General features: G+C 63.9%; 116 protein-coding genes (2 of these 116 only partly in view). 67 read left to right on the top strand and 49 right to left on the bottom strand.

Annotated features, from left to right (window positions below; genetic code table 11):
- Positions 1 to 930 carry the 3' portion of a methyl-accepting chemotaxis protein gene (locus FJV83_RS16910; RefSeq protein WP_142885759.1) on the top strand. 885 nt of this gene lie to the left of the window's left edge, so 930 of the gene's 1,815 nt are visible here — the last part of the coding sequence; its start codon lies off the left edge, out of view; the stop codon is at positions 928 to 930.
- Positions 931 to 1,398: 468 nt separating this feature from the next.
- Here the strand turns inward: FJV83_RS16910 and FJV83_RS16905 are convergent, their stop codons facing one another.
- Both FJV83_RS16905 and FJV83_RS16900 read right to left on the bottom strand, forming a co-directional pair.
- Complete coding sequence (locus tag FJV83_RS16905; protein WP_095773182.1) at positions 1,399 to 1,719, bottom strand: hypothetical protein; 321 nt, start codon at positions 1,717 to 1,719, stop codon at positions 1,399 to 1,401.
- Between the two features lie 107 nt (positions 1,720 to 1,826).
- A complete protein-coding gene (locus tag FJV83_RS16900; RefSeq protein WP_142885760.1) occupies positions 1,827 to 2,777 on the bottom strand; it encodes an AraC family transcriptional regulator in 951 nt (316 codons plus the stop codon).
- A 465-nt stretch (positions 2,778 to 3,242) separates the two neighbouring features.
- On the opposite strand from FJV83_RS16900, the gene FJV83_RS36440 reads away from it, so the two are divergent.
- The gene (locus FJV83_RS36440; RefSeq protein ID WP_185973365.1) at positions 3,243 to 3,416 is read left to right on the top strand and encodes a hypothetical protein; all 174 of its coding nucleotides are present in this window, start codon (positions 3,243 to 3,245) and stop codon (positions 3,414 to 3,416) included.
- A gap of 289 nt (positions 3,417 to 3,705) precedes the next feature.
- Here FJV83_RS36440 and FJV83_RS16895 read toward each other — a convergent pair whose 3' ends face one another.
- The 6 genes from FJV83_RS16895 to FJV83_RS16870 all read right to left on the bottom strand — a co-directional run bounded on the left by FJV83_RS16895 (position 3,706) and on the right by FJV83_RS16870 (position 11,218).
- On the bottom strand, positions 3,706 to 5,538 hold the full coding sequence (locus FJV83_RS16895; RefSeq protein WP_142885907.1) for a mechanosensitive ion channel domain-containing protein: 1,833 nt from the start codon (positions 5,536 to 5,538) through the stop codon (positions 3,706 to 3,708).
- Positions 5,539 to 5,616: 78 nt separating this feature from the next.
- Positions 5,617 to 6,843: an alpha/beta hydrolase gene (locus FJV83_RS16890; RefSeq protein WP_142878127.1), complete on the bottom strand. Its 1,227-nt coding sequence runs from the start codon at positions 6,841 to 6,843 to the stop codon at positions 5,617 to 5,619.
- A gap of 52 nt (positions 6,844 to 6,895) precedes the next feature.
- Positions 6,896 to 7,804 carry a formylglycine-generating enzyme family protein gene (locus FJV83_RS16885; protein WP_142885908.1) on the bottom strand — a complete coding sequence of 303 codons (909 nt, stop codon included), beginning with the start codon at positions 7,802 to 7,804 and terminating at the stop codon, positions 6,896 to 6,898.
- A gap of 127 nt (positions 7,805 to 7,931) precedes the next feature.
- The gene (locus FJV83_RS16880; protein ID WP_348645162.1) at positions 7,932 to 9,533 is read right to left on the bottom strand and encodes an arylsulfatase; all 1,602 of its coding nucleotides are present in this window, start codon (positions 9,531 to 9,533) and stop codon (positions 7,932 to 7,934) included.
- The gene (locus FJV83_RS16875) at positions 9,515 to 10,594 is read right to left on the bottom strand and encodes a transporter (RefSeq protein ID WP_246691875.1); all 1,080 of its coding nucleotides are present in this window, start codon (positions 10,592 to 10,594) and stop codon (positions 9,515 to 9,517) included. The genes FJV83_RS16880 and FJV83_RS16875 overlap by 19 nt, the downstream gene beginning before the upstream one ends.
- Positions 10,595 to 10,927: 333 nt before the next feature.
- Complete coding sequence (locus tag FJV83_RS16870) at positions 10,928 to 11,218, bottom strand: hypothetical protein (RefSeq protein ID WP_142885761.1); 291 nt, start codon at positions 11,216 to 11,218, stop codon at positions 10,928 to 10,930.
- Between the two features lie 50 nt (positions 11,219 to 11,268).
- Between FJV83_RS16870 and FJV83_RS16865 the strand changes: the two genes are divergently transcribed.
- The 3 genes from FJV83_RS16865 to FJV83_RS16855 all read left to right on the top strand — a co-directional run bounded on the left by FJV83_RS16865 (position 11,269) and on the right by FJV83_RS16855 (position 13,481).
- Positions 11,269 to 12,369 carry a hypothetical protein gene (locus FJV83_RS16865; protein ID WP_142885762.1) on the top strand — a complete coding sequence of 367 codons (1,101 nt, stop codon included), beginning with the start codon at positions 11,269 to 11,271 and terminating at the stop codon, positions 12,367 to 12,369.
- A 98-nt stretch (positions 12,370 to 12,467) separates the two neighbouring features.
- Positions 12,468 to 13,079: a nucleoside triphosphate hydrolase gene (locus FJV83_RS16860; protein ID WP_142885763.1), complete on the top strand. Its 612-nt coding sequence runs from the start codon at positions 12,468 to 12,470 to the stop codon at positions 13,077 to 13,079.
- 93 nt (positions 13,080 to 13,172) lie between these two features.
- Positions 13,173 to 13,481: a hypothetical protein gene (locus FJV83_RS16855; RefSeq protein WP_095773190.1), complete on the top strand. Its 309-nt coding sequence runs from the start codon at positions 13,173 to 13,175 to the stop codon at positions 13,479 to 13,481.
- Between the two features lie 63 nt (positions 13,482 to 13,544).
- On the opposite strand, the gene FJV83_RS16850 is transcribed toward FJV83_RS16855, so the two are convergent.
- From FJV83_RS16850 to FJV83_RS16840, 3 genes are all read right to left on the bottom strand, one after another.
- Positions 13,545 to 14,249: a glutathione S-transferase N-terminal domain-containing protein gene (locus FJV83_RS16850; protein ID WP_095773191.1), complete on the bottom strand. Its 705-nt coding sequence runs from the start codon at positions 14,247 to 14,249 to the stop codon at positions 13,545 to 13,547.
- Positions 14,250 to 14,465: 216 nt separating this feature from the next.
- On the bottom strand, positions 14,466 to 15,674 hold the full coding sequence (locus FJV83_RS16845; protein WP_095773192.1) for a beta-ketoacyl-[acyl-carrier-protein] synthase family protein: 1,209 nt from the start codon (positions 15,672 to 15,674) through the stop codon (positions 14,466 to 14,468).
- Between the two features lie 4 nt (positions 15,675 to 15,678).
- Positions 15,679 to 15,933, bottom strand: coding sequence for an acyl carrier protein (locus FJV83_RS16840; RefSeq protein ID WP_010912831.1), 255 nt, complete (start codon positions 15,931 to 15,933; stop codon positions 15,679 to 15,681).
- 201 nt (positions 15,934 to 16,134) lie between these two features.
- Here FJV83_RS16840 and FJV83_RS16835 point away from each other — a divergent pair, with 201 nt between their 5' ends.
- From FJV83_RS16835 to FJV83_RS16815, 5 genes are read left to right on the top strand one after another with little or no spacing between them, the layout of a single operon-like run.
- The gene (locus FJV83_RS16835) at positions 16,135 to 16,977 is read left to right on the top strand and encodes an urease accessory protein UreD (RefSeq protein ID WP_142885764.1); all 843 of its coding nucleotides are present in this window, start codon (positions 16,135 to 16,137) and stop codon (positions 16,975 to 16,977) included.
- Between the two features lie 13 nt (positions 16,978 to 16,990).
- On the top strand, positions 16,991 to 17,293 hold the full coding sequence (locus tag FJV83_RS16830) for an urease subunit gamma (RefSeq protein ID WP_019862540.1): 303 nt from the start codon (positions 16,991 to 16,993) through the stop codon (positions 17,291 to 17,293).
- 10 nt (positions 17,294 to 17,303) lie between these two features.
- On the top strand, positions 17,304 to 17,558 hold the full coding sequence (locus FJV83_RS16825; RefSeq protein ID WP_142885765.1) for a DUF1272 domain-containing protein: 255 nt from the start codon (positions 17,304 to 17,306) through the stop codon (positions 17,556 to 17,558).
- A 30-nt stretch (positions 17,559 to 17,588) separates the two neighbouring features.
- A complete protein-coding gene (locus tag FJV83_RS16820; protein ID WP_142885766.1) occupies positions 17,589 to 18,176 on the top strand; it encodes a HupE/UreJ family protein in 588 nt (195 codons plus the stop codon).
- A gap of 6 nt (positions 18,177 to 18,182) precedes the next feature.
- The gene (locus FJV83_RS16815) at positions 18,183 to 18,488 is read left to right on the top strand and encodes an urease subunit beta (RefSeq protein ID WP_095773196.1); all 306 of its coding nucleotides are present in this window, start codon (positions 18,183 to 18,185) and stop codon (positions 18,486 to 18,488) included.
- An 80-nt stretch (positions 18,489 to 18,568) separates the two neighbouring features.
- Here the strand turns inward: FJV83_RS16815 and FJV83_RS16810 are convergent, their stop codons facing one another.
- Both FJV83_RS16810 and FJV83_RS16805 read right to left on the bottom strand, forming a co-directional pair.
- A complete protein-coding gene (locus FJV83_RS16810; protein WP_095773197.1) occupies positions 18,569 to 19,063 on the bottom strand; it encodes a hypothetical protein in 495 nt (164 codons plus the stop codon).
- Between the two features lie 114 nt (positions 19,064 to 19,177).
- On the bottom strand, positions 19,178 to 19,555 hold the full coding sequence (locus FJV83_RS16805; protein ID WP_095790549.1) for a hypothetical protein: 378 nt from the start codon (positions 19,553 to 19,555) through the stop codon (positions 19,178 to 19,180).
- A 164-nt stretch (positions 19,556 to 19,719) separates the two neighbouring features.
- On the opposite strand from FJV83_RS16805, the gene ureC reads away from it, so the two are divergent.
- The 8 genes from ureC (at position 19,720) to FJV83_RS16765 (ending at position 25,937) form a co-directional block, all read left to right on the top strand.
- The gene (gene ureC, locus FJV83_RS16800; RefSeq protein WP_179296452.1) at positions 19,720 to 21,435 is read left to right on the top strand and encodes an urease subunit alpha; all 1,716 of its coding nucleotides are present in this window, start codon (positions 19,720 to 19,722) and stop codon (positions 21,433 to 21,435) included.
- Between the two features lie 80 nt (positions 21,436 to 21,515).
- Entirely contained in the window at positions 21,516 to 22,109 is a 594-nt protein-coding gene (locus FJV83_RS16795; RefSeq protein ID WP_095773198.1) for a hypothetical protein, read from the top strand.
- Between the two features lie 44 nt (positions 22,110 to 22,153).
- Positions 22,154 to 22,759 (top strand): glutathione S-transferase family protein, encoded by a 606-nt coding sequence (locus FJV83_RS16790; protein ID WP_142885767.1) that lies wholly within the window; start codon positions 22,154 to 22,156, stop codon positions 22,757 to 22,759.
- Complete coding sequence (ureE, locus tag FJV83_RS16785) at positions 22,756 to 23,346, top strand: urease accessory protein UreE (protein ID WP_142885768.1); 591 nt, start codon at positions 22,756 to 22,758, stop codon at positions 23,344 to 23,346. The genes FJV83_RS16790 and ureE overlap by 4 nt, the downstream gene beginning before the upstream one ends.
- Positions 23,339 to 24,010 (top strand): urease accessory protein UreF, encoded by a 672-nt coding sequence (locus tag FJV83_RS16780; protein WP_142885769.1) that lies wholly within the window; start codon positions 23,339 to 23,341, stop codon positions 24,008 to 24,010. Before ureE ends, FJV83_RS16780 begins: the two co-directional genes overlap by 8 nt.
- A complete protein-coding gene (locus tag FJV83_RS16775; RefSeq protein ID WP_142885770.1) occupies positions 24,007 to 24,447 on the top strand; it encodes a DUF3995 domain-containing protein in 441 nt (146 codons plus the stop codon). Before FJV83_RS16780 ends, FJV83_RS16775 begins: the two co-directional genes overlap by 4 nt.
- On the top strand, positions 24,444 to 25,085 hold the full coding sequence (ureG, locus tag FJV83_RS16770) for an urease accessory protein UreG (RefSeq protein WP_010912817.1): 642 nt from the start codon (positions 24,444 to 24,446) through the stop codon (positions 25,083 to 25,085). Before FJV83_RS16775 ends, ureG begins: the two co-directional genes overlap by 4 nt.
- 84 nt (positions 25,086 to 25,169) lie before the next feature.
- Positions 25,170 to 25,937, top strand: a complete 768-nt coding sequence (locus FJV83_RS16765) for a class II aldolase and adducin N-terminal domain-containing protein (RefSeq protein ID WP_142885771.1) — start codon at positions 25,170 to 25,172, stop codon at positions 25,935 to 25,937.
- On the opposite strand, the gene FJV83_RS16760 is transcribed toward FJV83_RS16765, so the two are convergent.
- Positions 25,934 to 26,566 (bottom strand): HAD family phosphatase, encoded by a 633-nt coding sequence (locus FJV83_RS16760; RefSeq protein ID WP_095790535.1) that lies wholly within the window; start codon positions 26,564 to 26,566, stop codon positions 25,934 to 25,936. The two genes, FJV83_RS16765 and FJV83_RS16760, sit on opposite strands and share 4 nt — an antisense overlap.
- 244 nt (positions 26,567 to 26,810) lie before the next feature.
- Here FJV83_RS16760 and FJV83_RS16755 point away from each other — a divergent pair, with 244 nt between their 5' ends.
- Complete coding sequence (locus FJV83_RS16755; protein WP_010912814.1) at positions 26,811 to 27,770, top strand: sugar-binding transcriptional regulator; 960 nt, start codon at positions 26,811 to 26,813, stop codon at positions 27,768 to 27,770.
- A gap of 62 nt (positions 27,771 to 27,832) precedes the next feature.
- On the opposite strand, the gene FJV83_RS16750 is transcribed toward FJV83_RS16755, so the two are convergent.
- A complete protein-coding gene (locus FJV83_RS16750; protein WP_095773430.1) occupies positions 27,833 to 28,018 on the bottom strand; it encodes a hypothetical protein in 186 nt (61 codons plus the stop codon).
- Between the two features lie 110 nt (positions 28,019 to 28,128).
- Between FJV83_RS16750 and gcvA (FJV83_RS16745) the strand changes: the two genes are divergently transcribed.
- The 9 genes from gcvA (FJV83_RS16745) to FJV83_RS16705 all read left to right on the top strand — a co-directional run bounded on the left by gcvA (FJV83_RS16745) (position 28,129) and on the right by FJV83_RS16705 (position 38,128).
- Positions 28,129 to 29,034 carry a transcriptional regulator GcvA gene (gene gcvA / locus FJV83_RS16745; protein ID WP_095773205.1) on the top strand — a complete coding sequence of 302 codons (906 nt, stop codon included), beginning with the start codon at positions 28,129 to 28,131 and terminating at the stop codon, positions 29,032 to 29,034.
- 203 nt (positions 29,035 to 29,237) lie between these two features.
- Positions 29,238 to 30,548 (top strand): sugar ABC transporter substrate-binding protein, encoded by a 1,311-nt coding sequence (locus FJV83_RS16740; protein ID WP_095773206.1) that lies wholly within the window; start codon positions 29,238 to 29,240, stop codon positions 30,546 to 30,548.
- A gap of 124 nt (positions 30,549 to 30,672) precedes the next feature.
- Entirely contained in the window at positions 30,673 to 31,545 is an 873-nt protein-coding gene (locus FJV83_RS16735; RefSeq protein WP_027047618.1) for a sugar ABC transporter permease, read from the top strand.
- Positions 31,546 to 31,556: 11 nt separating this feature from the next.
- Entirely contained in the window at positions 31,557 to 32,381 is an 825-nt protein-coding gene (locus FJV83_RS16730) for a carbohydrate ABC transporter permease (RefSeq protein WP_019862521.1), read from the top strand.
- Between the two features lie 58 nt (positions 32,382 to 32,439).
- Complete coding sequence (locus FJV83_RS16725) at positions 32,440 to 33,444, top strand: ABC transporter ATP-binding protein (RefSeq protein ID WP_095773207.1); 1,005 nt, start codon at positions 32,440 to 32,442, stop codon at positions 33,442 to 33,444.
- The gene (locus FJV83_RS16720) at positions 33,441 to 34,211 is read left to right on the top strand and encodes an L-iditol 2-dehydrogenase (RefSeq protein ID WP_142885772.1); all 771 of its coding nucleotides are present in this window, start codon (positions 33,441 to 33,443) and stop codon (positions 34,209 to 34,211) included. Before FJV83_RS16725 ends, FJV83_RS16720 begins: the two co-directional genes overlap by 4 nt.
- A gap of 156 nt (positions 34,212 to 34,367) precedes the next feature.
- Entirely contained in the window at positions 34,368 to 35,846 is a 1,479-nt protein-coding gene (locus tag FJV83_RS16715; RefSeq protein ID WP_142885773.1) for a mannitol dehydrogenase family protein, read from the top strand.
- 15 nt (positions 35,847 to 35,861) lie between these two features.
- Positions 35,862 to 36,545 carry an HAD-IA family hydrolase gene (locus FJV83_RS16710; protein WP_142885774.1) on the top strand — a complete coding sequence of 228 codons (684 nt, stop codon included), beginning with the start codon at positions 35,862 to 35,864 and terminating at the stop codon, positions 36,543 to 36,545.
- A complete protein-coding gene (locus FJV83_RS16705) occupies positions 36,542 to 38,128 on the top strand; it encodes an FGGY-family carbohydrate kinase (RefSeq protein ID WP_095773211.1) in 1,587 nt (528 codons plus the stop codon). Before FJV83_RS16710 ends, FJV83_RS16705 begins: the two co-directional genes overlap by 4 nt.
- Before the next feature lie 7 nt (positions 38,129 to 38,135).
- On the opposite strand, the gene ugpC is transcribed toward FJV83_RS16705, so the two are convergent.
- From ugpC to FJV83_RS16675, 6 genes are all read right to left on the bottom strand, one after another.
- Entirely contained in the window at positions 38,136 to 39,215 is a 1,080-nt protein-coding gene (gene ugpC, locus FJV83_RS16700) for a sn-glycerol-3-phosphate ABC transporter ATP-binding protein UgpC (protein ID WP_142885775.1), read from the bottom strand.
- Positions 39,216 to 39,217: 2 nt separating this feature from the next.
- Entirely contained in the window at positions 39,218 to 40,264 is a 1,047-nt protein-coding gene (locus tag FJV83_RS16695; protein ID WP_142885776.1) for an NAD(P)-dependent alcohol dehydrogenase, read from the bottom strand.
- A gap of 15 nt (positions 40,265 to 40,279) precedes the next feature.
- Positions 40,280 to 41,092, bottom strand: coding sequence for a carbohydrate ABC transporter permease (locus FJV83_RS16690; protein WP_142885777.1), 813 nt, complete (start codon positions 41,090 to 41,092; stop codon positions 40,280 to 40,282).
- On the bottom strand, positions 41,089 to 41,955 hold the full coding sequence (locus FJV83_RS16685) for a sugar ABC transporter permease (RefSeq protein WP_095773214.1): 867 nt from the start codon (positions 41,953 to 41,955) through the stop codon (positions 41,089 to 41,091). The genes FJV83_RS16690 and FJV83_RS16685 overlap by 4 nt, the downstream gene beginning before the upstream one ends.
- 130 nt (positions 41,956 to 42,085) lie before the next feature.
- On the bottom strand, positions 42,086 to 43,318 hold the full coding sequence (locus FJV83_RS16680; protein ID WP_245318139.1) for an extracellular solute-binding protein: 1,233 nt from the start codon (positions 43,316 to 43,318) through the stop codon (positions 42,086 to 42,088).
- 282 nt (positions 43,319 to 43,600) lie between these two features.
- Complete coding sequence (locus FJV83_RS16675; protein ID WP_095773432.1) at positions 43,601 to 44,518, bottom strand: AraC family transcriptional regulator; 918 nt, start codon at positions 44,516 to 44,518, stop codon at positions 43,601 to 43,603.
- 253 nt (positions 44,519 to 44,771) lie between these two features.
- Here FJV83_RS16675 and FJV83_RS16670 point away from each other — a divergent pair, with 253 nt between their 5' ends.
- On the top strand, positions 44,772 to 46,175 hold the full coding sequence (locus FJV83_RS16670; protein ID WP_142885778.1) for an MATE family efflux transporter: 1,404 nt from the start codon (positions 44,772 to 44,774) through the stop codon (positions 46,173 to 46,175).
- Between the two features lie 64 nt (positions 46,176 to 46,239).
- Here FJV83_RS16670 and FJV83_RS16665 read toward each other — a convergent pair whose 3' ends face one another.
- Positions 46,240 to 47,703: a caspase family protein gene (locus FJV83_RS16665; RefSeq protein WP_142876756.1), complete on the bottom strand. Its 1,464-nt coding sequence runs from the start codon at positions 47,701 to 47,703 to the stop codon at positions 46,240 to 46,242.
- Between the two features lie 136 nt (positions 47,704 to 47,839).
- On the opposite strand from FJV83_RS16665, the gene FJV83_RS16660 reads away from it, so the two are divergent.
- Both FJV83_RS16660 and FJV83_RS16655 read left to right on the top strand, forming a co-directional pair.
- The gene (locus FJV83_RS16660; RefSeq protein WP_142885779.1) at positions 47,840 to 48,565 is read left to right on the top strand and encodes a hypothetical protein; all 726 of its coding nucleotides are present in this window, start codon (positions 47,840 to 47,842) and stop codon (positions 48,563 to 48,565) included.
- A 340-nt stretch (positions 48,566 to 48,905) separates the two neighbouring features.
- Entirely contained in the window at positions 48,906 to 52,322 is a 3,417-nt protein-coding gene (locus tag FJV83_RS16655) for an autotransporter (RefSeq protein WP_185973366.1), read from the top strand.
- Between the two features lie 27 nt (positions 52,323 to 52,349).
- Here the strand turns inward: FJV83_RS16655 and FJV83_RS16650 are convergent, their stop codons facing one another.
- Positions 52,350 to 52,655, bottom strand: a complete 306-nt coding sequence (locus tag FJV83_RS16650) for a hypothetical protein (RefSeq protein ID WP_246691874.1) — start codon at positions 52,653 to 52,655, stop codon at positions 52,350 to 52,352.
- Between the two features lie 174 nt (positions 52,656 to 52,829).
- On the opposite strand from FJV83_RS16650, the gene FJV83_RS16645 reads away from it, so the two are divergent.
- A complete protein-coding gene (locus FJV83_RS16645; RefSeq protein ID WP_142885781.1) occupies positions 52,830 to 53,714 on the top strand; it encodes an AraC family transcriptional regulator in 885 nt (294 codons plus the stop codon).
- An 84-nt stretch (positions 53,715 to 53,798) separates the two neighbouring features.
- Here FJV83_RS16645 and FJV83_RS16640 read toward each other — a convergent pair whose 3' ends face one another.
- From FJV83_RS16640 to speB, 4 genes are all read right to left on the bottom strand, one after another.
- Complete coding sequence (locus FJV83_RS16640; protein WP_142885782.1) at positions 53,799 to 54,446, bottom strand: amino acid ABC transporter permease; 648 nt, start codon at positions 54,444 to 54,446, stop codon at positions 53,799 to 53,801.
- Entirely contained in the window at positions 54,443 to 55,099 is a 657-nt protein-coding gene (locus FJV83_RS16635; protein WP_142885783.1) for an amino acid ABC transporter permease, read from the bottom strand. Before FJV83_RS16635 ends, FJV83_RS16640 begins: the two co-directional genes overlap by 4 nt.
- A gap of 6 nt (positions 55,100 to 55,105) precedes the next feature.
- Entirely contained in the window at positions 55,106 to 55,912 is an 807-nt protein-coding gene (locus FJV83_RS16630; protein ID WP_095793950.1) for a transporter substrate-binding domain-containing protein, read from the bottom strand.
- A 79-nt stretch (positions 55,913 to 55,991) separates the two neighbouring features.
- Entirely contained in the window at positions 55,992 to 57,053 is a 1,062-nt protein-coding gene (gene speB / locus FJV83_RS16625) for an agmatinase (protein WP_095773222.1), read from the bottom strand.
- A gap of 211 nt (positions 57,054 to 57,264) precedes the next feature.
- Here speB and gcvA (FJV83_RS16620) point away from each other — a divergent pair, with 211 nt between their 5' ends.
- From gcvA (FJV83_RS16620) to FJV83_RS16585, 8 genes are all read left to right on the top strand, one after another.
- A complete protein-coding gene (gcvA, locus tag FJV83_RS16620; RefSeq protein ID WP_095773223.1) occupies positions 57,265 to 58,239 on the top strand; it encodes a transcriptional regulator GcvA in 975 nt (324 codons plus the stop codon).
- Positions 58,240 to 58,373: 134 nt separating this feature from the next.
- Positions 58,374 to 59,678, top strand: coding sequence for a nicotinate phosphoribosyltransferase (pncB, locus tag FJV83_RS16615; RefSeq protein ID WP_095773224.1), 1,305 nt, complete (start codon positions 58,374 to 58,376; stop codon positions 59,676 to 59,678).
- Positions 59,679 to 59,693: 15 nt separating this feature from the next.
- Positions 59,694 to 61,151, top strand: a complete 1,458-nt coding sequence (locus FJV83_RS16610; protein ID WP_142885784.1) for a hypothetical protein — start codon at positions 59,694 to 59,696, stop codon at positions 61,149 to 61,151.
- 155 nt (positions 61,152 to 61,306) lie between these two features.
- Positions 61,307 to 62,611: an ABC transporter substrate-binding protein gene (locus FJV83_RS16605; protein WP_095788472.1), complete on the top strand. Its 1,305-nt coding sequence runs from the start codon at positions 61,307 to 61,309 to the stop codon at positions 62,609 to 62,611.
- Positions 62,612 to 62,798: 187 nt separating this feature from the next.
- Positions 62,799 to 63,680 (top strand): branched-chain amino acid ABC transporter permease, encoded by an 882-nt coding sequence (locus tag FJV83_RS16600; RefSeq protein ID WP_095788473.1) that lies wholly within the window; start codon positions 62,799 to 62,801, stop codon positions 63,678 to 63,680.
- Positions 63,677 to 64,639, top strand: a complete 963-nt coding sequence (locus FJV83_RS16595) for a branched-chain amino acid ABC transporter permease (RefSeq protein WP_142885785.1) — start codon at positions 63,677 to 63,679, stop codon at positions 64,637 to 64,639. Before FJV83_RS16600 ends, FJV83_RS16595 begins: the two co-directional genes overlap by 4 nt.
- Positions 64,636 to 65,361, top strand: a complete 726-nt coding sequence (locus FJV83_RS16590) for an ABC transporter ATP-binding protein (protein WP_142885786.1) — start codon at positions 64,636 to 64,638, stop codon at positions 65,359 to 65,361. The genes FJV83_RS16595 and FJV83_RS16590 overlap by 4 nt, the downstream gene beginning before the upstream one ends.
- A complete protein-coding gene (locus FJV83_RS16585) occupies positions 65,358 to 66,080 on the top strand; it encodes an ABC transporter ATP-binding protein (protein ID WP_095773230.1) in 723 nt (240 codons plus the stop codon). Before FJV83_RS16590 ends, FJV83_RS16585 begins: the two co-directional genes overlap by 4 nt.
- Here FJV83_RS16585 and FJV83_RS16580 read toward each other — a convergent pair whose 3' ends face one another.
- Positions 66,081 to 67,490: a sodium:proton antiporter gene (locus tag FJV83_RS16580; protein WP_142885787.1), complete on the bottom strand. Its 1,410-nt coding sequence runs from the start codon at positions 67,488 to 67,490 to the stop codon at positions 66,081 to 66,083.
- A gap of 49 nt (positions 67,491 to 67,539) precedes the next feature.
- Positions 67,540 to 68,154, bottom strand: coding sequence for a bifunctional nicotinamidase/pyrazinamidase (gene pncA, locus FJV83_RS16575; protein ID WP_095773232.1), 615 nt, complete (start codon positions 68,152 to 68,154; stop codon positions 67,540 to 67,542).
- Between the two features lie 297 nt (positions 68,155 to 68,451).
- Here pncA and FJV83_RS16570 point away from each other — a divergent pair, with 297 nt between their 5' ends.
- The 6 genes from FJV83_RS16570 to FJV83_RS16545 are packed head-to-tail and all read left to right on the top strand — an operon-like array spanning position 68,452 to position 75,618.
- Entirely contained in the window at positions 68,452 to 69,315 is an 864-nt protein-coding gene (locus tag FJV83_RS16570) for a xanthine dehydrogenase family protein subunit M (protein ID WP_095773233.1), read from the top strand.
- Between the two features lie 17 nt (positions 69,316 to 69,332).
- Entirely contained in the window at positions 69,333 to 72,161 is a 2,829-nt protein-coding gene (locus FJV83_RS16565; protein WP_142885910.1) for a molybdopterin-dependent oxidoreductase, read from the top strand.
- Positions 72,158 to 73,696, top strand: coding sequence for a 6-hydroxynicotinate reductase (locus FJV83_RS16560; RefSeq protein ID WP_095788477.1), 1,539 nt, complete (start codon positions 72,158 to 72,160; stop codon positions 73,694 to 73,696). Before FJV83_RS16565 ends, FJV83_RS16560 begins: the two co-directional genes overlap by 4 nt.
- Before the next feature lie 2 nt (positions 73,697 to 73,698).
- Positions 73,699 to 74,583, top strand: a complete 885-nt coding sequence (locus tag FJV83_RS16555) for a UPF0280 family protein (protein ID WP_142885788.1) — start codon at positions 73,699 to 73,701, stop codon at positions 74,581 to 74,583.
- Positions 74,576 to 75,160: an amino acid synthesis family protein gene (locus tag FJV83_RS16550; protein ID WP_095793936.1), complete on the top strand. Its 585-nt coding sequence runs from the start codon at positions 74,576 to 74,578 to the stop codon at positions 75,158 to 75,160. Before FJV83_RS16555 ends, FJV83_RS16550 begins: the two co-directional genes overlap by 8 nt.
- Positions 75,157 to 75,618, top strand: coding sequence for a MarR family transcriptional regulator (locus FJV83_RS16545; RefSeq protein ID WP_095788478.1), 462 nt, complete (start codon positions 75,157 to 75,159; stop codon positions 75,616 to 75,618). The genes FJV83_RS16550 and FJV83_RS16545 overlap by 4 nt, the downstream gene beginning before the upstream one ends.
- A 33-nt stretch (positions 75,619 to 75,651) precedes the next feature.
- Here the strand turns inward: FJV83_RS16545 and FJV83_RS16540 are convergent, their stop codons facing one another.
- From FJV83_RS16540 to FJV83_RS16520, 5 genes are all read right to left on the bottom strand, one after another.
- Positions 75,652 to 76,446 (bottom strand): inositol monophosphatase family protein, encoded by a 795-nt coding sequence (locus FJV83_RS16540; RefSeq protein ID WP_095788479.1) that lies wholly within the window; start codon positions 76,444 to 76,446, stop codon positions 75,652 to 75,654.
- A gap of 80 nt (positions 76,447 to 76,526) precedes the next feature.
- Entirely contained in the window at positions 76,527 to 77,528 is a 1,002-nt protein-coding gene (locus tag FJV83_RS16535; RefSeq protein WP_142885789.1) for an LLM class flavin-dependent oxidoreductase, read from the bottom strand.
- Positions 77,525 to 78,361, bottom strand: coding sequence for an arylamine N-acetyltransferase (locus tag FJV83_RS16530; RefSeq protein ID WP_142885790.1), 837 nt, complete (start codon positions 78,359 to 78,361; stop codon positions 77,525 to 77,527). The genes FJV83_RS16535 and FJV83_RS16530 overlap by 4 nt, the downstream gene beginning before the upstream one ends.
- A 71-nt stretch (positions 78,362 to 78,432) precedes the next feature.
- On the bottom strand, positions 78,433 to 79,602 hold the full coding sequence (locus FJV83_RS16525; RefSeq protein WP_142885911.1) for an AI-2E family transporter: 1,170 nt from the start codon (positions 79,600 to 79,602) through the stop codon (positions 78,433 to 78,435).
- 90 nt (positions 79,603 to 79,692) lie between these two features.
- Positions 79,693 to 80,754, bottom strand: coding sequence for an LLM class flavin-dependent oxidoreductase (locus FJV83_RS16520; RefSeq protein WP_142885791.1), 1,062 nt, complete (start codon positions 80,752 to 80,754; stop codon positions 79,693 to 79,695).
- Positions 80,755 to 80,975: 221 nt separating this feature from the next.
- On the opposite strand from FJV83_RS16520, the gene FJV83_RS16515 reads away from it, so the two are divergent.
- The gene (locus FJV83_RS16515; protein ID WP_027047610.1) at positions 80,976 to 81,404 is read left to right on the top strand and encodes a DUF6481 family protein; all 429 of its coding nucleotides are present in this window, start codon (positions 80,976 to 80,978) and stop codon (positions 81,402 to 81,404) included.
- Between the two features lie 114 nt (positions 81,405 to 81,518).
- On the opposite strand, the gene sugE is transcribed toward FJV83_RS16515, so the two are convergent.
- Both sugE and FJV83_RS37545 read right to left on the bottom strand, forming a co-directional pair.
- The gene (gene sugE / locus FJV83_RS16510; protein WP_127278272.1) at positions 81,519 to 81,833 is read right to left on the bottom strand and encodes a quaternary ammonium compound efflux SMR transporter SugE; all 315 of its coding nucleotides are present in this window, start codon (positions 81,831 to 81,833) and stop codon (positions 81,519 to 81,521) included.
- Between the two features lie 201 nt (positions 81,834 to 82,034).
- Complete coding sequence (locus tag FJV83_RS37545; protein WP_013891842.1) at positions 82,035 to 82,160, bottom strand: hypothetical protein; 126 nt, start codon at positions 82,158 to 82,160, stop codon at positions 82,035 to 82,037.
- A 213-nt stretch (positions 82,161 to 82,373) separates the two neighbouring features.
- Between FJV83_RS37545 and FJV83_RS16500 the strand changes: the two genes are divergently transcribed.
- The 4 genes from FJV83_RS16500 (at position 82,374) to FJV83_RS16485 (ending at position 85,639) form a co-directional block, all read left to right on the top strand.
- On the top strand, positions 82,374 to 83,183 hold the full coding sequence (locus tag FJV83_RS16500) for a transglutaminase family protein (protein WP_142885792.1): 810 nt from the start codon (positions 82,374 to 82,376) through the stop codon (positions 83,181 to 83,183).
- 126 nt (positions 83,184 to 83,309) lie between these two features.
- On the top strand, positions 83,310 to 84,263 hold the full coding sequence (locus FJV83_RS16495) for a cation diffusion facilitator family transporter (protein WP_142885793.1): 954 nt from the start codon (positions 83,310 to 83,312) through the stop codon (positions 84,261 to 84,263).
- A 76-nt stretch (positions 84,264 to 84,339) separates the two neighbouring features.
- Entirely contained in the window at positions 84,340 to 84,744 is a 405-nt protein-coding gene (locus FJV83_RS16490; RefSeq protein ID WP_095788484.1) for a GFA family protein, read from the top strand.
- Between the two features lie 82 nt (positions 84,745 to 84,826).
- On the top strand, positions 84,827 to 85,639 hold the full coding sequence (locus tag FJV83_RS16485) for a class I SAM-dependent methyltransferase (protein ID WP_095773437.1): 813 nt from the start codon (positions 84,827 to 84,829) through the stop codon (positions 85,637 to 85,639).
- Positions 85,640 to 85,755: 116 nt separating this feature from the next.
- On the opposite strand, the gene FJV83_RS16480 is transcribed toward FJV83_RS16485, so the two are convergent.
- The gene (locus tag FJV83_RS16480) at positions 85,756 to 87,027 is read right to left on the bottom strand and encodes a DNA recombination protein RmuC (protein ID WP_095788486.1); all 1,272 of its coding nucleotides are present in this window, start codon (positions 87,025 to 87,027) and stop codon (positions 85,756 to 85,758) included.
- A 103-nt stretch (positions 87,028 to 87,130) separates the two neighbouring features.
- Here FJV83_RS16480 and def point away from each other — a divergent pair, with 103 nt between their 5' ends.
- Genes def through truA form a run of 4 tightly spaced genes read left to right on the top strand, consistent with a single transcriptional unit; the run spans position 87,131 to position 89,894 of the window.
- Entirely contained in the window at positions 87,131 to 87,661 is a 531-nt protein-coding gene (gene def / locus FJV83_RS16475) for a peptide deformylase (protein ID WP_142885912.1), read from the top strand.
- A gap of 12 nt (positions 87,662 to 87,673) precedes the next feature.
- Positions 87,674 to 88,621: a methionyl-tRNA formyltransferase gene (gene fmt, locus FJV83_RS16470; RefSeq protein WP_179296453.1), complete on the top strand. Its 948-nt coding sequence runs from the start codon at positions 87,674 to 87,676 to the stop codon at positions 88,619 to 88,621.
- Positions 88,618 to 89,124 (top strand): N-acetyltransferase, encoded by a 507-nt coding sequence (locus FJV83_RS16465; protein WP_142885794.1) that lies wholly within the window; start codon positions 88,618 to 88,620, stop codon positions 89,122 to 89,124. Before fmt ends, FJV83_RS16465 begins: the two co-directional genes overlap by 4 nt.
- Before the next feature lie 23 nt (positions 89,125 to 89,147).
- A complete protein-coding gene (truA, locus tag FJV83_RS16460) occupies positions 89,148 to 89,894 on the top strand; it encodes a tRNA pseudouridine(38-40) synthase TruA (protein WP_142885795.1) in 747 nt (248 codons plus the stop codon).
- Between the two features lie 70 nt (positions 89,895 to 89,964).
- Here the strand turns inward: truA and FJV83_RS16455 are convergent, their stop codons facing one another.
- Entirely contained in the window at positions 89,965 to 90,615 is a 651-nt protein-coding gene (locus FJV83_RS16455; RefSeq protein WP_095773250.1) for a transporter, read from the bottom strand.
- A 5-nt stretch (positions 90,616 to 90,620) separates the two neighbouring features.
- The gene (dapE, locus tag FJV83_RS16450; protein ID WP_142885796.1) at positions 90,621 to 91,814 is read right to left on the bottom strand and encodes a succinyl-diaminopimelate desuccinylase; all 1,194 of its coding nucleotides are present in this window, start codon (positions 91,812 to 91,814) and stop codon (positions 90,621 to 90,623) included.
- A 125-nt stretch (positions 91,815 to 91,939) separates the two neighbouring features.
- Here dapE and FJV83_RS16445 point away from each other — a divergent pair, with 125 nt between their 5' ends.
- Positions 91,940 to 93,010, top strand: a complete 1,071-nt coding sequence (locus FJV83_RS16445) for a 2-dehydropantoate 2-reductase (RefSeq protein WP_142885797.1) — start codon at positions 91,940 to 91,942, stop codon at positions 93,008 to 93,010.
- Here the strand turns inward: FJV83_RS16445 and FJV83_RS16440 are convergent.
- From FJV83_RS16440 to dapD, 4 genes are all read right to left on the bottom strand, one after another.
- On the bottom strand, positions 92,913 to 93,686 hold the full coding sequence (locus FJV83_RS16440; RefSeq protein ID WP_142885798.1) for a hypothetical protein: 774 nt from the start codon (positions 93,684 to 93,686) through the stop codon (positions 92,913 to 92,915). The genes FJV83_RS16445 and FJV83_RS16440 overlap by 98 nt on opposite strands.
- A 127-nt stretch (positions 93,687 to 93,813) precedes the next feature.
- Entirely contained in the window at positions 93,814 to 94,191 is a 378-nt protein-coding gene (locus FJV83_RS16435; protein ID WP_179296442.1) for a DUF805 domain-containing protein, read from the bottom strand.
- Entirely contained in the window at positions 94,184 to 94,546 is a 363-nt protein-coding gene (locus FJV83_RS16430; RefSeq protein ID WP_095773254.1) for a DUF805 domain-containing protein, read from the bottom strand. Before FJV83_RS16430 ends, FJV83_RS16435 begins: the two co-directional genes overlap by 8 nt.
- 72 nt (positions 94,547 to 94,618) lie before the next feature.
- Positions 94,619 to 95,473 carry a 2,3,4,5-tetrahydropyridine-2,6-dicarboxylate N-succinyltransferase gene (dapD, locus tag FJV83_RS16425; protein WP_095788492.1) on the bottom strand — a complete coding sequence of 285 codons (855 nt, stop codon included), beginning with the start codon at positions 95,471 to 95,473 and terminating at the stop codon, positions 94,619 to 94,621.
- Between the two features lie 224 nt (positions 95,474 to 95,697).
- On the opposite strand from dapD, the gene FJV83_RS16420 reads away from it, so the two are divergent.
- Positions 95,698 to 96,543, top strand: a complete 846-nt coding sequence (locus FJV83_RS16420) for an LOG family protein (protein ID WP_095773256.1) — start codon at positions 95,698 to 95,700, stop codon at positions 96,541 to 96,543.
- Positions 96,544 to 96,671: 128 nt separating this feature from the next.
- On the opposite strand, the gene FJV83_RS16415 is transcribed toward FJV83_RS16420, so the two are convergent.
- Positions 96,672 to 97,376, bottom strand: a complete 705-nt coding sequence (locus tag FJV83_RS16415; protein WP_142885799.1) for a pyrimidine 5'-nucleotidase — start codon at positions 97,374 to 97,376, stop codon at positions 96,672 to 96,674.
- Positions 97,377 to 97,538: 162 nt separating this feature from the next.
- Between FJV83_RS16415 and FJV83_RS16410 the strand changes: the two genes are divergently transcribed.
- The 3 genes from FJV83_RS16410 to FJV83_RS16400 all read left to right on the top strand — a co-directional run bounded on the left by FJV83_RS16410 (position 97,539) and on the right by FJV83_RS16400 (position 100,119).
- Positions 97,539 to 98,300: a GGDEF domain-containing protein gene (locus FJV83_RS16410; protein WP_142885800.1), complete on the top strand. Its 762-nt coding sequence runs from the start codon at positions 97,539 to 97,541 to the stop codon at positions 98,298 to 98,300.
- A gap of 185 nt (positions 98,301 to 98,485) precedes the next feature.
- Positions 98,486 to 98,683: a hypothetical protein gene (locus FJV83_RS16405; RefSeq protein ID WP_095773259.1), complete on the top strand. Its 198-nt coding sequence runs from the start codon at positions 98,486 to 98,488 to the stop codon at positions 98,681 to 98,683.
- Positions 98,680 to 100,119 (top strand): GMC family oxidoreductase, encoded by a 1,440-nt coding sequence (locus FJV83_RS16400; protein WP_142885801.1) that lies wholly within the window; start codon positions 98,680 to 98,682, stop codon positions 100,117 to 100,119. The genes FJV83_RS16405 and FJV83_RS16400 overlap by 4 nt, the downstream gene beginning before the upstream one ends.
- A gap of 60 nt (positions 100,120 to 100,179) precedes the next feature.
- On the opposite strand, the gene FJV83_RS36435 is transcribed toward FJV83_RS16400, so the two are convergent.
- The gene (locus FJV83_RS36435) at positions 100,180 to 100,347 is read right to left on the bottom strand and encodes a hypothetical protein (protein WP_179295942.1); all 168 of its coding nucleotides are present in this window, start codon (positions 100,345 to 100,347) and stop codon (positions 100,180 to 100,182) included.
- 94 nt (positions 100,348 to 100,441) lie between these two features.
- Here FJV83_RS36435 and FJV83_RS16395 point away from each other — a divergent pair, with 94 nt between their 5' ends.
- Positions 100,442 to 100,936 (top strand): MarR family transcriptional regulator, encoded by a 495-nt coding sequence (locus tag FJV83_RS16395; protein WP_142885802.1) that lies wholly within the window; start codon positions 100,442 to 100,444, stop codon positions 100,934 to 100,936.
- Between the two features lie 60 nt (positions 100,937 to 100,996).
- Here the strand turns inward: FJV83_RS16395 and FJV83_RS16390 are convergent, their stop codons facing one another.
- Positions 100,997 to 101,620 (bottom strand): TetR/AcrR family transcriptional regulator, encoded by a 624-nt coding sequence (locus FJV83_RS16390; RefSeq protein WP_142885803.1) that lies wholly within the window; start codon positions 101,618 to 101,620, stop codon positions 100,997 to 100,999.
- A 102-nt stretch (positions 101,621 to 101,722) separates the two neighbouring features.
- Between FJV83_RS16390 and FJV83_RS16385 the strand changes: the two genes are divergently transcribed.
- The gene (locus FJV83_RS16385) at positions 101,723 to 102,127 is read left to right on the top strand and encodes a VOC family protein (protein ID WP_095773263.1); all 405 of its coding nucleotides are present in this window, start codon (positions 101,723 to 101,725) and stop codon (positions 102,125 to 102,127) included.
- Positions 102,128 to 102,193: 66 nt separating this feature from the next.
- On the opposite strand, the gene phhA is transcribed toward FJV83_RS16385, so the two are convergent.
- Complete coding sequence (phhA, locus tag FJV83_RS16380; protein WP_095773264.1) at positions 102,194 to 103,030, bottom strand: phenylalanine 4-monooxygenase; 837 nt, start codon at positions 103,028 to 103,030, stop codon at positions 102,194 to 102,196.
- A 139-nt stretch (positions 103,031 to 103,169) separates the two neighbouring features.
- On the opposite strand from phhA, the gene FJV83_RS16375 reads away from it, so the two are divergent.
- The 3 genes from FJV83_RS16375 to FJV83_RS16365 all read left to right on the top strand — a co-directional run bounded on the left by FJV83_RS16375 (position 103,170) and on the right by FJV83_RS16365 (position 105,867).
- Positions 103,170 to 103,646 (top strand): Lrp/AsnC family transcriptional regulator, encoded by a 477-nt coding sequence (locus tag FJV83_RS16375; RefSeq protein WP_095788497.1) that lies wholly within the window; start codon positions 103,170 to 103,172, stop codon positions 103,644 to 103,646.
- A 111-nt stretch (positions 103,647 to 103,757) separates the two neighbouring features.
- Positions 103,758 to 105,305 carry a magnesium-protoporphyrin IX monomethyl ester anaerobic oxidative cyclase gene (gene bchE / locus FJV83_RS16370; RefSeq protein WP_142885804.1) on the top strand — a complete coding sequence of 516 codons (1,548 nt, stop codon included), beginning with the start codon at positions 103,758 to 103,760 and terminating at the stop codon, positions 105,303 to 105,305.
- Positions 105,306 to 105,468: 163 nt separating this feature from the next.
- On the top strand, positions 105,469 to 105,867 hold the full coding sequence (locus FJV83_RS16365) for a RidA family protein (RefSeq protein WP_095792487.1): 399 nt from the start codon (positions 105,469 to 105,471) through the stop codon (positions 105,865 to 105,867).
- A gap of 31 nt (positions 105,868 to 105,898) precedes the next feature.
- Here the strand turns inward: FJV83_RS16365 and argB are convergent, their stop codons facing one another.
- Positions 105,899 to 106,792 carry an acetylglutamate kinase gene (gene argB / locus FJV83_RS16360; RefSeq protein WP_038651183.1) on the bottom strand — a complete coding sequence of 298 codons (894 nt, stop codon included), beginning with the start codon at positions 106,790 to 106,792 and terminating at the stop codon, positions 105,899 to 105,901.
- A 162-nt stretch (positions 106,793 to 106,954) separates the two neighbouring features.
- Positions 106,955 to 108,451: an amidase gene (locus tag FJV83_RS16355; protein WP_142885805.1), complete on the bottom strand. Its 1,497-nt coding sequence runs from the start codon at positions 108,449 to 108,451 to the stop codon at positions 106,955 to 106,957.
- A 138-nt stretch (positions 108,452 to 108,589) separates the two neighbouring features.
- Here FJV83_RS16355 and FJV83_RS16350 point away from each other — a divergent pair, with 138 nt between their 5' ends.
- Positions 108,590 to 109,129, top strand: coding sequence for a sigma-70 family RNA polymerase sigma factor (locus FJV83_RS16350; protein WP_095788500.1), 540 nt, complete (start codon positions 108,590 to 108,592; stop codon positions 109,127 to 109,129).
- On the top strand, positions 109,126 to 109,722 hold the 5' portion of the coding sequence (locus tag FJV83_RS16345) for an anti-sigma factor (RefSeq protein WP_142885806.1). It continues 126 nt past the right edge of the window; the window shows 597 of its 723 coding nt (coding positions 1-597); the start codon lies at positions 109,126 to 109,128; its stop codon lies beyond the right edge, outside the window. Before FJV83_RS16350 ends, FJV83_RS16345 begins: the two co-directional genes overlap by 4 nt.

The raw sequence follows: 109,722 nt of genomic DNA, 5'->3' as shown, positions 1-109,722 counted from the left end.
AAGGGCAAGGCGCTGTCGATCAAGCTGGTGCATATTTTGCAGTTCGAGGACGCGCAGCGGCTGGACAAGCTCAACGCCTTCGTCACGGCCAATCCCGACTATGCGCCGGCCTATTTCCTCAAGGCGCAGGAGTTTTCGGAAGACCGCCTCGGCAGCCAGACGCTGACCGACAAGCGTAGCGAGGCCCAGGCGCTGACCAAGTTCGTGTCCTACGAGAAGGATGGCGGGCTGCTCAAATATTTCGTCGACCAGACGCAGCTCGCCGACTGGCTGGAGCGCAGCCGCAGCCGGCTGGCAGCACTTGGCAACGTGCTCGACCCCGCGCGCTTCGCGCCTTCGCTGACGCCGATGCGCTCCAACCAGGGCTGGTCGATGACCATTTCGCTGCCCGAACCGGCGACCGCGATTTCCTGGCGTCTCGGCGACAGCGGCCCGTTCACCGACACCGGCTTCCTGGCGATGAAGGACCAGAGCACCGGCAAGCCGATGGCCAATCCGAGCTTCGAATTGCCCGACAGCACGGCGGCGACCACGATCGGCATAAAATATCTCGACATCAGGGGCCGCGAGACCGGTCCGTTCGACATACGCTTCGATCCGGATGCCGCCCTGCAGCAAGGCGACAAGCAGATCCTCGACCAGTTCTGGACGTCGTGGATCGCTTTCGACTCCGGCGGCAATCACGGGCTGGTCTATTTCACCCAGATGCTGTCCTACCGCTGCGCCATCAAGGAGGTGCATTACAGCCTGAACGGTGCCGCGCTTGACAATTCGCTCGAGATACCGCCTTGCGACAAGAAGGACCCCTACGCCATCCCCTACGACGCCAAGGGCTATTTCAAGGTCGCCGACAGCGTGAAATCGATGTCGGTGCAGGTCACCTACACCGACGGGACGAAATCGCCGGTGCGGGAATACAAGCGGCAGTAGCTCTGCTTACCCTCCCCCTTGTGGGGGTCCGAAGGACGGGCGAGACTCGTGACTCGCCCCGGCACGTCGATCCGCATAGCGGATCGGGATGGGGGAGGCCGGCCCCACCCCACCCCGTCGAACGATCTTCGCTTCGCTTCGACCGCTCGCCGACCCTCCCCACGAGAGGGAGAGTGAGGCGAGCTGATGCGAAATGCCCTGGTGGCCGATGCAGCCACGGTGGCGCAACAACCAGTTTCTATGGAAATGGCCGACACCCCGGGTCCCGCGTACGTCAGCCGGGCCTGGCAGATGGCGCTTGTTAAAACCAGAGTTCGCCGCATGCTGCGCGGATATCGGCGAGTTCGCCGGTCAAAATCCAGTTGGGCACATCAACGACGCGACCACGGTCGCCAGAGAAGAAAGGTGGAAACGATATGCCGCGCCCAAGCCAGGCCTCCAGCATTCGCACTCAGTGTCGCATCTCAGCTAATGTACGGAGACGACGACATAACGTCCGCCGGAGGGCTGATAATAGGCGGCGCCGCAGTGCCATAGCAGGATGCCATTGACCGAGGTCTTCGCACAGGCCGCAGGCAGCTTCGTCACGTAGACAGTTGAACGGCGGATCACTCGGCGTGTGGTACGTCTGGCGACCCCGGCGGCGCTGCCAGGCGTGAGCGGATGCCCCACTCTTGCTTGAGCGTAGCCGACGAAGGGGGAGAACGGCGCAACCGGATCGAGCAGGCCGACAAACATTATTGCGGCAACCCCGGCAGCGCTGGTTAGCTTCAAGACAATTTTTTTCATTGTTGATCCTCCCAAGAGGGAGGGAAACTACCTTTCGAGTGCACCCGCCGCTATCCGAATTGCGCAACTCCGATAAAACTGATTATCGGTCCCGTGATGGCACAGCACTATTCGATCGGCGCAGGCTGGCAATCCGTTGCATCGGCCGACTTCAGGCGCGGCCACGATATTCCCGCACGAAGGAATGTTTCCTTGGGGGATTCACCAAACAGTTGCCGATAGCTCGTCGCGAAACGTCCAAGGTGGGTAATCCCAACATCCATCGCAACCTTCGTGACATTCAGGCCATTGGCACGTGCAGTCGTCAGTTGCCGTCTGGCTTCGTTTAGGCGGAGAGTGCGTATGAATTCCAATGGACTTGCCGCGAATGTCGCACGAAATGCGTACTCCAGTTGACGACGACTCACGCCGACTTCCCTGCACAACCGAACGATCGGTAGGTCTTCTCGAATGTGGACGCGGATGAAATCCTCAGCCGTCCAGGCTTGGCGGAGATATCGACGTGGAGAATGATCGATCGCGAGTGCACGACCATCTGCAATAGCCCGAGCCCCACCCAGCGCTCCCAAATATTCCAGGAATGCATCGGGGGGCTGCTCCAGTTGAATTGAATCGCCAGCGGCTGCCACGAGATTGTTCGCAGTCGCCTCCACCTGGTTCCGGAGAATTCGTGCTTGGTTGATTGAGAGCCTGACGGCCTTCGGATGATCGGCGACCTGGGCCGCGAACATTCCCACGGCAAGCGCCTGAATTTCAGCCCAGAGGGCGGTCGGAATCACGGAGGCCGCATAACTAAGACCGGGCTGGATAGTTGCGGTTATCATCGTGCCAGCGGGGATTGTGACGACCATGCCGTCCTCAAGTGGAATGCGGCAGATTGTCGATCCGCAGGCGCGCTCCACGGCCAATACGACCACTGAGTCGCTATCCAGTCCGCCATCGGCATGTACGGTGCAATTGAAGTTGGCCAGGTCAAGCGCCCACTTGCCATGAGATTGAATTTGTCGGATGCGTGAGGGTGCCCCGCCGGCCGAAAGCTGGTCAATTTTCACCAGCATTCCCGAGGCTGCGCTTCCAAGTTGGTCCGGGCCAAGCTGCACATCCCTGTGCGAAGGCGATGAAGGCCACGAGGTCAAGAACCTGATCCTTTGCTCAAAGCGGATAGCAACGCAGTTATATTAGGGATAGCTTATGCTTAAATTGCGCCAAATCAATCGGCGCGAAAAACGTTGCCGATGCGAAACTGAGAGGCAGAATTCCGCGGCTACTGGGCACAGATCGCGACATACGCGATGGCCATGGCAAGCCTAGACTAGACTAGAGATGGGCAGGGACATCGATCTGCTGTCGATCTGGAATAATCAGGGCTTACCAGCGCACTTGCAGCAAAGGTTGGGAGAAACGTGCAAGCGCGTGGATGAGATCATCCGCGTCAGTGCAGGCAAGCAGAATACAAGCCAGTGGTGTAAGCGCGTCGCTTGCTGGGAGGCAGTCCGAGCTACATCGCACATCAGGGAGCCTGCATGAAAACGGCCAATGCCTCGCCCCTAAACTACGGCTTTCTCGCTAGCGACCAAGTGCAGACCGGTAGCCTGCCGCCCGAACTCATCGCCAGCCTGGAGGCATTGCCCGTCAATCATGCCGCTTGCTTCTACCTGTCCGAGCCGCACAGATCATACCGCTCGACGAGCTCGTAGCATCGCGAGCCACGAAGGCGTGGCGAACGCGAACGTGTTCATGAGGCAGGCTGCGGCTGGTGAGATACCCCGGCGAGCTCCCTTAATCTTGCGATTGAAGCTCTCGGCGCAACCGCCTATGCGGAAAGCATGAGGGCATGGTCTGCGCCGATCTGAACGTGGTCGAGCAGGCCTTCGGCGCCGAGATCGACTATGGTGCGATGTTGATCAAGCGGTGCGGCGAACCGGAAGCGCCATAGCCCTACAGCCCGGCCGTCTGCCCTGGCGCGGCGCATCGCAAACCGCGGCTTTAGCCTGGGGGATTAGATGTTAGTGGCTTTGGGACGGCCTGAATGCCGTTTTCCTGAAATGCCTGCTGCACGGCGATCAAAACGGCACGGCGGATCATGAAGTTTCTGCCCGCTTTCGCCTTGAATTTAGCCCGGATGACCAGCGTGCCGTCCTCAACCTCGGCAATTCCCTGGCTTTTGAACGGCTCGAGCAGATCTGCAGCAAGTTCCGGGTTGGCCGAAATATCCTGGCCGATCTTCTTGAAAATCTTGCGAACTTTGTCGACATCGGTGTTGAATGCAACGCGAAAGGTCAGTTTCTCGATCATCCAGTCGCGGCTGAAATTCTGAATCTTGCCAATCGAGCCATAGGGGATTGTCGCCAAGGCGCCGCGCTGATGGCGCAGGGAAACCGACCTGACCGAGATTTTTTCCACGGTTCCTTTCGCGCCTGACGTTTCGATATATTCGCCGAAGCGGAATGCATCGTCGATCAGGAAGAACAGCCCGGAGACCAGGTCCTTCACCAGCGTCTGCGAGCCGAAGCCGATGGCCAGCCCGAACACACTCATGCCGGCGATCAGCGGCCAGACATTGATCCCGATCGTCACCAGGATCGAGAGCAGCGCCAAGGCCAGAATGCTCGATTTGCCGACCGCGTTGAGCAGCGGCACCAGCGTGCCCAGCCGTGAACGCGGCGCACCCTGCACCTCCTCGTCACCCCCTACGGCGGGCAACTCCGCGCGCAAGGCACGAGCCGTCCCTACTCCCACTACATTCCAAAGAAACGCCGCCCCCAACATGATCAGCGCCACCCCGGATGCGCCCTTGGCGACCTCTCGGAGATCTATGCCGAACCCGGCAGCCAGCGGTGTCGCCCATAGCGTTCCCAGCATGGCAACAATTATAGCCACGACGGTGAAGCGGGCGGTCTGTCGCCCTGCCGCTGCCAGGATCGAGATGTCAGGTGACTCCAAGCCGCGCTGCGCCCAGTTCCCGATCATTGCGTCGACATGCGGCGCGGCGAGAAACATCAACGCGGTCAGCAGAACGGCCGACCCACGAAGCGATGCTCCCAGGGTCACCGCGGCCTGAGTGCTGAGAAAGGTGATTATCAGGAACGCGATCACGATTGCCGGCCACATTTTGGCGAGACGGGTGCGCCAGCGGCTTCTGGGCCGCGGACCGGCGACGGCGACTGCCATTGTGCGTCTGTGCCGCCATACCGCCCATGCAAACAGAAGGTAGATCGGAATTCCCACGCCTGTTCGCAGCAGATCCCCCAAGGCCGGCCCGACGCTCAAGAGCCGCAACGTCGCGACCAGCGTAACGGCGATGATCGCCAGGCCAATGGCAAGCGAGAGGTCGCGCACGAGCGCTGCCAGATGGACGGAGCGCTCTGCGAACTCGGTTCGCCGCGATGCCATCAAGAGTGATCTGACGGCGGCGAGGATGATTAAGCCGAGCACGGTCGCCACAGTCCAAAGGCGAAGGGTTTGCAAAGGCACGCCAGAACCGCCCAGCAGCCGCGCCGCGATGAAACCGACCACCAGAGCCACCACGGTAGCCGTCGCACCCGCAAAGTATCTGCGCCATCCACTCCTTGTGGCGCTCGTCTTCTTGAACCGCCGGGCAAGCAGGATGAACACCCCCGCGACGAGCGCAACAAGCAACACAATCTCGAACAACAGCACAAGCAAAGGCGTCCCCCCGGCCGCGAGCGAAGCCTTCAGGTTTTCAAGTTCGACGGGGACGTCGGCCAAAGCGGCAAGCCGCGCGAACAGTCCGGAAACGAAACGCTCGGTGAGCTGTTCGAACCCCCAAATCAAGGAAGGAACGTCTGTTTCCGCCATCGTGTCCACGAGTTCTCCCCCTTCAGCGCCTCGCCCGTAGTAACCGACAAGTCCTGCGCTTCGGTTCTCCAGTACGGATCATTCGGTAGTCGCATCGCCCTTCAGGATCGTTTCCAGTTCGTCGGGCCGGGGTTTGCCCGCTTTCCCCTCGACCGTCGTAACGGTCCCACTGACCGTCGCTGCCGCGGCGTTGCCAACAGTGTCGACCGTGCCGGCAACCATCAGACCCAGCTTGTCACCAAGGCCTACTCGCGAGTCGGTCATGATTTGACCGGAACCCAATTGTGCGCCCAACAACTGAACGATTTCCGGGCTTTCGGCAAACTTGCTGTGGTTCAAGCGATCGTCGGTCTTCACGTCGGTCAAATCGAGGACGGTTATTCCGGCTGCCTCCAGCTTCGATTTGTACGGCTCCTTTGACGGATCAGCCTGCCCAACCCGATCGACATTGCCTGCAATCAGACGCGAGACCGCAAGCGCCCGATCATCCCGTGAAACTGTGATCGTGAATTTCGGTTTTTTCGGTCCAAGTTCGGTCCACTGGCGACCAAAGACATCCACATCGAGGTCGGGAGATGCAAGGATGACGTTCCTGATCTTGGGCGAAACCTGCCCGTCCTCCAATGCCATCTGCCTCAGCGATTCCATGGCAAGCCATGTTCCCATCGAGTGAGCCATGAGGGTGATGTCCGTCACGCTGCGGTCGTCCGCCAAGGCCTTCAACGTTCGCTCGAACGCAGTCCGTGAGAAATTGGTGCTTTCCTTGTCGTAGTTGTAGCCGAGCACGCTGGCGCGCGAAGGCCAGGTGAAAAGAATAGGCGCGACCCTTGCTCGCGAGTCATGCACAAACTGCGCGAAGCGAAAAACCGAATCTTCGTAGCGGTTGTTGAAGCCATGTACGAATACGAGAACATGGCCGTTCGAATTGTGAGAATGTAGCCATTTGTGAGCCTCGGGAATCGACAGGTTCTTCACGGCAACAACAGCGAAGTCCCTTTCGGGATTCGGTGGCAGCGTTTTTGGCCATTCGACCGTGCCGGGCGCCCGCTTCGGCGGAATTGAAATGGTCAGATCGGTCATGGAAAGCGTCGGGCTGCGCTCGCCTGTAAACAGGGTCGCTGGGTCGCCGGAAGGCTTGCGGCTGGTTGCGACCAGCATCGTTACATCCGATGCCGCCGACGATACCAGATTCGCGGGGATTGGCGCCAGAACGCCTTCTGGTCCTGCTCCGCACGCCGTCAGCGTGAGAAACAGAGCTGATATACCCCATACGGACTGCCTACCCACCCATTTAGACTGTGCCATTGCCCTTCTTTGCCCTTGCGGGTTATGCCAGCCGAGCTTCCGCACTCTTCCCTCACACCGGACGCACGATGCAGCGGAAGCCGAGGTGGCAAGTGGACGTGTCTATCGCCTGCGCCATGCGCGCGGCGGGACGATAACGCCGGCAGTAGTTGGGCGCGCAGAGGAAGGACCCGCCCTTGGTGACCTTGCGCGGAATCCTGATGTCAGGCGTCAGCGGATCGTAGCTCGCGTCGCGCTCGCCGCCGCGCGGATCTGTCATCGTGCAACAAGGGCTTTCGATGCGGCGATGCTCCTGGTACCAGTCCGTGGTCCACTGCCAGACGTTGCCTGCCATATCGTAGAGCCCATAGCTGTTTGCAGGAAACGAGCCGACCGGAGCGGTCCACTCGTAGCCATCCTCGCAGTCGTTGCGGAATGGGAAGTCGCCCTGATACGTGTTGGCCATATGCCGGCCGCCGGGGGTCAATTCGTCGCCCCATACGAACTCTGCGCCGTCCAATCCTCCACGTGCCGCGAACTCCCATTCCGCCTCGGTCGGGAGCGCCTTTCCCGCCCAGTTCGCATAGGCTTCGGCATCCTCAAACGCGAGGTGGACTACCGGGTGGTTGTTGAGACCTTTGATAGAACTCGCAGGCCCACGTGGATGGCGCCAATTGGCACCCTTCACATAGGCCCACCACCGGTAATGGTCGCTTCGGTTGGTGCCAGGCTGCGGTCGAACGAATATCGCCGATGCGGGAGCGAGCAACTCCGCCGGCGCGCCGGGATACTCGGCTGCGTTGGCAGGACGCTCAGCCAGCGTCACGTACCCTGTCGCCGCGACGAATTTCGCAAAATCATCGTTCGTGACAGTCGTCACATCCGCCCAGAAACCATCGACCACGACGCGGTGGGTTGGAGCCTCTTCCGGATAATGGTGATCTGATCCCATCAGGAATTCGCCACCAGGGATTCGCACCATGTTTGGAAATGGCGGGCTGTGCCTAGGAACGGAACGAACATGCTCCAGATCCTCCGTAGACGGCACAGCCATCCCTGCATCACTCATGACTATAGTTCCATAGAAGCGAACTTTGATCCGGGCCGAACTAGTCTCCGAGTTGATTGAACATCGAGGATGGATCCGCTGCAATTGGCGGTGCACCGAAGGTCAGCTTGATCGCCTCCCCGATCAGCATCGGCGGTGCCATTTGCTTGGCGATATCCACGATCTTCGCCTTCATTTTTTTGACGCTGTCCGGCTTCTTGTCGGCCAGGTTAGTAGTTTCGGACTTGTCGGCGGCTAGGTCGAACAGTTCGACGCGCTCCAACACGCCGGCCGACCATACAAGCTTCACATCGCCCTCACGGATTGCGCCGCCTGTCGGGTCGACATTGTAGACCATGTCGCTGCGGGGCGAGGGTTTGCCTTCGCTGATCGTCCCCCAGACATCCATGCCGTCGAGCGGCTTGTTCTTGGTTGGCTTCGCTCCGGCAAGCCCAGCAAGGGTCGGATAAATGTCCGAGACATGTATCAGGCCGTTCACGTCACCGGCCTTCACCTTGCCCGGCCAGTTCGCCAGAGCGCAGACACGGGTGCCACCCTCATAGAGCGTGCCCTTGCCGCTGCGATATGGCCCATTGTCGGCCGGAAGGCTGTTTCCGACCTTCGATTCGCCCGCAAACATTGCATCCCGCACGCCGCCATTGTCGCTCTGGAAGATGATGATTGTATTGTCGCGCATCTTCTTCTTCTCGAGCGCGGCAACAACCCGGCCGATCTCGTCGTCCATGACGGAGACCATGGCGGAATAGAGCCGCCGTTGCTCATCGGCGACATGAGCATATTTTTTGATGTACTCTTCGGGTGCCTGGTAGGGCGAATGCGGTGCGGTGAATGCCAGATACAGGAATAGTGGCGCCTTGCCGTCATGTTTTTCGATTACCTTGGCGGCTTCCGTGCCGAACAGGGTATTATCGAAGCCAGGCTCCTTCAGCGGCTTGTTGTTGCGGTACCAGTCCATCACGCCATGAGAAGCGTGCTTGAAATGATCGATTTCGCCGACCAGGGCGCCGTAGAACGAATCGAATCCGCGCTGGCGCGGCCAGTATTCAGTCTTTGCGTGACCAAGATGCCACTTGCCCACCATCGCGGTCTTGTATCCTGCGTCCTTGAGCATCTGGGGCAGGAGATACTCGTCGGTGGCAAGGCCGTAACTGCCACCTGACGGGATAACGCCCATCTGCAGCCCGTAGCGCAGTGGATAGCGGCCAGTCATCAGCGCCGCGCGGGTGGGCGTGCACATCGGCTGGGTATAGAATTGTTCCAGCCGCGCGCCTTCGGCGGCGAGCTTGTCGATGTTGGGCGTCTTGATATCCGAGCCGTGGAAGCCCACGTCCTTCCAGCCCTGATCGTCGGAGATGATGTAGACGATGTTGGGGGCCGCCGGCTGTGCCTCTGCCTGCTGAACGCCGGCGAGGCCAGCGAGCGCGCCCGAAAGGCCGATTGGTGCAACCAAGCGGGAAACGGCTACCGCCGTGCCGGCCATCAATGCGTCCCGGCGCGTGATTTTGTTGCTTGTACCGGCTTCCGCCGGAAAGTCTCGATCGCTGCTCATCTTAGCCCTCCCTTTTTTGTTGGCGCTAGCCAACTTTGGCTTAGGCCAACTGAAAATATGAGCCCTTCCTGCGCTCAGTGCCCAGCCACCCAAAGCGGCATGGCAACCGTTAGAAAAACCGAATCGCCCTCGAGACGATTTTTGGCGTCGAACTCGTGGAAATATTTGATCCGGGTCGAAACCGGCAGCTTGCCAACCTGAAAATTATAGCCCGCGGTGGCTCCGATCGCCGCCACCTCGCCTCTAAACCCGCCAAGCACCGGGGGGACTCCGGATCCGGTGTCGTCGGTCAACTGATTGTAATAGTAGCCAACCAAACCGACGTCGAAAGCTTTGCTGAAGTGTTGGTCGATTGTTCCCTCGAAGTGGAAGTCCGTGCCGTTCTTGTAGTGGGTCGCCGTATCCTCGCCATTGAAAGTGATGCCGGTTGCCGCCGAGAGTTCAAGGCCGGTGGCGGAGTTCAGCCACGTGCCCGATGCGTAAATGTCGGCGGCCCAGTGGTTGAACGACAGATTGGCGATGTCGCCCTCGTGGTATTCACCCACCGGGACGTTCACGCTCACTCCGGTCTGCCAGTGAAAATCGCCACTGTGCCAGCCGATGAAGCTTCCAAGCACGGGATCGCCCAGGGTCGTGATGCTGTCTGACACCGAAAACGGGCTCGGGAGAATTCTGCCCGTTATATCGGGTCCGCCGATCGGTACGGTCGCAGTGAATGCCAGATTGCCGCCCATGACCTGCCATGGAGAAACCCAAAGGGCGGTCGAGAGATTGATAAGGGCCTTCGCATGGACGTCCGCCACGAGCTTTCCGCCGAGGTCGAGATCGACGCTTGCATTGCCGGAATAGATATAAAAGTCGTTCTGGAAGTAGACGCCTGGCGGCGGGGTGAAGCCCGCCATGGGGCCGCGCGAGCCAAGGAGGTAGAAGCTTGCGCCACCTTCCGCCGCGTGAACGCCCGGAACCATTGCCAGGTTGGCGAGCGCCGTCACGGCAACCCCCAGCAAACCCTTGGCGCCGCACCTCATCGTAGCCTCGGCGAAGGTACTGGATACGCCGAGCACACTTTTCCGGAATACGTCTTGTCTATTCATAGTCCCCGCCAGCCGTGAGTCGGCAATGTTGCGCCAATTGATTTCGCGCAGTTTCTTCATAAACTATATCTAATGTTACTGGCCCGCTATCCACTTTGCGCAAAGGAGCCATGTTTTGACAAAATGGCCGTCATTGCCTTCGTACAGAGACGTAGAGCTTGGCCCGGACGAGCCTGAAGGCGTAATCATCTGGTTGACTGCAGGCGCCTTCGGAAGCGACCAAACCAATCCGCCACGGTGGTCTCGCCCAGCACGACCACCTCGGAACTGGCCGACCGCCCGCGGAGGGGTAAAGGCTTATCGTGCCATCACGATCAATCCGGGATGCGGTGGGCCATGCACCCCCAGTCTCCTCGGTCAGGTCCGAATGGACAACCTCCCGAAAGCTCACACCTATTTCAGCGTTACCAGCACGCGTGCGGCTGACTGCAGGTCTGCTGTTTCCAATCCTTTCCCAAATCGCGCGAAGGTGTACCGGCCGATCACGTTCTGGATCGGCTGAACAAGGCCGGAAGAAACGAAGCAGGTAGCGGAAAACTGGACAGTCCTCAAAGTTCGGCTGCGCTCGCCATCAATGCTTTTGGCTGGCTTGTCGAACGGCCGGGATTGCTGCCGCCGTTCCCAGGGATTGAGGCGGGCTGGCCACCAGACTTGGTGGAAGTGGCCGGCATCACGCTTGCGCAAGCCGCTCCGAAAGGCTTCTGTTTGCGCCTTCAGATTCGGGTGAGAGCGTTATGGATACGATCACGATCAAGGCCAGGGGTATTTCGGTTTCGCTCGACCTCACCGTCGGCCACATCGCCGACATGACCGTCGAGAGCGGCGGGCGCCGGCTGAAGCCGCTGCACCGCGCGCCCTGGGTCGACGCAGGCGAGACGCTGCCGAAGGACCTGCCGCAAGGCACGGTCCGGCTGTCCGGCGACTTCCTCTGCGCGCCGTTTTCGCGCAGCGATGTCGAGGAAGCGCCGCTGCATGGTTGGACGGCCAACAGTGCCTGGGATGTCACCGAGAGCAGTGCCACGGAGAGCGGCTGGCGAGCGGTCTTCCGGCTGCGGCACAAGGTGATGGGAGCCAGCGTCGACAAGATTCTTACGCTCATCGACGGCCATCCGTTCCTCTATCAGGAACATGTGTTTTCCGGCGGCTCCGGCGCGATTTCCGTCGCCCATCACCCGATGACGGTGATGAAAGGCGGCGGCAGCCTGGCCTTTTCGCCGAAGCGCTTTGCCGCGACATTGGCCGATCCGCTGGAGCCCGATCCCGCGCGCGGCCGCTTCATGCTGGCCTATCCGGCGCGTTCGGCCGACCTCGGCCAGTTTCCCGCCGCCGCCGGCGGCACGCTCGACCTGACGCAATACCGCATGGAGGACCGGCGCGAGGATTTCATCACTTTGGTCGAGGCCGACCATGGCGGTCCGGGCTGGACGGCGCTGGCACGCCAGGCCGAGGACGATCTGGTGCTGGTGCTGAAGAACCCCGCGGAGCTGCCCGTTACCATGCTGTGGCTGAGCAATGGCGGGCGCGACTACGCGCCGTGGAGCGGCCGGCATCTCGGGGTGCTCGGCATAGAGGACGGCCGCTCGGCGATAGGCCATGCCGCCTCGATCGGCGACAATTGGCTGAAGCGCGAAGGCGTGGCGACCGCCTTTGCGCTCGGCGAAGGCCGCGGCTTTTCGTTCCGCCATGTCATCGGCGCCCTGTCCCCGTCCGGCGGCACCCCGCCGCGAGAGATCACCACGGCCGACGGCCGGATGCGGCTCGCGGCGGGCGGATCGACCAGGGAAGTGGCATTCGACAGCGCGTTCCTGCGCATCGGCCAGCCCGCGGCCGCCTGAGGCGGGGTTTGCGCGAGCGCGGGGTTTGAAATTTCCGCCGACTGCCGCCAAAATGCAGCGTAATGTTTTGCCGATCATCCAGGCAAAGTGAGGCTCCCATGTCCGAAATCGCCCACCTCGCCGCCACCATCTTCAAGCGCGCCGGCAAGGCAAAGCGCTTCATCGTCGCCATCGCCGGACCGCCAGGCTCCGGCAAATCCACGCTGTCGGCCGGCCTGCATGACCTTTTGCCGGAAGGGGCGGTGGAGGTCGTACCGATGGACGGATTCCACTATGACGACATCGTGCTCAACGCGCGCGGCCTGCGGGCGCGCAAAGGCGCACCGGAGACCTTCGACTTCGCCGGCTTCGAGACCCTGCTGAAGCGCATCCGGGCCGGTGAACCCGACATCGCCGTTCCGGTCTTCGACCGCAGCATGGAATTGTCGCGCGCCGCCGCGGCGATCGTCGGCACCGAGACCAAGTTCATCCTGGTCGAAGGCAATTACCTGCTGCTCGACGAGGAGCCATGGTCACGGCTGGCGCCGCTGTTCGATTTCTCGATCTTCGTCGACGTGCCGCGCAATGAGCTCGAGCGCCGCCTGATGGAGCGCTGGCACGGCCATGGCCGTTCGGACGAAGAGGCGCGCGCCTGGATCGCCTCCAACGATCTGCCCAACATCGAACGCGTGCTGGCCCGGCGCCGGGCCGCCGACCTGATCATTGGTTAACACGCTTAATTTTCCGTATTTTGGGGCGGGAACCTTAAGAGTTTCGCGCCGTTATGCCTCAGAACCCGTTTGTCCGGCGTAAGGGATTTTCCAATGGCAACCAAGGCAAAAAAACCAGCCAAGACGAGGCCCGCGAAGGCAACTCAAGCGAAAGCCGGTGCTGGTCCGGCGATTGCTGAACGCTCGAAAGACGGCAAGGCTGCTTTCGGCAAGGCCGCGCCCCGAAAGGTCGTACCGGCCGCCAAGACCGCCAGCCCGCGCAAATCGGCGCCGACCAAAGCCGGTGCCGTTCGAACGGCAGCGAATGTCGCCGCAGGCGCCGTGGTCGCAACCGCGCGCGGCGCCGTCTCGCTGGCGGCCTCCGTTATCGGCAAGGGCGGCTCGAAGGCCAAGGCGAAATAGCAGGTTGCTTCGTCCGGCCGAGCATCTTTGGCAAAGGGCCTCGCCTTACGGCGACAGGCCGTTCTAGCCCTTTGCCGGAATGGTCAGGCCCTTCTGGACCGCCGGCCGCGCCAGGCCGCGCTCCAGCCATGCCGCCACATTGGCGAAATCATCGAAACCGACGAGGTCGCGTGCTTCATAGAAGCCGATCAAATTGCGCACCCAGCCGAGCAGCGAGATGTCGGCGATGGTGTAGTCGTTGCCCATGATCCATTTGCTGCCTTTCAGCCTGCCATCGAGCACGCCGAGCAGCCGCCGCGATTCGTCGCGGTAGCGTTCCAGCGGGCGCTTGTCGGCGATCTCGCGGCCGGCGAATTTGTGGAAGAAGCCGACCTGGCCGAACATCGGCCCGACGGAAGCCATCTGGAAGAAGACCCACTGGATCGTCTCGTAGCGCCGCGCTGCGTCCGCCGGGACGAGCAGGCCGGTCTTGTCCGCGAGATAGAGCAGGATGGCGCCGGATTCGAAAAGGCCGATCGGCTTGCCGTCCGGGCCGTTGGGATCGATGATCGCCGGGATCTTGCCATTGGGGTTGAGCGACAGGAATTCCGGCGTCCAGCTTTCGTCCTTGCTGATGTTGATCAGATGCGGCTCATAGGGCAGGCCGAGCTCTTCCAGCGCGATCGATATTTTCACGCCGTTCGGCGTCGTCGCGGAATAGAGCTGGATCTGGTCGGGATGTTTGGCCGGCCAACGGCTGGTGATCGGAAAGGCGGACAGGTCGGCCATCGAAAAACTCCTGAGCGGGGGATTTGCGCCACGGGACGCGTGGTGTTGGCGGGTGGCCAAGAATTAGGCGCGCGGCCGGGCAGGATCAATATGCCGGCGACAGTTTCGCCATGCACGGACAGAAAACCGAATCCACCGCGGCGGATCGCCGAGCGCGCGTAAGATCGCGCGGAGGCAGGTGGTCACCGCCCCGGGGGGCGGTAGTTACCGCCGGGATCAGATGGCCTTGAATGCCAGCACCGCGTTGGTGCCGCCGAAAGCAAAACCGTTGCTGATCGCGGCGCGCACCTTGCGCTCGCGCGCGACATTGGGCGTCACGTCGAGATCGCAATCGGGATCGGGTTCGCGGTAATTCGCGGTCGGCGGCACGACGCCTTCGCGGATCGCCATGACGCAGGCGATCATCTCCAGCCCGCCCGAAGCGCCCAGGCAATGGGCGTGCATCGACTTGGTCGAGGAGACCGACAGCGAGCGCGCGTGCTCGCCGAAGACGCGCTTGATCGCGTTGGTCTCGATCTGGTCGTTGGCCTTGGTGCCGGTGCCGTGCGCGTTGAGATAATCGATGTCTTCGGGATTGAGCCCTGCATCGGCGAGACAGAAGCGCATCGCCGCTTCCGGTCCCTCGATGGTCGGGGCGACGATGTCGGAGGCATCGGCCGAAAGGCCGGCGCCGGCGATTTCGGCGAGGATGGTGGCGCCACGCGCCATGGCGTGATCGTAGCTTTCCAGAACCGCCATGCCGGCGCCTTCGCCCAGCACCAGGCCCTGGCGGTCGGCCGAGAACGGCCGGCAGGTGTCGGGCGACAGCACGCGCAATGCCTCCCAGCCCTTGAGCACGCCCCAGACCAGCGGCGCTTCGGTGCCGCCGGCCACCATGACGTCGGCGCGGCCGAGCCTGATCTGGTCGACCGCCGAGGCGATGGCGTGGTTGGCCGACGAGCAGGCCGACGTGACGCCGAAGACCGGTCCGCGCAGGCCAAGGTGCATGCTGACCTGGCCGGAGGCCGCGCCCGGCATGACCCTGGGCACGGTGAAGATGCCGGCGCGATTCTTGCCCTCGATCAGAATGGCGCGATAGTTCTCCTCGACGGTCTCGAAGCCGCATACGCCGACGCCGACAATGGTTCCCATGCGATAGGTGTTGTCGGCATGCGGGGCCAGGCCGGACTGGTGCATGGCCTCCTTCGCAGCGATAACCGCCAGCAGACTGAAACGGTCCATCGACACCAGCTGCTTGCGCTCGATGCCGTGATCGGGCAGCGCCTTGATCTCGCAGCCGGTCTTGACCTTCAGGTCATGCAGGAAGGGATTGTCGATCGGGCCGATGGCCGAACGGCCGGCCCGCATTTCAGCCCAGATCGACTGCGCATCGACGCCTAGGCCGCACAGCCCGCCAATGCCGGTAATGACGACGCGTTTCAGCATTCGGTCAGGCTTTTTTCGCGATCAGCGCGCGAACGGCCTCGACCATGTCGCCAACATTCTTCAGATTGCTCCAGGCATCGACCGTGTTCATCTCGATCTCGATGCCATACTGCTCCTCGAGGTCGAAGATGATCTCCGTCAGCTCCAGCGAATGGATGCCGAGCGACGTCAATTCGGTGCTGGTGGTGATTTCTTCACCGCCCGGCTCGGCATGGGCCTTGATCTTTTCGATGATGTCCGTTGCCAGCTGGTCAGCCATTCGGTTTCTTCCCCACTTTGTCGTTTCTCGACGCCAACTGAACAGCGCCTTCTGTCCTCGATATCAGGCCGCGATCGTCGCCTTCTACCCCCGCCAAGCATCGCCTGACCGTATCGAGGTGGCTCCCTCTATAGAAACGGAAACGCCATCAAGCAACAAGCTATATATCGACAAAACCGCCGCAGTGCTTAACCTGACGGCGTGGATACGATCGAATATACGAAGTTTTCGGCCTCTTTGGCCCAGCGCGCCGCGGGCCTGGCGCAGCTGGGTTGCGCCAGCGCCGGCGGCCGCACGCGCCTGCGGCGCCTCTATCAGGACGGTTCCGCCAAGATAAGGCTGCCGGCCGTTTCGGCCGACCCGCTGGAGGCGGTGCTGATCAACACCGCCGGCGGACTGACCGGCGGCGACCGCATCGGCTGGGATGTGGATGTCGGCGCCAATGCCTCGGCGTCGATAACGACCCAGGCTTGCGAAAAGGTCTACCGCGCCGCATCCGACCAAGCAGAGGTGCGGGTCAAGCTGACGGTCGGCGAGAACGCCCGCATCGCCTGGCTGCCGCAGGAGACCATCGTCTTCGACCGGGCGGCCTTTGCCCGCACATTGGACGTCGAACTCGCCGGGGGGGCCGAGGCGCTGGTGCTGGAAGCCACCGTCTTCGGCCGCCTGGCCATGGGCGAACGCGCCGCGCAAGGCACTTTCCGTGACCGTTGGCGCGTTCGCCAGGATGGTTTGCTCATCCATGCCGAGGATTTCCGCATCGGACCCGATATCACTGGTGCCCTGGCACGTCCGGCGGCCACCGGCGGCGCGATCGCCGTGGCGACGCTGCTGCTGGTGTCGCCGCGAGCCGGGGCCTTTCTCGACCCGGTCCGTGAGATCATCGGCGACCAGGGCGGCGCCAGCGCCTGGGGGGTGCAGGCATCTGGCAAGCTTCTTGCGAGGCTTTACGCCGGGGACGGCTACCAACTGCGCCAGCGGCTGGTTCCGCTCGTCGGATTGCTCAATGGAAGGGCGGGACTGCCCAAATTATGGTCACTGTGATTCTGGAAAACGCATGAACCTGACGCCGAGGGAAAAAGACAAGCTGCTGATCGCCATGGCGGCGATCGTGGCACGCAAGCGGCTGGAGCGCGGCGTCAAGCTGAACCATCCGGAAGCGATAGCGCTGATCACCGATTTCGTCGTCGAAGGCGCACGCGACGGCCGCCCGGTGGCCGAACTGATGGAGGCCGGCGCCCATGTCGTCACCCGCACGCAGGTGATGGAAGGGATCGCCGAGATGATCCATGACGTGCAGGTGGAAGCGACCTTCCCCGACGGCACCAAGCTGGTGACCGTGCACGAACCCATCAGGTGAGGAGACCGAGATGCTCGATTTGCGCCCAAACTGCGAGTGCTGCGACAAGGACCTGCCGCCGGAGGCGACGGATGCGCTGATTTGCACCTTCGAATGCACCTTCTGCGCCGATTGCGTGGAAAACGTGCTGGGCGGCGTCTGCCCCAATTGCGGCGGCAATTTTTCCGCCCGGCCGATCCGCCCGGCAGTGAAGCTGGAAAAATATCCTGCGTCGACCAAGCGCGTCCTCAAGGCCGAGGGCTGCGGCCCGCGCAAGGCAGCGTGACTGCTGAATCGCAAACGAAAGGCAAGTAGAATGATCCGTGCCAAACGCCTGTGCCTCGCGGCGATCCTGCTCATGGCCGCCGCCATGCCGGCCTATGCCCATGTCGGCATCGGCACCCCCTCCTCCTTCACGGCCGGCTTCATGCATCCCTTGTCCGGCCTCGATCATGTAACCGTGATGATCGCCGTCGGCCTGTGGGCGGCCATCAAGGGCGGCAGGGCCATCTGGGCGTGGCCGGCGGCCTTTGTCGGCGTGATGCTTGCCGGCGCGGCGCTCGGCATGGCGCATGTGCCGGTGCCGTTCGTCGAGCCGGGCATACTGGCCTCCGTCGTGGCGCTCGGCCTGCTGGTGGCGCTGGCGGTCGATCTGCCGGTCTCGGCCGGCGTCGCCATTATCGGCCTGTTCGCGCTGTTCCACGGCCACGCCCACGGCACCGAAGTCCCGGAAAATGCCGGCGGGCTCGAATATACGGCCGGCTTTGCCGTCGCCACGGTGCTGCTCCATGCCGTTGGCATCGCCGCCGGAATGAGCCTTGGCATGAGGTTCCGTGGTCTGGCTCGTGCCGCGGGAGCGGCTTGGGCTACGATCGGTCTTGGTCTTGCCTTCGGCCTCGTGTGACATCAGATGATCCCCGGCGAAATCATCCCCGTCCCAGGCGACATCGAGCTCAACAAGGGCCTGCCGACCGTCACCCTGAAAGTCGCCAACAGCGGCGACCGGCCGATCCAGGTCGGCAGCCACTACCATTTCTTCGAAACCAATGAGGGGCTGAAATTCGACCGTGAACGGGCGCGCGGCATGCGCCTCGACATCGCCGCCGGAACCGCCATGCGCTTCGAGCCGGGACAGGAACGCGACGTCACGCTGGTACCGCTCGGCGGCAAGCGCGAGGTCTTTGGATTCCAGCAGAAGGTGATGGGCAAGCTGTGAGTTCTGTGGCGTCTCGCGCTTGGCCTTCGAAGACCGCGAACGGCGTTTGGGCAAGCCTGAAAGCAAATCGTGCTTTCGGCTCAGTCCGACGGCTTGGCGGCCGCATAGATGACGATCTTTCCCGGATCGTCGAACGCGACGGCAAGAACGTCCTGCGCAGCCAAGCGCCGCGAATCGATTGCATTGAAGAGCAGGGCGTTCGCCTCGATCTCCTTGCGCAATTCGGCGACATCATCCTTGTGCTGCCGCACCTTGTTCTCGATGACCGGCGGCGGGCCGCCTTCGCTGCGCGCCGCGTCGGTCAGGAACACGATATCGACCTTGTCGAGCTTGGAGGTCTTGCGCACCGTGCCGATGTTTTCGCGCGTGCGGTCGATCGCCGAACTGACTTTTCCGATTTCTGCCGTTGTCTTGGCCTGTTCCTCGTTGACCTGCGAGCCGACGATCCGGTCGACGGTCTCCGGGCTTTCACGGCCCTGCGCATTCAGCGCGGCCTGGGGAAGGCTCGCTGCCAGAAACGCGGCCGCCGCAATGGCATGCGGCCATCGGGCATCGGGCGAGGTGGTGGAGGTCATCGTTCGCTTTCGCAATCTGTTTCAACAATCAGGAAGCGAAACGACTCCAGCCTTGCCATGGTTCCCCTCGCAATACGGCCGGCGGACCGGGTACCGGCCCGCCGCGCCGTGTCGTCAGCTGGCCTTCTTGGTGATCAGGGTCAGTGCGCCGTTTGGTTCCATGCTGGCAGCGACCACCTGCGCCGAGGTAATTCCCTTGGCCTGGAGGGCGGACTTCACCTTGGGGGTGGCGTCGATCGAGCTGCGCAATTTCTGCAGGCCGGCGTCACCGCGCTGGGCGATCACCTGATTGACCTGCGTCTGGGTGTCCTTCGGCAGCTCGGTGATGTCGACAATGTTGACGCTCTGGATCGCCGGCGCGGCCTGCTGACCGCCGGGGGCGGGAGTCGTCGCCTTGGGGGCAGGCGTGGCCGGAGCGGGCTGCTGCTGGGCACTGGCGGCACCGGCCAGCATCAGGCTGGCGGCGGCTGCAAGAATTATCGTTTTGCGCATGGATTTTCCTTCCATCGATTTGGCAAACGGTCGTTTTGGGGTGACCTGCCAACCTCAACCGCCAAATGGGATCAGAAGGTGTCACTCAGCGGGTCATTGCGTGACCATTGGATGGCGACAATGTGCAGCCCAGCCTCAACCACACCGCATTTCGGGAGCAATCGCTGATGGCCAGAATCTCGCGTGCCGCCTACGCCCAGATGTATGGGCCGACTGTCGGCGACAAGGTCAGGCTGGCCGACACCGAACTCTTCATCGAGGTCGAAAAGGACCTCACCATTCACGGTGAGGAAGTAAAATTCGGCGGCGGCAAGGTGATCCGCGACGGCATGGGGCAGAGCCAGGTATCCCGCGCCCAGGGCGCGGTCGACACCGTCATCACCAACGCCTTGGTGATCGACGCCAGCGCCGGCATCTTCAAGGCCGATATCGGCCTCAGGGACGGCCGCATTGCGGCGATCGGCAAGGCCGGCAATCCAGACACGCAAGACGGCGTCACCATCATCATCGGCCCCGGCACCGAAATCATCGCCGGCGAGGGCAAGATCCTGACCGCCGGCGGCTTCGACGCGCATATCCACTTCATCTGCCCGCAGCAGATCGAGGAAGCGCTGATGAGCGGCATCACCACAATGCTGGGCGGCGGCACCGGGCCGGCGCATGGCACGCTCGCCACCACCTGCACGCCGGGGCCATGGCACATGGCGCGCATGATCCAGTCCTTCGACGCCTTCCCGATGAATATCGGCCTGTCGGGCAAGGGCAACGCCTCGCTGCCGGCGGCGCTGGAGGAAATGGTGCTGGGCGGCGCCTGCTCGCTGAAGCTGCATGAGGACTGGGGCACGACGCCGGCAGCGATCGATTGCTGCCTGTCGGTGGCTGACGATTACGACGTGCAGGTGATGATCCACACCGACACGCTGAACGAATCCGGCTTCGTCGAAAACACGGTGGCGGCGATCAAGGGCCGCACCATCCACGCCTTCCACACCGAGGGCGCGGGCGGCGGCCATGCGCCCGACATCATCAAGGTCTGCGGCTTGCCCAATGTGATCCCGTCCTCGACCAATCCGACAAGGCCCTACACGGTCAACACGCTGGCCGAGCATCTCGACATGCTGATGGTCTGCCATCATCTGTCGCCGTCGATTCCCGAGGATATCGCCTTTGCCGAAAGCCGCATCCGCAAGGAGACGATCGCCGCCGAGGATATCCTGCACGACATTGGCGCCTTCTCGATCATCTCGTCGGACAGCCAGGCCATGGGCCGCGTCGGCGAGGTGGCGATCCGCACCTGGCAGACCGCCGACAAGATGAAGCGCCAGCGCGGCTCGCTGCCGCAGGAGACCGGCGACAACGACAATTTCCGCGTCCGCCGCTACATCGCCAAATACACCATCAATCCGGCCATCGCGCATGGGCTGTCGAAAGACATCGGCTCGATCGCCGTCGGCAAGCGTGCCGACCTGGTGCTGTGGAACCCGGCCTTCTTCGGTGTGAAGCCGGAGATGGTGCTGATCGGCGGCATGATCGCCGCCGCCCCGATGGGCGACCCCAACGCCTCGATCCCGACCCCGCAGCCGATGCACTACCGGCCGATGTTCGGCGCCTATGGCAAGGCCAGGACCAACTCGTCGGTGACCTTCGTTTCCAAGGCGGCACTCGAGTCGGGGCTGCATGGCCGGCTTGGCGTCGAAAAACAGTTCGTCGCCGTGGAAAACACCCGTGGCGGCATCGGCAAGCATTCCATGGTGCTCAACGACGCCACGCCGCATGTCGAAGTCGATCCGGAAACCTACGAAGTGCGCGCCGATGGCGAGTTGCTGACCTGCGAGCCGGCGACGGTGCTGCCGATGGCGCAGCGGTATTTTCTGTTCTGAGGTCGGCCGGCCAAATTCCGTTGCGGCTGGTAGGCATAGGCCGCAATATGCGGTCTAGCAGAAACCCATCGTGATCAGGCATGGCCACCGAAATCGCCTCTCCCCACGACATCTTCCCGCATATCCGCATCGTCATGGGCATGGTGATCGGGCTTGGTGTCGCCCGCCTGCTGTCGGGGGTGGCGCGCATCGTCCAGCATCCCGGCCAATACCGGCTCTATCCCGTGCATCTGGCCTGGGTCGCCTCGGTGCTTCTGATGCTGGTGCATTTCTGGTGGTGGGAGTTCGGGCTCTACGCCATCGAGACCTGGACCTTCGGCAAATACCTGTTCATCATCTTCTACGCGATCACGCTGTTCCTGCTGTGTGCGCTGCTGTTTCCCGATTCGATGCTGGACTACACCAGCTACGAGGATTTCTTCTATTCGCGCCGGGGCTGGTTCTTCGGCCTGCTGGCGGCGACCTATCTGCTCGATGTGGTCGATACGCTGCTGAAAGGGCCTGAGCATTTTGCCCGCTTCGGCAACGAATATCTGTTCCGCACGCCGGTCTTCGTGGCATTGTGCATCGCGGCGATCCTGGTGCGCGACCGCCGCTTCCACATCGCCTTCGTCGCGGCAGCGCTGATCTACCAGATATCGTTCATCCTGCGGCTCTTCGACACGATCGTATGACTGTAGCGGATGGTCTAGAGTCCAGGAAAAGACAGGATCCCAGCATGTACAAGGCCGTCGGATCACGCGGATCCCGGGTCAGCCGCGTTCTCTGGATGCTCGAGGAGCTCGGGCAGCCCTATGAATTCGTCGAAGTCAGACTGCGCTCGCCGGAAGCCTATGCGCTCAACCCGTCGGGCAAGGTGCCGGTCCTCATCGACGGCGAGCTGACGGTGACGGATTTGGCGGCGATCTGCGTCTATCTCGCCGACAAGCACGCTAACAAAGGCATGGGCGCCAGCCCCGGAGTCGCCGGCCGTGCCGAGATGGATTCCTGGATGCATTTTGCCCAGAGCGAGTTCGAGGCGCCGCTGTGGAACAAATTGCGCCACCGCTTCCTGCTGCCGAAGGAGGTACGCGTCGATGTCGGCCCGGCGGCGGCGTACGATTTCGCCTCGGAAGCCAAGGCACTGGACCGCCGGCTCGGCGACAAGCCGTTTGCGCTGGGCGACCGGTTTTCCGCGGTCGACGTGCTGCTCGGCGACATGGGCAACTGGGCGCGCGCCGGAAAATTCCCGATCGAGTCCGACCGCGTCAACGCCTATTTCGACCGGGTGCTTTCGCGCCCAGCCCGCGCACGGGCGCAGGCCAACGGAGGCTCCATGAAATGAAGCTCAACCTCAACACCGACTTCACCAAATTCCCGCGCGCCGTCTCGGTGCTGGCCGCGGGCGAGGCGGGCGCGGCGCCGGCGTTTGCCAAGGCTGTGCTTGCGCATGACGAGCGGCATCTGCGCCGCCGCGCCATCGAACTGTCCGACGGCAGCAAGGTGCTGGTCGACCTGCCCGAACCCGTCGCCCTGAACGATAGCGACCGGCTGGTGCTGGAGGATGGCCGCCATGTCGAGATCATCGCGGCGCCGGAAGAGGTCTACGATATCCGCGCCCGCGACGGCGTGCATCTGACCGAGCTGGCCTGGCATATCGGCAACCGTCACCTCGCGGCAGGCATCGAGGCGGATCGCATCGTCATCCTGCGCGACCATGTCATCAAGGCAATGCTGGAAGGGCTCGGCGCCACGGTGCGCGAGGTCTCCGAACCATTCAAGCCGGTGCGCGGCGCTTATTCCGGCGGGCATGATCACGGGCACGCGCATGCGCACAGCCATGCGGAGGCCCATTCGCACGCGCACAGCGAATCGCATTCGCACGCGCACAGCCATTCCCACGACGACCATCATCACCACGACCATGACTGACGGGCCTTCGAGCATCGCCCTGTTGCGGCTGATGGCGTGGCTGTCGCCGGCCTTTCCGGTTGGCGGCTTTGCCTACAGCCACGGTCTCGAACGGGCGGTGCACGACGGGCTGGTGATCGATGCCGGGAGCCTGGGCGACTGGCTGGAAACGCTGGTCGAGATGGGCTCGGGCTGGAACGATGCCGTGCTGTTTTCCGAGAGCTGGCGCCGCGCCCGCAACGCCGGCGATCTCGACGAAGTGGCCGCATTGGCCGAGGCGCTCGCCGGCTCGCGGGAACGCCATGCCGAGACCATGCTGCAAGGCGCGGCCTTCCTCAAAGCGGCCGTGGCCTGGCCCAATCCGGTGCTGGAGCGCATGCCCGCCGAATGCGCCTACTGCATCGCCGTCGGCGCCATTGCCGGCGGCAATGAAATTGCACTGCACGACGCGCTGTCCGCCTTCCTGCAGGCCTTCTTCTCCAATCTCGTCCAGGCGGCGATCAGGCTCGGTGTCATCGGCCAGAGCGAAGCCACCACGCTGCTGGCCGGCTTCGAGCCGTTGGCGCTCTCGACCGCCGACCGCGCGTCCGGTTCGACATTGGACGATCTCGGCGGCTGCGCCTTCGTCTCCGACATCATGGCGATGCGGCACGAAACCCAGTATTCGCGGCTGTTCCGTTCATGATCGTCCTCGCCTTCGCGCTTTCATTCGTCCTGCTGCTGATCACGGCACTGCACGTCTATTGGGGCATTGGCGGCATCTGGCCGGGCAGGGATGCGGCCTCCTGCGCCCGCGCGGTCGTCGGCTTTCGCGGCGTCGAGGACATGCCGACGCCGTTTGCCAGTTTCGCCGTTGCCGCCTGTCTCGGCCTGGCGACGCTCTGGCCGCTGGCGCTCATCGGCTTCTTTGCCTCGCCTTTCCCGAGGGAGGGCCTTGCCACCACCTCGCTGCTCATCGGGCTGGTGTTCCTGGGACGCGGCATTGCCGGCTTCACGCCGTGGTGGCGGCGCCTGGCGCCCGAACAGCCTTTCGCGCGGCTCGATGTGCGTTACTATTCGCCGCTGTGCCTGTTGATCGGGCTCGGCTTCGCAATCCTTGCCATCATGGAGTTCCCGACATGACCCAAGCCAACGGTCCCCTTCGCATCGGTATTGGCGGCCCTGTCGGCTCCGGCAAGACGACGCTCACCGAAAAACTCTGCAAGGCGCTGCGCGACGAGTTCTCCATCGCCGTCGTCACCAACGACATCTACACCAGGGAAGACGCCATGATGCTGGCCCGGCTGCAGGCGCTGCCGGAAGACCGCATCGTCGGCGTCGAGACCGGCGGCTGCCCGCACACCGCCATTCGCGAGGACGCGTCGATCAATCTGCAGGCGATCGCCGAGCTCAACCGGAAATTCCCCGATCTCGACATCATCTTCATCGAATCCGGCGGCGACAATCTTGCCGCCACCTTCTCGCCGGATCTCGCGGATCTGACGCTCTATGTCATCTCGGTCTGCCAGGGCGAGGAAATCCCAAGGAAAGGCGGACCGGCGATCACCCGTTCCGATTTCCTGATCATCAACAAGAGCGATCTGGCGCCCTATGTGAACGTCAACCTCGACGTGATGGAGAGCGACGCCGCCCGCATGCGCGGCAAGCGGCCGTTCGGCTTTACCGATCTGTCGCGCGGCAAAGGCTTGCGGGAGGTCATCGATTTCATCGTCGAGCATGGCGGGCTGAGGGTTGGCACCGCCACCAGCACGGCGGCCTGACAGGCATCAGCTCCCCTGCACCAACCGAAACCCGTTGCGGGCAGCAGTCGGTCGCGGCATTCTCGCCAAAACCGGAGGATTTCGATGAGCATCGCCCGCCTGCAGAAGGAAACGCTGACCAACCTGCCCTTCTACGAAGAGCGCGTCGATCTCGCCTGTGCCTTTCGCTGGACGGCGCGGCTCAACATGCACGAGGCGGTGGCCAACCATTTCTCGCTGGCGGTCAATGAAAACGGCACGCAGTTCCTGATGAATCCCAACCAGGTGCATTTCTCGCGCATCAAGGCGAGCGACATGTTGATTATCGACGCCAACGATCCGAACACGCTGTCGGGCCCCAACGCGCCCGACCCGACGGCCTGGGGCCTGCACGGCGCCATTCACCGCAACGTGCCGCACGCGCGCTGCGTCATGCATGTGCATTCGATCCATGCCACCGTGCTGGCCTCGCTGGCCGATTCGACATTGCCGCCGATCGACCAGAATTCGGCGATGTTCTTCAACCGCCATGTCGTCGACGCGCATTATGGCGGGCTGGCTTTCGAAGAAGAGGGCGAGAGGTGCTCGCAGCTTCTCACCGACCCCAAGGTCAAGGTCATGGTGATGGGCAATCACGGCGTGCTGGTGATCGGCGACACCGTCGCCGATGCCTTCAACCGCATGTTCTATTTCGAGCGCGCTGCCGAGACCTATATCAAGGCGCTGTGGACCGGCCGGCCGCTGCGCACGCTGTCCGACGCCATTGCCGAGAAGACGGCGAGCGAAATGGATGATTATCCGGGCCAGGCCGAGCGCCATCTCGCCGAGTTGAAGGCCATCCTCGACGAGGAAGAGCCGGTCTACCGGAACTAGAGCCCGAGCTGAGCCCGCAATTCCTCGGCGCTGTTGATGACGATGGCGCCGGGCGGTCCTCCCATCGGCTTTTCCGGCCAGAAGATCGTCTTCATGCCCGCCGCCAGTCCCGCCATGGCGCCGGGCCAGCTGTCGTCGACCGCCACGGCGTGCGCGGGATCGACATCGGCCAGGTACGCGGCGCGCAGGAACGGTTCGGCGTGCGGCTTGCCATCACGCACATCGTTGCGGCTGATCGTTTTCATGCCTGGATAGAAGAGGCCGACCATGCGCAGATTGGCGTCGACGATCATCCGGTCCGAATTCGAGACCACCGCTTGCTGCACGCCAAGCGCGCGCAATTCATTGAAGACTTCTATGGCGCCAGGTCGCGGTTTCAGCCCCTCCACCAGCGGCAGATAGTGCTCGTATTTGTGCATGATCCAGTCGTCGAAGGGAAGATCGAGGCCGAACTCGTCGCGCATCATTTCGTAGACCGGCCAGGCGGCAACGCCGAGCACCCGCTCATGAAGGTCGGCGGGCGGCTTGAGGCCAGCATTGCGCATTGCCGCCACAAGGGCTGCCTCGTGCAGCGGCTCGCTGTCGACCAGCGTGCCGTCCATGTCCCAGAAAACCGCCTTCGGTGTCATGCAGCGCTCCTTTTGCGATCCCCTTAAAGGGTTTGCGCCGGGAGATAAACCGTCGCGATCACAGAAGGCGACTGCCGCCGGAAGCGAAGCCACCCTGCTTTGCGCGTCGCGATGGCGTAAGCGAGAAAATCCCGGCCGTGCGCGCCAAACAATTGCCCTTCAGATTGACAATTGCGCAAGAAGCCGTTCCCTGCGAAACTGGGAGCGGACCGCTCCTGTGAGCAGCGGTTTGCGGAGGCAGGACGTGAATACCCGGCAGGATGGCGGCAGCAACAGGCTGGACGACGCGGCGCGCGCCGGCTGGCTTTACTATGTCGCCGGCAACACACAGGACCAGATCGCCGCCACGCTCGGCATCTCGCGGCAGACGGCGCAGCGGCTGGTGTCGCTCGCGGTGTCGGAAGGCCTGATCAAGGTCCGCGTCGATCATCCGATCGCCAACTGCCTGGACCTTGCCGCCCGGCTCAAATCGCGCTTCGCGCTCGACCTGGTCGAAGTGGTGCCGAGTGATCCCAATTCATCCTCCACCACCATCGGCATCGCCGAGGCGGCGGCGGCCGAGATCGAGCGGCGGCTGCGCTCTCCGACGCCGATCGTCATGGGCATCGGCACAGGGCGCACGCTGAAGGCGGCGATCGAGCAATTGCCGCCGATGGAATGCCCGCAGCACAAGGTGGTGTCCTTGACCGGCAACATTTCGCCTGACGGTTCGGCCGCCTTCTACAACGTCATCTTCACCATGGCCGACCGGGTCAAGGCGCGTTCGTTCCCGATGCCGCTGCCGGTCATCGCCTCGTCGCCGCAGGAGCGCGAGATGCTGCTCAACCAGCCGATGATCCAGCCGACGCTGGCGCTTGCGGCGGAAGCCGATGTCACCTTCATCGGCATCGGCGACCTCGGGCCGAAGGCGCCTCTCTACGAGGACGGCTTCATTTCCGAAAGCGAGTTGAAGGCCTTGCAGAAGGCTGGCGGCATCGCCGAGATCGTCGGCTGGGTGTTCGACAGGGAAGGCCGCATGATCGAAGGCATCACCAACGACCGGGTGTCGTCGGCGTCGCTGCCGTCGCGCGAGAAATCGCTGGTCATCGCGCTGGCCATGGGCGAGCGCAAGCTGCCGGGCATCCTGGCGGCCGTGAATCGCCGGCTGGTCAACGGACTCATCACCGACGAACGGACGGCGACGGCTTTGCTGGCCAGCATCTGACCGGGAAGCGCTGCCGCCTCCCGGATGCGGCCGCGGACCCTCTGGCGATAAAGCCAGTAAGTCTATCTGTGCCGGCCGAAAGGGTCGTTGCCATCGAGGAAACCTAGGTCGCGCTGCAGATGCGGCGACAGGTCCCTGATATCGAGATGCGCCTTTTTTCTGATCGCGAACCAGCCGAATCCGTCCGCAAGCCACGAAATCCAGCGGTGATCGGGAGCGGGAGTGCATTTTTGCTGCGCCATGGTCATGATCGTCAACCTTCGCTATCCTGGACCCGAATGACGGGTTGACAGTAAATGTCGGTCTTGCGAGCCGGCTTTGCCAATCGAACGTCGATAAGGACCCATAAGGAGCCTTTATGCCGGATCTGAGCTCACCGCAGGTTTCGCAACTGCCGCCGCTTCAGGCGATCCGGGTGTTCGAAGCGGTGGCGCGGCAGCTTTCCTTCACCAAGGCCGCCGTGGAACTCGCCATGACACAGGCCGCCGTCAGCTATCAGATCAAGGTGCTGGAAGAGCGCGTCGGGGCGCCGCTGTTCCTGCGCCGTCCGCGGCAGATCGAGCTGACCGAAGCCGGCCAAAGGCTGGCGCCGGCGGTCAGTGAGGCCTTTGCCATTCTCAGCCAGGCCTATGCCGCCGCGCGCGGCGGCGCGGACGGGCTGCTGTGTGTCACCACCGTGCTGACCTTTGCCTCGAACTGGCTGGCGCATCATCTGGGCTCGTTCCAGATGGCTCATCCAGCACTTGCCGTGCGGCTCGAAACATCGAGCCGGCTGACGGATTTCGCCCGCGAGGATGTCGATCTCGCCATCCGCTCGGGCAGCGGCAAATGGCCGGGGCTAGAAGCCCACAAGCTGCTCGACGCCGATTTCACGCCGATGCTGAGCCCGAAGCTCGCGGCGAGCATCGGCGGCGTCAAGGAGCCGGCCGACCTGTTGCGGCTGCCGATCCTCGATCCGGGCGATGTCTGGTGGACGCAATGGTTCGAGACGGCCGGCGTGCATGCGCATGATCTTGCCAAGCGACCCGGCAGCAGCATGGGCGCGCAGGCCTATGAGGCCAATGCGGCCATCGCGGGCCATGGCGTGGCGATCCTGACCCGGGCGCTGTTCAAGGCGGAACTTGCCGACGGCCGCCTGATCCAGCCCTTCGACCTGGTTGGCGATGACGGCCACGCCTACTGGCTGGTCTATCCCGAAGCACGCCGCAACGTGCCGAAGATCCGCGCCTTCCGCGACTGGCTGCTGGCCGAGATCGCCTGCTGAGAGGCGCTTTTCTCCCGATCCAATCCTCCAGGCCTCCCTGTCCCGCCGCCTGATGTCGGGCGCGGGTGCGGCGCCCGTCGTCCGTCCATCGGCAGGTCCGGTGCTGCGCTGCAGCATCGAATCCGGCTTGACATAATTCACGGCAAGTGAGTAATTGCTCACAGCCAAGGCAAATGCTCATCTTGGTTCATGGGAGGAATTTGATGAAACTGCGCACGCTCACCCTGGGCTTGTTGTCGGCCAGCGCTCTCGCTTTTGCCGCACATGCCGAATCCATCACCATCGCCACGGTCAACAATGGCGATATGGTCCGCATGCAGAAGCTGACCGACGACTTCACCAAGGCCAACCCCGACATCCAGCTCAACTGGGTCACTCTCGAAGAGAACGTGCTGCGCGAGCGCGTCACCACCGACATCGCCACCAAGGGCGGCCAGTATGACGTGATGACCATCGGCACCTACGAGGTTCCGATCTGGGCCAAGCAGAGCTGGCTGCTGCCGCTCGACAAGCTCGGCGACGACTATGATGTCAAGGACATCATCCCGGCCATCGCCGGCGGTCTTTCGGTCGATGGCAAGCTCTACGCCGCGCCCTTCTACGGCGAAAGCTCCTTCGTCATGTACCGCAAGGACCTGATGGAGAAAGCCGGACTGAAGATGCCCGACGCGCCGACCTGGGACTTCATCAAGCAGGCCGCCGACAAGATGACCGACCGCGCCAATGGCGTGAACGGCGTGTGCCTGCGCGGCAAGGCCGGCTGGGGCGAGAACATGGCCTTCCTGACCGCCATGTCGAACTCCTTCGGCGCCCGCTGGTTCGACGAGAACTGGAAGCCGCAATTCGACCAGCCCGAGTGGAAGAAGACCTTGCAGTTCTATGTCGACCTGATGAAGGCCGACGGTCCCGAGGGCGCGTCCTCCAACGGCTTCAACGAAAACCTGGCACTGTTCCAGCAGGGCAAGTGCGGCATGTGGATCGACGCCACCGTCGCGGCCTCCTTCGTATCCGATCCCAAGGCATCCCAGGTCGCGGACAAGGTCGGCTATGCCCTGGCGCCCGACAATGGCCTCGGCAAGCGCGGCAACTGGCTGTGGGCATGGTCGCTCGCCATTCCGGCCGGCACCAAGAAGGCTGACGCCGCCGAGAAGTTCGTGTCGTGGGCGACCAGCAAGCACTATGCCGAGCTCGTCGCTTCGAAGGAAGGCTGGGCCAACGTTCCTCCGGGCACGCGCTCCTCGCTCTATGCCAATGCCGAGTACCAGAAGGCGGCTCCGTTCGCCAAGATGACGCTGGACTCCATCAACGCCGCCGACCCGACGCATCCGACCGTCAAGCCGGTGCCCTATGTCGGCGTCCAGTTCGTCGCCATCCCTGAATTCCAGGGCCTTGGCACCACGGTCGGCCAGCTCTTCTCGGCGGCGCTTGCCGGCCAGTCGAGCGTCGACGATGCGCTGAAGCAGGCCCAGGACGCGGCAACCGCGGCGATGACCGAAGGCGGGTATATCAAGTAAGGCTCCTCCCGGTGCCGAATGCCGGTTGCCTCCTCGACCGGCAACGGCCGCCCGAGTTCCCAGCTCGGGCGGCCGCCTTCAACGCCTCTGAAAATTCCAGTCTGACCATTGAAGGGTGACCGTCATGGCTACTCAGCAGACCCGTTCGCTTGCCCGTTTCATGATGGCACCATCCGTCGTGCTGCTGTTCGTCTGGATGATCGTGCCGCTGGTCATCACCATCTGGTTCTCCTTCCAGCAGTACAATCCGCTCAACCCGATCCGCGACGGGTTCGTCGGCTTCTCCAATTACGCGCTGTTTTATTCCAACCCGGCCTTCCTGCAGTCGATCCTCAACACCTTGATCCTGGTGATCAGCGTGCTGCTGATCACGGTGATCGGCGGCATCCTCTTGGCGCTGTTGATCGACCAGCCTATGTGGGGACAGGGCATCGTGCGCATCCTCGTCATCTCGCCGTTCTTCGTCATGCCGCCGGTGGCCGCGCTGGTCTGGAAGAACATGATCATGCACCCGCAATATGGGGTGTTCGCCGACATAGCGCGCTTCTTCGGGGCGCAACCGATCGACTGGTTCGGGCAGCATCCCATGACGGCGATCATCATCATCGTCGCCTGGCAGTGGCTGCCTTTCGCGACGCTGATCCTGTTGACCGCGCTGCAGTCGCTCGACGGCGAACAGAAGGAAGCCGCCGAAATGGACGGCGCCGGCTTCATCAGCCGCTTCATCTATCTGACGCTGCCGCACATGTCGCGCGCCATCACCGTCGTCATCCTGATCCAGACGATCTTCCTGCTCTCGGTCTATGCCGAGATCCTCGTCACCACCAATGGCGGCCCCGGCTACGCCTCCACCAACCTGCCCTTCCTCGTCTACCAGAAGGCGCTGCTGGAGTTCAAAATCGGCCAGGCATCCGCAGGCGGTGTGATCGCCGTCATTCTCGCCAACATCGTCGCCTTCTTCGCCATGCGCGCGGTCGGCAAGAACCTCGACAAGTAAGGGAGGACAAGATGGCCCGTGCAGTCACCACCCAGCACAAGACGATCGCGACGGTAGCCGCCTGGATCGTCGCCCTGCTGATCTTCTTCCCGATCCTCTACACGATCATCACCTCGTTCAAGTCGGAACAGGAGGCGATCCAGGGCTTCGCGCTGATCCCGTCGGGAACTTTCGAGAGCTATACCGAGGTTCAGGCGCAGAGCGGCTATTTCAAGTTCTTCTTCAATTCGGTGCTGCTCTCGGTTGGATCGACCGTCCTGGCCCTGCTGGTCGCCATTCCGGCGGCATGGTCGATGGCGTTCTCGCCGACCAAGCGGACCAAGGACATTTTGATGTGGATGCTGTCCACCAAGATGATGCCGGCGGTCGCGGTGCTGTTCCCGATCTACCTGATCTTCCGCGACACCGGCCTGCTCGACAGCCGCATCGGCCTGATGGTCATGCTGATGCTGATCAACCTGCCGATCGTGGTGTGGATGCTCTACACCTATTTCCGCGAAATCCCCGGCGAGATCCTGGAAGCGGCGCGCATGGACGGCGCCTCGCTGTGGAACGAGATCATCTATGTGCTGACCCCGATGGCGGTGCCCGGCATTGCCTCGACCATGCTCTTGAACATCATCCTGGCCTGGAACGAGGCGTTCTGGACGATCCGCCTGACCACCACGGAGGCAGCGCCGCTGACTGCCTTCATCAGTTCGTTCTCCAGCCCGCAAGGCCTGTTCTGGGCCAAGCTTTCGGCGGCCTCGACGCTGGCGATCGCGCCGATCCTGATCATGGGCTGGTTCAGCCAGAAGCAGTTGGTGCGCGGCCTGACCTTTGGCGCCGTGAAGTAAGCCGTGGCGTAACGTGACGCTCAAGAACGTCGGACAATAACCCCTCGGGGAGGAAACCATGGGAAACATCACGCTCAAGAACGTCTCCAAATCGTTCGGGTCGACGGTCATCATTCCGGGCATTGACCTGGTGATCGAGAATGGCGAGTTCGTCGTCTTCGTCGGCCCGTCCGGTTGCGGCAAGTCCACGCTGCTGCGGCTGATCGCCGGGCTGGAGGACACCAGCGGCGGCACCATCAACATCGACGGCCGCGACGTCACCGGCGAGGCGCCGGCCAAGCGCAAGCTCGCCATGGTGTTCCAGTCCTACGCGCTCTACCCGCATATGACGGTGGCCAAGAACATCGCCTTCCCGCTGAAGATGGCGGGCGAGGACCAGGCTACCATCGACCGGAAGGTGAAGGACGCGGCGCGCGTCCTGAACCTCACCAACTATCTCGAACGCCGGCCCGGCCAGCTCTCCGGCGGCCAGCGCCAGCGCGTCGCCATCGGCCGCGCCATCGTGCGCCAACCCTCGGCCTTCCTGTTCGACGAGCCGCTGTCCAACCTCGATGCCGCCCTGCGCGGCACGATGCGGCTGGAGATCAGCGAACTGCACCATCAGCTCAAGACGACCATGATCTACGTCACCCACGACCAGGTCGAGGCGATGACCATGGCCGACAAGATCGTCGTGCTGAATGCCGGCAATATCGAGCAGGTCGGCTCGCCGATGGAGCTCTACAAGACGCCGCGCAATTTGTTCGTCGCCGGCTTCATCGGCTCGCCGAAGATGAACCTGGTCGAGGGCGCTCCGGCCGCCAAATATAGCGCCAAGACCATCGGCATCCGCCCCGAGCACATGCAGATTTCGACCACGGCGGGCGAATGGAAGGCCACCGTCGGCGTTGCCGAGCATCTGGGCTCCGACACGTTCCTGCATGTCCAGACCGACGGCGTCGGTCCGCTGACGGTGCGCGCCGACGGCGAGCTGGCCGTGCATCATGGCGACACCATCTACCTCACGCCCGACAAGGCCAAGCTGCATCGCTTCGGCCCCGACGGCAAGGCGATGGCGACGTGAGGCTGAAAGGCAAATCGGCGCTGATCACGGGATCGGCGCGTGGTATCGGCAAGGCCTTCGCCGAAGCCTATGCACGCGAAGGCGCTGTCGTTGCCATTGCCGATATCGATCTCGAGGCTGCGCAAAAGACGGCGGCAGAGATCGGCGACAAGGCCTATGCGGTCAAACTCGATGTCACGGACCAGGCCTCCATCGACGCCGCCGTGAAGGCGGTCGAGACGAGGACCGGCGGCCTCGACATACTGATCAACAACGCCGCTTTGTTCGACCTGGCGCCGATCGTCGAGATTTCGCGGGCGAGCTATGAAAAACTGTTCTCCGTCAATGTGGCAGGCACGCTGTTCATGCTGCAGGCGGCCGCCCGCTCGATGATCGCGCGGGGCAAGGGCGGCAGGATCATCAACATGGCGAGCCAGGCCGGACGGCGCGGCGAGCCGCTGGTCGGCGTCTACTGCGCCACCAAGGCCGCCGTCATTTCGCTGACCCAGTCGGCCGGGCTCGACCTGATCAGGCACCGCATCAACGTCAATGGCATCGCGCCCGGGGTCGTGGACAGCGACATGTGGGATCAGGTCGATGCCCTGTTTGCCAAATACGAGAACCGGCCGAAGGGCGAGAAGAAGCGGCTTGTTGGCGAAGGGGTGCCTTACGGCCGGATGGGCAGGCCGGAGGACCTCGCCGGCATGGCCGTCTTCCTGGCCAGCGACGAGGCCGAATACATCGTCGCCCAGACCTACAATGTCGATGGCGGCCAGTGGATGAGTTGAGAGGGGCGGCCTCTGCTTCTCGTCCCGCCGCGAGGAGCAGAGGCCGATATCCGAGGCCCCCATCGGCCTCATAAGGCATTTGCCGTCCCTTACCCTCTCCAGAGAGGACGGGAGGGGCGGAGTAACGAGGCCGAAGCCGGCCAAAGGGTAAAACAGATGACCGTGAAACTCTCGTCTTCAAACCTCGCCAGCCTGCCCGGCAATGTTGCCGTTCCGAAATACGACCGCTCGAAGCTCAAGGCTGGCATCGTGCATTTCGGCGTCGGCAATTTCCATCGCTCGCACCAGGCGGTCTATCTCGACGATCTGTTCAATTCAGGTGTCGGCCATGACTGGGCGCTGGTCGGCGCCGGCGTGTTCGAGGGCGAGAAGATCGGGCGCGGCAAGCTCGAAGAGCAGGACTGGCTGACCACGGTGGTCGAGCAGGATGAAGGCCATATGAGCGCCCGCGTTACCGGCGCCATGATCGACTTCCTGATGCCCGGCGATGCGGCCGGCATCATCGAACGGCTGGCCGACCCGGCGATCAAGATCGTTTCGCTGACCATCACCGAAGGCGGCTATTTCATCGACCCGGCGTCGGGCGTCTTCAACCCGGCCCATCCGGATATCGTCGCCGACGCGCAGCCGGGCGCGACGCCGAAAACCGTGTTCGGCATCATCCTGGCCGGACTGCTGCGCCGGCGCGACAAGGGCACCGTGCCGTTTACCGTGATGTCCTGCGACAACATCCCCCATAATGGCCATGTCACCTCTGACGGCGTCATCGGCCTGGCGCGGCTGATCGACGAGGATCTGGCCAGTTGGGTGAGCAGCAACGTCGCCTTTCCAAACGGCATGGTGGACCGCATCACGCCGGCCACCACCGACCGGGAGCGCGGCATACTGGCCGAGGATTTCGGCGTCGAGGACGCCTGGCCGGTGTTCTGCGAACCGTTCCGGCAATGGGTGCTGGAAGACCGCTTCACCGATGGCCGGCCGCCGCTGGAAAAGGTCGACGTACAGTTCGTCAGGGATGTCGCCCCCTACGAATTGATGAAGATCCGCATCCTCAATGGCGGCCACGCCACGATCGCCTATCCGGCCGGGTTGATGGATATCCATTTCGTCCATGAGGCGATGCAGGAGCCGCTGGTGCGCGGCTTTCTCGACAAGCTCGAGCATGACGAGATCATCCCGACCGTGCCGCCGGTGCCGGACACAGTGCTGGAGGACTATTACCAGCTCATCGAGAAACGCTTCTCCAACCCCAAGATCGGCGACACCATCCGCCGGCTCTGCCTCGACGGCTCCAACCGTCAGCCGAAATTCATCATCCCGACCATCGCCGACCGCTTGAAGGCCGGAAAAGGCGTCGCCGGCCTGGCGCTGGAATCGGCGCTGTGGTGCCGCTACTGCTTCGGCACGTCAGACAGCGGCGCCGTCATCGAACCCAACGACCCGAGCTGGGACCGGCTGCAGGCGACGGCAAAGGCGGCAAAGGAGGCGCCCGCCGCCTGGCTCGCCATGGAGGACATCTATGGCGATGTCGGCCGCGCCAAGGCATTCGTCGAGGCCTTCGGCCATGCGCTCAACGTGCTGTGGGCGAATGGCGCGCGCGCCACACTGACCCGCTACATCGCCGGCGAGCTCTGAGAGCCATCAGCCATCATGACGCCTGAACTGGTCATCTTCGACTGCGATGGCGTTCTGGTCGACAGCGAGGCGCTCTCCGTCTCGGCGCTGCTCGGCATGATCGAACGTGCCGGCGGCACTGTCAGCGAGGACGCTGCCTACGAGCATTTCCTCGGCAAGAGCGTGAAAAGCGTGCGCGAGATCCTTGCCAGCGACTTCGGCCTGGAGATCAGCGATCAGCATCTGACCGCCATGCGTGTCGACCTGATGCGAAAGTTCCGCGAGGAGCTCAAGCCGATCCCCGGCGTCAGGGAGATGTTGCCGAAGCTCGGCCTGCCGTTCTGCGTCGCCTCTTCAGGCACGCTGGAGCGCGTCCGCTATGCGCTCGACGTTACCGGTCTGCTCGGGTTGATGGAGCCGCATCTGTTCAGCGCCGCCATGGTCGCCAAAGGAAAGCCGGCGCCCGACCTTTTCCTGCACGCCGCCGCCAGCATGCAGGCACATCCGCGCAAATGCCTCGTCATCGAGGACAGTCCGGCCGGCGTCGCGGCGGCGCGCGCGGCCGGCATGCGCGTCCTTGCCTTCACCGGCGGTGCGCATGCCGGCAACCCCGCTTTGAAAGCGCGGCTTGCGTCGAGTGAACCGGACTTTATATTCGCTGACATGCTGCAATTGCCCGATCTGATTGCAGGCCTGGGAGCGAGAGTTAGAGCATCTTGACGAAACAGTTTGTTTGCGCGGTCGATGTCGGCACCGGGAGCGCTCGCGCGGGCATTCTCGATGCCAGTGGTACCTTGCTTGGCCGCGCCGATCGGCCAATCGCCATGAACCAGCCGAAGCCCGATCATGCCGAGCATGATTCGCGCGATATCTGGTCGGCGGTCTGCGCCGCCGTGCGTGCCGCCCGCGAAAAAGCCGGCGTCGCCGCGCAAGATATCGTCGGCATCTCCTTTGACGCCACCTGCTCGCTGGTCGTGCGCGACCGGCAAGGCAATCAGCTCAGCGTTTCGACCACCGGCGAGAAGCGCTGGGACACCATCGTCTGGCTCGACCACCGCGCCATCGCCGAAGCCGATGAATGCACGGCGAGCAGCCACGAGGTGCTCAACTATATTGGCGGCGTCATGTCGCCGGAGATGGCGACGCCAAAGCTGATGTGGCTGAAGCGCAATCTGCCAGATACGTGGAATGAAGCCGGCTATCTATTCGACCTGGCCGATTTCCTGACCTGGCAGGCGACCGGCTCGCTCGCTCGTTCGCAATGCACGCTGACGGCGAAGTGGACCTATCTGGCGCATGAAGGCACCGCGTGGCAGCGCGATTTCTTCGAGATCGTCGGCCTCGACGACCTTTTTGAGCACGGCAATCTGCCGGAGCGGGCCAGTCCAGTCGGCGCCGACATTGGTCCGCTGACGGCGCAAGCGGCGGCGGAGCTCGGCCTGACGCAAAGCTGCCGGGTCGGCGCCGGAGTCATCGACGCCTATGCCGGCGCGCTTGGCGTGCTCGGCGGCTTTGCCGGCGACGAGCAGGATATCAGCCGGCATCTGGCACTGATCGCCGGCACGTCGAGCTGCGTCATGGCGATGTCGCCCGACCCGCAACCTTTCGCCGGCGTCTGGGGGCCCTATTACGGCGCGGCGCTGCCGAAGCTGTGGCTGTCGGAAGGCGGCCAGTCGGCCACGGGCGCGCTGCTCGACCACATCATCCGCTGGCACGGCGCCGGCGGCGAGCCGGACGCCGCCATGCATGCCAAGATCGCCAAACGGGTCGCCGAACTGCGCGCCGCCGAGGGCGAGAACCTCGCCGCACGCCTGCATGTGCTGCCGGATTTTCACGGCAACCGCTCGCCGCTCGCCGACCCGCATGCCGTTGGCGTCGTCAGCGGGCTGACGCTGGATTCGTCCTTCGACAGCCTGTGCAAGCTCTACTGGCGCACCGCCGTCGGCATCGCGCTCGGCGTGCGCCATGTGCTGGAGGCGCTGAACGAGAACGGCTATCTGATCGACACGCTGCATGTCACCGGCGGCCACACCAAGAACCCGCTGCTGATGGAGCTCTACGCCGACGCCACCGGCTGCACGGTGGTCGAGCCGCTGGCCGACGAGGCGGTGCTGCTCGGCACCGGCATGGTCGCCGCCACCGCCGCCGGGCTCTTCCCCGACCTCAACGCCGCCTGCCTTGCCATGCAGCAAGGCGGCAAGAGGCGTGCCGCCAACCCGGCCGCCGGCGCCCGCTTCGATCGCGACTACCGTATCTTCCTGGAGATGCACCGCCAGCGCCAGGCGCTCGACGCCATCCGGTAGCCTTTGCCTACTGCTTGCGCAGCGACGCGCCTGACGTCGCGTCGAACAAATGGATGGCCTCTTCCTCGAATGTGTAGCGAACAGGGGCATTCAGTGCCGGGCATTCACGCGCCGGGACCAGCGCGCTGATCTCCTTGCCGCCGGAGCCGAATGTCACCAGCGCATCATTGCCGTGGAATTCGATGAGATCGGCCGTGCCTTGCAATATGCCGGCGGCGCCGGCCGTCTTCAGGTCCGGCGGCCGGATGCCCAGCACGGCGCGGTCGCCATGCCGCAGATGGAAACCCCGGCCCTCGATCGAAATTACCGTTCCGGCGCCGGTCAACGTCCAGCCATTGCCTGTGCGGCCGACCGTCACCTCGACGAAATTCATGTTCGGCGTACCGATGAAGCCGGCCACGAACATGTTGGCGGGGCGCAGATAGATTTCCGCCGGCGGGCCGATCTGCTCGATGACACCCTCTTTCAGCAGCACGATGCGGTCGGCGAGCGTCATCGCCTCCAGCTGGTCGTGGGTGACGTAGACGGTGGTGGTCTTCAGCGACTGGTGCAGGCGCGCGATCTCGACGCGCATGTGGTTGCGCAATTTGGCGTCGAGATTGGAAAGCGGCTCGTCGAACAGGAACACCTTTGGCGTCTTGATCATCGCACGGGCAATGGCGACGCGCTGCTGCTGGCCGCCGGAAAGCTCGGCCGGCTTGCGGCCGAGGTAAGGGTCAAGCCCGAGCGTCCTCGACACCGCGTCAACCCGCTTGCGGATCTCGGCCGCCGGCACCTTCTGGCGCCGCAGCCCGAAGGCGATGTTGTCGAAGATCGTCATGTGCGGATAGAGCGCGTAGTTCTGGAACACCATGGCGATGCCGCGGTCGCCTGGATCGAGATCGTTGACCACCTTGCCACCGATCGAGACCTCGCCGCCGCTGATGTCCTCCAGCCCCGCCAGCATGCGCAGCAAGGTCGACTTGCCGCAGCCGGACGGGCCGAGGAACACGACGAATTCGTGCTCTTCAATGCTGAGGTTGAGATCGCGGATGACCGTGGTGGCGCCATAGGCCTTGTCGACATGGGAGCAAACGATCGCGGACATGATCATCCCTTCTCGCCGGTGAGCAGGATCTGCAGCTTGACGTCGTCCGGATTGCCCTGGGCAGCGCGCTCGAATGCCTCGATGCTGTCGGCGAAATCATAGGTGCCGGTGATCAGCGGCTTGAGGTCGACCTTGCCGGAGGCGATCAGCTGCAAGGCGCGGTCGAAGATGTTGGCGTAGCGGAACACCGTCTCGATGCGCACCTCCTTCGAGATCGCCGCCGGCACGTTGAGGGCCACCGGTTCCACCGGCAGGCCGACCAGCACCACCGCGCCGCCCGGCCGCACGACATCGAACAGATCGGCGAAGGCCTTCGGGCTGCCGCTGGCCTCGAAAACGATATCGGCACCCCACTTGTCGGTCGCCGCCGCGACCGCCTCGGCCAGCGACTGCTCGCCGATATTGACCGGCACGATGCCGGCGTACTGCGCGGCGATCTTCAGCTTGGGCGCGGAGAAGTCGGAAATCAGTACCTTCGAACACCCGCCAGCCAGGGCGGCAAGCGCGATCATGATGCCGATCGGGCCGCAGCCGACGACGACGGCGACATCGCCGGGGACGATGCGGGCTCGGCTTGCCGCCTGCATGCCGATGGCGAAGGGCTCGACCATGGCGCCCTCGGCGAAGGAGACATTGTCCGGCAGTTTGTAGGTGAAGGCGGCGGGGTGCACCGCATAGGGCGCCAGCACGCCATGCACCGGCGGCGTCGCCCAGAAACTGACGTCGGGGTCGACATTGTAGATGCCGAGCTTCATCGCGCGCGACGACAGGTTCGGCACGCCCGGCTCCATGCAGACGCGGTCGCCGACCTTGAACGTCTCGACATTGGCGCCGGTCTCGACGACCGTCCCCGCGGCTTCGTGACCGAGCACCATCGGCGCGCGCACGACATAGCTGCCGATGGCGCCATGCGTGTAATAATGCACGTCGCTGCCGCAGACGCCGACCGTGTGGATGGCTATCTTGACGTCGTCCGGTCCGACATCGAGCGGCAGCGCGATCTCGCGCAGCGACAGTTCGCCTTTTTTCTCAAGCACCAGTGCCCGCATCGGGAAATCCTCACATCAAGTCTTTTTTTGCCGGAAAACGGAATTCAGGAAGCCGTTGAGCACGCCGAGGAACAGCAGCGGCGGCAGCGACAGGAGCACGACCGAGGCGTTGAGAATGCCCCATGGCACGTTCATGCCTTGCTGGGAGAGTTCGGACGCGACGATCGGCAAGGTCTTGGCGTTGGAGCTCGACAGCATCAGCGCGATCAGGAATTCGTTCCAGACCAGCACGAAGCTGAAAGCGACCGCCCCTGCCAAGGAGCGGGCGGCCACCGGCAGCGCGATGCGCCAGAACACCGAATAGGCGCCGTAGCCGTCGACGAAGGCGGCTTCCTCGATCTCCTTCGGCACGCTCTGGAAGGCCGGGATGGCGAGCCACATAATCACCGAGATGGTGAGCAGCGAATAGGTGATGATCAACGCCGGCAAAGTGTCGTAGAGGCCGACCTGCAGCCAGATCACCATCAGCGGGATGGCCACCGCCACCGGCGGCAGGAAGCGCAGCGACAGGACGAAGAACTGAATGTCGCCGGCCCAGCGGTTGGGATAGCGCGCCACCGCGTAAGCCGCCGGCAGACCGAGCACGACGCCGATCAGCACGGCCGACCCGCAGGCGACGACCGAGTGGTAGAGCCCGGTCAGCACGCTGTCTCGGCCGATGATATAGCCGATGTTGGCAAGCGTCGGCGTGAACACCAGGCGCGGCACGCGGGTGATGATGTCGACATTGTTCTTGAGCGCATTGAGCGCCGTCCACAGCAGCGGGAACACGGCCAGGAACCCAGCCAGCGCCAAAATGGCCTTGCCGATCAGTCTGCCGGGCCTCATGCCTGCACCCGCTTCCACAGCATGGTGAAGGTGATGACGGTGGCGATCATCATCAGCACGGCCATGGCCGAGGCGTATGAAACCTTGCCGGATTCGATGAAGCCTTGCGAGAAAGCGTACATGTCGAGCGTCTCGGTCGCAACGCCCGGACCGCCGCGGGTCATGACATAGATCAGGTCGAAGGAGCGCAGCGATTCGATCATCTTGACGAACATCAGGCTGATCAATGGCGCCTTCAGCATCGGCAAGGTGACATAGGCGTGGATCTGCCAGCGTCTGGCATGGTCGAGCCGCGCCGCCTCGATCGGCTGCGGCGGCAGGGTTTCGAGCAGTTTCAGCACGATGACGGCGAAGAACAGCCCCCATTGCCAGACATCGACCGACGCAACGGCGAACAAAGCCGTCGCCGGCTTGGACAACGGGTCGAAGATCAGCCCGCCGGTGACGAGCCTGTAGGGATAGGTGGCGATGCCGTAGAGCGGGTGATAGGCGAACTTCCAGACGAAGGCCGCCGAGACGCGCGGCAACAGAACCGGGATGATGAAGAGCAGGCAGTAGACATTGCGCAGGCGTGGGCTGGCGACCTCGAACATCAGCACGCCGAGCCCGATCGCCACCACCATGGTGGCGACGACGGTGACGATCTCCCATTTCACCGACACCCAGACCGCGTTGAGGAAGCGGCGGTCGAGGAACAGGTCGACGAAGTTCGACAGCCAGACCCAGGAATAATCGGGCGTGCTCAGCTCACGGTTCTGCAAGGCGATGACGATGGCGTAGAGCGTCGGCACCATCGACAGCACCAGAAGGATGGCGATGGTCGGAACGACGAAAGTGACAGGGAGCGACGTGCGTCGGGCCATGGGCATCTATCCTCGCTTGCGTCTCGGTCGTGTCGGCATGATTTCCTCATTGGGCAAAGTCCCCGCGGCGCGCAGGTCCTTGGCATTGCGGACAATGCCGCGGACCGCGCGCCACGGGCGGGAGGATGCCCTACTTCTTCTTGGCCAGCTCGGTGGCATAGGCATCGAGCTCGTTGAGGCCGCCCTTGATGTCGGTGCGGGTGCCCGTCACCAGTTCCTCGAGAATGATGCCCCAGCGGTCGCCGAGATCGGGCCAGCGCGGATCCTGCCAGAAGTTGACCGCCGTGGCCTTGCCGGTTTCGGCCAGCGCCTGGCCGAGATCGGCGCCGTAGATGTCGGCGAACTCCTTGCTGGCCAGGATGCTGGTGCGGTTCAGCTCGCCGAACTGGTGGGCGTCGAGCCGGCGCTTCTCGTTTTCCTTCGATGTCGCCCAGGCGATGAACAGGCCGGCGCATTTCTTCGAGGCATCGTCGGCATTGGCCTTCGCCGCGATGGCGAGGCCATGGCCGTAGCCGCCGCCGGGCAGCGGCGAGGGCGGCGGCAGGAAGCCGATCTTGCCGACCACCTGCGAGGTCTTCGGATCGACCGCCATGCCCGACAGCGGCGTCGATTCGACGAGGATGGCGACCTGGCCCGACAGGAAGGCGCCGGTCGATTCATCCCAGCTGCCGGTCTGCGTGCCGGGTGCCGAATCCTTGAACAGCTTGAGGTAAGTCTCGGTCGCCTTGACGGCGGCGTCCGAATTGAAGACCGGCTTGTCGCCATCGAACCACTGGCCGCCATAGGCCTTGAAGAACGGCATCCAGCGCCAGACATTGGCGCCCGAGCCGCGTGCGCCGCGCAACGCGATGCCATACATGCCCTTGTCCGGGTTGGTGAGCTTCGGCACGTCGGCGATCAGTTCGTCCAGCGTCTTGGGCGGCTGGATGCCGGCGGCCTCGAGCACGTCCTTGCGGTAGACCATCAGGTCGCCGCCGCCGGTCAGCGGCGCGAACCAGACCTTGCCGTCATAGGTGGCGACCTTCTGGCGGCCGGGGTCGAAGTCGGCATAGTCATAGTCAGCCGGGTAATAATCGGTCAGCGGCACGATCCATTTCGACGAGGCAAACAGCGCGACATTGGCTTCGTCGACATAGTAGACGTTGTAATTGCCGACGGTGGACGCATCGGCGCGTGATTTCGCCCGGCGGTCGTTCTCGTTGAGATAGTCGATCTGGAAGCCGGCGCCGGCAAGCTTCTCGAACTCGGCCTTGGAGTCCTCCAGAAGCGTCAGGCCGTCGCGCGGCTGCGCCAGCACCTTGACCGGCGCGGAGCAGACCGGCGCCTGCGCCAGCGCGATGGTTGATACGGTAGCGGAAAGCATGAAAGCTGCGCCCAAGCCCGCAGCGAGCCGAATTGGTTTCATTGATTTTTCTCCTCCAGGAACATTCGCAGGAAGCGCAAGTCCTCGGGCTCCGCGATCCTCACCATCGCCCGAGCGACAAGCCACCCATCGCCAAAATGCGGAGTTCAACCGGGCCAAGCTAGAAGCCCCGTTGCAGCAAACCTGTACTTTTATGCATTGTGCAGCGCAAAATCCGGTACTCTGCAACGAAGTCCGTCACATGAGTATCGATCGCGTGAAAGCCGCTGATTTAGCCTGTGCTTATGCGCGCATCGTCAGGCGCTGGCGCGACAGCTTGCGATAGGAGGACGGCGTCATCTTGTGCCTGCGCAGGAAGGCGCGGTTGAAGTTGGAGATGTTCATGTAGCCGACCTGGAAACAGATGTCGGTGATCGCGACATCGGTGTCGGCCAGGAGCTTGCAGGCCTGCCAGAGCCGGAGCTTGGCGAGGTGGTCGCTGAAGGAGTTGCCGGTGTTCTTCTGGAAGAAGCGCGAGAATGTGCTCTCGCTCATTCCGGCGCGTTCGGCAACGTCGGGCAGCTTCAGATCCTCGGCGAAATGCTGGAACAGATAGGTCAGGGTGCGCTGAATGATGTCGAGCGAGGCGGCGTCGAGAACCGGCGAGAAATCCGGCGACGACAAGAGCTCGTATTCGTCGGTCCTGGCCAGAAGGTCGACCAGTTCGAGGAACAGGCAGAGGCGGGCGAGCCCATGCACGGTTCCCATCCGCTCCATCAGTTCGGCGCCTTCCAGTGCCGTGCGGCCGTGAAAGACCATGCCGCGCAGCGAGCGCTCGAGGAACGGCTCCAGTTCGCGCAGTTCCGGCAGCAGGCCCGCCGAGCCGCGCAGCCTCTGCGCATCGAATTGCAGGACGATGTCGCGGCCTTCGATCAGCTCGCCCGACTGCACCGCCGTTACCCAGTCGTGCGGCAGGCCGCCGCCGACAATGGTCAGGTAGCCCGGCCCGAATTCGCCGATGTGATCGCCGACCAGGACCACGCCGGAGGATTTCCGCAGCAGGTGGATTTCGTATTCCGGATGGAAGTTCCAGACATTGCGTTCCCAGGGATAGTCATCCAGCCGCCACAGGAAACTGTCGCTCGCTTCGGTAACGATGTGCTCGAAGGCCGGCGCCGTGCGCGGAATCGCGGCCGTGTTCTTTCGCTGCCTGAACGCCATCCATTCCTCCCGGCGGGTTCGCCGGCTGCCGGTCTCCACGGCAATCCCTAACAGCCAGCGGCCGGCAAGGGAACGAGGCTGCGGCACCCCCTGGAATGGCGCTGGCTCAATCGGTGCCCGCTCCTCCTCCCTTGCCATCATGTCGCATTTCGTTCAATAGACGGCGCAAACGCCGCGAAACCGAAGGTTTTGCCGTTTGCAATGCGGCTTCCGGCCTTATGCCGATGCGCCGCAACCTTGAAAGAGCGGAACAATGTCTGCGATCGAAGCCGGCGCTCGCGCGCCGGAAAGTCTTTGGCGTCAGGAAATCAGGGCGACGCTGGCGCTCGCCTGGCCGATGGTGCTGACCAATCTCGGCCAGACCGCGATGACGGCCACCGACGTCATGATGATGGGCAGGCTCGGGCCGGACACGCTGGCCAGCGGCGCGCTCGGCGCCAACCTCTATTTCATGCCGCTGATCTTCGGCCTCGGCCTGATGCTGGCGACGTCGCCGATGATCGCCACCGAGCTTGGCCGCCGCGGCCATTCGGTGCGCGACCTGCGCCGCACCGTGCGCCAGGGCCTGTGGCTGGCGATCCTGATCTCGATGCCGATCTGGATCGTGCTCTGGCATGGCGAGGCGATTCTGTTGGCGATGGGCCAGGAGCCCGCGCTGGCGCACCAGGCCGGCATCTATCTGCGCTGGCTGGAATGGGCGGTGCTGCCTTTCTACGGCTATATCGTGCTGCGCTCGTTCATCTCGGCGCTGGAGCGGCCGGGCTGGGCGCTGATCATCGTCTTCGTCGCCGTCGCCTGCAACGCGCTGTTCAACTGGGTGTTCATGTTCGGCAATCTCGGTGTCCCGGCGATGGGCATTGCCGGCTCGGGCCTTGCCACATCGCTGTCCAGCACGCTGATGTTCATGGGCATGGCTCTCGTGGTGATGCTGGAGAAGAAGTTCCGGCGCTACCGCCTGTTCGGCCGCTTCTGGCGGTCCGACTGGCCGCGCTTCAAGGGCCTGCTGCGGCTCGGCCTGCCGATCGCCGGCATCCTCGCCTTCGAGGTGACGATCTTCAACGCGGCAGCCCTTTTGATGGGCCTGATCGACGCGGATTCGCTTGCCGCGCATGCCATTGCCATCCAGATCGCCTCGATCTCCTTCATGGTGCCGCTCGGTCTCAACCAGGCGGTGACGGTGCGCGTCGGGCTTGCGCATGGCGCCGGCAATCCGGAAGGCGTGTCGCGTGCCGGCTGGACCGCCTTCGTCATCGGCGTCTCGTTCATGGCGCTGATGGGGCTGGTGATGGTGCTGTGGCCGCATCTGCTGATCAGCGCCTTCATCGATCTCGCCAACCCGGCCAATGCCCGGGTGATCGCGCTTGCCGTGTCGTTCCTGGTGTTTGCCGCACTGTTCCAGGTCTTCGACGGCGCGCAGGCGGTCGCCGCCGGCATGCTGCGCGGCTTGCACGACACCAAGGTGCCGATGATTTACGCAGCGATCGGTTATTGGGGCGTCGGCCTGCCGCTCGGCGTGCTGCTCGCCTTCCATTTCGGCTTCCAAGGCGTCGGCATCTGGATCGGCCTGTCATCGGGGCTGGCGGTGGTGGCGGCGCTGCTTCTGGCGCGCTGGCTGCGCCGCGACCGGATCGCACCGGCGCTGGCGTTCGGGCATTGAAAGCAGCAATCGCCAACGGTCGCCATGTCCCGACATTGTGGCGGCCGCTCGGTTGCCTGTCGTTCTAAAATACCCCACCGATGCCAATTCCCCCGCTAATGTCGGGAGGTGGTGCGGCAGGCGCACGGCTGGCGCGGGGTTTCTTCGCTGACTGCGCCTTTGACCGGTTTCCTGAAGACGTGCTCTCGTCCGAAACCAGTTTCGTTCTGGCTGGATCCTTGTTTTTCTTGACGATGACGGGTTGCCTGCACACGCGCCCGGATTGCAGGAAGAGGTCGCTCAACAATTCGAATGTCGGGTCGGTCGACACCGCTGGCTGCTTGCGATTGCGATAGTAATCGGTCAACGCGCGTACTGAGCCGCTGCCCCAGTCGCCATCCACGTCGAGCCGATAGCAACCGAGCCGGCGCAACTCTGTTTGAACATTGCGCGCAAGGCTGTTGTCCTTATCCACTTGTCCCTGTCCGTCCGGGGTGCCGACAATCAGGGTTTTCAGCCCCGACACGACATTCTGCCGGTCGTCGGCAATGTTACTGGGCGGCGACAGGCTGGCCACCTTTGTCCCGCTCGCGGAAGGCGAGGGCTCGACCTGCTGGCCGGAGATATCGACAGAGCGGAGCGTCTGGCCAACGATCAGGACCGCCGTCTGAAGGTCGTAAGAAGCCAGTTCCTGTACGAGCTTCTGCTTGGCAGCCGGATCCGAGAGAATTTGCGACAGGCTCGCGCTCAATTGCGCCGGATCAAGTGTCTGCTCCTCGGTGAAATAGAACTGCTCGCGCAGATTCGACTGATCCCAGGGCACCTGCCTTCCGACGGTCAGGGCCTCGGTTTCGTTGCGGACGCGAATCATCATGTCCGAAACGCTCAGTCCCGGAATCTCGATATTGTGCACAAGCGCGGTCGTGAACGGGCTGTTCTGTCCGCCACCGTCCACGGTTATGTTGCCCGGCTGGGTGGCGAACGCGATGAAACTGTTTTCGCCAATGTCGACCTGCGCCAAACCCGCGCTTTGTGCGCCGGCGGCAGCTACCGGGTTGTTGCGGCAGGCGTCGAGGAAAATAAAGGTCTGACGGTCGCGGCTGGCAAATTTGGTCATGATATCGTTGAGTTTGACTGAACTCGCCTGAAGCTTGTCGATACTTTCGGCATTGGCATCGGTCGGCACCAGATAGTTCTCGCCCTGAATCTGCACGCCGTGACCGGCGTAGAAGATCAGAACCGCATCCGCCTTCGACAGTTTGGCGGCCGCATCGGCAAACAGCTCGTCGAAACCGGCGTACGAAAGGTCCGTGCCTGTCACAACGTCGAAGTGGAGCCTCTTGAGCGTCTCCGATAAGACGATTGCGTCATTCGAGGCATTGGCAAGATGTGGAAGCCTGTCGTTGTGGTAGCTGGAGTTGCCGATGACGATCGCCAGTCGATTGTGATGCGGCGGCGCCGCGTTGCCTTCCACGGCCGCGCGGGCAGAGGACAGCATCATCAGCAGCAGCACGGCAAGGAGTGCAAAAGAGCTGCGTTGATAGGTCATATCGGCAGCTCCTTCGCCCATAGGCGCCTCAATCCGCTGCGGACGCGATTTTTACATCAAGGATCGTTTCAAAGATAGGAAAAAGGGATTTACATGCGCCTGGTTCGATATCCGGGTAGCAACGGTGGAGGACAAAATGCCGGGCAAAATCAACCTTGCGCTGCCGGTTTACGGGGCAGCCTACAAGAGCATCTTCGTCCGCAGCCTGTTCGCAACGCTGACCCACAAAAGTCTGTCCGGCTACGCGTTCAGCCTATCGGAAATTGAATATACCGACATTCCGTTTTCCCGAAACTACCTGCTGACGAACTTCTACTACAACAAGCCGGATTGCAGCCACATCCTGATGATCGACAGCGACATGGGCTTCTCGCCCGGACTCATCGGGGCGATGCTTGAGTTGAACAAGCCTGTGGTCGGCACATTATATCCTCGCCGCGTGATCGACCTTCAAAAACTCCACGCCCTCTCGGCGCTTCCCTTCGAAAAAGCCTATGCGCAAAGCCTGGAATTCCTTGGAACCGTCACCGAACCCCGGCAGGAAATGGGCGGCTTTGTCCGGGTGGAGTCATGTGGCACCGGCATTTTTTTGGTGTCCCGCGACTGCATAGGAGAGATGATCGAGAAACTGCCTGAAGCGATAAATCGGGGCCGCTACAGAAACAACAAACACACCGCCCGTTTCGAGAATTTCCTAACGCTGTTCTCGAAGATCGTGACGCCGGACGTCGACCTTCCCACCGATTTTTCCTTCTGTCATCGCTGGGTCAAGCAATGCGGTGGCGAGATATGGGCTTGTTATGACCGCAAGATCGCACATGCCGGAGACATGACCGTCTCGGCCGCTTACTCTGATCTCTAGAGCCTTTTTTACGCAATTCGGGCGTAAAGGCTAGGGCGAAGTCGCCGAGCCTAGCCCGTTACGCACTTTTCCCGGAATTGCTCTAGATATCATATTCCGGAGCGTTGACGCTCCAATAAAGTCGCTTCAAGTCTTGAGCAGTGGCCTCGCGGTAACAATAGCCCGACAATTGCCGAAGGCGCGGCGCCAACTCATTGCCGTAAATCAGCGCACCGCGTACAGTTACGCCGCTTACGCCGCTTACGCCGGGTCGCCGATGCGATTTTGACCGGCCTATTGTTACTGATGTCGATTTTCATCAGGCGGGGGTGAAATGCGCATATCAAACAGAGCTTGTCAGTTGGCTGGCGTTTCGCTGCTGGCGCTGACGGCGGCATTTGTCTTCGAGGTATCTGACGCGGCGGCCTGCACCGCGACCCCGGACAGCACCACGACAACAACCGGCTCAGGCGTTGCAACCGTAAACACGACAGACACGAAGTCGGTCACCGTCGAGTGCAGGACGACGGGAGACTCTCAGGACGTCGACGGCGTGTTCACGACCCGGTTCACCGGGTACACCGGACTGGACAACAGCTCGTCAACCGTCATCGTCCACGACTACGACGGCAACGGCGATGACGTCGTGAATATTTTCGGCGGCATCATAACCGACAGCGCGGATTCGACGCCGGTCGTCAGCGGTCTTCCGCCGATAACGACACCGGTAACACCCTCTCTTGAACCCACGATCGGAACCATCGAACTGCTCGGCGGAAACGACCGGTTTCTGATGTCTGACGGCGATTACCTGGGGGATCCGTTCGCACCCGACGTCCAGGCCAATCTCGACACCGGCGCAGGCGACGATTCGGTCACAATCGAGAGCGGCAGGATTCTCAACATCGAGCTTGGGGACGGGGCCGACACCGCAACCATCACCGGCGACCGTACGACGGTCGGCGATGTAGACGGTGGCGCGGGCCAGGACAGGATATCGGTTGGCGTCGCGATCACCGGCGGCACCGCCGTATTCAGCGCGCCAACCACCGGACTCATCTCAGGCGGCGATGGCAACGATACCGTCAGCATCGGCGGCGGCAATGTCGCAGGCGTCGACGGCGGCGCCGGAAACGACACCATCGAGGTCGACGGCGGCACCGTTGCCGGCAACGTGGACGGCGCCGACGGCAACGATACGGTCACGGTCACCGGCCTCGCTGCCATTGACGGCAATATATTCGGCAACGCCGGCAACGATACCGTCAATATCAATGGCGGCACCGTCGGGACGACCGCCGAGCCGGCCGATGTCGACCTCGCCGACGGTTCCGATATTTTCAATATGAGCGCGGGTCACGTCACCGGTTCGGTTTTGGGCGAAGGAGGCGGCAACACCTATGACGTCAGCGGCGGCACGATCGACGGTTCGATCTTTGCCGGTAGCCAGGCCGACAAGGTGACAATCTCCGGCACTGCCCATATCGGCGTGGATCCGGGCGACGACGGGACAGGAAGCGATTCGGTCGGTCTCGAAGGTGGCGACGACAACTTCACCATGACCGGCGGCACGCTCGCCGGCGGCGTCAGCGGCGGCGACGGCACCGATACGCTGGATATCAGCGGCGGCAGCATTGCCACCTACGTGAACGGCGGCGCCGGAAACGACGTCATATCCCTTACGAACGGCGCAATGGTGGGTGGCGATGTTTTGGGAGACGATAACGACGCTGAAGCCGGCAACGACACGGTCACGATCGACGGCGCCCGGGTCAACGGCTTCGTCTCCGTTCTCGCTGGAAACGATACGATCATCTTCAAGAGCGGCACGATCGGCACGGCTGCGGCGCCGAAGGGAATCGACCTGGGCGACGGCGCCGACATCGTCCAGATGAGCGGTGGCACGGTTAACGGCAATGTCGGCGGCGGCGCCGGAAACGATGCCGTCACTGTTTCTGGCGGCACCGTCAACGGCAATGTCACCGGCGATGGCGGCGACGGCGACAGCATCGCAATATCCGGCGGCACGATCAACGGCAACGTCGACGCCGAGACGGTCGGGCTGACCGGCGGCGCGGTCAATGGCGGCATCAATGGGCAGCACGTCGAACTGCATGGCGGCACGGTGACCGGCAATGTCAGTGGCATCGGCGCAGACACGCTAGTCATCGACAATATCGGCGCGATCGATCCCTTGAACCTCGCCAACGGCGTCACCTTCAGCGGCATCGGCGCCAATGCCCAAATCAGCGACGTCGACCTTGCCGCCGGCGGCAGCAAGACCGAGAATTTCGTTGGCTTCGACAATGTCGCGTTAAGCAACGCGACGCTCGCCTTCGCACCCGGCACGACGCAGCAGATCAACAATCTGCTGCTCGGCCCCGGCTCGACCCTTTATGCCCCCGGCAACATTACCTTGACCGGCGCGATCACCGCCACGAACGCGACGATCAACATGATGAACGGCACGGCGGGTGATGTCCTCACATTGGGCGGCATCACGCTCAACAACTCGACAATCGCGTTGGATCTAAACCAACAGACGGGGCAGGCGGATCATCTGGTCGCCGCGGCATTTGCGGCAACCGGGGCAAACGTCGTCAACGTCAATCTGATCGGAGCGCCGAATTTCACCGGCCAGACCGACATTCCGATCATCGTGTCGACGGGCGCGCCGGTGACGGGCACCTTCACCATAACCGGCATCCCCGGAACACCCGGCGCCTTGTTCACCTATTCCGTACTGGAGGCGCCGGACGGCTCCCTGTTGATCCGGGCAACGCCCGCCGGTTTCGGCATCGCCACGGCGCCCGACAGCGCCGTCAACGCCAGTATCGTGGACGTTGCGGTGGACGCGCTCTACGGCATCAACAAGGATGCGCTGGACGCGGACCTGGCATTGGCCAACGGCTCTGCGAGAATCGCGATCTCGCCGTCCTTCGGCGTGTTCGCGTCGGGCCAATTCGCGCATACCGAGCATGATGGCTACGATGTTTCAGACGGCGGCTTCAGCGGCGTCGGCCCGACTTTCGGCGCCGACGATTTCTCGGCCGCCATCAGCCTGGATTTCAATGCGGCGAAGCATTTCGGCTTCGATACCAAATACGGGCTCAACCTCGGCCTTTTCGCCGGCTACGCCTCCACCGATGTCGGGCTCGATCCGTTCCAGGGCTTTGTCGACATTGGCGGCGGCAGGAACCGCAGCGGCATGTTCGGCGGCTATGCGCTGTTCCGCCAGGACTACAACTACGCGCTGGTGTCGGCGTCGGCGTTTATCGGCAACACGGATGTGAGTAACGGCGTGCTCGACACGACCGGCAGCTACGATACGCAAGGTTACGCCGTCACGGGGTCGGTCGGCCACATCTTCAGGCTCGGGGACCGCACACGGTTCGACCTTCGCGGTGGACTGCTCGGCGTCACCTTCAAGGGGGATTCGTATACGGACAGCGGCGGCAACGAATTTGGCCAGAGCAGGATTTCCTTCGGTGCCGTGCAGTTTGCGCCCGGCATCTATGGTGATTTCAAGCTGGAAAACGCCATGGTCTTCAGCCCCTACGCGCGGTTGGAACTGCAGCAACGGTTTGGGGCGAAGAACACCACGGAAATCGACACAAGAAAGGTAAACTTCGATGACGCCGACTTTTCGGCCGCGCTGTCGACCGGCTTCAACCTGAAGATGACGGAAGCCACGACACTGAACGGCGAAGTGCGGGGAAAGTGGTCCACCGACAGTTCAACGCTCGGCGCCAAGCTCGGCCTCAAAGTAGCGTTCTAGAGCAATTCCAGCAAAAGGGCGCAGCGGTCAGGCTCGGCGACTTCGCCGTAGCCTGCCGAGAGCGGCCAGGCGCCGGCCCCAATCGGCATGGCGCGGGCTGAACTCCGTGCCGTTCTTGCTGCTCCACAGGCCGCGGCAGCCATGCATAGCCACGACCGCCGGAAACGGCCCTTGCCCTTGCGGCTTGAACAGCATTGCGTCCAGCGTCGCCGGCACGTTCTTGCCGTCGGCCGCTATGCTGACGCGATCGGGTTCCTGGGAGGTTGCCGCGGCCGGCTGTGTCATCCTAAAGGCAAAGAGGCCCGCGGGAGCGACACGATATTTCGCCTGCATCGCCAGAGCCCCTCCCTCCCGAAGCCGTTGCGCTCACCTTGAAGCGCGGCACGGCCTACCGCAAATCAGGGTTGCGTGGTGAAGACAGGGAAACCGACCAGGCCAAAGCGCAAGATCGGTCGAGCGTGACATATCTGGTAGCGCCTATCTGGTGCTGCCACGGAGGAAGAGACGGTGAAGGCGTCCGTTGAAAACTATCATGCCCGGATGCAGCGGGTGCTGGACCACATAGACCAGCATCTGGACGGCGATCTGGGCCTGGAAGCGTTGAGCGGCGTCGCGGCGTTCTCGAAATTCCATTTCCACCGGCAATTCATGGCCACCTTCGGGCTGTCCGTGCATCGCTACGTCCAACTCGCCCGCATGAAGCGCGCTTCGCACAGGCTTGCGGCGAGCGATGCCCAAAGCGTCACCGATATAGCGATGGATGCCGGGTACGACGCACCGGATGCCTTCGCCCGCGCCTTTCGGCAACGGTTCGGACAGTCGCCTTCGTCGTTTCGGAAATCTCCCGACTGGGGGGCGTGGCTCATGGCCTTCGGGCCTTTCGACAAAGCAAGGAACACGCTCATGCAGATCATCTTTGACCACGACGACGTGACGATCCGCGATGTACCGCCCATACCGGTGGCGATCATGGAGCATCGCGGCGACCGGGCGACACTCCAGGACACCATCCAGCGGTTCATCGCCTGGCGCAAGGCCGCGGGCTTGTCGCCCGAGACAAGCCCGACCTTCAACGTCTTCCGTTCCGAAAGGGAGCCCGCGATCGCGGCCGACTACAGCATGGACATTTGTGTCGGGACCGATCGGCCGATCGATGAGAAGGACGGGCAGATGAAGGCCGGCGTGATCCCCGGCGGACGCTGCGCGGTGCTGCGCTACCCCGGCAACACCAACAATCTCGAACCCGCAGCACTCTACCTTTATCGTGAATGGCTTCCGGCCAGCGGCGAGGAAGTGCGGGACTTTCCGGTCTATTGCCAGCGCTGGCTGTCCCGCCTCGCGGAGGGCCCGCTGCACGAAGTGGTCGTCGAACTCTTCCTGCCTCTGAAATAGCGAGTGGGATAGCGGCTTGTCCCTGCTGATCGCGAGAAGCGGACAAGCCCGTTGTCCACTCCATCTCGGTTATTCCGCCTGGACCTAGCGGACCGCCGCGCGCTTTTCGAGCGAACGGGCATATTGCGTCAGCGGGAAGCACATGAGGAAGAAGATCAGCGCCACCAGCCCATAGACCTTGAACGGCTCGAAGGTGGCGTTGTTGATGGCGTTGGAGGTCCGCACCAGTTCCTCGAAGCCGATGATCGAGGTCAGCGCGGTCGACTTGATCAGCTGCACCAGGAAGCCGACCGTCGGCGCGCGGGTGATCGAGAATGCCTGCGGCAGGATGATCAGCCTGAGCTCCTGCAGATAGTGCAGGCCGAGGCTGGCGCCGGCGTCCCACTGGCCGCGCGGCAAGGCATCGACGCCGGAGCGCCAGATCTCGGCGAGATAGGCGCTGGCGAAGAAGGTCAGGCCGAGCACCGCCGCGGTCCAGGGCTCGATGCGCAGGCCGAGCATCGGCAGACCGAAGAACATCAGGAACAGCTGCATCAACAGCGGCGTGCCCTGGAACAGGGCGATGTAGCCCGAGGCAAGGCGCCGCCTCCATTTATGCTTGGAGATCCGGAAGAACAGCACCGCCATGCCGATCAGCGCGCCGCCGACAAAAGCGGCCAGCGACAGCAGCACCGTCCAGCGTGTGGCCAACAGAAGGTTGCGCACGATGTCCCAGAAAGTGAACTCGATCATGATACGCCCGCTCCGAGCGCGCGGCGGCCGCCGGTGACCAGAAGCCGGCGCAAGGCCATCGACATTGCGAGGTAGACCAGCGTCACGACGAAATAGGTCTCGAAGGACCGGAAGGTGCGCGCCTGCAGCATGTCGGCCTCATAGGTCAGCTCGCGCACCGCGATCTGCGATACAACGGCCGATTCCAGCATCATGATGACGATCTGGCTGGTGAGCGCCGGATAAATGATCTTGAGCGCCTGCGGCAGCACGATCTTGATGAACACCTGCCGAGGCCTGAGCCCCAAAGCCAGGGCGGCTTCCGTCTGCCCGCCCGGCACGGCATCGAGCCCGGCGCCGACGATCTCGATCGTAAAGGCCGCCATGTTGAGCGTCATCGCCAGCATGGCGGCCAGGATCGGGTCGAGCCTGATGCCGAGGCTGGGCAGGCCGAAGAAGATGAAGAACAGCTGCACCAGGAACGGCGTGTTGCGCATCACTTCGACATACCAGGCGATGGCGTGACGCAGCAGCGCGGGGCCGTTTCGCCGTCCGGCGGCGCCCAGGATGCTGAGCAGCGTCCCCGCCAGTGTGGTCACGGCGATCAGCAGGATCGTCGTGGCCGCGCCGTGCGCGATGTCGCCTAAAGCACCCGGGAGCCAGGCAAAGGCCACGGGGGCTCAATCCTTGAGGTTGTCGGGATTGAGCGGCGTCTTCAGCCAGGCTTTCGAGCTTTCGTCCAGCTTGCCGTCGGCCAGCATCTTGGCGATGGCGTCGTTGACCGCCTTCTTCAAGCCGTCCTCGTTCTTGTTGAGGCCGATATGCGAGGGCGAGGTCAGCAGCTGGAACTTCTGCTCCGGCTTCAGCGCATCCTGCTTGGCCAGCACCTGGGCGCCGACATCGTTGCCGACGACCATCAGCTGGGTCTGCCCGGAGATGAAGGCCTGGATGACCGAATTGTAGTTGTCGAAGCGCTTGATGTCGGCCGAGGCCGGCGCGGCCTCGGTCAGCGAGGTGTCCTCAAGCGTGCCGCGATTGACGGCGATCGACTTGTCGGCAAGGTCTTCCTTGCCTTTGACCGACATCGCCGCCGGACCGATCACCGCGATGTAATAGGGCGCGTAGGCGGCGGCGAAGTCGATGACCTGCTCGCGCTCCTTCGAGTAGCCGACGCTCATCAGTATGTCGACGCGATGGTCGTTGAGATAGGGGATGCGATTCTGGCCGGTGACGGCGACCGGGTTGAGCTTCACCTTGAGCGTGTCAGCGATGTATTGCGCGACATCCATGTCGTAGCCCTTGAGGCTCATATCGGCGCTGGCCGAGGAGAAGGGTGGGAAGTCGGCGAAGACGCCGACATTGATGGTGCCGGCCTTGGTGATGTCAGCGAGAGCATCGGCATTGGCGGCCTGGGTGGCGAGACCGAGGCCGGCCCCGAGCACCAGGACGGCGGCAATGGATGATTTCAGTGTCGAGTGGATTGTCATTTTTATTCCCCTTCTGGAAGCTTTGATTGTTTGAGGCGGCTGCCGGCTCCAGCGCGGCGGCCGCCTTTCGTTTCAGGTGTCAGGTGCCCTTGCCCGTGATGGCCGGGCTGAACACCATCAGGCTCAGGATCTCGAACAGCACCTGGGCGCCGGCATGCGCGGTGTTGGTGGTGGCGTCATATTGCGGCGCCACCTCGACGACGTCGCCGCCGACGATGTTGAGACCCTTGAGACCGCGCAGCAGCTCGAGCACTTCGCGTGTCGTCAGCCCGCCGACTTCCGGCGTGCCGGTGCCGGGCGCGAAAGCCGGATCGACGCTGTCGATGTCGAAGGAGACATAGGTCGGCCCGTCGCCGACGATCTTGCGCGCCTTCTCGATGATGGCTGGGATGCCTAGACCGGTCACCTCCTCGGCGTGCACCACGGTCATCCCGGACTCGTAGGTGAACTCCCACAGATATTCGGCCGAGCCGCGAATGCCGATCTGGATGGTGCGCGTCGGGTCGAGTACACCGTCGAGCACCGCGTTGCGGAACGGCCCGCCATGGTGGAACTTGGTCATGTCGAACAGCCCACTGGTGTCGCAATGGGCGTCGATGTGGATGAGGCCGACCGGCGCCTTCTTGCCGACGGCCTTCAGGATCGGGTGGCTGATCGAATGGTCGCCGCCAACAGACAGGGGAAGCACGCCGGCATCGACGATCTGGTTGGTGCGGCGCTCGATATCCTCATGGCTGGTCTCCAGCCGGTAGCGGCTACGGAACGGCGTGTCGCCGATATCGGCGACGCGAAGCTCGTGCGTCGGCGCGCATTCCAGCACATGATTGTAGGGGCCGATGCGCTCGATGGCGCGCAGCGCCCTCGGCCCGAAGCGCGAGCCCGGCCGGTTGGTGACGCCCAGATCCATCGGCACGCCGATGATGGCCACCTGCAGGTCGCCGAAATCCGGGTTCTCTGCAGCGATTTCGCGATAGGGCGCGGCGAGGAAGGTCGGGATGCCGGAATAGGGTGCCAGTCTTGTGCCGCTCTTGGAGAAGATCTTGTCGGCGACCTTGCGGAATTTCGGGTCGAACATCTCGCCGCCATGGCTCTCGCCATATTTGCGGCGCAACGCGTCGAGCTTGCCGCGATCGTAACCCATATCCGCTCCTCCTGGGCTGATGCAGCGCGGCCGTCGACGATCTCAAACGAACTGACCGTCATCCGGCCGGGGTCGCTGTCCCGCTGGCTGTCTGCAGATTTCACGTCTTGGTGTTATTTCGTGCCGAAGTGTCCGGCAGCCCGATTGAAAAAGCAATTGATATTGTTAGGGTGTTTTCTGTGAGAAAATCTCACAAAGAAGTCGGGCATCCATGGTCAAGCGCCTGCCACCCCTGAACCCGCTGCGCGCCTTCGAGGCAACCGCGCGCCATGGCTCGCTGACCAAGGCGGCGAGTGAGCTGAATGTCACGCATGGCGCCGTCAGCCACCAGATCAAGGCGCTGGAGCATTCGCTCGGCGTCAAGCTGTTCGAGCGCGTCGGCCAGCGCGTCAGGCTGACGCCGCATGGCGCGGAGCTGTTGCCGGCGGTATCGACAGCCTTCGACGGCATCGCCGCCGCCACGCAGCGGCTGACGCGGCCGGCCAGCAGCGGCGCGCTGTCGGTGTCCTGCGTGCCGGCATTGCTGCTTTTGTGGATGACGCCTAGGCTCGGCAGCTTCACCGCGCAATATCCCGACATACAGCTGACGCTGATCCCGTCCAACGACCCCAGGGATATCCGCGCGCCGCACATCGATGTCTGCGTGCACTATGGCGATGGCAGCTGGGCCGATTGCTGGATGCGCAAATGGTCGGGGCTGGAACTGTTTCCCGTGGTCAGCCCGACCTTGATCAACAACCGGCCGATCCGCAGCGTCAGGGACCTGGCCGACCATGTCTTCCTGCATGGCGATGACGGCCGCGAATGGCACACCTGGCTGGCGGCCGCCGATGCGCTGGACCTGGAGCGCGGCCGCCGCCATCATCTGGGCGATGCGCGCATGGCGACCGAGGCGGCGGTGCACGGCCACGGCGTGGCGCTTGGCGATTCCGTGACGGCAAGCGCGCTGCTGGCCAGGGGCATGCTGGTCGCGCCGTTCAGCCTTTCGGTGCCGGCGGTCGACGATTTCTACGTTGTCTGCCGCAACGAAATGCGCACGACGCCGATCGTGCAGGTGTTCATCGACTGGCTGTTCGCCGAGAAGGCCGAAGATGACGGCCGTGCCGACGCTCCGGTCGCCGGCCGTATCATCAGCCGCCGCAAGCGTCCGCAACTCAAGGTCATCGGCGCGAAGACGGCCGGCTGAGAGCGACTGCTCAAGGCCATGCGCAGGCTGTTCTTTTTGTCGGGCCAGCCTGAAAGCGGGCAGCGCTCTGGCCAATTCGATGCTATGAGGCCTGTCGCGATTGTGGATGGCAGGCAGCGAAGGCGGCAGCAAGCATGGCAAAGACCGATATTGCGCGGCGTGTCTATAACCACACCTGGAAGCTCGACCCGATCGTGCGCAGCCTGCTCGACACGGATTTCTACAAGCTTTTGATGCTGCAGATGATCTGGGGCATGTACCCTAAGGTCGACACCACCTTCTCGCTGATCAACCGCACCACTTCGGTGCGGCTGGCCGACGAGATCGATGAAGGCGAATTGCGCGAACAGCTCGACCATGCCCGCACCTTGCGCTTCTCCAAGAAAGAGATGATCTGGCTCGGCGGCAACAATTTCTATGGCCGCAAGCAGATCTTCGAACCGGAGTTCCTGGCCTGGCTGGAAGGCTTCCGGCTGCCGGACTACGAGCTGTCCAAACGCGACGGCCAGTACGAGCTCTCCTTCGGCGGCCCGTGGATGTACACCACGCTGTGGGAAATCCCGGCGCTGGCGATCATCAACGAGCTCCGTTCCCGCGCGGCCATGCGGGCCTTCGGCCCGTTTGCGCTCGATGTGCTCTATGCCCGCGCCAAGGCCAAGATGTGGGCCAAGACCGAGCGGCTGAAGGCCCTTCCCGGCATCCGCATTTCCGACTTCGGCACACGCCGGCGGCATTCCTTCCTGTGGCAGCGCTGGTGCGTCGAGGCGCTGAAGGAAGGCATTGGCGAGGCCTTCACCGGCACCTCCAACGTGCTTTTGGCCATGGACAACGACCTCGAAGCGCTCGGCACCAATGCGCACGAACTGCCGATGGTGTTTGCAGCCCTTGCCAATTCGGAAAAGGAGCTGAAACAGACCCCCTACAAGGTGCTGCAGGACTGGCAGCGCTACTATGGCGGCAACCTTTTGATCGTACTGCCCGACGCTTTCGGCACGGCCTCCTTCCTGCGCGACGCGCCGGACTGGGTGGCCGACTGGACCGGCTTTCGCCCCGACAGCGCGCCGCCGATCGAGGGCGGCGAGAAAATCCTGTCCTGGTGGCGCGAGAAGGGCAAGGACCCGAAGCAGAAGCTGCTGATCTTCTCCGACGGGCTCGAGGTCGAAACCATCGAGGAGACCTACCGCCATTTCAGGGGCAAGGTGCGCATGTCGTTCGGCTGGGGCACCAATTTGACCAATGATTTCGAAGGCTGCGCGCCGACGGAAACCAACAGCCTCGACGCCATATCGCTGGTCTGCAAGGTAACGGAAGCCAATGGCAGGCCGGCGGTGAAGCTGTCCGACAACCCGGCCAAGGCGACGGGAGACGAGAAAGAAATTCAGCGGTATCTCAGGATTTTCGGCGAGAAGGACCGGGTGGAGCAACTGGTCAAGGTGTGAAGAGAGATCGGACTCATGGATAGTTCGAGTTCCTTCACGCCCCCCTCTGAGGGGGGCGCCGAAGAGTGCTTTCTTGCGAGAGTTGCGCTCCCATGCCTCGTCGCTCCGCTAGCGCTTCCCACCCCCGCCTTCGCCCACGCCTCCGATCGCGGCCACGTCCTGCTGTTGCCGACCGGCTACTATCTGATCGGCGGCGCATTCGCCGTGGCCGTCAGCTTCCTCGTGCTGGCGCTGCTGCCCGCGGCCGCCCTCGACCGTTTCTGCCGCAGGCGCCTGCCGCTGTTCACCCTCGGCGACAGCGCCCGCACCGCCATCAGCCTGATATCCTTTGCCGGCTTTGCAATTCTCGTCGCCGCCGGCCTTTTCGGCAGCCGCGACCCGCTCTCCAACCCGTTGCCTCTGGCGATCTGGACGCTGCTGTGGGCCGGCATCACGCTGCTGCAAGGCGTTTTCGGGGATCTCTGGTCTTGGCTGAACCCTTGGGTTGGGCCGTGGCGCCTCGTCTCGCGCCTGCTCGGCACAGGCGACGAGGCACCATGGCGCCTCCCCAGCTGGCTCGGCTGCTGGCCGGCCGTCATCCTGTTCTTCGCCTTTGCCTGGTTCGAACTCATCGATCCGGCGCCTGACGACCCGGCACGGCTCGCCTGCGCCGCCGGCCTGTACTGGCTGCTCACCTTTCTTGCCATGCTGGCGTTCGGCTATCGCGGCTGGAGCCGCAGTGGCGAGTTTCTGACGATCTTCTTCTCGATGGTGGCGCGTTTCGCGCCGGCCGAGCGCGACGAGAATGGCCGGCTTGCGCTGTGCTGGCCGGCCGCCCAGCTGCTGGCCGCAAAGCCACTGCCGCCCAGCGGCATCGCTTTCCTGCTGCTGGCCCTGTCTTCGGTCTCCTTCGACGGCCTGTCGAAAACCTTCTTCTGGCTGGGCCTGTTCGGCGTCAATCCGCTCGAATTCCCCGGCCGCACTGCCGTGATCGGCAGCGGCAGCCTTGGGCTCGTTCTGACATTCGCGATGCTGACGGCGGTGTTCCTTTTCGCGGTCTGGCTCGGCCAGCGCCTGGCCGGCGGCGGTCCGCCGCTTGGCCAGGCCGCGGGACTGCTGGTGTGGTCGATCGTGCCGATCGCGCTCGCCTACCATGTCGCGCACTATCTGACGGCGCTGCTGGTCGACGGCCAGTATGCACTGGCCTCGCTGTCCGACCCGTTCGTGCTGGGCTGGAACCTGTTCGGCACCGCCGACCTCCAGGTCGAGGCCGGCATTGTCGCCGGGGCGGAGTCGGCCTGGTGGCTGTGGAACATCCAGGCCGGCGCCATCATCCTTGGCCATGTGCTGGCCGTTCTCGTCGCGCACGGCTTTGCCTGGCGCCTGCATCCGCAGCCTGGCCGCGCCGCGCTCAGCCAGTTTCCGCTCACCCTGCTGATGATCGCCTACACGGTCTTCGGCCTCTGGCTGCTTGCCACGCCAACGGTTGGATGAAAAAAGGGCGGCCCCGATGTCGTTGGGGAAAGCTCGCTTGCCACATCAGGGCTTTGGTGATTTAGTTTGTACACATGCAATTTTCCGCATCCTCTGAGCGAGGATGCCGAACCCGCCCTATCGTTGGTCAAGACTGAAAAAACAGGGGAACGAACATGGCTGACAAGAACGGATTTTTCGACCTCTCCAAGACTGGCCTTACCCGCCGCACCGCGCTGAAGGGCCTGGCCGCGGGCGCCGGCCTCGCCGTGGCGCCCGGTTTCGTCCGCTATTCCCAGGCGCAGAGCTCGGCGCCGATCAAGATCGGCTTCCAGTCGCACCGCACCGGCATCGGCGCCGCCTATGGCCGCTGGTACGAGAAGACCACCGCTGCCGCGGTCAAGGCCATCAATGCCGCCGGCGGCATCAATGGCCGCCAGGTCGAGGTGATCATCGAGGATGACGGCACCGATCCCGGCCGCGGCGCCGAAGTGGTCGGCAAGTTCGCCACCCAGCACAAGACCGATATCGTCTACGGCACGCTGTTCTCGCATGTCGTCATCGGCTCGGCGCCCGCCGCCGGCGAGGCCAAGATCCCCTACTTCGTCGTCAGCGAAGGCCACCACGTCGCCTCGACCAAGCTCAACCGCTATGTCTTCCAGCCCGGCATCACCGACGTGAAGAGCCAGATCCAGTCGATGGCGCCGTGGATCGCGGCCAATGCGGGCAAGAAGGTGACGCAGATCTTCCCGGATTTCGCCTTTGGCTACGACCACCGCGACTACCTGCCGCCGGCGCTGAAGGCGCAGGGCGCCGAGGTCATCGCGCAGATCGCCATCCCGCCGACGGAATCCTCCTTCACCAAATATTTTCCGCAGATCCCGCCCGAGACCGAGGTGATCTACCACGTCATGGTCGGCCCGGCGGTGCTCACCTTCGTCAAGGAGCTCGGCGAGTTCTACGGCTCCAACCGGCCGCAGCTGTTCGGCTTCATGGATTCGCTGGAAGCCACCGACATCAACAGCCCCGGCCTCGAATTTCTGGACGGCAGCCATTTCTGGGAGGGTTCGCCGCGCTATGCGCAGGCCGATGACAGCGCCGCGCAAAAAGCCTATCGCGCCGCCGTCGGCATCGACGACAATGGTGCGGCCGTAGGCGATCCAAAGGACGTCTCCACCGCGTCGCACATGTTCGGCTGCTGGGAAACCCTCTATGTCGTCAAGAAGGCGATGGAAGACGCCGGCTACAAGGGCCCGGAAGACCGCGCCAAGCTGGTCGAGGCGACCGAGGCGCTGACCGCCTTTGCCGAAGGTCCGGAGCATCCGCAGGGGCCAAAGACCTTCAACGGCAAGATCCATCAGTGCTTCGGCATCCAGAACATCTCCAAGGTCGAAGGCGGCAAGCTGAAGGTGGTGCACAAGACCAAGATCGAGGACGGGCTTTACGAGCCGGAAGGGGACTATACGACGCAGGCGCTTTAGGCTTGGTTCTTTAAGCACAGTGCCCTTCGGCCTCCCCCCCTCTGCCCTGCCGGACCCGACCCTTCGCTGTCGCTCCGGGCGTTCGTCGTTCGGAAAGCCAGGCAATTGGCTTTCCGTCCGCTCCGCGGACCACTCCTCACCCCCCTCATGGGGGAGGCCCTTCGCATCTGCCTTGGGCTCTTAGCCGATGCACTTCGGTCCTCACCTTCTCCTTGCCGCGCTCGAAGGCCTCGTCACATCAGCCGTGCTGGCGCTGACGGCGCTCGGGCTGTCGCTGGTGTTCGGCGTCATGCGGGTGGTCAATGTCGCGCATGGCGAGTTCTTCATGCTTGGCGCCGTGCTCGCCTGGGCCATCTCGACGGCGATATCGGGCCATCCGGCGCTCGGCTTCCTGGCGGCGCTGGTGATAGCGCCGCTGATCGTCGGCGCCATCGCGCTGGTCGCCGAGCGACTGGTGCTGCGCCGGCTCAACTATAATCCGGAAGCCACCATCGTCGCCACCATCGGCATGCTCTACATCATCCAGCAACTGGCGCTGAGCTTCTATGGTCCCGAGGCGCGGCCCGTCGAGCCGCCCTTCAGCTACCGCATCCTTTTGCCGTGGTTCGGCTATTCCGGCTACAAGCTGTCGATCATTGCCGCCTCCGCGCTTCTCTTGATCGCGACATGGCTGGTGCTGACCCGGACCAGGATCGGCCTGATCATGCGCGCCACGCAGTATGACAGCGAGACGGCGCAGGCCTTCGGCATTCCGGTCGACCGCGTCTATGGCGGCGTCTTCGCGCTCGGCGCCATGCTGGCGGCGATTGCCGCGGTGCTGATCGTGCCGATCAGCCAGGCGCATTACCTGATGGGGCAGGATCCGCTGCTCTTGTCCTTCATCGTCGTCATCATCGGCGGCCTCGGCTCGCTGCGCGGCACCGTCGTCGCCGCCGTGCTGATCGGCCTTTCCGACGGCATCATCTCGATGTTCTTCTCGCCGACCTTGGCCAAGATCATCGCCACGCTGCTGGTCGCCATGGTGCTGGTGTTCCGGCCGCAAGGCCTGTTCGGGACGGCATCGCGATGAGCGAGGCTTCGCCGGCAAAAGCCTATGCGGTGCATCTCGGCGTCATCGCGCTGCTCTTCGTGCTGAGCTTCGTGCTGCCGGACTACTATCACGGCCTGCTCGCCCGCATCATGGTGCTGGCGGTGTTCGCCATGGGCTACAACATGCTGTTCGGCTATGTCGGCCTGCTCAGCCTCGGCCATGCCATGTTCTTCGGCGCCGGGCTTTACGGCGCCGGCCTTGCCGTCATCCAGCTCGGCTGGAGCGTGCCACTGGCCTTGCTCGGCGGGATTGCCTGCGGCGCGGTGCTGGCACTGGTGATCGGCCTTCTGGCGCTGCGCACCACGGGTGTCGCCTTCATGATCGTCACCATGATGTTCGCCCAGGTGTTTTATCTCCTGATCCTCTACTTCGCGGCATGGACCGGCGGCGATCAGGGCCAGGTCGTGCCGCAGCCGGCGCGTGCCCTCAATTTCGGCACGATGTCGCTGGACCTCACCAACCCCACCGTACGCTACATGAGCGCGCTGACGCTGTTCGCGCTCGTGCTTCTGGTCACGCTGGCTGTCGTCCGCTCCCGGTATGGCCGCGTGCTGGTCGCCATCCGCGAGAATGAGGAGCGCACGAAGATGCTGGGCTACGATACCTTCTCCAACAAGCTCATAGCCGTGGTCGTCTCCGGCACGATCTGCGCGGCGTCGGGTGCCGCCTACGCAGTGCTGTTTGGCTATGTCGGCTCGAGCTTCGCGTCGGTGCAGTATTCGATCCTGCCGCTGCTGTGGGTGCTGCTCGGCGGTGCGGCCACGACGCTCGGGCCGCTGATCGGCACGGTCTTCATGTACTATGTCATCGACGTAACCAGCGGCTACACCTCGGCCTATCTGCTGATCGTCGGCATCGCGCTCATCCTTTTGGTGCTGTTCTTTCCCAAAGGCATTCTCGGCAGCATCCGCCAGCGCTGGCTCGGGTGGCTGCCATGACGCCGCTTTTGGCCACCAAGGGCCTGTCCCGCAATTTCGGCGGCCTGCGCGCCGTCGACAGCGTCGACTTCACCTTGATGCCCGGAGAGATCCGCGCCGTCATCGGCCCCAACGGGGCGGGGAAGACCACCTTCGTCAGCATGGTCAGCGGCCGCATCCAGCCGTCTTCGGGAGCGATCGTCTTCGATGGCACCGACATCACCAGCCTACCGGCCTATGTCAGGGTGCGCCAAGGCATCGCCTACACGTTCCAGATTACCAGCATCTATGCCAACCTGTCTGTTTACGCCAATGTCGCGCTGCCCGTGCAACTGACGCTGCGGCACGGGCCTTCCAAGAGCGCGATACAGGCCGCTGTCATGACGGCGCTGGAACGTACCGGGCTGGCCGACCGCGCCCATATGCCGGCCGGGCAATTGTCCTATGGCCACCAGCGCCTGCTGGAGGTGGCGATGGGCCTGGCGCTGAAGCCGCGCCTGCTGATCCTCGACGAGCCGACGCAGGGGCTGGCCGACAGCGAGATCGACAATTTCATCGTGCTGGTGCGCGACATCGCCAGCAGCGCCACGGTGCTGCTGATCGAACACAATATGCCCGTCGTCATGCAGTTGGCCGACCGCATCACCGTCTTCAACGCCGGCAAGATCCTGGCGGAAGGCACGCCGGAGGCGATCCGCGAAAACGCGGCGGTGCAGGAAGCCTATCTGGGGACCACCCCATGATTGAGAGGAGCAAGACGGAAGCGTTGCGGATCGCGGGACTGGACTGTTTCTATGGCGAAGTCCAAGTGCTCTACGGCCTCGACCTCGTGCTGAACAAGGGCGAGGTGCTGTGCCTGTTCGGCCGCAATGGCGCCGGCAAGACGACGACGCTGAAGGCGATCATGGGCCTGCTTCCTTCAAGCGCCGGCTCGATCAAACTCGCCGGCCGGGAATTGACCGGCCTGCCGGCGCACGAAGTGCCGAAGGCCGGAGTCGCCTATGTGCCGCAAGGCAGGCGGCTGTTCGCCGAGATGACGGTGGCGGAAAACATCGAGATCGGGCTGATGGCGCGCGGCAAGGGCAAGGCGACACGAGAGAGCGTGCTCGACCTCTTCCCGCTGCTGCGCCAGCGGCTGCGGCAGCGCTCGGGCACCTTGTCGGGCGGTGAGCAGCAGATGCTGGCGATGGCGCGCGCACTCTGCCTCGAACCGCAGGTGCTGTTGCTCGACGAGCCGACGGAGGGGCTGATGCCGTCGATGATCGCCAAGATCCGCGAGACGGTATCGAAGCTGCGCGAGATGCACGTTTCGACCATCCTGGTGGAACAGCGGGTCGATGCGGTGCTGTCGGTCGCCGACCGCGTCTCGTTCATCGAGAACGGCCGTAACCGCGAGACGGTGGATGTCGAGGAATTGCGCGCGGATCCGTCGGCGGTGCGGCGGTATGTGGGCGTTGGTTGATCAGCCGAAGAACAGGAAGCCGGCGATCAAGAAGGTCGGGATCAGCACCAGCCCGGACCACAGCATGTAGCCGAAGAAGCCGGGCATCTTGACGCCGCGATGCCTGGCAATGGCATAGACCATGAAGTTGGGCGCATTGCCGATATAGGTGTTGGCCCCCATGAACACCGCTCCCGCCGAGATCGCGGCAAGCGTCGAGGCGAATTCGGTCATCAGGTGGTGTGGATCGCCGCCCGCCAGTTCGAAGAACACCAGATAGGTCGGCGCATTGTCGAGGAAGGACGACAGCGCCCCGGTCAGCCAGAAATAGGCGAGATCGTTGGGCGTGCCTTGCGCCGAAGTGACGAGCGCGACCAGCGGCGCCAGCGCGCCCTCGTGACCGGCCCTCAGGATGGCGACGACCGGCACGATGCAGATGAAGATGCCGGCAAACAATTTTGCCACTTCGGCGATCGGGCCCCAGTTGAAGCCGTTCGCCTTGCGGTATTCCTTGCGCGAAACCGCCAGTGACACGAAGGCAAGCGCCAGGATGACGGCGTCGCGCACCAGGTTCTGCAGTTCCAGCGTCACGCCTTGAATGGACAAGGTGACATCAGGCTTCCATGTGGCCGACAGCAGGATGGCGCCGATGACGCCGGCGAGCAGCGGAATGTTGGGCAGGCCGCGGATGCGAACCTTCGAATCCGGCGTCGGATCCTTGATCTTCGGCTCGCCGGCCTCGCGCCGGTGCAGGATGATGTCGATCGCCAGGAACACCGCCAGCACCAAGCCGCCGACAAACAGCGTCTCGCGCCAAAGGTTGGCAGTCGTCCAGAAGAAGTCGACCCCGCGCAGGAAGCCAACGAACAGCGGGGGATCACCAAGCGGCGTCAGCGAGCCGCCAATGTTGGAGACCAGGAAGATGAAGAAAACGATGACATGGGCGTTGAATGGCCTGGCGTCGTTGGCGCGGATGATCGGCCGGATCAGGATCATCGAGGCGCCCGTCGTGCCGATGACCGAGGCGAGCAGCGCGCCGACCAGCAGCAGCCCGACATTGACCAGCGGCGTGCCGTGGATGTTGCCGGCGACCAGGATGCCACCCGAAATGGTGAACAGCGCGAACAGCAGTATGATGAAGGACATGTATTCGGTGAGCAGCGCGTGCAGCACCGCCTCGGTCGCCGAAGGGATGCCGAAGGCGAGCGCCAGCGGCACGACGACCAGCGCCGCCCACAGGGCCGCGATCTTGCCGTAATGATGCTCCCAGACATGGTGGAACAGCAGCGGACCGGTGGCGATCGACAGCAGCAGGCCGGCAAAGGGCAGCGCCCACCACAGCGACATCGAGGCGCCGGGCAGCGTGTGTTCCTCCGCCGCGACAGCGGCGCCCGGCAACAGCATGGTGACGGCAAGGGCCGCGCCCGCCATCACGCCTGCACCGATCCGCGATAACTTCCCCTGCCGCCCCACCTTCCGTTCAGTCCGACAAATGGTCTTCGAGCGTCACGCCGGCATCGCGCATGCGCCGCAGCATGGCATCGAGCGAGCCATTGAGATCGATGCCGCGGCAGGCGTCAAGCCGGACGGTGGTCTTGAAACCCTGGCTGACGGCATCCAGCGCCGAAAAGCCGACGCAGAAATCCGTCGCCAGCCCGACCAGGGTGACGGTGTCGATACCGCGCTCCTTGAGGTAGCCTCCGAGGCCGGTCGGCGTCGTGTGGTCGTTCTCGAAAAAGGCCGAATAGCTGTCGATTGCCGGGCGAAACCCCTTGCGGATGACGAGTTCGGCCTTGGTCCAGGCAAGGCCGGAATGGAAGTCCGAGCCGAGGCTGCCCTGGATGCAATGATCCGGCCACAGCGTCTGCTGGCCGTAGGGCATTTCGATCATGGTGAAGGGCTGCGCGCCCGGATGGCTGGAGGCGAAGCTCGAATGCCCGGCGGGATGCCAGTCCTGCGTCAGCACGACATGGTCGGCGTGCCGGATCATGTCATTGACCAGCGGCACGATCTCGTCGCCGCCGGTCACGGCCAACGCGCCGCCCGGGCAAAAGTCGTTCTGCAGGTCGATCACAACAAGCGCTTGGTCGGCCATTGGGCCTCCTTCTTCTCTGCGTTGGGCTCAGGCTCCAGTGGAAAGGTGCCGCTGACGCGACCGGAGGCAGAAACTTGACCAGATGGCCGGCCGCGTCAACCTCCGAAGGCGTAACAATCTCGTTGCATGCACCCTGGCAAGCACGGCGGCCCAAACTCTGGCTTTGACAATTTCCACCGGCTTGATATCATTTGCATACGAATGAATTTCCGGTTTGCGGACCGGCAAGATCATGCCTGGGGTAAACGCCCTGGGAGGGCCTTTTCGGGGAAGGCCCACTCTCTGGGAAGGCAAAGCGTGATCCGTTACGCGAAACCCACCACGGTCGACGAGGCGCTCGCTTTGCTTGGCGAGGGCGCCTGGCGCATTCTTGCCGGCGGCACGGATTTCTATCCGGCGCAGGGCGCGAAGCCGTTCCGCGACAATGTCCTCGACATCAATGGCCTCGCTGCTTTGCGCGGTATTGCCGAGACGGATGACCACTTTGTCATCGGCGCGCGCACGACCTGGACCGACCTCATCCGTCACCCCTTGCCGCCGGCTTTCGATGCGCTGAAACAGGCCGCGCGCGAGGTCGGTTCGCCGCAGATCCAGAACGTCGCCTCGGTGGCCGGCAATCTCTGCAACGCCTCGCCGGCCGCCGATGGCGTGCCGGGCCTGCTCGCGCTCGATGCCGAGGTCGAACTGCGCTCGGCGAGAGCGACGCGGCATCTGCCCTTGCCGGATTTCATTCTCGGCAATCGCCGCACGGCCCTGCGGCCTGGCGAAATGGTGACCGCCATTCGCGTGCCGAAGCTGGCCGCCGCCGGTGCATCGGCTTTCGTCAAGCTCGGCGCGCGGCGCTACCTCGTCATCTCCATCGCCATGGTAGCGGCGCGCCTGGTCGTGGCGAACGGCAGGGTTGCCGAAGCGGCCATTGCCGTCGGGTCCTGCTCGGCTGTCGCCAGGCGGCTTGCCGGCGTCGAGGCGGCGTTGCTCGGATTGCCTGGGGATGGCGGGCTCGCCGGCGCCATCCAGTCCGCGCCGATAACGGAACTGTCGCCGATCGCCGATGTGCGCGGCAGCGCCGAGTACAGGCTCGACGCGGTGCGCGAGATTGTTGCCCGGGCCGTGCTGACGGCCGCTGGGCCGATGAACGATCATATGGTGGCGGCGGCATGAGACAAGCTCAGCCTGACATGAACCAGGTTCTGCCCGAAGTGGATGAAGGTCGGCCGGATTTGGGCATAGTCCAGCCCGGCCTCGAGCGCGCCGACATCGCCTTCGCGGTCAATGGCGCCGCCGTCTCGGTCAACGTGCCGCCGCTGCGCCGGCTGTCCCAGGTCCTGCGCGACGAATTGCGGCTCACCGGCACCAAGGTCGGCTGCGATGCCGGCGATTGCGGCGCCTGCACGGTGCTGGTCGACGGCGATCCCGTCTGCGCCTGCCTGATGCCGGCGGCTTCGGCCGCGGGCGCATCGGTGACGACGGTCGAGGGGCTGGCCAACGGCCTGTTGTCAGCGCTGCAGGCTTCTTTCCTGGCCCATGGCGCGGCACAATGCGGCATCTGCACGCCGGCGCTGCTGGTGGCGGCGACAGCACTGTTGGACACGACGCCGAGACCAACCGAAATCGAGGTGCAGGATGCGCTGGGCGGGATTCTGTGCCGCTGCACCGGCTACCGGAAGATCATCGCGGCGGTGATGGACGCCTCCTCGCAAGTGGCAAGCCTCGATTTCCGCCTGCCCCAGTCCGGCCATGCGATCGGCGCGTCGCCCGTCAGGCTGGACGGTGTGCCAAAGGTGACCGGGGCCGAGAAATTCGGCGGCGATTCCTTCCCGGCCGATGCGCTTGCTGTGCTGGTGGTCCGCTCGCCGCATTATCACGCCGGCTTCGCCTTTGGCGACCTCGACGGCTGGGCAAGGAAGACCCCCGGCATCGTTGGTGTCTTCACGGCGGCCGACATTCCGGGCAAGAACTGTTTCGGCGTCATCGGCCCGTTTGCCGACCAGCCGGCGCTCGCCGAAGGGTTTGCGCGGCTTCGCGGCGAGGCGGTGGCGCTGGTCGCCGGCGAGCGCGAGGCAATTTTCGATCTGGACCTGTCGGATTTCCCAATCCGCTGGACCGAGCTGCCGCATGTCCTGCAGCCCAGCGAAGCACAGGCTGAGGGTGCTGCGCTGATCCATCGGAACCGCCCTTCGAACCTCTTGACCTCCGGCTTCGTCGAGCGCGGCGATCCCGAGGCGGCGCTTGCCGGCGCCGCTGTGACCGTGACCGGTGCGATCGACACCTCCTATGTCGAGCACGCCTATATCGAGCCCGAGGCCGGCCATGCCTATATGGACGCCGACACGCTGGTCGTCGTCGCCTGCACCCAGGCGCCCTATATGGACCGCGACGACACGGCGAAGGTGCTTGGCCTGGCTGTCGACAAGGTGCGCATCGTGCCGACCGCGACCGGCGGCGGCTTCGGCTCGAAACTCGACGTTTCGCTGCAGCCGCTGATCGGCCTCGTGGCGCTGAAGACCGGGCGTCCGGCCGCCTTGGCCTACACGCGCAACGAATCGATGATGTCGACCACCAAGCGCCACCCCGCAGAGATGAAGGCGACCATCGGCGCCGATGCCGACGGCCATGTCACCGGCATGATCTTTTCAGGCGATTTCAACACCGGCGCCTATGCCAGCTGGGGGCCGACCGTCGCCAACCGCGTGCCGGTGCATGCTTCCGGCCCCTACGCGACGCCGAACTACCGCGCCGAGGGCCGCGCCATCCACACCCATGGCCCGATCTCCGGCGCCTTCCGCGGCTTCGGCGTGCCGCAGGCGACGATCATGCAGGAGACGCTTTACGATGAGCTGGCCGGCAAGCTCGGCATCGACCGCCTCGATTTCCGCCTGAGAAACTGCCTTCGGAACGGATCCGAAACAGTCACCGGCCAGAAGCTGGAATCCGGCGTCGGCATTGCCGAATGTCTCGAGGCCTTGCGGCCACATTGGGCGCGGGCGGAAGCCGACGCGGAAGCTTTCAACAATGCCAATGGCGATAAAAAGCGCGGCGTCGGCGTGGCGTCCTGCTGGTATGGCTGCGGCAACACCTCGCTGCCCAATCCGTCGACCATCCGGGTCGGCATCGCGGCTGACGGCACCGTCATCCTGCACCAGGGCGCCGTCGACATCGGCCAGGGTTCCAACACCGTCATCGCGCAGATCTGTGCCGACGCGCTTGGCCTGCCGCTGGAAAGGTTCCGGCTGAAAAGCGCCGATACGGCAATCAGCCCCGACGCAGGCAAGACCTCTGCCTCGCGCCAGACTTTCGTGACCGGCAAGGCCGCCGAGAAGGCCGGGCGGGCCCTGCGGGAAAAGATCCTGCGCTTTGCCAATGTCTCCGGGAAGGCAAGCCTGCAACTGGACGGTGCGGCGATCGTCATCCGCGAAGGCGAAGCCGCGCGCCGCATCGATCTCGCCTCGCTCGACATGGATGCCGACGGCTTCGTCTTCCGCGCCGAGGAGACCTACGACCCGCCGACACTGCCGCTCGATGCCAAGGGCCAGGGCAAGCCCTATGCCGTCTATGGCTATGGCGCGCAGATCGCCGAACTGGAGGTCGATCTCAAGCTCGGCACGGTCAAGCTGATCAAGGTCACCGCCGCGCATGATGTCGGCAAGGCGATCAACCCGCTGCTGGCCGAGGGCCAGATCGAGGGCGGCATCGCGCAAGGCATCGGCATGGCGCTGATGGAAGAGTACATTCCCGGCCGCACCGAGAATCTGCACGACTATCTCATCCCGACCATCGGCGACGTGCCGCCGATCGAAACCATCCTGGTCGAGGTTCCCGATCCCGAAGGGCCGTTCGGCGCCAAGGGCCTGGGCGAGCATGTGCTGATCCCGACGGCACCCGCGATCCTCAACGCCATCCGCCATGCCACCGGCGTGCTGGTCACCAAGGTTCCGGCGACGCCGACGCGCATCCGCGCTGGCATCCGTGAAAAAGATGGCATCCGCGAAAAGGAGGCACGCGCATGAGTGAGCTTGCCGAGCGTTTTGAGACCCATGATCCCGGCGAGAAGCTGGTGGCGGAGAAGATCCGCTGCGATGCCTGCCCGGTCATGTGCTACATAGCCGATGGTCGCACCGGCGCCTGCGACCGCTACGGCAATGCCGGCGGCCGGATCGTGCGCATGGACCCGCTGACCATTCTCGACCATGCTGCCGAGACCGGCGGGACAATCGTGCCCTTCGTCGCCGAAGGCGAGGCGTGGGACGGCGAACTGGTCAACACCGGCCGCCGCTTCGTCACGGCAATCGGCGCGGGCACCACCTATCCCGACTATAAGCCGGCGCCGTTCATCGTCAGCCAGCAAGTCGAAGGCGTCGATCTCGTCACCGTCGTCACCGAAGGCATTTTTTCGTATTGCGGCGTCAAGGTGAAGATCGACACCGACCGTCATATCGGACCCGAAACGGCAGTCGTGCGCTCGCAAGGCGAGGCGATCGGCCATGTCACGACGGGCGAATATGGTTCGCAGATGCTGTCGCTGGGCGGCGTGCATCATCTGACCGGCGGCTCCAAGGCGGAAGGCCGGGCAACCTGCGACGCGCTGCTCAATCTGTGCAACCGCAAGCCGGTGGAACTGACCATCGACGGCGGCGCCACCATCATCGTCGAAGCCGGCAAACCGCCTGTCATCGACGGCAAGCAGGAACACCGCATGCGCGTCGGCTGCGGCTCGGCCACCATCGGCATGTTCGCCACGCAATGGCGCGGGCTGGTCGACGAGGTGGTGGTGGTCGACGACCACATCACCGGCGTCGTCTCCGAGCACCAGGCCGGCAAGGTGCTGGGCTGGCAGGATACGGGCATCAAAATCATCGGACGCCGTTCGACGCCGGGCCGCTATTTCAAGGTCTCCGAGCCCGGCCTCGGCTGGGGCGGCACCTCGATTTCCGACCCGCTGTCGATCCTCGGCGAATGGAACGCCAAGAAGGGCGCGCGGCCGGGCCTGTCGCTGTTGATGGTTTCGACCACCGGCGAGCAGTTCGCCTATTACGAGCTCGACGACGAATTGAAGCCGGTCGGGAAGCCGTTTCCGGAGCGGTTGCAGAAGTCGGTCAATCTGATCGAGGACAATTGCGAGCCGGCGCTGTGCACCGTGCTGTTCATCGGCGGTGCCGGCGGCTCGCTGCGCGCCGGCGTCACCGAAAACCCGGTCAATCTCACCCGCTCGGTGCAAGGCCTGAAGACTTACGTGACGGTCGGCGGCGCGCCGGTCTATGTCTGGCCGGGCGGCGGCATCACGCTGATGGTCGATGTCACCCGGGTGCCGGAAGGTGCCTTCGGCTATGTGCCGACGCCGGCGCTGGTGGCGCCGATCGAGTTCACCTTGCGCCGTGACGACTATGTCAGGCTTGGCGGCTACGAGGCCGAGATCCGCAGTGTCGAGGATATCGTCGCCAAGGGCGGCGAATACCTCAACCCGCGCCACGGCACGGGTGCGCCGTCCGACAATCCATGGCCGCCGCTGGCGCAGCTGCGGCGCGCCGCATCGAACGGAGCCTGACGATGGACGGCCCGCAGGCGCATTGGCTGCAGGACGGCAAGCGGCTGCATCTCAACCATGGGCCGATCGATCTGATCGTCGAGGCCTTTGGCGAGGCGCAGGAATGCCGCCTGGCCTATGAGCAAGCCGTCGCGCGCTTCCAGACGGTCCTGATCGAGCTGGTCAGGGAGCTTCCCGAATTGCGGCTCCCGGCATTTTTCCTGGCGCCGCGGGCCTTCAACGGTCCGACGGCGCGCCGCATGGACGCGGCCGTCATGCCGCTCGCGGAATGTTTCATAACGCCGATGGCCGCCGTCGCAGGATCGGTAGCCGACGAAATGCTCGCCGCATTGCTTGCCGGCCGCAGGCTCGAGCGCGCCTATGTCAACAATGGCGGCGACAGCGCCCTCCACCTCGGCACGGGCCGGTCGATCGGCCTGGCGGTCGCCGGCACCGGCAACGGCATGGCCGACCGGATCACGATCCGCGCGGAGGATGGCGTTCGCGGCGTCGCCACCAGCGGCTGGCGCGGCCGTTCCTTCTCACTTGGCATTGCCGACGCCGTCACCGTGCTGGCGCGGACCGGTGCCGAGGCCGATGCGGCGGCGACGCTCATTGCCAATGCGGTGGACCTGCCCGGCAATCCCGCCATCCAGCGCATTCCCGCATGTGAACTGTCGCCCGACAGCGACCTCGGCGCGCGGCTGGTGACGCAAGGCGTCGGCACGCTTGCGCCTGGCGAGGTGGCGCGGGCGCTGGACAATGGCCTTGCCGTCGCCGAAGATTTTCGCCGGCGCGGCCTGATTGCCGGATCGGCGCTGTTTCTTGGCGGTGAGGCCCGCATCAGTGGTTCCGTGGCGCTTGCCGCACCCAACAAAAATCCGAGGGAGGAAGTTGCCCATGCCTGAGTTTCCGATCCGCAAGATCGCAGTGCTGAGCGAAGAGATATTTCATGAGGGCGGTCCGGTCGCGGACGTGCCGCGCCGGCGTGCCGCGGCCATGGCTGTGGTCAGGAACCCGTTCGCAGGGCGCTATGTCGAGGATCTGCAGAGCGCCATGGACGATCTGAAGCCTCTCGGCCTGCTGCTTTCCGACAGGCTGATCGCCGCATTGGGCGGCGACGTCAAACAGATCGACGGCTACGGCAAGGGTGCCATTGTCGGCACGGCGGGCGAGCTGGAGCACGGCGCGCTCTGGCACGTGCCGGGCGGCTACGCCATGCGCGAGCGGCTTGGCGACGCCAAGGCGATCGTGCCGTCGGCCAAGAAAGTCGGCGCCTTCGGCTCAAAGCTCGACGTGCCGCTCGGCCACATCAACGCCGCCTATGTGCGCAGCCATTTCGACGCCATGGAAGTCGGCATCAGCGACGGGCCGCGTCCCGACGAGATCCTGTTCTGCCTCGCCATGACCTGTGGCCCGCGCATCCACAACCGCATGGGCGGCCTGGCGGCCGACGGCATCAAGGCCTGGGACGGGCTGCGGTGAGCGGCGAGGACAATCTGCTCAAGCTGGTCGAGGTCGAAGAACCCGAGGAGCAGGATTACCTGCTGCAGGAGCAGGTCGGCTTCATCCTGCGCAAGGCGCACCAGCGCCATGTCTCGATCTTCGCCGCGCATATCGGCGACCTGACGCCGCCGCAATTCGCGGCGCTGGCCAAGCTGCGCGATGTCGGCGAGACCTCGCAGAACCAGCTTGGCACGCTGATCGCCATGGATGCGGCGACCGTGAAGGGCGTGATCGACCGGTTGAAGGCGCGCGGCCTGGTCGAACTCTCCAAGCATGAGGGCGACAAAAGGCGGCTGCTGGTCAATCTGACCGCCGAAGGCCGCGACGCCATCGAACGCCTGATCCCGCTGGCGCGCGAGATCACCAGGGAAACGCTGGCGCCGCTCTCGGCCAAGGAGATCGCCACCTTCATGAAGCTGCTGGCCAAGCTGGCGTAGGGTGCCGCGACGATCCATCGCATCAAATGGCGATCAGAGCGTGAACGCTTCCCTGCACAATTCCTGCAGCTTCGAAAAGACGCCCTTTCCGCCGGTGATGACCTGCGTGCCGCTCTGCAGCACCGTCTTGGGATCCGCCTGCAGGACGGTGCCGCCGGCCTCCTCGATCAGCAACATGCCGGCCAGGCAGTCCCAGGCGTTCATGTGTTCCTCGACATAGCCAAGCAGCCGGCCCGAGGCCACATAGGCCAGCATCAGGGCGCCGGACGCGTTGCGGAAGAAGACACCGCCTTCGGCGAGGATCTTCTTGATCAGCACGGCGATGTTCTCGGCCTCGGCCCGGTTCGAGAATCCGGTCCCCACCGAGCCTTCTTCCAGGCTGGTCGCGGCACTTGCCTTGATCGGCCTGCCGTTGATGAAGGCGCCGCCGCCGCGCCTGCCATGGAACGTCTCCCCGGTCGACGGTTCGTGGATGACGCCGACGATCGTCTCCCCGTCCCTTGCGCAAGCGATCACCACGCACCAGGCCGGAATGCCGCGCACGAAATTGGCGGTGCCGTCGATGGGATCGACGACCCAGGCATAGCCGCTCGAGCCGGCGACAGAAGCGTGTTCCTCGCCGACGATGCCGTCCTGCGGATAGTCCTTGGCGATCGCCGCACGTATGAACAGCTCGACCTCGCGGTCGGCCTGCGAGACCAGGTCCTGATGGCCCTTGCTCTCGATGGTCAGGCTTTCCAGATCGCGGAAATATTCGAGCCCGCGTTCGCCGGCCCGCCGCGCCAGATCGATGGCAAACTGCGTGCGGGCGTCAAGATCATGGGTCACGGGAAGGCTCGCTCTTGCTGGGGATGCGCCCGCCACTTAGCAGAGCATCGCCGCCGGCAAAAGCACCTGGCGGATAAATGTCAGGCTGCTTGCGACAGCGATTTGTGAGCGTCAGCCAGGATCTCGAACGACCGCACCCGCGCCGCGTGATCGAAGATCTGCGCGGTGACCATCAGCTCGTCGGCGCCGGTGCGGCGCACGAAGGCATCGATGCCTTGGCGCACTGTTTCGGGAGAACCGACGACGGCGCAGGACAGCGCCTGGCCGAGCATGGTCTTGGCCATCGGGTCGAGATCGCGGTCATAGTTCTCGACCGGTGGCGGCAACCGTCCGGGACGGCCGGTGCGCAGATTGACGAAGGCCTGCTGCAGCGAGGTGAACAGCAGCCGCGCCTCGGCATCGGTGGGCGCGGCAAAGACGTTGAGGCCGAGCATCACATGCGGCCTGTCGAGCTGTTCGGACGGCTGGAAGCGCGAGCGGTAGATGTCCAGCGCATGATCGAGCTCGGCCGGCGCGAAATGCGAGGCGAAGGCGTAGGGCAGGCCGAGCATGGCGGCGAGCTGCGCGCCGTAGAGGCTGGAGCCGAGAATCCAGATCGGAACGGTCTGGCCCTCGCCCGGCACGGCCCTGAGGCGCTGGCCTTCCTCCGCCGGCAGGAAATAGCCCATCAGTTCGACCACGTCCTGCGGGAAGTTGTCGGCGCCGGCCTCGAGGTTGCGGCGCAAGGCGCGCGCGGTGTTCATGTCGGTGCCGGGCGCCCGGCCGAGGCCGAGATCGATGCGGCCGGGAAACAGAGCGGCCAGCGTGCCGAATTGCTCGGCGATCACCAGCGGCGCATGGTTGGGCAGCATGATGCCGCCGGCACCGACTCGGATGGTTTTGGTGCCGCCGGCTACATGGGCGATGACCACGGATGTGGCGGCGCTCGCAATGCCCGGCATGTTGTGGTGCTCGGCCAGCCAGTAGCGCTTGTAGCCCAGCCGCTCGGCATGGCGGGCGAGATCGAGCGAGTTGGCAAGCGACTGCGAGGCATCGCTGCCTTCGACGATCGGCGACAGGTCGAGAACGGACAATTCGGTCATGCGGTGGTCTCCACGATCTTCGTCTCACGCACTTTGGCCTCGAAAGCAGCGCGGTCGGGAATGATGATGCCGAGCAGGCCTTGCAGCGTGTCGGCGAGTTCGGCGGCGGTGGCCATCTCCGTCTGCTCGGTGCGGCCGCCAAGGTGATGGATCGACAGGCGGTTTCCCCGCAGCGCGTAACGCCGATCCGGCGCGGCGCGCGCCGCAATGACGGAGGAGAGGAAATGCGATGTCGGGCTGGTCGACAGGAAGTGATTGGTGACGGAATAGTCGACCTCGTATTGCGGCTGCAGGTCGAAGCGGTAGAGCGGGCGCCAGTCGCCGCCGATGGCGGCCTGCAGGCGGAAATGATCGCCGGCCTCGACGATGCGGAATGGCTCATGCGGGGTTTTCTGTTCCGGGCCGGGATCCAGCAGCAGCGGCGCGGTCAGGGTCAGGCCGCCGAAGCCGACATCGGCGATGTAGGTACGGCCATCGAGCTCGACGCGCAAAAGCATGTGGCTGCGCGCGGTGATGGCGTCCTCGCTCTGGCCCCAGAGCACGCGCGCGGCCAGGCCGCCGACGTCGAAACCAAGCGCCCGCAGCGCATGCATGAAGAGGAGGTTGTGCTCGAAGCAATAACCACCACGCCCGCCAAGGACGATCTTGTCCTGCAGCGCGGCGAGGTCGAGCCGGACCGGGCGGCCAAGAAACGGATCGATGTTCTCGAAGGGGATCGCCTGCGGATGCGCGAAATGCAGCGCCCTCAGCGTATCCAGCGACGTGTCGCGCGGACCGGCGTAACCGATGCGCGCGAGATAGGCGTCGAGGTCGAAGGCAGGAGCATCGCTCATAGGGAAGGCACCGGACGTTGATCGGCCGGATATAGGCATTCGATACCGCCGCGGCAAACGGCGTCCGCCTTCTATGCCGCCGCCTTGCCGTTCTCCTCGACGGGTTCGTCGTCGACCACGGCGGTTTGCTGCGCGGCGAGGAAATTGCCGACATGGCCAAGCCCTTCGAAATGGTCGCAGAACACCTTGATGACGACCAGCAGCGGCACCGCCATCAATGCGCCGACGAAACCCCACAGCCACGACCAGAAGGCAATGGCGATGAAGATCGCCACCGCGTTGATTTCCAGGCGCCTGCCGACCACCATCGGTGTCACGAACTGGCCTTCGACGACATCGCACAAAAGCACGAAGGCCGGCGCCAGAAGCGCGTAGGAGATGGTGTCGAAGCTGATCAGCGCCATCACCGCCACCAGCACGATGGTCAGCAGCGCGCCGACATAGGGCAGGAAGTTGAACAATGCGGCGGCGACACCCCAGACCAGCGGGTTGGGCATGCCGAGAGCCCACAGGCCAAGGCCGATGACGGTGCCGAGACCCGCATTGATGATGGTGACGGTGAGCAGATAGTGCGAGATTTCGTGCTCGACGTCATAGACGACGCGCAGCGCCCGCTTCTTCTCGGTGAGGCTGGCGAAGGACTGGATGATCTTCTCGTAGAACATCGTGCCCGAGGCGAGCAGGAACAGCGACAGCACGAAGATGATGGTGAGGCTTGTACCCGCCGCCAGGATGTTGCTGGCGGCCGACGACAGGATACCGGACTGGGCGACGGCCACCTTCTGGACGCCAGGCTCCTGCGAGGTTTCGGTCATCTGCTCGATCTGATGCGAGACCTGCATGATCCTTTCCAGCGGACGCCGCAATTGCGCCAGCCGCTCGGTGAGTTGCTGGCCGATCGACGAGGTGTTGTTGAGGAGATCGATGACAGGACCTGAGAGCAAATAGCCGGCGCTGGCGAACACGCAGATGGACAAAAGCACCAGGAGCGTCGCCGAAACCGCTTCGGGAATGCCGCGCTTGCGCAGCAGCCGCACGATCGGCGTCAATGTCAGCGCCAGCAGGAAAGCGAGCATGACCGGCATGAAGAAGGCACGACCGAAATAGAGCGCATAAACGGTCATGAAGATGAAGATGCCGACCAGCAGCGAGCGCATCAGATGGGTATCCGCGCGGGCTTCGACGCGCGGATCCGGGCTTTCGGCAACGCCTGCGCCCGTAGCGGCGGGTTCGGTTTTCATCATGCACCCTCAGCGGGCACCGCAACTGGTGCAGTCCGTTGACGAAAAACGCCGGCGCGCCAGCAAGGTTCCTTTAGCCGGCAAGGCCCTTTATGCGACGGGCGCGGCCACCGCCGCCGCGGACTTCGCCGTTTCCTTGCGCACGATCGGCGCCACTTTGGTGCCGTAGAGTTCGATCGCCTTCATGATCTTGGCATGCGGCATGGTGCCGATCGCCATCTGCAGCAGGAAGCGGTCATTGTTGAAGATCCTGTGCTGGGCGACGATCTTCTCGGCCACCTGCTCTGGACTGCCGACGAACATGGCGCCGTCGGGACCACGCGACTGGTCGAAATGCGCCCGCGATGTCGGGCCCCAGCCACGCTCGCGGCCGATGCGGTTCATCACCTCGGCCTGCGGGCCGTAGAAATCGTCGGCCGCCTGTTCGGTGGTGTCGGCGATGAAGCCGTGCACGTTGATGCTGGTGGCGAGACCCGCCGGGTCGCTGCCGGCGCGCCTGGCGGCCTCGCGGTAGAGGTCGAACAGTGGCGCGAAGCGCGCCGGCTCGCCGCCGATGATGGCAAGCGCCAGCGGCAGGCCGAGCGCGCCCGCGCGGGCGGCGGACTGCGGCGTCCCACCAATCGCGATCCAGACCGGCAGCCTGTCCTGGAAGGGCCGGGGATAGACGCCGCGATCGTTGATCGGCGCACGCAGATTGCCGGACCAGGTGACCTTGACGCTGTCACGGATGGCGAGCAGCAGATCCAGCTTTTCCGCAAAGAGCTCGTCATAGTCTTCCAGATTGTAGCCGAACAGCGGGAAGGATTCGATGAACGAACCGCGCCCGGCCATGATCTCGGCACGGCCGCCCGAGAGAAGATCGAGCGTGGCGAACTGCTGGAAGACGCGCACCGGATCGTCGGAGGACAATACCGTGACCGCGCTGGTCAGCTTGATGCGCTTCGAGCGCTCGGCGGCAGCGGCGAGCGCCACGACCGGCGCGGAGGCGGCATAATCGGGCCGGTGATGCTCGCCGAGACCGAAGACGTCGAGACCGACCTGGTCGGCGAGTTCGACCTCCTCGATCAGGTTGCGCAAGCGCTCATGCGGCCCGATGGCGCCCGGGCCGGGCTGCGGGCTGACGTCGGCGAAAGTGTAGAGACCGAGTTCCATTTGATGTCATCCTGGCGTTGGGTTTTGCAGCTAGACGTAGCGAGCGAACTGTCTTGCCGCCAGAGGCGTGGACGGTGAACAGTGCATGTCGGTTTGGGCGGCAAAAGGCGTCTGCCGACGGCAACATCACGGAATTTCATGGCTGGCATACCGTTTTGGCGCTTGAACTCTCGGCATTCGCGCGTATGTAAGCCTCGCGAATTGACTTCAGGGAAGTGGACTTGGCTATCTACAGGGAAAAAGACATTTTCGAGCGGCGCAACGCCGCGAACGAGGCAAAGAAGGCGCTTCTGGAGCGCTTCAAGTCAAAGCCGGCGGCAGATGATCCTGCGGTGCTGGCGCGACAGGCCGAACGCAAGGCAATCCTCCAGGCTCGTGAGATCCGCGAAGCCGAGAAGGCAAGGCTGAAGCAGGAAAAGCTGGCACGCGAAGCCGCGGAGAAGGCCGAGCGCGAGGCAGCAGCCGAAGCGGCACGCATCGCCGCCGAAGAGGCAGCCCAGGCCGAGGCCAAAATTCGGGAAGCCGAAGAGACCGAGCGCATTGCCCGCCTGCTCGCCGACGAGGCCGAGCGCAAGGCCAAGCGCGACGCGCGCTATGCGGCGCGCAAGGCACGGACCGGCAGGGCTCCTCCGGGCTTTTCCGCCCGCTAGCAGCTTCGGCGCAGCCAAGCTCGAACATTGAATCAGGGTCGTCTTGCAGCGGCCCTGAAGGTGTTTGTGCGGTGCTTTTTCTTGTTGGACGCATATCGCTGTCCCACGCCGCTTTCAGGCCGCGAATTTCAGCCCCATGATGCCGCAAACGATCAGCGCGATGCAGCCGAGGCGGATCGCGGTGGCGGGCTCGCCGAGCAGCCAGATGCCGAGCAGGGCCGTGCCGACCGTGCCGATACCGGTCCACACCGCATAGGCGGTGCCGACGGGAAGCGCCTTCAGCGCCAGGCCAAGCAAGGTGAGACTGACGATCATCGAGGCGACCGTGAGCACGGTCGGAACCAGCCTGGTAAATCCGTCGGTGTATTTGAGGCCGATCGCCCAGCCGATTTCGAAGAGGCCAGCGAAAAACAGAAAAGTCCAGGACATCGGAACGCTCCATCCGGCACCGGGCCGGAGACAGGATCCGATCCTCAGATACCGATCATTATGGCGGGTCGTCCCGACCGTATTGTTGGGGAGGCGCGGGGTCGTCCCCGCACCGTCGATATAGGCTGCCCAAACGCCCGATCAACCCGGCGGCATTGTCTGACGCCGCCGGTGGGATTTGCGTGCCTGACTTGCCGAGGCCTACTTTTCCTTGATGCGCATCGCCTTGACCGGCGGCGCCTTCAGGGCGGGAGCGGGTGCCGGCTTCTTGGCATCCTTCTTCGGCTTGCGGGCTTCCTTGCCTGCCTTCATCGCACCTTTAGCCATGATTCGTTCCTCCAGTTGCGGGGAGCGAAGTGAAACAAGAGAAACGCTTTGCTGCAAGTGGGCAGTGTCTGTCGCAACCGCCGGCCGACTGCTTTCAACCGGTTTCTAATTTTCTCGTAAACCATGGCCGTCCGTGCCATTCTCGTTTTCGCACTGCAGCATCGACCCGCGCCTTCGCCCGGGTGATCGTCGGGCAGGCCGGTCAGGACGACAATGCGGATCCACATCGGCTGCGCGATGAGTTTCGACTTCCCGCAGGAGACGCCGCTCATCGCGATGCTCAATATCCACTATTCCCGCGCCTCCGACCTCGAGCGGCCGGATTTCCTGACCTCCAGCCCGCCAGTTCCGGTTGAGGGTTATCGCGACAGTTTCGGCAATTGGTGCAATCGCTTCGTCGCGCCGCCCGGTCGATTCACCTTCGGTACGGATGCGGTGATCCGCGACACCGGCACATTCGAGATGGGCGAGCTGATGGCCTGGCAGCACGAGGTGCGCGACCTGCCGGCCGAGACGCTGCTGTTCCTGCTGCCCAGCCGGTTTTGCGAGAGCGACCTGTTGGCCAACGAAGCCTGGCGGCTGTTCGGCCATACGCCGCTCGGCATTCCGCGCGTGCAGGCGGTGTGCGATTTCGTCCACAACCACATCGTCTTCAACTACGGCAATGCGCGGCCGACGCGCACCGCTGCGGAAGCCTATCGGGAACAGAGCGGCGTGTGCCGCGATTTCGCGCATCTTGCCGTCACCTTCTGCCGGGCGCTCAACATCCCGACGCGCTACTGCACCGGCTACATCAGCGATATCGGTATGCCGAAGCCGTGGTCGAGCATGGATTTCGCCGCCTGGATGGAAGTCTATCTCGGCGGCCGCTGGCATGTCTTCGACCCGCGCAACAATGCGCCGCGCATCGGCCGTATCCTGATCGCTTCCGGGCGCGACGCCGCGGATGTGCCGCTAACCCATATTTTCGGACCGGGGACACTGGCCGGCTTCAAGGTGTGGACCGACGAGATCGTCGAATAGTCGCGGTCTCCCGCCGGCCGGTCCCAAACAAATCGCGTCTTGAACGACCCGGCAGTTGGCGCGTTATGGTGGAGCTGCGGCCGTCCGGCCGTTAGACTGGGGCACGTTGAACGAGGACCAAACCGCATGGCCGGTCACGGCGGCTCCAAAATGGTCATCTATGCGGCGCTTGCCGGCAATCTGGCGATCGCGCTGACCAAATTCGCCGCCGCCTTCTTCACCGGCAGCTCGGCGATGCTGTCGGAAGGTGTGCATTCGCTGGTCGATACCGGCAATGGCGGCCTGCTGCTCTACGGCATGCACCGTGCCGCGCGCCCGGCCGACCGCACGCATCCGCTTGGGCATGGCCGCGAACTCTTTTTCTGGAGCTTCATCGTTGCCCTCCTGGTCTTCGCGCTGGGCGCCGGCGTGTCGTTCTACGAGGGCATCATCCACATCATGGCGCCGGAGCCTGTCGCCAACGTCAAGGTGAACTATGTCGTTCTCGGCTTGTCCTTCCTGTTCGAGGGCAGCACCTGGCTGGTGGCGCTGAAGGAATTCCGCCGAGAGAAAGGCAAACAGAGTTGGCTGCAGGCCCTGCAGTCGAGCAAGGACCCGAGCGTCTATACCGTGCTGTTCGAGGACAGCGCGGCGCTTGTCGGCCTGATCGTCGCCTTTGCCGGCATATTGGCGGCGGAGTTGCTGGAGATGCCGGAACTCGACGGCGTCGCCTCGATCGGCATCGCGCTCATTCTCGGCGCCACGGCGATTTTCCTCGCCCGCGAAAGCAAGGGGCTGCTGATCGGCGAACCGGCGTCGCCCGAAGTGCAAAAAAAGGTGCTGGCGATCGTGCAGCAGGATCCGGCGGTGCAGCGCGCGAACGGCGTCCTGACCGTCCATATGGGACCGCAAGAGATCGTTGCCGGGCTCAGCATCGAATTCGAGGACCATCTGGCAGCGCCGGAAATCGAAGCCTGTGTCGAGCGCATCGAGGCACGGCTGAAGAAGGAGATGCCGGAGATCACGCGGCTGTTCGTCAAGCCGCAGACCACGGGCACCTGGGAGCAGCGGCGCAAGCTGATCGAAACGGCATCGAACTAGTCCTGGACCAGCGCTGCACCGTTGCCCCGTCGCATTGCCTTGCTAAGATCAGGCGACGGATTTCGGAGGAACGACCATGAAGATCGACGGCGGGTGCCATTGCGGCGCCATCACCTATGAGGCGGAGGTCGACCCGGCGAAGACCTCGATCTGCCATTGCACGGACTGCCAGCAGCTGACCGGCACGGCTTTTCGCGTCACTGTTCCCGCGCCCGAGGATCACTACCGGATCACCAGGGGCACGCCAAAACTCTATATCAAGACCGGATCGAGCGGCGCCAAGCGCGCCCAGGCCTTTTGTGGCGACTGCGGTTCGCATCTTTTCGCGACTTCGGTTGGCGACGGCCCGAAGGTCTATGGAATCAGGGCGGGCACCGCGCGGCAACGCGAGGATCTGGTGCCGACACAACAGAAATGGCACCGGTCGGCCCTGCACTGGCTTCCCGAATTCGAAGGCATGAGCATCGTGGAGGAGCAATAGCCCCGCGCTCCCAGTCGAAAGCCGCCCCAGGACAAGCAATTCTGTGCTAGCCTCGCTCACCATCAAGCGGCGGGTAATAGCGATGTTGGAAACGGACAAACTGTTCGCCGGCTCGATCCCGGAAAACTACGACCGCTATATGGTGCCGTTGATTTTCGAGCCATTCGCCGCGGACCTTGCACGGCGGGCAGCGTCCTTTTCGCCCAAAGCCGTCCTGGAAGTCGCCGCGGGCACCGGGGTCGTCACCCGCGCCTTGGCGCCAAAACTGTCCCCTGACGCAACCTATGTCGTGACCGACCTCAACCAGCCGATGCTCGACTACGCCGCTTCGCGACAGGCTCGCGACGGTCGCATCCAATGGCGCCAGGCCGATGCCATGGCGCTTCCGTTCGAGGACGCGGCCTTCGATCTCGTTTGCTGCCAGTTCGGCGCGATGTTCTTTCCCAGCCGCCCATCCGCCTACCGCGAGGCCAGGCGGGTGCTGAAACCCGGCGGGCATTTCCTGTTCAACGTTTGGGATCGCATCGAGGAGAATGTCTTCGCCGATGATGTGACCAATGCACTGGCCAGGATGTTTGCGAACGATCCGCCGCGCTTTCTCGCCCGCACGCCGCATGGCTACCACGATACGGCGCTGATCCGCGGCGAGCTGGAAGAGGCCGGCTTTTCCGGTGTGGCGATCGAAACGAGGGCTGAACAAAGCCGCGCCCCCTCGCCGCGCCTGCCGGCCGTGGCCTATTGCCAGGGAACGGTGCTTCGCACCGAAATCGAGGCCAGGGATCCCGGGAAACTGGACGCCGCAACGGATTACGCCGCATCCGCGATTGCGGCCAGACATGGCAGCGGCGCGGTTGCCGCCAAAATCCAGGCGCACGTCATCGTGGCCATGGCCTAGGCCGGAATTGCCGGCTAGAGCAGTTCACCGTTTCACGGAAACGGCAACCCGCTCTAACTCTTTGTTTTAACGCAATTCCGGACGGAAAACCGTTTCACACTTTTCCTGGAATTGCTCTAGTCGTCGCCTTCGACGACCCGCAGCCTGAGCTGCCCGGTCTTTGAATCGGCAGCGCGCGGACCGGGCTCGAGTTTCGCCGCGGGCGCCCGTGACGGCGTCTCCGGGCCGGCATCGCCATCGGCCTGCGCGCCGAACTCCAGCGCCTCGATCTTCTGGCCGCGCTTGGTCACTTTCGATGTCGAGACCAGGATATCGTCGATGTCCTTGGCCGACTGGCCGAAATGCACCTGCAGCTTGCGCACGCGCTCGTCGACGCGCGCGACATCCTCCATCAGCCGGATGACCTCGCCCTGGATCAGATGCGCCTGTTCGCGCATGCGGGCATCCTTGAGGATCGCCTGGATGACCTGGATCGACAGCATCAGCAGCGACGGCGAGACGATGACGACGCGGGCGCGGTGCGCCTTGTGGACGATCGCCTCGAAATTCTCGTGGATCTCGGCGAACACCGATTCCGACGGCACGAACATGAAGGCGGTGTCCTGCGTCTCGCCCTGGATCAGGTATTTTTCCGAGATATCGCGGACATGGATCTCGATGTCGCGGCGGAAGGCCTGGGACGCGACCTTCTGCAGGTCGGCGCCGTCGGCCGCGCGGATGGCATTCCAGGCTTCCAGCGGGAACTTGGCATCGATGGCCAGCGAGGGCGCGCCGTTCGGCATCTTCACCAGGCAGTCGGGCCGGCTGCCGTTCGACAGCGTCGCCTGGAATTCATAGGCGCCATGCGGCAGGCCGTCGGCGACGATCGCCTCCATGCGCGACTGGCCGAAGGCACCGCGCGTCTGCTTGTTGGAAAGAATCGCCTGCAGCTGCACGACCTGGCCGGCGAGCGACTGGATGTTGCCTTGCGCGACATCGATGATGGCCAGCCGCTCCTGCAGCTTGGCCAGGCTCTCATGCGTCGATTTGGTCTGCTCGGTCATGGTCTGGCCGAGGCGGCCGGTCATGGCGTCGAGGCGCTGGCCGATCGACTGCGTCAGCTCCGCCTGGCGCGCGCCGAACACTTCGGCGATGGCGCCCATGCGGCCCTGCATCTCGGCCTGGCTTTGCAAGATGCCGGCCATCCGCGCCTCGGCGTCGCGGGCATGGTCGGCGGCTTCCGCGGCAGCGACCGCGCGCGCCTTGGCCGACCGCCACAGCGCGACGACCAGCGCCAGGAACAGGCCGAGGAACAGCAAGGCGCCGAAGGCCAGGGCGTGGCCCAGCGTGATTGTCGAGGCGCCAAGCCGTGCGACGGGCTGCGAAAGGATGGTGCTCAGATCATTCATGTGGACAGCATAGCCGATTCGGTGGGCTGGCACAGATCAAAACGTGAACGATACTCAGCTCCACCGGTTGACGCTTTTCGCTGGACGTCTTACGTGGGACGCCATGCCGATCAAGCCGCTCATCATCCTTCCCGATCCCATCCTGCGCCAGGTTTCCAAGCCGGTGGAGCGCGTCGATGCGCCTTTGCGCAAACTGGCCGACGACATGCTGGCGACCATGTATGACGCGCCCGGCATCGGGCTGGCGGCAATCCAGATCGGCGAGCCGCTGCGCATGCTGGTGATCGATCTCGCCAAGGAAGACGAAACGCCGGCGCCGCATGTCTTCATCAACCCGGAGATCCTGGAAAGCGCCGATCAGCGCTCGGTCTACGAGGAAGGCTGCCTGTCGATTCCCGACTATTACGCCGAGGTGGAACGCCCGGCTTCCGTTCGCGTGAAATATCTCGACCGCGACGGCAAACTGCAGGAGATGGAGGCCGAGGAGCTGATGGCGACCTGCCTGCAGCACGAGATCGACCATCTCAACGGCGTGCTGTTCATCGACCATATCTCCAAGCTGAAGCGCGACATGGTGGTGAAGAAATTCAAGAAGCTCGCCAAGGACAAGGCGCCGGGCAAGCTGGTGGGATAGGGGAACATGCCCCTGCGCGTCATCTTCATGGGCACGCCGGAGTTTTCGGTGCCGACGCTGCGCGCGATCGCCGAGGCCGGACATGAGATTTCCGCCGTCTACACGCAGCCGCCGCGCGCCGGCGGCCGGCGCGGGCTGGAGCTGACGCCGTCGCCGGTGCAGCGCGAGGCCGAACGGCTGGGCATCGAGGTGCGCACGCCGATATCCCTCAAGGGCGACGCCGAGCAGGCGGCTTTCAGCGCCCTGCGGACCGATATCGCCGTGGTCGTCGCCTATGGTTTGCTGCTGCCGAAGGCGATTCTTGACGCGCCCCGGCTTGGCTGCATCAACGGCCATGCATCGCTTTTGCCGCGCTGGCGCGGTGCCGCCCCCATCCAGCGCGCCATCATGGCTGGTGACCTGGAAAGCGGCATGATGGTAATGCGCATGGAAGAGGGGCTGGACACCGGACCGGTGGGATTGCTTGAAAAATGCACCATCGAACCCGATATGACAGCCGGCGATCTGCATGATCGGTTGATGCGCGTCGGTGCTGCCCTGATGGTGGAAGCGCTGGCGCGGCTGGAGGGGAACACCCTGACATTTACCGCGCAAGCGGCGGAAGGGGTGACTTACGCCAGAAAAATCGATAAATCCGAGACGCGGGTGGACTGGACGCGGCCTGCGGCCGAGGTCCACAACCATCTTCGCGGCCTGTCGCCCTTTCCCGGCGCCTGGTCCGAAATTGACATTGGCGGCCGCATGGAACGGCTGAAACTGCTTCGCTCGACGCTGTCCGAAGGCCTGTCGCTTTCGGAAGGTTTGGGCGAGTCGGGAGGAATTCTCGATGACCGGCTGACGGTCGCCTGCGGTGCAGGCGCGATCAGGCTGGTCGAAGTTCAACGCGCGGGCGGAAAGCCCGCCGCCGCGTCGGAATTCTTGCGCGGAGCCAAGATCGTAAAAGGAATGAAGTTCTCATGAGCATGATGTCGATACGCGCGGCAACGCCGCGGGATCGCGAGGCTATTCGCCTCGTCGAGGAACACGCCTTCGGCCAGCAGGCGGAGGCCGGGCTGGTCGACGCGCTGGTGACCGGCGGCGACGCCGTCGTCGAACTGGTGGCGGAAGAAGACGGCCAGGTGGTCGGCCATATCCTGTTTTCCCGGCTGTTCGTCCAGAATGGCGGCAAGAGCCTCGCGGCCGTGGCGCTGGCGCCGCTGGCGGTGGAGCCTTCGTTTCACGGCAGCGGCATTGGCGGCGCGCTGATCCGCGAGGCGCATATCCGCCTCAGGGATGCCGGCGAGACTCTGGCCGTGGTGCTTGGCGACCCGGCCTATTACGGCCGTTTCGGCTACAGCCATGCGCGGGCCGAGAAGTTCGAGAGCGAATACCAGGGCGAGGCGCTGCAGGCGCTGGCCTGGGGCGACGCTCCGGAGGCCGGCAGACTGGTCTACGCTTCCGCCTTCACCGCTCTCGCCGCGTAGGCGAAAGCGTATAAGCTGCCGGCATGCCGCGTTTTCGCCTCGACATCGAATATGACGGCAACCTGTTTGCCGGCTGGCAGCACCAGGCCGACCAGCCTTCGGTGCAGCAGGCGATCGAGCGGGCGATCGAGAAATTCTGCGGCGAGGCGGTGCGGCTGCGCGCCGCCGGCCGCACCGATGCCGGCGTGCATGCGAGCGCCCAGGTGGCGCATGTCGACCTGGCCAAGCCATGGCCTGAAGACAAGGTGCGCGATGCCGTCAACGCTCACCTGCAGGCAGCCGGCGCGCATATCGCCATCCTGAAGGCGGCGATCGTTCCCGACGATTTCGACGCGCGCTTCTCGGCCACCGGCCGCCACTATCTCTACCGCATCCTCAACCGCCGCGCGCCCGCGGCGCTGGAAAAGGGCAAGGTGTGGTGGGTGCCGAAGCGGCTCGACGCCGGCGCCATGCACGAGGCAGCAAAAATCCTGCTCGGCCGGCATGACTTCACCACCTTCCGTTCGACCCAGTGCCAGGCCAACAGCCCGGTCCGGACGCTGGAACGGCTCGATGTGAGCCGGGCTGGCGACATGATCGAGGTGAGAGCCTCGGCCCGTTCCTTCCTGCACAACCAGGTGCGCTCCATGGTCGGCTCGCTCAAGCGCGTCGGCGATGGCGGCTGGACCGAGGCCGACCTCAAGGCAGCGCTCGAAGCGCGCGACCGCGCCGCCTGCGGCCAGGTGGCGCCGCCCGACGGGCTTTTTCTCATTGGCGTCGATTATCCCTGAACAGAGTGCAGAAGCTCTGTCCGGAATAGAGTCCGAAGGCTCTATTCCGAAAAGAACCGGTAGGCCCTATTCAGAGCCCGGCAGGCTCCAACCCCGGAAACGGTCCGGAAAGGCTCTGGGCCCCGATATCGTCCGGCACGGTGATGCCAAGCAGCATCTGCAGCCCGAACAACACCAGCAGCGAAGCGATGAACATGCCAACGAAAACGGCGGTGCCGACCGCCGCGCCCTTGCCGATCGTGGCATTGGTCATGCGCCAGGTCAGCGCCATCGACAAGGCGAACAGCAGCAGCGACACAAGGCTCGAGACCTGGCTTGCCGACGACAGGAAAAGCCTGATCAGCGCCGAGGGCAGCATGAGCCAGGCAGTGATGGCCGAGGCCCAGTTGCTGGCGACGACATAGTGGACGAAGCGCCCGCCAATGCCGGCGCGCGGCGCGACCAGGGCAAGCACGACCAGCGGCAGCACCCAGGAGCCGATGTCGACCGTCGCCAGGCGCACCAGCATGCCGAAACGGCCCACGAAGGCGTTGGGATCGCCGATCTCGTTGGCGATGCCGACCCAGCCCACGATCAGCGCCGGCGCGGCAACGACGATGGCGAAGAAGGAATTCCAGAAACCGTCGGCCGACAGGTCGAGCAGGCGCAGGCCGTCGGCCTTGCCGAGCATAAGCCGCCAGGCACCGGTCAACGAAGCTTGGGTTTCATCCGCCGAAAGCATGCTGCTCAGCCCTGTCCGAACCAGTCTTCGATGAAGCGCTGGTAGATCCGCGTCAGCGTTTCGAGATCGGCAAGGGCGACGCGCTCGTCGACCATATGCATGGTCTTGCCGACCAGACCGAACTCGACCACCGGGCAGTAATCCTTGATGAAACGCGCATCCGACGTACCGCCGGAGGTTGACAATGTCGGCTTCCTGCCGACCGCCGCCTTGATCGAGCCGGCAAGCGTGTCGACCAACTTGTCGTCGCGGGTCAGGAAGACATGGCTTGGCCGGTCGCGCCAGACGAGGTCGTAGTCGACCGGCGTCTTCTTGCCGAGCCGGTACTTCTTGCGCTTCGCCGCCTGGTCGAGCCGGTTGTGGATTTCGGCCTGGACGGTCTCGGCCGTCCAGGTGTCGTTGAAGCGGATGTTGAAGGTCGCGGTCGCCTTCGCGGGGATGACATTGGTTGCCGGATTGCCGACATCGATGGAGGTGACCTCCAGATTGGTCGGCTGGAAATCCCTGGTTCCCTTGTCGAAGACGGGATGCAGCAAGGCGTCGACCAGGCTGATCAGCCCGCGCACCGGATTGTCGGCAAGCTGCGGATAGGCGGCATGGCCCTGGCGGCCGTTGACGGTGACCGAACCGGACAGCGAACCGCGCCGGCCGATCTTGATCATGTCGCCGAGCGCATCCGGGTTGGTCGGCTCGCCAACGATCGAGGCATCCCATTTCTCGCCCCTGGAAGCCGCCCATTCGAGCAGCTTGACCGTGCCGTTGATGGCCGGGCCTTCCTCGTCACCGGTGATCAGCAGCGAGACCGAGCCCTTGGGGCCGCCATGCTTCTCGACATGGCGCGCTATCGCCGCGATGAAGCAGGCGATGCCGCCCTTCATGTCGACGGCGCCGCGGCCATACATCTCGCCATTCGCGATCTCGGCGGCGAAAGGCGGATGCGTCCAGGCGGCCTCGTCGCCGACCGGCACGACATCGGTATGGCCGGCGAACATCAGATGCGGGCCGTTGCCGGACCGCCTTGCATAGAGGTTCTCGATGTCGGGCGTGCCGTCTTCCGAAAAGACCGGCCGGTCGACCAGGAAGCCGAGCGGTTTCAGCATCGTTTCCAGGGCGCTCAGCGCACCGCCTTCGGCTGGTGTCACGGAGGCGCAACGGATAAGGGCGGCGAGGTTTGCGGCGGGATCGGTCGGCAGCGTCATGGCAAAAGCGATAGTCGAAAGCTGAGGGCCTGTCACGGGCAGACATAGGAGCCAGCGCAATGGCAGACGATGCCGCCGACATTATGGTTTTCATGTCGTATAGTCGGGCCGGTGCGGAGCAAGAGATGGCAGACGGGGAAAAACGGATTGTCGTCGCCGGTGCCGGCAGCATCGGCTGCTATGTCGGCGGCTGCCTGGCGCTTGCCGGGCGGCCGGTTGTGCTGCTGGCCCGGCCGCGCATCGAGGCAGCGCTGCGGCAGGGCGGATTGCGCGTCAGCGACCTTGAAGGCCGCGATCGCCTGATCAAGCCTGAGGCGCTCGGGATCACCGCCGATCCCGCCGTCGCTCTGCCGCGGGCGGATGTGATCCTGGTGACCGTCAAGAGCGGCGCGACGCAGGCGATGGCGGCGCTGATCGAGGCCCATGCCCGACCCGATGCGGTGGTGGTCAGCCTGCAGAACGGCGTCGACAATGCCGACAGGCTGCGCGCCGGGTCTGGCCAGCGCACCGTGCTGGCCGGCATGGTGCCGTTCAATGTGGTGCAATCGCCTGACGGCGAGCTGCCGCTGCGCGTCCACCGCGCCAGCGACGGCAAGGTGATGATCGAGAATGGCGGCCCTGCCGGCCGTCTCGATGTCGCCGGCCTTCTCGATGTCGCCAGTCTTCTTGATGTCGAAGGGCTGGCGGCAGAGACGCATGGCGACATGAAGGCCGTGCTGTGGGGCAAGCTTTTGATGAACCTCAACAACGCTCTGGTGGCATTGTCGGACCTGCCGCTGGCGAGCGAACTCGCCGATCGGCGCTGGCGGCTGATCCTGGCCGGCCAGATCGACGAGGCGCTGCGGGCGATGAAAGCCTCCGGCATCGCGCCGGCGCGGATCGCCGGACCGCGGCCGGCGCTGCTGCCGAAAGTGCTCCGGCTGCCGGACTGGCTGTTCAAACTGCTGGCGCGGCGCATGCTGGCGATCGACCCTCAGGCACGCTCGTCGATGTGGGACGATCTGCAGCGCCGCCGGCCGACGGAAATCGGCGAACTGCAAGGCGCGGTGCTCGGCCTCGCCGAAAAAACGGAGACGCCGGCGCCGCTCTTGAAAAGCGTTACCGCTTTGGTGCGCGCGGCGGAAGCGGCGCGGCTTGGCCCGCCCGGCCTGGCGCCGGAACAGGTCGTGCCGCCGGGTGCCTCTCGATCAGCGTGATCTTCTGCCAGATCTTGCGCGACAGGTTGGACGCCAGGTTCTCGATGTCATTGACGCCGTCGATGACGACATTGTCATTGACCGACTGCGCGAACAGCGCGGCTATCTTGCCGGTGATCGACAGCATTTCGGAGCAATAATCGAGGTAGCGAGCGAGATCGGAGGCATTGGTGATGCGGGCCGGGGAATGCGCCGTCGGCTTGAAATCGGCCGAGAGCGCCGCCGGATCCTTGGTCAGCTGGTGCATGTCGATGACATGGATCAGCGAGCGCAGGCCGTGCAGCTGGCGAAACACCCGCTTGCGCTTTATGCGCTCCTCGGTGCGGATCAGCGCCAGCAGGCCGAGCACGGCAAGGATGATCATGTTGATCGTGGCTTCGATGCCTTGCACCGACTGCACCGCATCGTCAGCCTGGGAGATGTGAATGAGCGGCAGGATGGTGCCGACGAACAGGAAGATCAACGCGCCGGCGAGGACGGCGGCGATGATGAGCCCGCGCAGCCACCAGATCGGCGCTTCGAGCGCCTGGGCCGCCTTGGCCAGATCGCGTGACAGCGACACCAGTTCGGCGGCGACGCCGCGCAGCCCGGCCTGGGGAAACCGTTCCGCAACGCGCTCCTCAAGCCGTTCGGCGGTCTCGATGATCAGTTTCGGATCAAGCGTGCGGTAGCGCATGTCCGATCGGCCCTCAGAGCATGATGCCGAAAAGTGTGAAGCGGTTTTCGGACGACATCATGCTCTATCTCTTTGATTTAGAGACGGATTCAGATTTCAGGTCGATTCGACCTGAAATCATCCGGCTCTAGCGTTGCGCCGGCTCGTTGGTGCGCCGGCCATAGCGGTTGGGTCCAGGCTGCCCTGGAAACAGGCACAACACAAGAAAGGCGACGATCGAGACGACCGGTACGAACAGGATCAGCGCGGCAATGCCCGGCTTGTCGAGGTCGTGCAGCCGCTTCACCGCCAGCGCGATGTTCGACCATAGCGAGGCAATGAAGGCGATGAAGAAGATGAACGACCACATATTGCCCTCGGCCGAGCCTTCCGGCACCAGCGTGAAGCGGTAGAGCGGGAAGGCCTGGATGATGGCGACGAGCAGGCCACCAAGAAAATAGGCCGCGCGGCTGACGCGGCCCGATGTCTTGAAGAAAAGCCAGGTGAGATTTGGACTGTCAGGCAAGCGGGTCCGGTCCGTATTGATTGGCACCGCTGGTGCCTTGGAGGATGCCGAGTTCGACCAGCAGCCAGATGCCGCCGATGACAGGTACGAGGCCAATCAGCGTCCACCAGCCCGACTTGTCGCGGTCGTGCCAGCGTTTCGCGTAGAGGGCAATAGCGAAATAGATCGATGCCAGCGCGAAGAGGATGCCGATGATGCCGACCTGAGCGCCGCTGCTGGTGGTGAAACGCGTGCCAAGGATCGAGTCGAGAATGAAGGCGACGATGCCGATAACGATGAACACGCCGATGCCGGCCCAGAACTTGGCGCGATTGATGCGGCCGTCGAAACTTGTCAGCAGATATTTCCAGTCCATGTCACCCCTCCATGTTGAACCAGCGCGACGGATTGTCGCGCCGGCGGAAGGTGCGCCCGCTTTGCGGAAAGATCAATCGCGCAGCAATTCGTTGATCGAGGTCTTGGACCGGGTCTTGGCGTCGACGCGCTTGACGATGACGGCGCAGTAGAGGCTAGGCCCCGGCTCGTTGTTCGGCAAAGGCTTGCCCGGCAGCGAGCCGGCGACGACCACCGAATTGGGCGGCACTTCGCCGTAGAAGATCTCACCGGTGGCGCGGTCGACGATCTTGGTCGACTGGCCGATGAACACGCCCATGCCGAGCACCGAGCCTTCGCGCACGATGCAGCCCTCGACGACTTCCGAACGCGCGCCGATGAAGCAATTGTCCTCGATGATGGTGGGGCCGGCCTGCATCGGCTCGAGCACGCCGCCAATGCCGACGCCACCCGACAGATGCACGTTCTTGCCGATCTGGGCGCAGGAGCCGACCGAGGCCCAGGTATCGACCATGGTCCCCGTATCGACATAGGCGCCGACATTGACAAAGGATGGCATCAGCACGGCGCCCGGCGCGACATAGGCGGAACGGCGCACGATCGACGACGGCACGGCGCGGAAGCCTGCCTTCTCGAAATCGACCGCACTCCAGCCATCGAACTTGGACGGCACCTTGTCCCACCAGACGGCCTGGCCCGGGCCACCCTTGATGATCTCCATCGGGTTGAGCCGGAAGGAGAGCAGAACGGCCTTCTTCAGCCACTGGTTGACCTGCCACTTGCCGTCGGCCTGGCGCTCGGCGACGCGCGCCGTGCCGCGGTCGAGCAGGTCGAGCGCGGCCTGGATGGCGTCGCGCGTCTCGCCGCGGGTCGCGGTCGAAATCGTATCGCGTTCGTCGAAGGCCTTCTCGATGGTCTTTTCGAGGCTCGCCAGATCGGGCTTCGACATGAATTCGCTCCATTACCAAGCTGTTAAGGGGCCGCGCCTTAACCTGTTTTGAAGTCGCGTGGACCCTGGGCGTGCTTCGCCTGCCTGGGTCTTTGCATAAGCAGGTTCTTGTCGCAAAACCGCCGGACACGTTTGCGGAACCTGCTTATGTTAAGGCTCAGTGAGGGTCAATCGCACCTGCGTCATGGGACGGCGCAGTCAAGGAAATCTGGACGGGTAATTTGATGACACCTATGGAAAAGGCGGGGTGGACGCCGCTGCCGCATTCGGACGAGGATCTGGAGCGGTCGAAAAGCGTGCCGGACACGCCGCAGACGCGGGCCGAGACCTACCGGCTTGCCTGGAACGATCCCGACTTCATGACGCGGCGCGAATTGCGCGCGGTGCGGCTGCAGCTCGAACTCTTGAAGCCGGAAATGATCCTGGCCGAGCGCGGCATCCGTTCGACGGTGATCCTGTTCGGCGGCGCGCGCCTGCCGGAACCCGGCGGCGTGGCCTGGGCGGCCAAGAACGAGACGCAGAAGAAGAACCTCGAGGAAAACAGCAAATATTACGAGGAGGCGCGCAAATTCGCCCGCCTGTGCTCGCGGCAATCGGCCGCCTCATACTACCGCGAATATGTCGTGGTGACCGGCGGCGGCCCCGGCGTGATGGAAGCGGGAAATCGCGGCGCCGACGATGTCGGCGCGCCGTCGATCGGACTCAACATCGTGCTGCCGCATGAGCAGGCGCCGAACGTCTATGTGACGCCGGAGCTGTGTTTCAACTTCCACTATTTCGCCATCCGCAAGATGCATTTCGTCATGCGCGCCAAGGCGGTGGCGGTGTTTCCCGGCGGTTTCGGCACGATGGACGAGTTCTTCGAGACGCTGACGCTGATCCAGACCGGACGCATGGAGCGCGTGCCGGTGATCCTGTTCGGCAAATCGTTCTGGAAACGCGCGATCAACCTCGACTTCCTCGCCGAGCAAGGCACGATCAGCCCCGGCGACCAGGACATCATCGATTTCGTCGACACCGCCGACGAGGCCTGGGGGATTGTCAGCCGGTTCTACAAGTTGGGGGAGTGAGGGAGGAGTTGGGGAACTGGAGAATTGAGGAATTGAGGAATTGAGGAATTGAGGAATTGAGGAATTGAGGAGAATCGTGGCCCCCGCATTCCCGATCAAATCCCCAATTCTTCAGTTCTTCAATTCCCCTACTCCCTCTCCACAATCGCGGTCAAAAACCCCGCCAGATCGTCAGTGACGAAATCGACGTCGTCTTCCTGCGTGGGGTCGCGTTCCCAGATCTCGGCGAAGGTCGGCTCGAAATTGCGCGGCACGACGAGCACGGTGGTCATGCCCAGCGCCTTGGGCACCTCCAGGTTGCGGGCGAGGTCCTCGAACATCACCGCATTGTGGCCGGTAACGGCATGCAGCTCGGCGAACTTCTCGTAGGTCTGGCGCGCGGGCTTGGGATTGAGGCCGGCGGCGACGATATCGAAGATGTCGTCGAAATGGTCGAGGATGCCGAGCTGGCGCGCGGTGCGCTCGGCATGCCGGCGGTCGCCATTGGTGAAGATGAACTTGCGGCCGGGAAGCTGGCGGATGGCGGTGCCCAGGACAGGGTTGGGCACCAGCCATGAATAGTCGATGTCATGCACCTTCTCGAGGAAATCGTCGGGATCGATGCCGTGGCGCGCCATCAACCCGTTCAGCGTCGTGCCATATTCGCGATAAAGCTCCTTCTGCAGCTTGCGCGCCTCCTCGCGCGGCAGCGACAGCAACTCCCCGACATAGGCGGTCATCTTGACGTCGATCTGCGAGAACAGATTCGAATGATGCGGATAGAGCGTGTTGTCGAGGTCGAACACCCAGTCGGTGACATGGGCGAAGCGGGCGGGGTCAGGCTGCGTGGTCATGCGCTCCTTATGGCATGAAACGCGGATTCTGAAATGGACTTTATCCACAACTTCCACGCGCTTTTGGTGGCAGAAATGGCCGCAAGATTCAAATTTTATGCAACCGGGAAAGGTGGCCTTCAGGGCTTGCTGGCACAGAGAAAGTCCTGTGGGGAGCCCGCGATGAACAGCATCATTCTGAAATCCGCCGCTATCGCTTTCGCCTCCGTCGCCGCCTCGCTTGTTCTGACGCTGATCATCGTTCCGGCCTTGGGATTCCCGATCAGCCGAACGATCTGGCTGAGTTCGACGCTCTGTCCGCTGGTGCTTGCATGGGTGGCCTGCGCCAGCACCTTCTGGCAGAGCGACAGGCTGAAGAACGCGCACCGCGAACTGGCCCGGGCACACGCCCAGCTTGCAGCCGCGCACCGCCGCCTGTCGGAGAAGGCCAGCCGCGACGACATGACCGGCATGCTCAACCGGGAAAGCTTCTTTGCCGCGTTGGACGGTTCGCGGCGCAAGTCCGACCGCGGCGCGCTGCTGATCATCGACGCCGACCATTTCAAGAAGATCAATGACAGTTTCGGCCACCTGACCGGTGACGACGCGCTGCTGCTGATCGCCAGCGCCATCGAGCGCGGCGTGCGCAGCGGCGACGTGCTTGGCCGCATCGGCGGCGAGGAGTTCGGCGCCTTTCTGGTCGGCGCCACCGAGCAGGAAGCCAAGCGTGTCGCCGAGCGCATTCGCCGAGAGGTCGAGCTGATCCGCTTCCGGCCGGTGGACGAACGGACCATTCCGCTGACCGTCAGCATCGGCGGCACCGTGTGCGGCGAGGACGTCAACGTATCGGAGCTGATGCGCGCCGCGGACCGGCGCCTCTACCAGGCCAAGCATGGCGGCCGCAACCTGACGATCCTCGATACGGACATTTCCGCGGCCGCGTGAGCCGGCCGGTCGGGCACACCTCGCCCGTTAAGGAATTTCTAACCCTGTTTGCATTCGGTTGTAGCGCTTGCCCGCCTTTTCACGCCTTGGGGCCGGGCTTGGCACGATACTGGCGTCTGTGACGATGCGTGTGCCGTTTGGGGAATGTCATGCGCGCATCGAGGCCCTTATCCGAGAGACCCGGCATGAGCTTCTTCAAGAAAATGTCGCGCCGCACGCTCGTGCAGGCGCTGATCGCCCTGCCTGCCTTGTCCTTGTTCCGCAAGCTGCCTGAAGCCGACGCGGCCCGTGCCGGTCCTTCAAGGGCCGATCCGTCACCGGCCGACCCGAATGAGATCGTCGAGGTCAATGGCTGGATCCTGAAGCGGAGCGACCTGGCATGATCTTCGACAGCCATGAGGCGTATCGCGCCGCCAACTTCAAACCCAAGGTCTGCATCCTCGGTTCGGGTCCGGCCGGCACCACCATTGCCCGCAAGCTGGGCGCCGCCGGCATCCCCGTCGTGGTGCTGGAGGCCGGCTCGCGCGAGTTCAGCGACGAGTCGCAGGATTTCTGCCGCGGCACCACGGTCGGCGATTTCTATTTCGACCTCGACATCACCCGGCTGCGGTATATGGGCGGCAGCTCCAACCATTGGGCCGGCTGGTGCCGCGTGCTCGACAAGCAGGATTTCGAGCCGAAGGCCTGGGCACCCGACACAGGCTGGCCGATCCGCCGCACCGACATCGAGCCCTATCTGCCGGAGGTGCACGATATCCTCGAACTTCCCGATTTCCGGCCTGATGTGCCGATCTCGGACGACATTCGCTGGGTGCAGCTGATCAAGAGCCCGGCGGTGCGCTTCGGCGAGAAATTCGCCGACGCGCTCGACAAGAGCCGCAACATCGCCGTCGTGCTCAACACCTATGCCACCGAGCTTGCCGGCGACGGCAAACGGGTGACCGGCGCCAAACTATGGTCCAACGGCCAGGACGCGGGCGCCTTCAGCGCCGACTATTTCATCGTCTGCACCGGCGGGCTGGAGAATTCACGGCTGCTTCTGTGGTCGAACCAGCGTTCCAATGGCGGCGTCGTCCCGAACGCCACGGCACTTGGCCGCTACTGGATGGAACACCCGACCTTCGAGGGCGGCAATGCCATTCTTGCCGACTATGGCGAGTTCGAGGTGGATGCCGTCAACGAGGCCTTCTTCTCGCCGACGCTTGCCGCGATGGAGCGCCTGCGGATCATGAATTTCGGCATCAGGCTGATCGAGACGCCCTATGCCGGCGTCAAGCATGTGATTGCCGACCTCGCCTGCACGGCGCCCGACATGGCCGAATGGGTCGCCTATCGGCTCAGCCAGAACCTGCGCTGCGCGGCCCAGCTCTACGTCGCCTGGGAACAGGCGCCGCTGGCCTCCAACCAGATCGAGCTGTCCAAGACCGATGTCGACCATGCCGGCGTGCCGCGCATCGAGCTGCACTGGAAGAAATCGGAGCTCGAACGCCGCACGCTTGTCGAAGGCCTGAAGCTGTTCGGCACGACGCTTATCGAGAAGGATCTCGGCCGTGTCCGCCTCATGGACTGGATTGCCAATGGCGAGGATTATCCGACCGACGAGGAGACCGCCGGCCACCATCACATGGGCGGCACGCGGATGGGCACCGACATCACCAGAAGCGTGGTGGACGCCAACTGCAAGGTGCACGGCATGGACAATCTCTATGTCGGCGGCTCCTCAGTGTTCTGCACATCCGGTCAAGCCAACCCGACGACGACGATCACCGCGCTGGCCTGCCGGCTGGGAGATCATCTGAGCAAGGTGGTCGCTGTCTGACATTCCACGGTAGCCGGCGCCAGTGATGGCGCCGGCAGGTGTGCGGCATCATGCTCCAGCTCAGAAGCCGTAGACGGCGATGCGCACCAGCACCGCCGCGGCGGCCAGCGCCACGAGCAGGATGCCGAGGCCGATGGGGGAACCCCAGCCGTACCATTCCATCGCCAGCTTGGCGTATTTGAATTCGTCCTCATGCGAGAGAGGGGTACGTTGTTCGATCGAGCTCATTTTTCACTCCGTGTCGGCGGCCGGCCCTTGCCTTGTCGGCAGTGCCGCCGCATATTGCTGCGATAGTCTAAATGTTAGACGGATTGATAGTTAGATGATCGAAATAAAGTCGTCAAGCGGGTATCGCGACGAAATGGCGGCCGCGATCGGCGTAGCCGTGATGCAATGGCAGGACGCCACGCAGGCCTATGACGAGGCGGTGGGGACGCGGCTCGGGCTCAACATGGCCGAGCGCCATTGCATCGGGCTGCTCCATGGCGGCCCGCAATCGGCTGGCGCGATCGCGACCGCGACCGGCCTGACGCCGGCCGCCGTGACGGCGCTGATCGACCGGCTGGAGGCGCGCGGGCTGCTGACGCGCACGCGCAGTCTCGAGGACAGGCGCAAGGTGGTGATTGAAGCGACCGAGGCGACGCGGGAGCTGTCGGCGCGCTATTACGGCGCCATCGCCAAGGAGGGCGAAAAGGTGATCGCCACCTTCAGCGACGCCGAGCTCGCGACCATATCACGCTTCGTCAACGCCGCGCTCGACCTGCAGCGTGCCCAGCTTGCGCGGCTGAAGGCCGAGGGGCCGGACACCCCTGGATGATTGGGTGCGGTATGTCGGCGGCGTTGTCGCAAACGTCGGCGGGGAACGGCACTATTTCGGCTAGGCCCCGTAGACGGCCAGAAATGCCTCCACTGAGGCATCCGCGTGCCGTTCCAGTTCGGCCTTGGAGCGCCGGTTGCTGCCCGTGAACATGGCTTCATTCATGGGGATCCAAAGAAGCATCCCAAAAAGATGGCTGGCTGCCAGATAGGGATCGCTGGTTTGTAACAATCCTCGACTGGTGAGCTTTTGAAAGCAGGACGCCGTCGAGGCAAGCATGCGCTCAAAACCTTTTTCGTACCAAGCGCGGCCAAGCTGCGGCATTCGATCCGCGTTGGCGATGATCAAGCGCCGCAGCTTCAACAACTCTTCATCCATGAGAACCGCTATCAGGCGTCGGGCAAGCTGCTGCAGGCCGCCTTCCATGAATTTTGCCTCGGAAAGCAGCGTCGTCACGGCCTCGATGATGTCATTGACCTGGGTAGCGGTTGACAGAACGACTTCGCCGAACAGCGTCTCCTTGTCGGTGAAATGCTTGTAGACGGTCTGCTTGGAAGCCCCCGCCTTGGTGGCGATTTCCTCCATGCTGGTCCCGTCATAACCCTTGCTGATGAACGCTGCCGTGGCCGCCTGGATGATCTCACGATCCTTGCGAGCCGATCTGGTCTCACCGTCGGTTTTCATTGCGCCCTTCCAACCAGTACTAGACGGTACCGTTCTCTCATGGTAGCCATGAAACGGTACTGGACTGACTAGTACCTGTCAACGAAGGCAAGGCTTAGACCGATGACCAAGATGATCTTCATAAATCTGCCGGTGCGCGATCTGCAGGCAGCGACCAACTTCTATCTCGCGATCGGCGGCACGCTCAATCCGCAGTTCTCGAACGACCAGGCGAGCTCGATCATGTTCTCCGACGCGATCGGCGTGATGTTGCTGACGCACCAGCATTACGGCCAGTTCACAACCCGCCAGATCGGCGACGCCAGGCGTGACAGCCAGATGCTGATCGCGCTCACCGCCGGCAGCAAGGACGAGGTCAATGCCACGATCGAGAAGGGCGTCGCGGCCGGCGGCCGCGCCGATCCCAACCCCGCGCAAGACCTCGGCTTCATGTTCAACCGCCACATCGAAGACCCCGACGGCAACGTCTGGGAGCTCCTGTGGATGAACCCCGCCGCCATGCAATAGCCCAGCGGGATCAACGCGTCCAAAGCGCGTCGCGTTGAAACGGATTCATGCGACGCGCTTTGTGTTTTAGACCGTCGCCGGGTCGAGTGCCGGCTGGTCCTTGCGGCGCGCGACGATCGCCTCGAAATCGGCAGTCTGGAAAGCATCGCGCAAGGCGTCGAAGGATGGCAGCACGAAATAGGCGCGCTGGAACTTGTCGATCTCGTAGCCGGTGCGCATCACCGTTTCGAGATCGAAAGGCACATGGTGGGCGTCCTTGCCCTCGACGGCGAACTGCAATTCGGTGAAGGACGACATCAGGCCGGCGCCAAAGGCCTTCAACGGCTGGCCGGCCTCCTGCATCAAGCCGTATTCGGCCGTGTACCAGTAGAGCCGGGTGATCATCTCGTCACCGCCGAGCGCGATGATGTCGCCGGCCTTCTTGCCATACATCTGCATGAAGTCGGCGAAGACCGGCTGCGATAGCACCGGCACGTGGCCGAAGAAATCATGGAACATGTCCGGCTCGACGATGTAGTCGAGCTCCTGCCTGGTGCGCAGCCAGTTGGTGACCGGGAAGCGGCGGTTGGCGAGATGATCGAAGAAGGGGGCGGCGGGAATGAGGCCCGGCACCGCAACGATCTCCCAGCCGGTCAGCTTGCGCAGCTTGGTGCTGACGTCCTCGAAGTCGGGAATGCGGTCGAGCAGGCCGAGTTTGTCGACACCGTCGAGATAGGAATGATGGGCGAGCTTGCGCGTCAGCTTGGTCTGGCGGTCGCACAATGTGCGCCACACCGCCTGTTCCTCGCCGCTGTAGTCATAGCCCTGGGCCACGGTGAAATCGGCACGGCAGACCGAATAGTCGCCGCGCAACCCCTGCGCCGCGCAATCGCGGGCATATTCGGCAACGCTCATCGTCGTCATGGTTTTTCTCCTCGCAAATCGGCAATGGCAGACGTGTCCGGAGGGTAGCCGGATTTGCCGAGGCAATTTGGTTCCGATGGTGGCTCATCAGCGATATTCGGGATAACATTCACTCACAATCCGGATCGGAGGAGTGAAAATGCCTCAATTTGATGACTTCGAGATCAAGATGCTCGATGTGCTGCAACGCGACGGGCGCAAGCCCGTCTCCGAACTGGCGCAAGAGATCGGCCTGTCGACGACGCCATGCGCGCGGCGCTTCGAGGCGCTGCAGGATGCCGGCATCATCAAGGGCTTTGCCGCGGTGATCAGCCGCCGCGCGGTCGGCCTGATGGTCGAGGTGTTCATCCAGGTGCGCCTGGTCAGCCACAGCGACGGCTCGCCGGAAAAATTCATTGCCGCGGTGCAGCGCATGGACGAGGTGTCCTCGTGCTGGACGATGACCGGCGACCACGACTTCCTGCTGCATGTGATGGTGCCTTCGGTCGACGAGCTCAACGCCTTCGTCATGCATCGGCTGATGCGGCTCGACGGCGTGCGCGACGTCCACACGCAGCTGGTGCTGCAGAACATCAAGGGCCCCGGCCACGTGCCGCTCGCGCATCTCAGGAAGTAGCGCCATCTCCAGCGCTCCTGCGGAAAAGCTGCACGCAAACTGCTGAAACGGGCCAATCGGGCGGCTAGATCGCCGGCCAGCATGCGCGGACCAATCTCTCGGAGGTCCGCCATGAAAATCGTCCTGATCAATCCGCCGCACACCGCCATCGGCAGCCGGGTGCCGGATGATCATCTGCCGCCGCTTGGACTGCTGGCGATCGGCGGCCCGCTCATCGATGCCGGCCACGACGTACGCCTCGTCGATGCCGAGTTCGGGCCGATGCCGCTCGACAAGGTGGTGGACGACGCCTTGGATGACATCCCGGACTTCGTCCTGATCGGCCATTCCGGCTCGACCTCGGCACACCCGACCGCCTTGCTGATCGCCAAAATGATCAAGGAGCACGAGCCGGTGACCATCATCATCTATGGCGGCGTCTTCCCGACCTACCACTGGCGCGACATACTGGCGGCGACCGACGTCTTCGACTTCATCGTGCGCGGCGAGGGCGAAGCGACCGTGGTGGCGCTGGTCGAGGCGCTGGAAATGCACCAGCCGCCGGCGAGCGTCGCCGGCATCGCCTTTCGCGACGATCTGCGCCGGCCCTTCGCCACGCAGGCGGCCATGACCATTGCCGAACTCGACGCCTACCGCGTCGGCTGGGAGCTGATCGACCACCGCCGCTACAGTTACTGGGGCGGCAAGCGCGCCGTGGTGATGCAGTTTTCGCGCGGCTGTCCGCATCTGTGCAACTATTGCGGCCAGCGCGGCTTCTGGACCCGCTGGCGGCATCGCGATCCAAAAAGGTTCGCGCAAGAGATCGCCTGGCTGCACCGCGAACATGGCGTCGAGCTGGTCAATCTCGCCGACGAAAACCCGACGGTTTCGAAGAAGGCGTGGCGGGCCTTTCTCGACGCCCTGATCGCCGAGAACGTGCCGGTGCTGATCGTCGGCTCGACGCGTGCCGACGACATCGTGCGCGACGCCGACATCCTGCATCTCTACCGCAGGGCCGGTGTCATCCGCTGGCTGCTCGGCATGGAAAACACCGACGAGCAGACGCTGCAATTGATCCGCAAGGGCGGCAGCACCTCGTCCGACCGCGAGGCGATAAGGCTGCTGCGAAAGCACGGCATATTGTCGATGGCGACGTGGGTGACCGGCTTCGAGGATGAGGGGTTTCGCGACCTGTGGCGCGGCTTTCGCCAGCTCATCGCCTATGACCCCGACCAGATCCAGGCGCTCTATGTGACGCCGCATCGCTGGACGCCGTTCTTCCGCATCGCGCGCGACCGCAAGGTCATCCAGAAGGATGCCCGGCTGTGGGACTACAAGCACCAGGTGCTGGAGATGACACGGCTGAAGCCGTGGATGCTGTTCTTCAGCGTCAAGCTGATCGAGCTTGCCGTGCAATCGCGGCCGAAGGCGCTGGCGCGCATCCTGTTCCACCCCGACCCCGAGCAGCGGCATTCGATGCGCTGGTACACCAAAATGGGCCGCCGGGTCTGGTTTCGCGAGGTCTGGGGTTTCCTGGTCCGAGACATCAGGGTGAAGGACGGCCCGACGCTTGCCGAATTCTGGGGCGCGCCGCAGGACGCGGAGGAGGAATCGATGATCGTCGCACGTCCACCGCGCAAGCCGGCCGAAGCTGCCGCCGCGATTTCGCCGGGCGCCTGACCGGCTTGCCACTCTCACAAAAATACGCAGCGTATCAATATTGACATACGCCGCGTATGCACCCACATCCGGCATACGGGGCGTATGTAAATTGCCCCGGACAGTGGAGCGCAGGTCGCGATCGTCGGGAGATCGGGCCTGCCTTTGTTTGAACGGAGTGAAAATGACCAAACGTGACGCGATCTTCCCTGCCGGCCGGCAGGCTCTCTATGACATCAACCGCTATTCGGCGGCGATCCGCTCGGGAGACCTTCTGTTCGTCTCAGGGCAAGTGGGCAGCCGCGAGGACGGGTCACCCGAGCCTGTCTTCGAAAAGCAGGTCCAGCTTGCCTTCGACAACCTCGCGGCCGTACTGAAGGCCGCAGGCTGCACGTTCGACGACATTGTCGACGTCACCACATTCCACACCGATCCCGCCGCGCAGTGGCAGGCGATCGACGCCGTCCGACTGAAGGTGTTCGGCGAACCGCCCTACACGAACTGGACCGCGGTGGGCGTGAACTGGCTGGCGGGCTTCGACTTCGAGATAAAGGTCATCGCGCGCCTTCCGCAATCCGCCTGATCGGCTGAGCCGCGAGCGACGAGCGTACTGCTCAAGGCACGATCAGCGTGCCGGCTCCGTGTTCGGTGAAGAGTTCGAGCAGCACCGCATGCGGCGTCTTGCCGTTGAGGATGACGACGCCTTCGACGCCGCGCTCGATCGCCTCGATGCAGGTCTCGACCTTGGGGATCATGCCGCCGGAGACCGTGCCGTCCTTGATCAACGCCCTGGCCTCGGCGACGGTCAATTCGTCGATCAGCTTCTTGTTCTTGTCGAGCACGCCGGGCACGTCGGTGAGGAACAAAAGGCGCGAGGCCTTGCAGGCGCCGGCGATGGCGCCGGCGAAAGTGTCGGCGTTGATGTTGTAGGTATGGCCGTCGCGCCCGGGCGCCACCGGCGCCAGCACCGGGATCATTTCGGAGCGGGCCAGGAGGTCGAGTAGCGTGCGGTCGACCTCGACCGGCTCGCCGACGAAGCCGAGATCGAGCACCCGCTCGATGTTGGAATCGGGATCGATCATGGTCTTGCGCGCCTTTTCGGCGAAGACCATGTTGCCGTCCTTGCCGCAGAGGCCGATCGCCCATTCGCCCTCGGCGTTGATCAGCGCGACGATCTCCTTGTTGATCGAGCCGGCCAGCACCATCTCGACGATCTCGACCGTCTTCTGGTCGGTGACGCGCAAGCCGCCCTCGAATTTGGATTCTATGCCCATCTTGGTCAGCATGGCGCCGATCTGCGGCCCGCCGCCGTGAACGACGATCGGGTTGACGCCCGATTGCTTCAGCAGCGCGATGTCGCGGGCAAAGGCCTTGCCGAGTTCGATGTCGCCCATGGCGTGGCCGCCATATTTCACCACGACGGTCTTGTGTTCGTAGCGCTGCATGTAGGGCAAAGCGCGAGACAGCAGGGCGGCCTGCATTTCGGCGGTGGCGGCGATGTCCGTCATCGGGCGGTTCCCTGGCTTTTTGGTTTGTGCATGTCGTTGCCCCAAAACCGCCGGGCACTTTTGGGAGACATGCATCAGGTAAAGACGGCGGCGTCTTAGCGGGAATTGGCGCGGGGGGCAAATGGCATTGCTGTCATATTCGCCGCGTTCACGGCCTCGTCATCATGACGGCACCATCAGCGGCGCCCGCCGTTTCAGCCAACCCGAAAGCTTTTCCATCTGCGCGGCGAAGGACAAAAGCGTCTCCTCGTCGCCCGGGCGCCCGGCGGCCTGGATGCCAAGCGGCAGGCCGGCCTCGGTGACATGGACGGGCAGCGCGATCGACGGCTGGCCGCTGACATTGTGGATCGCCGGCCAGTGCGTGAACAGAAGGCTCTTGTCCATCAGCTGGCCGAACAGTGGCTTGAGCTTCAGCAAAGGCGTCAGATGAAGCTTGTCGAGCAGGTTTTCGATCAGCTCGTCGGCGCCTTTCGGGTCCATGGCGCCGCAGGCGAGCGGCGGGTGCGCGATAACAGGCATCAGCACCGCATCATAGTGCGCGGTTTCCTCGATCATCCGGCGCGAGGCGGCGTGCAGCCGCTGCAGGCCGGCATAGATCTCGCCGGCCGAGACCATTTCGCCCAACCGGCCGAGCACCCGCGTGGCGCGCTCGACGTCGCCGGTAACGGAACGGCCGACGCGCAGCGCCTCGGCCCGCAGCGTGCCGGCAACAGCGGAAGCGACCGTCCTGCAGAAATCGGCCATGAAATCGCGGCCGATGAAGGGCAGGTCGATCTCCACGACGGTGTGGCCGCCCTCGCGCGCAAGCGCCACGGCGGTGTCGAGCGCTTTCGTCGTTTCGGCCGAGATCGGCAGGCCAAGCGGCGACTTGCGGTAGACGGCCAGGCTGAGCTTGCCCGGATCACGCGCGGCAGCGGCGGCGAATGTGCCCTTCGGCGGCAGTGCCGCATAGGGCGAAAGGGAGTCGGGACCGTGGGTGAGGTCGAGCAGCAGCGCGCTATCGCGCACCGAGCGAGTGACGGCATGATCGACCACCATGCCGTACCAGCTTTCGCTGGCCAGCGGCGTCAGCGGGATGCGGCCACGCGAGGTTTTGAGGCCGACCAGGCCCGTGCAGGCGGAAGGCACGCGGATCGAGCCCCCGCCATCGGAGGCATGCGCCACCGGCACCACGCCGGCAGCGACCAGGGCCGCCGCGCCGCCCGACGAGCCGCCACTGGTGTGGCCGGTGTTCCAGGGATTGCGGGTGATGCCGAAGGCCTTGGATTCGGTCATCAGCCGCAGCCCGTGTTCCGGCGATGTCGAAGTGACGATCGGGATCAGCCCGGCGGCGAGGTAGCGGTCGGTCATAACCGAATTGACGTCGGGCACCGAGGCCGGAATGCGGCTGCCGCCATGCGAGGGCACACCCTTGACGGCGATGCCGAGGTCCTTGATGGCAAAGGGCACTCCGGCCAGTGGCAGCGAGCGGTCCATGGTTTTCGCCCGCGCCCGCGCGGCCTCGTAGAGCGGCTCGGCCGTGGCATTGATTTCAGGCCTTGTGGCCTCGGCGCGCGCGATCGCCGCGTCGGTCAGCTCGATCGCCGACAGCTCGCCCTTGCGCACCAGACCGGCGAGGCCGGTCGCGTCTTCTTGCCACAGGATCCATTCGACCGACATCGGCGCTTCCCCGTTCCCCGCCAAGCTAGCCAGCGGCTCATCCCTTGGCAATCGAAGCCTGCGCCAGGACGCCGGACTTTAGGTGCACCGAATATTTCCAGCGTTGCAAATACAACGCAATCGCCTAACTTGGCGCGCATGACGCCGCAGGACATCACCAAGCTGATCGTCCGGACTTCGATGAAGGATCGGGCCGCGTTCGATCTGCTCTACCGGCAGACCAGCGCGAAACTTTTCGGTGTGTGCCTTCGTGTATTGAACGACCGGGGAGATGCTGAAGAAGCGCTACAGGAAGTCTTCGTCAAGATATGGACGAAGGCGGATCGTTTTGCCGTCTCCGATCTGAGCCCGATCTCCTGGCTGGTGGCAATCGCCCGCAACCACGCGATCGATCGCGTCAGGGCGCGGCGCAAGCCTGCCGCCGATATCGATGCCGCGCTTGACGTGGCCGATCCGGCACCGGGACCTGAAGCGATGGTGGTGGCGGGCGACGAATCCGTACGCATCCATCATTGTCTCGAGGAACTGGAGAAGGACCGGGCGGCGGCCGTCCGGGGCGCTTATCTCAAGGGCGAAAGCTATGCCGAACTGGCGGAGCGCCACGGCGTGCCGCTGAACACAATGCGTACCTGGCTGCGCCGTAGCCTGATGAAACTGAGAGAATGTCTGGAACGATGACACTGGCAGAGGACAATGGACCGGAACGTGGAGGCGACGACCTGTTCGCCGCCGAATACGTTCTCGGTGTTCTGCCGGTGGAAGAGCGGCAGATCGCCTCCAGGCGCATCGACAGCGAGACCGATTTCGCGCGGCTCGTCGATGGCTGGGAGGTACGCCTCTCGCCGTTGGCATCAGCCTATGCGGAGGTCGAGCCGCCGCCTACGGTGAAGGCTGCTGTCGACCGCCGGCTGTTCGCATCGAGCGCGGCCACATCGGCCGAGGCACGCGCCGGCCTGTGGTCCAGCCTCGCCTTCTGGCGCGGCCTTGCCGTGGCTGCGGTCGCGGCCCTGGCGCTCTATATCGCCGTGCCCTATGTCAATCGGCCGGCCGAACAGCCGCAGGCGCGGCTTGTCGCCTCGCTGGCGGCCGACGGCAGCGATGTAAAATATCTCGCCGTCTATGATTCCGAGCGGCATGACGTCAGCCTTTCGCATGTTTCCGGCACGCTCGCTTCCGGCAAGGACTTCGAACTTTGGATGATCGAGGGCAAGAACGCTCCGGTCTCGATGGGCGTCATCCCGGCCGGCGCGACCGCGCATATCGGGGTCTCG

It is taken from the genome of Mesorhizobium sp. WSM4307, assembly GCF_007003945.1.
In the GTDB taxonomy this organism is placed as follows: Bacteria; Pseudomonadota; Alphaproteobacteria; order Rhizobiales; family Rhizobiaceae; genus Mesorhizobium.
Note: the sequence above shows the minus strand (reverse complement) of the source record. Positions and strands in the feature narration are given on the sequence as shown.

What these genes read in the sequence shown, in the direction of transcription:
- FJV83_RS16905 (WP_095773182.1), bottom strand. Translation starts at nt 1,719, where the DNA reads ATGAAAAAAATTGTCTTGAAGCTAACCAGCGCTGCCGGGGTTGCCGCA.
- FJV83_RS16900 (WP_142885760.1), bottom strand. Translation starts at nt 2,777, where the DNA reads ATGCTGGTGAAAATTGACCAGCTTTCGGCCGGCGGGGCACCCTCACGC.
- FJV83_RS36440 (WP_185973365.1), top strand. Translation starts at nt 3,243, where the DNA reads ATGAAAACGGCCAATGCCTCGCCCCTAAACTACGGCTTTCTCGCTAGC.
- FJV83_RS16895 (WP_142885907.1), bottom strand. Translation starts at nt 5,538, where the DNA reads ATGGCGGAAACAGACGTTCCTTCCTTGATTTGGGGGTTCGAACAGCTC.
- FJV83_RS16890 (WP_142878127.1), bottom strand. Translation starts at nt 6,843, where the DNA reads ATGGCACAGTCTAAATGGGTGGGTAGGCAGTCCGTATGGGGTATATCA.
- FJV83_RS16885 (WP_142885908.1), bottom strand. Translation starts at nt 7,804, where the DNA reads ATGGTGCGAATCCCTGGTGGCGAATTCCTGATGGGATCAGATCACCAT.
- FJV83_RS16875 (WP_246691875.1), bottom strand. Translation starts at nt 10,594, where the DNA reads ATGAAGAAACTGCGCGAAATCAATTGGCGCAACATTGCCGACTCACGG.
- FJV83_RS16865 (WP_142885762.1), top strand. Translation starts at nt 11,269, where the DNA reads ATGGATACGATCACGATCAAGGCCAGGGGTATTTCGGTTTCGCTCGAC.
- FJV83_RS16860 (WP_142885763.1), top strand. Translation starts at nt 12,468, where the DNA reads ATGTCCGAAATCGCCCACCTCGCCGCCACCATCTTCAAGCGCGCCGGC.
- FJV83_RS16855 (WP_095773190.1), top strand. Translation starts at nt 13,173, where the DNA reads ATGGCAACCAAGGCAAAAAAACCAGCCAAGACGAGGCCCGCGAAGGCA.
- FJV83_RS16850 (WP_095773191.1), bottom strand. Translation starts at nt 14,249, where the DNA reads ATGGCCGACCTGTCCGCCTTTCCGATCACCAGCCGTTGGCCGGCCAAA.
- FJV83_RS16845 (WP_095773192.1), bottom strand. Translation starts at nt 15,674, where the DNA reads ATGCTGAAACGCGTCGTCATTACCGGCATTGGCGGGCTGTGCGGCCTA.
- FJV83_RS16840 (WP_010912831.1), bottom strand. Translation starts at nt 15,933, where the DNA reads ATGGCTGACCAGCTGGCAACGGACATCATCGAAAAGATCAAGGCCCAT.
- FJV83_RS16830 (WP_019862540.1), top strand. Translation starts at nt 16,991, where the DNA reads ATGAACCTGACGCCGAGGGAAAAAGACAAGCTGCTGATCGCCATGGCG.
- FJV83_RS16825 (WP_142885765.1), top strand. Translation starts at nt 17,304, where the DNA reads ATGCTCGATTTGCGCCCAAACTGCGAGTGCTGCGACAAGGACCTGCCG.
- FJV83_RS16820 (WP_142885766.1), top strand. Translation starts at nt 17,589, where the DNA reads ATGATCCGTGCCAAACGCCTGTGCCTCGCGGCGATCCTGCTCATGGCC.
- FJV83_RS16815 (WP_095773196.1), top strand. Translation starts at nt 18,183, where the DNA reads ATGATCCCCGGCGAAATCATCCCCGTCCCAGGCGACATCGAGCTCAAC.
- FJV83_RS16810 (WP_095773197.1), bottom strand. Translation starts at nt 19,063, where the DNA reads ATGACCTCCACCACCTCGCCCGATGCCCGATGGCCGCATGCCATTGCG.
- FJV83_RS16805 (WP_095790549.1), bottom strand. Translation starts at nt 19,555, where the DNA reads ATGCGCAAAACGATAATTCTTGCAGCCGCCGCCAGCCTGATGCTGGCC.
- FJV83_RS16795 (WP_095773198.1), top strand. Translation starts at nt 21,516, where the DNA reads ATGGCCACCGAAATCGCCTCTCCCCACGACATCTTCCCGCATATCCGC.
- FJV83_RS16790 (WP_142885767.1), top strand. Translation starts at nt 22,154, where the DNA reads ATGTACAAGGCCGTCGGATCACGCGGATCCCGGGTCAGCCGCGTTCTC.
- ureE (WP_142885768.1), top strand. Translation starts at nt 22,756, where the DNA reads ATGAAGCTCAACCTCAACACCGACTTCACCAAATTCCCGCGCGCCGTC.
- FJV83_RS16780 (WP_142885769.1), top strand. Translation starts at nt 23,339, where the DNA reads ATGACTGACGGGCCTTCGAGCATCGCCCTGTTGCGGCTGATGGCGTGG.
- FJV83_RS16775 (WP_142885770.1), top strand. Translation starts at nt 24,007, where the DNA reads ATGATCGTCCTCGCCTTCGCGCTTTCATTCGTCCTGCTGCTGATCACG.
- ureG (WP_010912817.1), top strand. Translation starts at nt 24,444, where the DNA reads ATGACCCAAGCCAACGGTCCCCTTCGCATCGGTATTGGCGGCCCTGTC.
- FJV83_RS16765 (WP_142885771.1), top strand. Translation starts at nt 25,170, where the DNA reads ATGAGCATCGCCCGCCTGCAGAAGGAAACGCTGACCAACCTGCCCTTC.
- FJV83_RS16760 (WP_095790535.1), bottom strand. Translation starts at nt 26,566, where the DNA reads ATGACACCGAAGGCGGTTTTCTGGGACATGGACGGCACGCTGGTCGAC.
- FJV83_RS16750 (WP_095773430.1), bottom strand. Translation starts at nt 28,018, where the DNA reads ATGACCATGGCGCAGCAAAAATGCACTCCCGCTCCCGATCACCGCTGG.
- gcvA (WP_095773205.1), top strand. Translation starts at nt 28,129, where the DNA reads ATGCCGGATCTGAGCTCACCGCAGGTTTCGCAACTGCCGCCGCTTCAG.
- FJV83_RS16740 (WP_095773206.1), top strand. Translation starts at nt 29,238, where the DNA reads ATGAAACTGCGCACGCTCACCCTGGGCTTGTTGTCGGCCAGCGCTCTC.
- FJV83_RS16735 (WP_027047618.1), top strand. Translation starts at nt 30,673, where the DNA reads ATGGCTACTCAGCAGACCCGTTCGCTTGCCCGTTTCATGATGGCACCA.
- FJV83_RS16730 (WP_019862521.1), top strand. Translation starts at nt 31,557, where the DNA reads ATGGCCCGTGCAGTCACCACCCAGCACAAGACGATCGCGACGGTAGCC.
- FJV83_RS16725 (WP_095773207.1), top strand. Translation starts at nt 32,440, where the DNA reads ATGGGAAACATCACGCTCAAGAACGTCTCCAAATCGTTCGGGTCGACG.
- FJV83_RS16715 (WP_142885773.1), top strand. Translation starts at nt 34,368, where the DNA reads ATGACCGTGAAACTCTCGTCTTCAAACCTCGCCAGCCTGCCCGGCAAT.
- FJV83_RS16710 (WP_142885774.1), top strand. Translation starts at nt 35,862, where the DNA reads ATGACGCCTGAACTGGTCATCTTCGACTGCGATGGCGTTCTGGTCGAC.
- ugpC (WP_142885775.1), bottom strand. Translation starts at nt 39,215, where the DNA reads ATGTCCGCGATCGTTTGCTCCCATGTCGACAAGGCCTATGGCGCCACC.
- FJV83_RS16695 (WP_142885776.1), bottom strand. Translation starts at nt 40,264, where the DNA reads ATGCGGGCACTGGTGCTTGAGAAAAAAGGCGAACTGTCGCTGCGCGAG.
- FJV83_RS16690 (WP_142885777.1), bottom strand. Translation starts at nt 41,092, where the DNA reads ATGAGGCCCGGCAGACTGATCGGCAAGGCCATTTTGGCGCTGGCTGGG.
- FJV83_RS16685 (WP_095773214.1), bottom strand. Translation starts at nt 41,955, where the DNA reads ATGGCCCGACGCACGTCGCTCCCTGTCACTTTCGTCGTTCCGACCATC.
- FJV83_RS16680 (WP_245318139.1), bottom strand. Translation starts at nt 43,318, where the DNA reads ATGCTTTCCGCTACCGTATCAACCATCGCGCTGGCGCAGGCGCCGGTC.
- FJV83_RS16675 (WP_095773432.1), bottom strand. Translation starts at nt 44,518, where the DNA reads ATGGCGTTCAGGCAGCGAAAGAACACGGCCGCGATTCCGCGCACGGCG.
- FJV83_RS16670 (WP_142885778.1), top strand. Translation starts at nt 44,772, where the DNA reads ATGTCTGCGATCGAAGCCGGCGCTCGCGCGCCGGAAAGTCTTTGGCGT.
- FJV83_RS16665 (WP_142876756.1), bottom strand. Translation starts at nt 47,703, where the DNA reads ATGACCTATCAACGCAGCTCTTTTGCACTCCTTGCCGTGCTGCTGCTG.
- FJV83_RS16660 (WP_142885779.1), top strand. Translation starts at nt 47,840, where the DNA reads ATGCCGGGCAAAATCAACCTTGCGCTGCCGGTTTACGGGGCAGCCTAC.
- FJV83_RS16650 (WP_246691874.1), bottom strand. Translation starts at nt 52,655, where the DNA reads ATGCAGGCGAAATATCGTGTCGCTCCCGCGGGCCTCTTTGCCTTTAGG.
- FJV83_RS16640 (WP_142885782.1), bottom strand. Translation starts at nt 54,446, where the DNA reads ATGATCGAGTTCACTTTCTGGGACATCGTGCGCAACCTTCTGTTGGCC.
- FJV83_RS16630 (WP_095793950.1), bottom strand. Translation starts at nt 55,912, where the DNA reads ATGACAATCCACTCGACACTGAAATCATCCATTGCCGCCGTCCTGGTG.
- speB (WP_095773222.1), bottom strand. Translation starts at nt 57,053, where the DNA reads ATGGGTTACGATCGCGGCAAGCTCGACGCGTTGCGCCGCAAATATGGC.
- gcvA (WP_095773223.1), top strand. Translation starts at nt 57,265, where the DNA reads ATGGTCAAGCGCCTGCCACCCCTGAACCCGCTGCGCGCCTTCGAGGCA.
- pncB (WP_095773224.1), top strand. Translation starts at nt 58,374, where the DNA reads ATGGCAAAGACCGATATTGCGCGGCGTGTCTATAACCACACCTGGAAG.
- FJV83_RS16610 (WP_142885784.1), top strand. Translation starts at nt 59,694, where the DNA reads ATGGATAGTTCGAGTTCCTTCACGCCCCCCTCTGAGGGGGGCGCCGAA.
- FJV83_RS16605 (WP_095788472.1), top strand. Translation starts at nt 61,307, where the DNA reads ATGGCTGACAAGAACGGATTTTTCGACCTCTCCAAGACTGGCCTTACC.
- FJV83_RS16600 (WP_095788473.1), top strand. Translation starts at nt 62,799, where the DNA reads ATGCACTTCGGTCCTCACCTTCTCCTTGCCGCGCTCGAAGGCCTCGTC.
- FJV83_RS16595 (WP_142885785.1), top strand. Translation starts at nt 63,677, where the DNA reads ATGAGCGAGGCTTCGCCGGCAAAAGCCTATGCGGTGCATCTCGGCGTC.
- FJV83_RS16590 (WP_142885786.1), top strand. Translation starts at nt 64,636, where the DNA reads ATGACGCCGCTTTTGGCCACCAAGGGCCTGTCCCGCAATTTCGGCGGC.
- FJV83_RS16585 (WP_095773230.1), top strand. Translation starts at nt 65,358, where the DNA reads ATGATTGAGAGGAGCAAGACGGAAGCGTTGCGGATCGCGGGACTGGAC.
- FJV83_RS16580 (WP_142885787.1), bottom strand. Translation starts at nt 67,490, where the DNA reads ATGGCGGGCGCGGCCCTTGCCGTCACCATGCTGTTGCCGGGCGCCGCT.
- pncA (WP_095773232.1), bottom strand. Translation starts at nt 68,154, where the DNA reads ATGGCCGACCAAGCGCTTGTTGTGATCGACCTGCAGAACGACTTTTGC.
- FJV83_RS16565 (WP_142885910.1), top strand. Translation starts at nt 69,333, where the DNA reads ATGAACCAGGTTCTGCCCGAAGTGGATGAAGGTCGGCCGGATTTGGGC.
- FJV83_RS16560 (WP_095788477.1), top strand. Translation starts at nt 72,158, where the DNA reads ATGAGTGAGCTTGCCGAGCGTTTTGAGACCCATGATCCCGGCGAGAAG.
- FJV83_RS16555 (WP_142885788.1), top strand. Translation starts at nt 73,699, where the DNA reads ATGGACGGCCCGCAGGCGCATTGGCTGCAGGACGGCAAGCGGCTGCAT.
- FJV83_RS16550 (WP_095793936.1), top strand. Translation starts at nt 74,576, where the DNA reads ATGCCTGAGTTTCCGATCCGCAAGATCGCAGTGCTGAGCGAAGAGATA.
- FJV83_RS16535 (WP_142885789.1), bottom strand. Translation starts at nt 77,528, where the DNA reads ATGACCGAATTGTCCGTTCTCGACCTGTCGCCGATCGTCGAAGGCAGC.
- FJV83_RS16530 (WP_142885790.1), bottom strand. Translation starts at nt 78,361, where the DNA reads ATGAGCGATGCTCCTGCCTTCGACCTCGACGCCTATCTCGCGCGCATC.
- FJV83_RS16525 (WP_142885911.1), bottom strand. Translation starts at nt 79,602, where the DNA reads ATGAAAACCGAACCCGCCGCTACGGGCGCAGGCGTTGCCGAAAGCCCG.
- FJV83_RS16520 (WP_142885791.1), bottom strand. Translation starts at nt 80,754, where the DNA reads ATGGAACTCGGTCTCTACACTTTCGCCGACGTCAGCCCGCAGCCCGGC.
- sugE (WP_127278272.1), bottom strand. Translation starts at nt 81,833, where the DNA reads ATGTCCTGGACTTTTCTGTTTTTCGCTGGCCTCTTCGAAATCGGCTGG.
- FJV83_RS37545 (WP_013891842.1), bottom strand. Translation starts at nt 82,160, where the DNA reads ATGGCTAAAGGTGCGATGAAGGCAGGCAAGGAAGCCCGCAAGCCGAAG.
- FJV83_RS16500 (WP_142885792.1), top strand. Translation starts at nt 82,374, where the DNA reads ATGCGGATCCACATCGGCTGCGCGATGAGTTTCGACTTCCCGCAGGAG.
- FJV83_RS16495 (WP_142885793.1), top strand. Translation starts at nt 83,310, where the DNA reads ATGGCCGGTCACGGCGGCTCCAAAATGGTCATCTATGCGGCGCTTGCC.
- FJV83_RS16490 (WP_095788484.1), top strand. Translation starts at nt 84,340, where the DNA reads ATGAAGATCGACGGCGGGTGCCATTGCGGCGCCATCACCTATGAGGCG.
- FJV83_RS16485 (WP_095773437.1), top strand. Translation starts at nt 84,827, where the DNA reads ATGTTGGAAACGGACAAACTGTTCGCCGGCTCGATCCCGGAAAACTAC.
- FJV83_RS16480 (WP_095788486.1), bottom strand. Translation starts at nt 87,027, where the DNA reads ATGAATGATCTGAGCACCATCCTTTCGCAGCCCGTCGCACGGCTTGGC.
- def (WP_142885912.1), top strand. Translation starts at nt 87,131, where the DNA reads ATGCCGATCAAGCCGCTCATCATCCTTCCCGATCCCATCCTGCGCCAG.
- FJV83_RS16465 (WP_142885794.1), top strand. Translation starts at nt 88,618, where the DNA reads ATGAGCATGATGTCGATACGCGCGGCAACGCCGCGGGATCGCGAGGCT.
- truA (WP_142885795.1), top strand. Translation starts at nt 89,148, where the DNA reads ATGCCGCGTTTTCGCCTCGACATCGAATATGACGGCAACCTGTTTGCC.
- FJV83_RS16455 (WP_095773250.1), bottom strand. Translation starts at nt 90,615, where the DNA reads ATGCTTTCGGCGGATGAAACCCAAGCTTCGTTGACCGGTGCCTGGCGG.
- dapE (WP_142885796.1), bottom strand. Translation starts at nt 91,814, where the DNA reads ATGACGCTGCCGACCGATCCCGCCGCAAACCTCGCCGCCCTTATCCGT.
- FJV83_RS16445 (WP_142885797.1), top strand. Translation starts at nt 91,940, where the DNA reads ATGGCAGACGGGGAAAAACGGATTGTCGTCGCCGGTGCCGGCAGCATC.
- FJV83_RS16440 (WP_142885798.1), bottom strand. Translation starts at nt 93,686, where the DNA reads ATGCGCTACCGCACGCTTGATCCGAAACTGATCATCGAGACCGCCGAA.
- FJV83_RS16430 (WP_095773254.1), bottom strand. Translation starts at nt 94,546, where the DNA reads ATGGACTGGAAATATCTGCTGACAAGTTTCGACGGCCGCATCAATCGC.
- dapD (WP_095788492.1), bottom strand. Translation starts at nt 95,473, where the DNA reads ATGTCGAAGCCCGATCTGGCGAGCCTCGAAAAGACCATCGAGAAGGCC.
- FJV83_RS16420 (WP_095773256.1), top strand. Translation starts at nt 95,698, where the DNA reads ATGACACCTATGGAAAAGGCGGGGTGGACGCCGCTGCCGCATTCGGAC.
- FJV83_RS16415 (WP_142885799.1), bottom strand. Translation starts at nt 97,376, where the DNA reads ATGACCACGCAGCCTGACCCCGCCCGCTTCGCCCATGTCACCGACTGG.
- FJV83_RS16410 (WP_142885800.1), top strand. Translation starts at nt 97,539, where the DNA reads ATGAACAGCATCATTCTGAAATCCGCCGCTATCGCTTTCGCCTCCGTC.
- FJV83_RS16405 (WP_095773259.1), top strand. Translation starts at nt 98,486, where the DNA reads ATGAGCTTCTTCAAGAAAATGTCGCGCCGCACGCTCGTGCAGGCGCTG.
- FJV83_RS16400 (WP_142885801.1), top strand. Translation starts at nt 98,680, where the DNA reads ATGATCTTCGACAGCCATGAGGCGTATCGCGCCGCCAACTTCAAACCC.
- FJV83_RS36435 (WP_179295942.1), bottom strand. Translation starts at nt 100,347, where the DNA reads ATGAGCTCGATCGAACAACGTACCCCTCTCTCGCATGAGGACGAATTC.
- FJV83_RS16395 (WP_142885802.1), top strand. Translation starts at nt 100,442, where the DNA reads ATGATCGAAATAAAGTCGTCAAGCGGGTATCGCGACGAAATGGCGGCC.
- FJV83_RS16390 (WP_142885803.1), bottom strand. Translation starts at nt 101,620, where the DNA reads ATGAAAACCGACGGTGAGACCAGATCGGCTCGCAAGGATCGTGAGATC.
- FJV83_RS16385 (WP_095773263.1), top strand. Translation starts at nt 101,723, where the DNA reads ATGACCAAGATGATCTTCATAAATCTGCCGGTGCGCGATCTGCAGGCA.
- phhA (WP_095773264.1), bottom strand. Translation starts at nt 103,030, where the DNA reads ATGACGACGATGAGCGTTGCCGAATATGCCCGCGATTGCGCGGCGCAG.
- FJV83_RS16375 (WP_095788497.1), top strand. Translation starts at nt 103,170, where the DNA reads ATGCCTCAATTTGATGACTTCGAGATCAAGATGCTCGATGTGCTGCAA.
- bchE (WP_142885804.1), top strand. Translation starts at nt 103,758, where the DNA reads ATGAAAATCGTCCTGATCAATCCGCCGCACACCGCCATCGGCAGCCGG.
- FJV83_RS16365 (WP_095792487.1), top strand. Translation starts at nt 105,469, where the DNA reads ATGACCAAACGTGACGCGATCTTCCCTGCCGGCCGGCAGGCTCTCTAT.
- argB (WP_038651183.1), bottom strand. Translation starts at nt 106,792, where the DNA reads ATGACGGACATCGCCGCCACCGCCGAAATGCAGGCCGCCCTGCTGTCT.
- FJV83_RS16355 (WP_142885805.1), bottom strand. Translation starts at nt 108,451, where the DNA reads ATGTCGGTCGAATGGATCCTGTGGCAAGAAGACGCGACCGGCCTCGCC.
- FJV83_RS16350 (WP_095788500.1), top strand. Translation starts at nt 108,590, where the DNA reads ATGACGCCGCAGGACATCACCAAGCTGATCGTCCGGACTTCGATGAAG.